Below are 111,594 nucleotides of genomic sequence, written 5' to 3' on the forward strand. Positions count from 1 at the left end.
TCCACCTCGCGGGTGTAGGTGGCGATCCCGCAGGCGGCATGGCAGATCTCCGCAGGCAATCGGTGGTCGGCCAGATGGTCGCACAGCAGTTCGCTGGCGTTGATCGCCATCGGACTGTCCAGATAGATGGGCACCGAACCCAGGCGTCCGGCCTGGCGCAGCTTCCACAGGTAGTAGAGCAGGAGTTGCGCGCGGCCCACCGCGAAGGCGGGAATGACCACCGTGCCGCCGCGGCCGACCGTCTTTTCGATGACGGCCCCGAGGGCTTCGGCCGCGTCGCTCGGCGCATGGGTCCGGTTGCCGTAGGTGGACTCGATCACCACGTAGTCGGCTTCGGCCACGGGCTGCGGATCGAACAGCATCGGGTCGTCGTAGCGACCCAAGTCGCCGGAGAACACGATGCGCTTGCCACCCCAGTCGATCTCCGCCGTGGCGGCGCCCAGGATATGTCCGGCATAGCGGAAAGTCAGTGTCGCGCCGTCGGCAAGCGAGACCGGCTTGCCGAACGGTACGTTGGAGAACTGCTTGAGCGCGCGCTCGGCATCCTGCACTGTATACAGCGGCAGCGCGGGCTTGTGCTTGCTGAAACCCTTTCGATTGGCGTACTCGGCATCCTTTTCCTGCAGGTGGCCGCTGTCCTTGAGGATCAGTTCGGCCACGTCGCGAGTTGCGGCGGTGGCGTAGATGCGTCCGCGAAAGCCATCACGCACGAGCTTGGGCAGGTAGCCGGAGTGGTCCAGGTGCGCGTGCGTCAATACCACCGCGTCGAGTGCCTTCGGCGCGACCGGCAATGGCTCCCAGTTCAGCTCGCGCAGGTTCTTCAGGCCCTGGAACAGGCCGCAGTCGACCAGGATGTGCTTTCCATTGTGGCTCAGCAGATGCTTGGAGCCGGTGACGGTGCCGGCACCGCCGAATGAGGTGAGCTTCAAGATCGGAATCCTCAGGGTGTGAATGCAGCGATGTCGGCCGGGGGGCCATCGAAGCGACGCATCAAGTGTGGCCGCTCGTCCAGGCGGGAGGATCGCTGGCCGGGAAAGAATCGATACTCGCCCGGTCCACCTCGTCGAGCGGCTCGGGCGAGCGACGATGACGCACCAGGTTCGTCGCGCCCTCCTTGTCCGCGGCCAGCGCAAGCGCGATCAGTGGCGCCAGCGCGATCGCATTGCTCTCATGCCGCACGGCATCGGTGGAGACGATACGGCTGCACAGCGGCGTGAGCTGCTGGTAGGCGTCTTCGGCGAAGATGGCATGCACCACGGCAACGATGGGCTTCACAAAGCCCTGCTGAGGCAACTGCCGGGCGGCTTCGACCAGCGTGCGGCCGGAGGAGGCAATGTCATCGACCAGCACCGGTTGACGACCATGCCAGGCGGACAGGTCGGACACCGCGACCTCGACGTTGCGATCGCCGTGGCGGATCTTGCGCAGGACCGCGTGGGGGGCGCCGATGCGCTGGGCAATGGCGGCCACCCATTGCTCGCTTTCTTCGTCCGGACCGATCACCAAAGGGCTCTCCACCTCGGCGGCGATCCAGTCGGCCAGTAGCGGCGCGGCGTGCAGTGTGTCGGCTGGCACGGTGTAGAGTGCCGACAGCGCCGGGTAGCGATGTAGATGGGGATCGACCGTGACCAGGCGGTCGAAGCTCGACGACACGAGACGGGCGAAGCTGCGGGACGTAATCGCTTCTCCCGGGTGGAACCGGCGATCTTGCCGCATGTAGGCCAGGTAAGGCGCCACCAGGGTCACCTCGCGGGCACCCAGGTCACGGGCGGCATCGGCCGCAAACACCAGCGACAGGAAGCCGGGATCCGGCTGCGCCAGTGTCTGCACGAGAACCACGGACTTGTCCGCCACGTCGGCGGCGATGCGCACGTAGCTTTCGCCGTCGGGAAACCGGCGGGTTTCCAGCGTCCCCTGTTCCCACTTTCCGGCGGCGGCCAGTTGACGGGCGAATGCGTCGTTGCCCGGAAGCGGCAAGATCAGTCGATCGGAGGACGCCATCGCGGTCATGCGTGCCGCCTGTAGAAACGAAGGAGTTGGGCATTGATGGCGACGATCACCGTGCTGGCCGACATGAAGACGGCAGCGATGGCGGGCGTCATCAGGAAGCCCGTCCCGAAGGTGATGCCCGCGGCCATCGGCACCGCGACGGTGTTGTAGCCGGTCGCCCAGATCAGGTTCTGGACCATCTTGCGATAGGTCGCGCGCGACAGGCCCAGGATCGCTCCCACGTCGCGCGGATCGCTGCGGACGAGTACGACGTCGGCGGACTCCACGGCCACGTCCGTGCCTGCGCCGATGGCCACGCCCAGGTCGGCCTGCACCAGCGCCGGGGCGTCGTTCACGCCGTCGCCCACCATGGCCACCGACAGGCCGCGTGCCTGCAGCTCCCGGATCTTCTCGGATTTCTGGTCGGGCAGCACCTCGGCGAAGTACTCGGAGATCCCGAGTTCCTTGGACACCGATTCGGCCACGCCCCGTGCATCGCCCGTCAGCATCACCGAGCGAATCCCCAACCGGGTCAATTCCGCGATGGCCTCCTTGGACTCCGGCCGTACGATATCGGCGAGCGCGAAGAGCGCGCGCGCCTGGCCGTCGCGTTCGAGCACGACGACGGTCTTTCCCGCGGATTCGAGCTGTCCAAGCCGCTCGTGGGTGATGGCGTTGCCCTGGCGGGCCAGGTGGCCCGGGCTGACGATGCGCACGCGCACATCGCCGACGACGGCGACGATGCCTTCGCCGGTGATGTTGCTCACTTCACTCGCCTTGGGGAGGGCGATGCCGCGGCGCTTGGCCTCGGCCACGATGCCATGGGCGATCGGGTGTTCCGACTGGCTTTCCGCCGCCGCGGCGAAGGCCAGCTCCTGGCTCTCGTCACCCTCCTGCAGCAACACGATGTCGCTGACCCCGAAGCGCCCCTCGGTCAGGGTGCCCGTCTTGTCGAACACGACCGCATCCAGCCGGCGCGCGCGCTCGAACGCGGCCCGGTCACGGATCAGCAAGCCATTGCTTGCGCTCAGCGACGTGCTGACCGCGACCACCAACGGCACCGCCAGCCCCAGCGCGTGCGGGCAGGCGACGACCATGACGGTGACCATGCGCTCGATGGCGAAATTGAGCGGCGCGTCGAGCATCAGCCACCAGACCAGCAGCGTACCGACGCCCACAGCCAAGGCGATGTAGGTCAGCCAGGCCGCGGCGCGGTTGGCGATGTCCTGCGTACGCGAACGGGTCTGCTGCGCCTTCTTGACCAGCTCGATCACCTGCGACAGATACGTGGCATCGCCCGTGGCCGTGACGCGGATGGTGACGGCGTTCGCCCCGTTGATGGCGCCGCCGATCGCGGTGGCGCCGACTCCCTTGGTGACCGGCCGGGATTCGCCGGTGAGCATGGCTTCATTGAAGCCCGAGGAACCCTCGGTTATCTCGCCGTCCACCGGTACCTTGGCGCCCGGGCGGACTATCACGCGGTCGCCCGGCTGCAACGCACTGATCGGCACGTCATGCAGGCTGCCATCGCCGTCGATGCGGGTGGCGCTGTCGGGCAGCAGCTTGACCAGTTCCTCCAGGGCGCGCGAGGCGCCCATGACCGAGCGCATTTCGACCCAGTGCCCCAGCAGCATGATCGCGATCAGCGTCACCAGCTCCCAGTAGAACTCCTGGCCCGGAAAGCCGAAGGTCACGGCCACCGAGAAGACGTAGGCCGCCGAGATGGCCAACGCGATCAGCGTCATCATGCCGGGCTGGCGCTTGCGCAGTTCGGAGACGACGCCGACCAGGAACGGCCAGCCGCCATAGAGATAGGCCACGGTCGACAAGGCGAACAGGACGTAACGATCGCCGCGGAAGGCCAGCACCTCGCCCAGGCCCAGGGCGTGCTGGATCATGGGCGACAGCGCGAGGACGAACGGAGTCAGCAGCAGCGTGACCCAGAAGCGCCTGCGGAAGTCGGCGACCATGGCACCGTGGTCGTGGCCGGCATGCCCGGAATGTCCGGCGTGAGTGGAGCCCGCAGCGCTCACCACGGCTTTGGCCGGCGGCGACGGAGAATGGGCGTGATTGCCGTGATCGTGATGATGCTGCGCGTGCGGATCATGGGGATTCATTCGATCTGGCCTTCTTTGGTTTTGAACAGGCGACCGAGCCGCGGCAGGAAGGCCGGCACATCGCTCGCGTAGCGTCGATACTGATCCCCGAACGCCGTCTCGATCTCGCGTTCCTCCTGCTTGGCGAGCCGCCAGTACATGACGAGCAGGATCGGCAGCATCACGCCCGTCACCAGGGTGGGCCACTGCAGGAAAAATCCGATCAGCACAAGGACGAAGCCCACGTACTGCGGATGTCGCACGTGGGCGTAGGGCCCGGTCGTGGCAAGGGCGCCGGCGCGCTGAGCCTCGTGCAGCACTCGCCAGCCGGAGGCGATCAGCCAGAATCCGGCACCGATCAGGACATAGCTCAACAGGTGGAATGGATTGCGGTGGGGATCTCCGGACCAGCCGAAAAGTGCGGGCCAGATATGGCCCGCGTCGTGGGACAGGGGGTCCAGCCCGGGAAAGCGATTGCCCAGCCAGCCCGCCAGCAGGTAGAGCGTCAGCGGGAAACCGTACATCTCCACGAACAGCGCGACGATGAAGGCCGAGAAGGCACCAAGCGAGCGCCAGTCGCGGGCCGTCGCCGGCTTGAAGAAGCTCAGGGCAAACAGGATGAAGATGCCGGCGTTCACCAGGGCCAGGAACCAGAGCCCATAGGCAGGCGGGTCACCGACCATCGCGATCGCCCTCCTTGCGATGGTCATCGTGCGCGCCATGACCGCTATGACCGCCATGACCGCGGTGCATGAAGAAATGCATGCCGACGCAGATCAGCAGAGGCAGCAAAAGGGGGAGCGCCCCGAGCAGGTGCGCCCGATGCTCCAGCCACAGGAAGAGCCCCGCAATGAAGAGAAAGACGCACAGGGTGAGGACAGCCGGGCTGCGCCACGCTCCTCGCTTCCGACCAGGGATTCCGCTCATCTCGACGCTCCAGAGGGTGTGTTTGACGGTCGATGGGACGGCCATGACGACATGCCGATCGTAGGAATGGCGCGCTGTCGGGCCAGTTACGCGTCGATTACAATCATGTAATGTTTCAGTCACCTTCGTGGCAGCTTTGCCTCGCTACAGTGAAGGGCAATCTCAGGAACCGCGTCCTGACGGGCCAGAGGCGCCGAACCGGCGCATGCGTGGACTTACGATGAAACTTCTGGTTGTCGAAGACGAGCACAAGACTGCGGACTACGTACGCCAAGGGCTTACCGAGGCCGGGTTCGTTGTCGACTTGGCGCGCGATGGGCCCGATGGCCTGCACTTGGCCACGACCGAGCACTACGACCTGATCGTGCTCGACGTCATGCTCCCGGGCATTGATGGGCGGAAGGTCCTGCAGTCCATTCGCGCCACCGGCAACCAGGTTCCGGTGCTTTTCCTGACCGCCCGCAGCAGTGTCGACGATCGCGTCCAAGGGCTGGAACTGGGGGCCGATGACTACCTGATCAAACCATTCGCGTTCTCGGAGCTGCTTGCACGCGTGCGGACCCTGTTGCGCAGGGGAGGCTCGCCCGCGCCTCACGACCGCATTCAGATCGCCGATCTGGAGCTGGACCTTGCGCGCCGGCGCGCCATCCGGGCCGGGCACCGTATCACCCTGACCAGCAAGGAATTCGCCTTGCTCGAACTACTGGCACGACGCCAAGGTGAAGTGCTGCCGCGTTCGCTGATCGCCTCGCAAGTCTGGGACATGAATTTCGACAGCGACACCAATGTCATCGACGTCGCAATCCGGCGGTTGCGCGCCAAGATAGACGACAGCTACGAGCCCAAGCTCATCCAGACCGTGCGCGGCATGGGGTACACGCTGGACATCCCGGATGCCTGACAGGCTCGCATTTCTTCGCCGCCCGGCGTCGCTCTCGTCGCGGGTGACCGGGCTGGTCGGCATCGCGATGATGGTGGTGTTCCTGATCTTCAACTGGATCAGCGTGCGATCGCTGGAGCGGCATTTCGCCGAGATGGACGAGGAGGAACTGGGCGTGATCTCCAGTTCGGTCATCCGGGCATTGGGAGAGGTGCGCGACGGAAGCGATGAACAGGCCCTGCGCCGTGCCGTTCGAGGGCATCACGGCGTTTACTACTTTGTCGCCGACGCCGCCGGAAAGACGCTCTATGCCCCGAAGGATGGCCCGGACATGGCGAGCTTCGCCCAGCGCGTGCCTCCCGTCCCTCTCAGGGGAAAGCACAGCATGACGATCTGGGAGGAGGACGGCAAATCCTATCGTGGTGGCGTTGTTGTTGCTGGCGGCGACGCCGACCTGGGCGAGGTCTACACGATTGCGGTGGCCATGGATATCGGCGGCCATCTCGACTTCATCAAGAGCTTCCAGCGCATCCAATGGTGGACCATTTGCGTGGTCATGTGCATCGCGATCCTGGTGGCCTGGTTCGCTGTCCGATGGGGGCACATTCCGATCCGCAGGGCCAATGAAAAGATTCGCGCCATCACCTCCTCGAAACTGTATCTGCGGTTGGATCCCAAGTCCGTCCCGATCGAGCTGGAGGAAACCATCGCCTCGTTCAACGACATGTTGGGGCGCATCGAAGACGGTTTCGAACAGTTGGCGAATTTCTCCGCCGACATCGCCCACGAGTTGCGCACGCCCGTCACCAACTTGATGACGCAAACGGAGGTGGTGCTCGGCCAGGCCCGATCGGCCGATGAGTATCGGGAGATTCTCTACTCCAACCTGGAAGAGTTCGGGCGGCTGAACCGCACGATCAACGACATGCTCTTCCTTGCGCAGACCGAGAACGATCCGGGAAACCTGAATCTGGAGAGCGTGAACTTGAAGGACGCCATCCAGGGGTTGTTCGAGTACTTCGAGGCCCTGGTCGAGGAACGGGGCGTGAAACTCGAGGTTCGCGGTCAGAGCGTTCCGGTTCGTGGCGACCGGGAGATGCTGCGTCGGGCCCTCAGCAACCTGATCTCCAATGCGATCCGATATACACCCAACGGCCGAACGATCACGGTGAGATTCATGCAGAACGATCGGGACGTCGTGATCAGCGTGGAGAACCCCGGTGAGAAGATCCCGACCGAGGAGCTCTCGCGAATATTCAATCGCTTCTATCGGGTGGATCATGCCGCGCACAGGAAGGGTGAAGGCGCCGGCCTGGGGTTGGCCATCGTCAAGTCCATCGTCGAGGCGCATGGCGGGTCGGTCAGCGTATTGTCCGACGAGAGGATGACCAAGTTCATCATCCTTTTGCCGCTGGCCGATGGTTGAGACGCACGCCCTTCATCGGCACGTATAAGCGGCCTGCTTGATTATTGGGAAGGCTTGATGCCGCATCGCCTCCTTCAGACTTCGCCATATCGAGGGCTGCCGCTGCGCCCTGCCGAAGCCAATCCATGCCGCGCGTTCCCAACTGACTCGCCAAGGATCAATGGCGAGGACAACTGCAGAATCGGGCACCTCGTTCTGGCCAGAGTCGTGAAAGGCCGAGTGTCATCATGAGCGAAGACAGGGCCAGTGCCCAGACGATGACAAACTGCCTGTCCGCGCTGATGACGGCGACGGCGAGCGGTGCCAGTGCCGGTCCCAGGCTGGTAGCCGATTGCTGCAGACCGAGCCTCGCTCCGGAAGGTGTTCCTTCGCCACCGATCCAGAGGCTGGTTAACAGCCGCAGGCTGGCGCCGGCCCAGCCGGCCATTGCAACAAGAACCGCAATTGCGACCGGGCTCCTTGCCATCGGAAACAAGAGCAGGGAGGTGCTGAGCAGCGTCAGCATCAGGAAGGCCAGCGCTCTAGGGCTCGCAATCAACCAGGGAAAGTAGACGTGGAAGAGTTGGGCGGCGAGCATCGCAAAACCACAAAGAGCAAGCATCCCTGCCACGTGCTCTCGCGAGAGAATGAGTTGACTGCCAGGCACGAGCAATACCATATGAAGAACGGCGAGGCCGCTCGTGCCCAGCAGCGTGAGGGTTAGCAGTCCAAGCGCTCCGGCCGGTGTCGGCCGGTTCCCGCAGGCCTCGGCGCGATAGCCCGTCGAGCGTGGTGGCAGGCAAGCAAAAAGCATTAACCCTGCGGTGAGTCCGATGATCAAAGCGACCATCGCCAGAGGCAGGGTTGGCAGGAAGCGCGTCGAAAGCTCACCGAACAGTGGACCCAACATGTCGCCTAGAAAGACGAAGGCTGTCAGCCAGGTGAATCTTCTCGCTTGAGTGCCCCTATCGCCGGCACCGAGACTGGCTGCAAGTAGCGCCAAAGGGATGATGGCAGCGGAGCAGGCGCCAGCCAGCGCGCGCAGCACATACAACCATGCCAGTGGTGTTGCTCCGGTCGCGGTTGTCGCCAGCGCGAGGATGACGAGCGTGGTGCGCAGCAGGATGCGATAGTCGTAGCGGTCAGCAAGCCAGCCCCACAATGGCGCCAGCAGCAAGGCACCCACGGGATGAGCGGCTGCCAGTCCGGCAGTGTGGAAGCCTTGTGAATCGACAGTTGATTCACCGAGGCCCTCCCGGACGAGATCAGGAAGAAAGGCAAGGACGCCCGTCTGACTGGCCCCGGCGGCGGCCACGGCGATGAGGAGTAGCGCGAAATCGCTTGGTCCCGATTCCCCTTGGCGCGAACGGGTCAGCGACTTGCCTGAGCGCTCTCCTTGTCGTGCGTAGGCGTATCGATGACTCGTGTCCATGCATAAACGATGCTTGATGATCGAGAAGGGTTCGAGGCGTCCAACGTCGCCGCACCCTCGCCGACGACGACCTGAGAGGCGCCGAGGCGACTGAAAATGGTTCGGGACGGCCGCCCGCTCCCCGGTTATCAGCCGAGATCGAGCACGATCCTTCCTTCGATATCGCCCTCGTGCATGCGTGCGAAATGTCGTTGATCTTCTCAAGCTTCTCTGTATGCACGGTGGCATGAACCTTCCCTTCCCCAGCGAAGGCGAGAGCCTCTTGGAGATCGAGACGGGTTCCAACGATTGATCCCCGGATGGTGATCCCGTTGAGTACGGTATCGAAGATCGATATCGGGAAATCTCCAGGGGGGAGTCCGTTGAGCGTCACCACGCCTCCACGACGGACCATGCCCAGGGCCTGTTGGAATGCCTTGGTCGAGACCGCCGTGACGAGAACTCCTTGGGCGCCGCCGATCTCCTTGCGGATGCGAGCGCCGGGATCTTCGTTGCGAGCATTGACCGTGAACGTCGCACCCAGTCTTGAGGCCAGCGCAAGCTTGCGGTCGTCGATATCGACCGCGACGACATTCAGCCCCATCGCCTTAGCGAACTGCACCGCCATGTGGCCCAAGCCACCGATGCCGGAGATGGCGACCCAGTCGCCTGGCTTGGTCTTGGTCACCTTGAGGGCCTTGTACACCGTCACTCCGGCGCATAGCACGGGGGCGATCTCGACGAAGCCGACGTTCGCCGGCAAGAGGCCCACATAGTTGGCGTCCGCAAGGACATACTCTGCGAAGCTGCCGTTGATGGAATAGCCGGTATTGAGGGTCGGCAGGGAATCGTTACGTACTGGGCCAAAAGCCACCTAAACGATTGAAGCGCAATGATAATTGCCTTATTCCGATAGCGGATCTCCCCGTCTATGGGGCCTGTTCAAGGACTTTGGCGGCATAGCTCAGCGGCGCCACTTCCCTTTCAAGATCCAAGTGGTAATCGCCGAAGCGATTGATGTGGCTGGTTCGGTAAGGCGACAGGCCGGCCAGAATCTCGGGCGTCAGTTCAATCCCCTCCTTCTGCATTTCGGCCAAGGTCCGGCTCATGCCTTCCACGTTGTGGAGGATGATCATGTTGGCCACCAGCTGACTGTACTTGATGATCTTGCGCTGCTCGTGTTGGACGTTCTCGGCAATGATCCCTTGGCTGCCAAAGAACACCCACTTCACGAAACCGTTGTATTCCTCGCTCTTGTTGGTCGCGGCATTGATCGTTTTGCGGATCTCGTGGTCATCAATGTAGCGCAGCAAGAACAGCGTTCTGACGGCCTTGCCCAGCTCCCGGAAGGCAAAGTACAGTTTGTTCTTTCGGCTGTAGGTGCCCAATCGGCGCAGGATCGAGGACGCGGTGATCTTGCCCAATCGGATGGAGATCACCACCCGCAGCATGTCGTGGAGATGGGTGGCGATCAGTTGCCAGTCGATGCTGTCCCCAAACAGGGCCTGGATGTTCTTGTAGGCCCTTCCCGGTTCAGGCCGGAAGAACGTCAGATCTTTGATGTTTCGGATCCTGGGCATCAGCTGGATGCCCAGCATGTGGGCCAGGCCGAAGACCGGATAGCTTTGCGCCTGCGTGTCACCATGGACGATCTCAGGCTGGATGTCGGAAGTGTTGGCCAACAGGCCGTCCAAGATGTAGATGCCCTCGTGCACGCCACAGGGAATGAAGTGGCTGAACAGAGCCACGTATTTGTCGGACACGTGGTAGTAGCCGATGCCGCCATAGCCGCCGTAGCGGATGTGGTACTCCGACAGCAGGTTGTCTTCGTAGACGCTCCACTTGGTGCCATCTGCTGACGCGCTCTTGCCGCTGCCCCAATAGCCCGGCAGGTCAAATTTGTTGTAGGTATTAACGACCTCCACGATGGCCTTCTCAAGGACATCCTCGGTCACGTATTTGAGGTTGAGCCAAGCGACCTGGCGACGGCTGAAGCCCTTGATCGACCGCGCCGTCTGCGTCGGACCCAAGTTGCAGTCATAGCAAAACAGCGTGGTGATCACCCGCCGGGGCAGATCTTCAACCTGGCTCTCGGTGCCGGCGATCGGACGGAAGAAGCGGTGCAGATCCAGCCATTGGCTGGCGTCGATCAGCACATCGACGATGCTGGACTCTGGGAGCCGTTCGGCGATGAGGCGATCCACCGTGGTAATCGCGCTGGAGACTTCGGCGCGTTGCCCCTTCCGCAGCACCAGGCGCCCCTCCAGGATGTCCGCATGCACGTTCTCCGGGAAACGCGCGTCGACCTCGTCGGCCAGGGAGGTCAATTGTGCGCGCAACCCTGCCACGAACGACTCGGCGTCGGTGGGCAGGCCTGACACCTGGCCATAGGCTTCCAGCTCTTGGGCCAAGGTGGCTTCATCGACCAGCTGCTCGCGGTAGTCATCAAACCGTTCGCTGCTGGGAATGAAGAGATCGCCGGACTTCAGTTCGTCCTTGACCTGCACCAGTACCGCCTGCTCGAAGTACTTGCGGTGCATCCAGCCGGCGCCTGCCGCGCTGGCCCGTTTGCCAAACACGTGCTGACGCCAGAGCTTGGACATCCAATCGAAGTCCTTTTCCGGATCCAGGCCGAGGGATGCGACTTCGATCAGCTCACGGCGTTGGTTGCGCAGCGACAGCACCGCTGCGATCAATGGCTCCATGCCGGCATCGTGGCTGGTTGCCCGCAAATTCATCAGCTCCAGCCCGTTGAACAGCAGTGGCCTGACCGCGCCATAGGGCTGCAACATGAAAGGCAGGTAGTTCTTCCCCGCGTAGGCCATATGTTCTTCGCATTCGGCCAGCAGGGTCGACACTTCCGCTTCCAGGCTGTTGTCGATGGCATCCACGCGCTGACTATCGCTGCCGTCGAGCTGATAGGCCTGCAGGATTTCCTTGAGCTGGCCGATGAGGAAGTCGGCCCGCTTGGCATGTTCGAGCTGGTAGGCCAGCAGCTTCTGCTGGGCCGTGTTCTCCAGCCCGCGCACCTGTTTAATGAACAACTCGGCTGCATCATCCAGCGTTTTGGCATGCTGGGCGCGAATGAAGATGGTGGCCAGCGCATAGCGCTTGTCCGGAGCCAATTCGGCCAGCTCGCTGGCGTCATAGGCCCGGGCCATTGCACGGAATTGCTTAAGCTTAGGGACCGGCACATCGATCGGAGGCAGCTGCTCAGCCAACTGCTGCAGCATGCGGATGTGCTGCAGATAGAACCGGACTTCCTTGTTGGTGGGCCGACCAGGCTCGCGCTTGAGCGATTGCCAGCCGGTGAACCTGGAGTTTTCCGGTGCGCGCAGCAAGTCGTCAATGAGCGTGCGAGTGGTAGGCGTCAGCGCGTGGCTGATGCTGCGGTAGTAGCCCAGATTGACCCGCTCACGCGCGCCGATGGCGGCCAGTTCCAGGGTGCGGAAACCGGGCAGTTCGTAGCGATGGTGCACCAGCTCTTCGAGCAGGACGTTCACGATGTCCGGGATGGTGTGCTTGGTCTGGGCTGCTCCGGTGGCCACCGTGTCCAGCCAGGCCAAGCCTGATTTATCCAGGGGACGTACACCGATGAACTGCCGAAGCTGCGGCATGTGCCGGCGCTTGCTGCCGGAGGCGTCGTAGCGTTCGAGCTGGTCGGTATCCAATACGCGCCCGAGTCGGGCGGCCTTGGCGATGTGCTGCCGGATCCGCTCGGGTACGTCGGCCAACAGTGTGAAGTAGCCCAAACGCTGGAAGAGCTTGAGATGAATCAGTACCGCCAATTGCGGACCCGGCTGGGTGGTCAGCTGTTTTGCAAATGCAATCTCAGCGGCGGTCGGGGTATAGATCTCCTCCAGTTCCTTGGCGGTGGGATCAGGCTTCAGTCGCGGGTAGGCGGTCTCGTGAAGGGTAGCCATTGGATCCGGAGGTTATGAGGGGGGTCAATCCCAGTGGCGGCCGTCGTCTGTACTGAGAGACGCTTCCAGGAAACACTGGTGCGTATCGGCCATGCGGTGCATGTCATCGAGCAACGTAGCCAAAATTTCATCCAGATCCCGGTCGGGATCGGTGGGAGCAGTCAACCGGTACTCGCTGCTGGCGGTGTTCAGCCGCACAGCTTGGAACGGAGCCAAGCAGATCTCTTCGATTCGCCCCCGGGCCTTGGCCGCGCCACGGCCGGCGCGGGCAAACGGGGTCAGCATCATGCGTAGGCGCAGCTGCAGGGCAGATTTGCCCTCGGGCGCCGGCAGCGCCATCGTCGGAGCTGGCGCGGCTGGGCTGGGCAGGCTCGCTTCAATGCGATCCCGGGCGAACGGGTCACGCCCGTCCAGGTAACGCATGGCCGACTGCACATCGCGCCAGCCCACGTACTCCATCAGCGCCTTCATATCCCAGCCTTGGTCGTTGGCCCAGCTGGCAAACCCGCGGCGCAGCGAGTGGCTGCTGTGGAGCCCAGCATCGGCAAACCCGGCACTGGCCAGCAACTCGCGCAGCAAGCGCACCAAACTGTTGGGATGGAGGCCTTCGGCGCTTATCTGGCCCCACTGGTTGACCGCTCGAAACACCGGCCCTTCTTGCACGCCAGCCGCCTGCAGCCACGTCTGGGTCGCCTCCACCGGACACAGCCGCGACAACGCTGGCACTTTGTAGGTGACGCCGGCGGCCTGCCTATCGCCCTTGCTGCGCGGCAGGAAGCAGGTCATCCCCTGTCCCGGCACCAGCGTGAGATGGGCCACTTCCAGCCGCAGCAGTTCATCGCCGCGAAAGCCACGCCAGAATCCGAGCAGCACCAGCGCTCGGTCCCGTTGGTGGCGAAGCGCTGCCGCTCCGTCGCCCCGGGCATGCGCCGCCGCGATCGCGGCAGCCAACCAGTCATCGAGCTCGACCAGCCGCCGAATCTGCAGCGGCGCGGCTTGCTTGACCTGGCCCGGGTGCAGGGTCTGGATGCCTTTGAGCACCTTGCGCACCAGCGGCGACCGGGTCGGGTCGACAAAGCCGTGGTCGCGGTGCCAAGAGGCAATGGCGGCCAGCCGGTGGCGAAGCGTGCTGGCGGCTAGGGTCTGCGCATACGCGGCCAGGTACCGCGCCACGCTGTCCGGTGTCGCTGGGAGGTGGCCTTGCCATTCAACCTCGAAGTGCCGCAGCGCCGACGCATAGCTGCGCACCGTGTTCTGGCGCGTGGCTGCATCGAGGTAGCGGTCCAGTTCGGTCACTGGCGCGTGGCCTCCACAGCGACCGGCTGCCGCAGGGTCGACAGGATGGTGCATTCAGCCCGCTGCCCACCGTGGCAACTGGCAATCACCCGTTCCAACTCGGTGGCCATGCGCTCCAGGTCGGCCATGCGCGCCCGCACGTCGGTCAGATGGCTGCGTGCCAGCCGGTCCACGTCCCCGCACGAAAGCTCCTCATCGCCGGCCAGCTGCAGCAGGCTGCGGACCTCCTCCAGGCTGAAGCCTAGGTCCCGGCCGCGCGCAATGAAGCGCAGCCGCTCGATGTCGGCCGGGCCATAGACCCGGTAGCCATTGCCCGAGCGCCCCGGGCGCGGCAACAGGCCGATCCGCTCGTAATAGCGGATCGTCTCCAGGTGGCATCCACTGGCGTCGGCAGCCTCACTGATTTTCATTCGTAGTACGCTTGACTCCGTAGTAGCTACGGACTTTACACTCACCTGCTGTGTCATGCCAGCGACCCGCCCGGGCCCGGCTTCCCTGCGACTGGAGATGTTCCGATGAGTGATTGCGGCTGCCACCACGAGGCCAAGAATGCGCAGGAGCGGCGCGTCCTCTGGATCGCCCTAGCGTTGAACGCGGCGATGGCCGTGATCGGCGGCATCGCCGGCTGGATTGCCCATTCCACTGGCCTGCTGGCCGACGCTCTGGACATGCTGTCCGATGCCACCGCCTATGCCATTGGCCTGGTCGCTATCGGGCGCACGGCGCGCTTCAAGGCCAATGCCGCTTGGGTCAGCGGCAGCGTGCTGCTTGTGCTGGGTGTGGGCGTGTTGGTTGAGGTGGGCCGCCGGGTGATGTACGGCGCCGAGCCGGTCAGCGGCTGGATGATTGGCACCGCCCTGCTGTCGCTGGCGGTCAATATGGCGGTGCTGCGCATGCTGGCACCGCTAAAGTCCGGCGAAGTGCATCTGCGAGCGACGTGGCTGTTCACGCGGGCCGATGTGGTCGCCAATGTTGGGGTGATCCTGGCCGGTCTGTTGGTGTGGTGGCTGGCCAGCCCGTACCCGGATTTCGTGATCGGCGCCCTGATCGGCCTGTATGTGATCAAGGAAGCCTTCGAGATTTTAGGTGATGCCCGCCGGGCAGGTGCCGACGCGCGCAAGACGGCTGCATGACCAGGCTTGGCCGACTGAGCTCGGACTCTGGCGGCTGCGCTTGAACCCGGCACTGTCACGTGGCGCAGCTGGCCCCCGACCTAATCCGTCGCAGCTCAATCTGCGTGACCGTGCGGAAGCTCAGGCAAAACGTTAACTTTCTGTTCTTCGGATGCCGGATTCCGTCAATTTCCCGCGCCAGCTTTTGCCTGGCCACCTGACTCGCAGAGGCCACTCGAGCCCGCGAGATTGATGAATAAGCGTCAGCTTGCTGATGAGCGGGACCCAAGGTATCTTTCCGGCCTCAAATGTATCAGTCCTAGCCACACGTGCCTTCCATTGTCATCCATGCCAAGCGCTACGCTCTGGCACTGCTGCTCGCAGTGATGATCATCGTGCCTGTCGTTGATGCTTCGGTCTGCTTCTCTGAGGAGCAGTCACACCAGGAAGTGGCAGGGCCAGGCGATGGCCACCCCGATAAGGCGCATGCCGCTTGTGGTCACGGTCACTGCCACCACAGCAGCACTTTTGTGGCGTCCAACGGTTTCACCAGTGCCGAAGCCGCAAGAAATGAAGGCGGGCACACGTTCTACGAACAGCCCATGACGTCCCACATCCCGGACACGCTGATTAGACCTCCCAGGCTTTGATCGCATAACAGGCGCAACGCGCCTGTCAGTCCTTCTGCGATCACCTTTGTGTAGGTCTTTCCATGAACACATCTTGTTGCTGGGCGCTCCGTGCGCTCGGCCGACGCGTGGCTGCACGTGCAGTCGCCGGCCAGTACTGCGCCGCCTTGAAGAAGGCGACCTGAATGCCCTTCTCAACATCTACCAATCTCCGAACTGCACGCGATCGAGCGGCACTACTGATGGCAACCTCCGTGCTTGCCATCGGCGCATCTCTTGGTGTGCGCGATTTTGGGCCTGTCGACGAACCGAGATTTGCCTTGGTTGCCACCCAAATGGTGGCAACCGGAAGCTCGCTGTTCCCGCGTCGGGGAGCGGAGCTGCACCCAGACAAGCGTCTCTTCATGTGGATCTCGGCTGCACTGCTGTCACTGACCCAAAACCTGCGGACCGCGGTCCTGGCCCCTTCGCTGGTGTCAGGCGTTGCATATGTGTGGATGGCTTTCCATCTAGGAACGCGCAATGGCGGCCGTGTGCGCTAGGGGCGCGCGCGGTGGTCAATAAAAAGGAATCACCAATGCATTACGTGAAAACAGAATTCAACCGAGGCAGTTCGCGCGGGGGCCTAGGCTCAGATCCACTGGGCCGTCTTGGCAAGCCCATCTGCGGCCCGCAGCTGGGCGTCAACACGTTGATTATCATCGTGGCGATGTACTTCACGTTCTTTCTCAACAGCGCGTTCTTCGCAGAAGTAATTGCGAAGAGTGGTGCGGACGGAGCAGCTCGTGCGCTACTTGTTATCTCTACGGGAGCGATCCTCACTGCCTTGAATGTGCTCATTCTCGGATTGCTATGCGTTCGATGGACGGTGAAGCCGGTTCTTGCATTGCTTCTCGTCGTGTCCGCTACTGCTGCCTACTATTCAGACAATTACAGCGTCTACTTCGACGCCAGCATGGTACGAAATGTGCTGAAGACCGACGGCGCTGAAGCCGGAGAGTTGCTGACCTGGGGCTTCTTTCTTGCGGTACTAATTAAAGGCGTCGTGCCAGCTATCGCGGTATGCATGGTAAGGCTCCAACGTTCTTCCAATGTGACGCGGGCGATACTTGCAAGAGTGCTTCTACTTGGCATGGCGGTTGTTGTAATCGTTGGCGCGGCAATTGCGTCATTCGACGACCTCTCATCACTCATACGCAATCACAAGCAAGTCAGATACCTTGCAAACCCTGGAAACTACATCGCTTCCATTGCGAAGGTTGTGCGAGAAGACACCCGTGCGGAGCGCGGTCCGATCCAAGTGGTTGGCCCCGATGCCATGATGACGCCTCATCCGCCAGGCGCGAAGCCCCACTTCTTGGTCATCGTTGTAGGTGAGACGGTTCGTGCGCAGAACTGGGGTTTGAATGGATACGGCAGACAGACAACGCCACAGTTGGCAGCGTTGGACGTCGTCAATTTCTCAGGCGTGACCGCCTGCGGGTCAAACACCGAAGTGTCGGTGCCCTGTATGTTCTCTGCGTACGGGAGGCGAGACTACGATCGAGACAAGATCAAAGGTTCGGAGTCGCTTCTGCATGTTTTGGAGCGTGCCGGGGTCAGGACCCTATGGCGTGACAACCAGACTGGATGCAAGGGCGTCTGCTCTGATCTGGCATTTGAATCCTATCGCGTGCCGGTCAAGGATGTTCTGTGCGACGACCAAGCATGCCGTGACGAGATTATGCTGCAAGGTCTGCATGACTCGATCGAGGACAACCCTGGTGATGTCGTTGTCGTTCTACATCAGCTGGGGAACCACGGACCCAGCTACTTCAAGCGATACCCGGAAGATCTGACGAAATTTACTCCCGACTGCCGAAACGCAGACTTGGGCAAGTGCACACGCGGTGAAATCGTCAATGCGTATGACAACGCGGTCCTTGCGACAGATGACTTCCTTGCAAAGACAATTCGCATGCTTGAACAGGACAAGAGTCACGATACCGGGCTGATCTATGTCTCCGACCACGGCGAGTCATTAGGGGAGGCGAACGTCTATCTTCACGGGCTCCCCTACGCTATCGCCCCTGATACTCAGATCAAGGTGCCGATGGTGATGTGGATGTCTGATGGTATGAAGAGCAGCAACAACCTGGACCTTCAATGTGTCCGGGACCGATCAAAGCAGCCGTCCAGCCACGACAACCTCTTCCATTCTGTGCTTGGCCTGATGCAGGTTAGGACGACGGTGCTAGACGAGAGCCTAAATCTGTTCTCAGGCTGTACCAGCAACGCCGGTCACAGCCTATAGCCGACCACGGCGAGTATCGCTGTTGGAAGACCCGTGAGCGTCTCTTGGGCCCAAAAGAAGGAAACATCGAAGTGGCAGATATGTACGGTCATCGTCCGCGGAGCATTGCGCGCGTCTTTGAGGCGCTTCGCTGGTCTCTCCAGGGGCTGAGATCAGCTTGGCTGCATGAATCGTCGTTTCGGTTGGAAGTTGTTATGGCCGCGGTGGCATTACCTACAGCTATCTTTTTCGGCAACTCAGGGGTAGAGCGAGTGCTTCTCATGGGGAGCGTACTGTTCGTTTTGGCATTCGAGCTGCTGAACTCCGCTATCGAGGCAGTGATCGAACGGTATGGCCCAGAAATCCATGAGCTGGCTGGTCGTGCGAAGGACATGGGGTCGGCTGCGGTGTTCGTGGCTCTTTGCAATGTCGCCCTCACATGGGCCGTTATCCTTGTGGGTTGATTCCCTGGGTCCCGACCTGAACGGGGCTAGGGTGCGTTCAAGCACAGCCACCGTAGTGTTTTTATGTAATTGTATCCGTCCAAAAGAGGTTGCTAACCTTTCCCAATGCGTCGCTCTCTGCCTGCTATTCGTATATACCTGATGCTGCTGCTTTTGGCGGCGTTCGTGGTCGTGCCTGTGGCCGAGGCATTGGCGTGCGCGCAAGAAGCGACGGTCAGCGTGGGCGATGTGCACGCCTTGCAAAGTGATTCAGACTCCGAGTCGAGCAAGAGCAAGGATTCGTCCAGTGCCGATGCCTGTGGCCATGGGCATTGCCACCATTCAACGGCAAGCCTCCCAGCTGCCGGTCACGACGATCTGTTCGCCGATGGCCGGATTTCGCTGCACAGTACCGAGCACGGGGACGTCTACGCCCTCCGACTCGACGGACCCATGCGCCCCCCCCGTATCTGATCTGGCTCTGCCCCGCATTTGCGGGTAGTTCGCTCAGATAATTTACGGGAGTTTTTATGTCGATTTTGACGGGTCGGTCGCTTTCAGCGACCGGGTTGGCTGTCGCTGTTCTGCTGGCGTTGGTGCCAACCGGGCATGTAGCTGCTCAAACTGCACCATCTTACGAATCGTTGCTTTCTCGCTTGAACCAGATGCCTGCGACGGTCCAAGGCGTCGCGCTGGCTGAGGCAGCCGAGGCGCGGGTACAACAGGCTCGGGCACTGCCCAATCCGACGGTCTCCATCGAAGCGGAGAACGCCTACGGCACTGGTCCCTACAAAGGTTTCTCAAACGCTGACAGCATTGTCACCCTCTCCCAGCCGCTGGAGATTTGGGGTCAACGAGGGGCCCGAGTGCGCGCCGCGCGTGCGGAGGCTGGGGCTGCAGGCTTGCGGGGTGATCTGATGCGCAGTGACGCAGCGGGTCGCCTGGCTGCGACATACGCCGAAGCAGAGGCTGCGCTGCGCCGATATGAGTTGGCCAGCGAGGCATTGGCCTTGATTGAACAGGACGCCAAGGCGGTAGCTGCGATGGTCAGCGAGGGACGTGAGCCCAACCTGCGCGGTGTGCAGGCACGGAGCGAGGTCGCCAATGCAAAGGCCAGCCTAGATGAGGCCGAGGCCTACCGGGATGCGGCGCTTGCTCGCCTAGCCGCGGTGTCCTTAGTGGACAGCCCGCTGACCGACATCGGCGAAAGCCTGCTTGACCGAGTGCCCTCTCACCCAATTGACAATGAGGCCGCCCCGCTTGCCGTTCGTATCGCCCAAGCCGAAGCGGACGCCTCCGGCCGCCTTATCGATGTTGAGCGCAAGCGTGCGTTGCCACAACTGAGTGCATCCGTGGCTCAGACGCGCTTCCGCCAAGCGGGCGACCAAGCTTACAACGTGGGCATCAGCCTTTCGATCCCCCTATTCGATCGTAACCGCGGTGCGATCCAGGCGGCCTATGCGGAACAACGTGCTGCCGAAGCGGTTCTGGAGGCTCAGAGGCGTGACAGTGAGGCGGCCCGTTTGGGAGCGGTAGCGAGTCTCAAGGCATCCAACAGCCGCGCACGAGCAGCGGATGAAAGCGTACAGGCCGCAGATGAAGCCTATCGGCTGGCCCGCATCGGATTTGAGGCAGGTCGTATATCGCAATTGGAGCTGCGCAGCACGCGATCAACCCTGATCGCTGCGCGTGGCAGTGCTGTGGATGCCCGTCTTAGCCGGGTGGCAGCAGAAATCGACCTCGCCCGCCTTGAAGGGCGCGCACCGTTTGTGGAGGCAAAATGAACAAGTACGGAAACAAGACGCTCATCGGAGCGACGCTGCTGGCTACCTTGATGATGACCGGCGCGCTGACCTCATGCAGTGGCGGGGCGCAGGAGGATGCCAAATCCACCGGTACGGAGGCAGAAAAGCCGGCTGGAAAGGATGATGGTCACGACGATCACGCAGCTGACGCAAAGCCGGGCTCCGCCGAGGCGCACAGTGAAGGTGATGGTGATGGCGAACATGGCGAAGAGGAGTCCGAGGAAGGTGTAGTCAAGCTGACGCCTGACCAGATCAAGGCATCTGGCATCGGCGTGGTGGCTGTCGGCCGCGGCGGTGGCGCATCGACCCGCCTTGCAGGTCGCGTCGAGCCGGCCATCGGGGGGCGTGCTGCCATCGCCTCAACGGTCACCGGCCGCGTTGAGCGCGTGCTTGTTGCGCCGGGTACAGCCGTCAAGAGCAACCAGCCCCTGGTGATCATTGTCAGTGGAGAAGCTGCGACCTTCAAAGCCGCCGCCACTGCCGCTGCGGCGGAGGCCGAAGCCATTCGCCTGGCCTACGGCCGCGACAAGTCTCTTGTCGAGCAGGGCGTAGTGGCTCGCCAGGAGCTGGAGGCCTCGCGCGCGCGCTCTTTGGCCGCTGATGCCGCCGCTAGTGCTGCACGTGCACAGGTAGCGGCCAGTGGATCTCCGGACAGTTCCGGCCGGGTGACAATCTCCAGTCCTGTCGCTGGCGTGGTTGGCAACGTCCAAGTGACGCCCGGTGGTGTCGTCTCAGCTGGAACGCTTGTTGCGGAGGTTTCCAATCCGGACATGAATGAACTCGTATTCACTGCACCGCCAGCACTGGCCACTCTCGCGGTGCCCGGAATGAAGCTGGAAGTGACTGGCCCGGGCGGAAGCTTCGAAGCTGAGGTGATTGCCGCCGCTGCGAATGTGATGCAGCAGGGAGGCACCGCGACCATTCGCGCCAAACCAATTTCGGAGAAGTTGCCACCGGCCGGCTCCCCCGTTTCGGCCGTCATCATCGCCGATGGCGCAGCTGAAGGCATGAGCGTCCCGGCGGATGCGGTCCAAAGCGTTGATGGCAGAAGTGTTGTGTTCGTTGCTGTCGAGGGAGGCTTTAAGGCAACGCCGGTACTCGCTGGCCGTCGTGCAGGTAATCGAATCGAAATCCTTAACGGCCTGACAGGTAGTGAGCGCCTCGTAGGCGCCAATGCCTTCCTGCTCAAGGCCGAACTGGCCAAGGGCGAAGCCGAGCACGGCCACTAAGGGAACTCATACACCATGTTCAAGTTCATCATTGAAGCAGCGGTCAAGTTCCGCTGGCTCGTGGTGTTTCTGGCTGCATTGATCGCCTGCTTTGGCTTGTTCCAACTGAGCAAGCTGCCAGTCGATGCTGTACCAGATATCACCAACCGCCAGGTTCAGATCAATACAATTGCACCTGCCCTCACACCGGAGCAGATTGAACGCCAGGTTACCTATCCTCTGGAGACGGCCTTGGCCGGCATCCCGGGTCTGAACACCACTCGCTCCCTATCACGCAATGGCTTCTCTCAGGTCACCGCGATCTTCACTGATCAGACCGACATCTATTTCGCCCGCCAGCAGGTGGCAGAGCGGATGCGGGAGGCTGCCGGAGATCTGCCCGAGGGCGTGTCCCCCATGCTCTCCCCGGTTACAACCGGGCTGGGCGAGGTTCTCATGTGGACGGTGGACTTCAAGCCATTCGACCCCAAGAAGCTGGCCAAGCCCGGCCAGGCTGGCTGGCAAGAGGGTGAGGTCTACCTGACACCAGAGGGCGATCGTCTTGGAACCGCCCAGGAGCGCGCAACGTACCTGCGTACTGTCCAGGACTGGATCATCGCACCACAGATGCGCTCCAGCCCCGGCCTGGCCGGTGTTGATACGGTGGGTGGGTACGTCAAGGAATACGGCATCTACCCCGACAGCGCTCGACTGGCGGCATACAACTTGGGTCTGGCCGATCTGGTCCAAGCACTGGAACGCTCCAACGTCCAGGCTGGCGCCGGATTCGTCCAGCGTGCGGGCGAAGGCCTGGTCGTTCGGGCCGACGGCCTTGCCCTTACGACCGACGACTTGGCTCAGTCGCCCGTTGCCACCAAGGACGGCGTGGTCATCCGGGTGGCCGATGTTGCCGAGGTCGGGATGGGGCGCGCCCCAAGGCTTGGTGCAGCAAGCCGAAATGGTCATGAGGCAGTACTGGGCACGGCGCTGATGATCGCCGGCGGCAACAGCCGCACCGTCGCTCAAGCTGCTGCTGAGCGTCTGGCACAGGTCAATGAATCTCTGCCCGCCGATATCTTCGCAGAGCCAGTGCTGGACCGTAGTGTGCTGGTTAACTCCACCGTCAAGACTGTCGCCAAGAACTTGACCGAAGGCGCCCTGCTGGTCGTAGTTGTGCTGTTCCTGCTGCTGGGCAACCTGCGGGCGGCAGCCATCACCGCATTGGTCATTCCGCTGTCGTTCCTCTTCGCTGTTATCGGCATGAACAAGTTCGGCATCAGCGGCAACCTCATGAGTTTGGGTGCGCTGGACTTCGGCATCCTTGTGGATGGCGCGGTAATTGTGATCGAGTCCACCCTGCTGATGCTTGGCAAGCGGCGTGCGGAACTCGGCCGACCCCTCAATGCCATGGAGCGACTGCGTGTGGCCGCCGACTCGGCGAGGAAAATGGCGCGCCCTGCAGCCTTCGGCCAGGTGATCATCCTGTTGGTGTTCGCACCGATCCTTACGCTGGAAGGTGTGGAGGGCAAGACGTTCCAACCGATGGCCGCCACCTTCATGCTCGCCCTCGTTGGCGCGTTTATCTTCTCGTTCACCTTTGTACCGGCGATGGCTGCCCTGTTGGTCAGGGAGCCCAAGCTCCACGCGAACAAGGAGGGGCACGAGAGCGACCAAGACGAAGAACATGAGACTGCCATCATCCGCGTCCTGCGCGGCCGTATTAAACCGGCGATCCAAGCGGCGATTCGTAGGCCCAAGGCAGTGTTCGCTGGCGCCCTCGTGATGCTCGCAATGGGCGTGGTCGGCTTTACGATGCTGGGTCGAGAGTTCATGCCAACGCTTGATGAGGGAAACCTCGCTATGCAGGCGTTGCGTGTGCCATCTACGTCGCTTGAGCAATCGTTGGCTATGCAGTTGGCGCTGGAGAAGGCCATTGCTGCTGAACCAGAGGTTGTGACGGTCTTCTCGAGGACCGGTACTGCCGAAGCAGCTATCGACCCCATGCCGACCAACATCTCCGACAGTGTGATCGTACTTAAGCCGAGAAAGGAGTGGCCAGACTCTTCCCTGAGCAAGGAGGATCTGATTGCAAGGTTTGAGAAGATCGCCGCCTCGCAGATAGGCAACAGCTTTGAATTCAGCCAGCCCATCGAGCTGCGCTTCAATGAGCTGATCTCAGGTGTACGTACGGACCTAGCCGTCATGATTTACGGCGATAACTTCGAGCAACTGCAAGCTGTTGCTGACCAGGTCGCGCTGAAGCTGAGAAATACTCAGGGCGCAGCGGATGTCCGTGTTGAACAGATTTCCGGCCTGCCCACGCTCAATGTGGCAATCGATCATCTTGCAGCTGCGCAGTATGGCCTCACGGCGGCGGACGTGAGCGACGCACTTTCAACCGGTATTGGCGGCGCTGCGGCAGGCAAGATCTTCGAGGGCGACCGCCGGTTCGATGTTGTGGTGCGCCTCGGCGACGATGCACGCAATGACCCCGATCAGCTCGCATCGCTGCCGATTGCAACCCCAACTGGGGGCATCGTGCCGCTCTCCTCTGTCGCACGCATTGAGATCAGCGAGGGGCCGAACCAGATCAGTCGAAACAACGGGAGCCGTCGTGTCGTGGTGCAGGCTAATGTTCGCGGTCGTGACTTGGGCGGGTTTGTCGGAGAGGCCCAAGCTGCGGTGAAGGACGTGAAGCTTCCACCAGGCGCCCACATGACGTGGGGCGGTCAGTTCGAGAACTTGCAGCGGGCGGAAAGGCGACTCATGACAGTTGTGCCGATTGTCTTCCTGCTGATCGGAAGTCTTCTGTTCATGGCATTGGGCAGTGCGAAGGAGGCGGGTCTGGTGTTCACCTGCGTCCCGCTTGCCCTGGTTGGCGGAATTCTCGCATTGCTGGTGCGTGGTATGCCGTTCTCGGTATCTGCCGCTGTCGGATTCATCGCGGTATCGGGTGTTGCGACGCTGAACGGATTGGTGCTCATGCAAGCCATCAGAGAGAGGCTTGATGCTGGTGACAGTCCATTGATCGCTGCAATGAACGGTGCCGGCAGCCGAATTCGAGCTGTGGTGACCACCGCGCTGGTGGCGATCGTCGGCTTCATTCCGATGGCTATTGCGAGTGGATCTGGTGCTGAGGTGCAGAAGCCTCTCGCCACGGTGGTCATTGGCGGCCTGTTGACCGCAACAGTACTGACACTTCTTGTGCTGCCGACATTTGCGGGGCGCCTGGCCAAGCCAGATCCCAAAGGGCAACCGGGAAATGTTCCCTGATTGATGGAGTGTTTGTGTCCGGCAGCGTATCTGCCTGCCGGACTTCCCGATCCATTCTTATGACGTTGGAGGGAACACATGAACCTGACCACAGAAGTCGAATTGCCGGTCGTACTCCCAGGCGTTTCTCGCGACGATAACTGCGTCCAAAGGCTGGTGGACGGGCTTCAGGAAATGGACGGAATATCACGCGTGCACGTGCGCGGTGGTAGCGATGGGGCTTGCGGAACACTTTGCATTCATTACGCGCCCGAGCTCATCTCGCTTCAACGAGTGCGAGAGGTGGCGTCGTCCATGGGTGTCAAGCTGGGTGAGCGGTATGGTCACCTCTCCTTGGAACTGGGTTCAGCAGTTCACGCCCGGAAAGCACGAACAATTGCAGGCCAACTACAGGCTTTGCCGGGGGTCATTGAAGCCACCACCAGCCCGACTGGCGGCGTGAGCCTCGAATACGATCAAACCAAGACAAGCGAGACGGAGCTGAGAGCAGAGCTCCACGCGCTGGGTGTAGGGCAAGGCGCATCCGGTCCGAAGGAAGACTTGAAAGATCAGCACGAAGGTCACGAACACAAGGACGGACAAGACCATGGTCATTCCCACGGAGGCGTATTGGGTGGCAATAGCGAGCTGATCTTCTCACTTGCCTGTGGCCTGCTCCTGATCTTGGGATTTGCGATTGAAAAGCTCGGCTTGCTCCAAACGCCATGGATTCCTACCGCATTTTACGTAGCTGCCTACCTCTTTGGCGGCTGGTTCACGCTTGGCGAAGCGATTGAGAACGTCAAGCTGAAGCGTTTTGAAATCGATACTCTGATGCTGGTTGCAGCGGTAGGTGCGGCAGCGCTGGGCGCATGGGCCGAAGGCGCCTTGCTTCTGTTCCTCTTCAGTCTAGGTCATGCCCTTGAACACTACGCGATGGGCCGGGCTAAGCGCGCGATTGAAGCTCTTGCAAAGCTTGCCCCAGAAACCGCCAGGGTGCTGAGGGATGGGCAGGTCGTGGAAGTCAAGGTTGAATCGTTGATACCTGGAGATGTGGTGGTTGTTCGTCCCAATGATCGGATGCCGGCAGACGGATTCGTCGTCAAAGGCACTAGCAGCGTTGACCAAGCCCCTGTCACCGGGGAAAGCATTCCGGTAGATAAGTTGCAAGTCACTGACCCTGCTCAGGCACGGGGTCGGCCTGATTCGGTGGGAATGGAGTCCCGCGTCTTCGCCGGCACTATCAATGGCTCCGGCGTCCTAGAGGTCGAAGTCACGCGTCGATCAGGCGAATCGGCACTGGCCCGCGTAGTCAAGATGGTGAGCGAAGCCGAAACCAGGAAATCGCCAACGCAGCGCTTCACAGACAAGTTTGAGAGGGTATTCGTTCCCGCTGTTCTGATCTTGGCCGTGCTGTTACTTTTCTCATGGATCGTGATCGATGAGCCATTCCGCGACAGCTTCTATCGAGCGATGGCGGTACTTGTAGCGGCAAGCCCTTGCGCACTGGCAATCGCGACTCCAAGCGCGGTTCTAGCGGGAATTGCGCGAGCTGCGCGAGGTGGCGTACTCATCAAGGGTGGCGCACCACTGGAGGAGCTGGGCATGGTCCGCGCCATCGCGTTCGACAAGACTGGAACGCTCACTGAAGGCAAGCCGCGAATTACCGACATCAAAGTGATGCAGGGAACGACAGAGCAGGAACTGCTTCACGTTGCCGTCGCCGTCGAGGCTTTAAGTGACCACCCTTTGGCCGCAGCTATCGTTCGAGATGGTAATACTCGCCTGGGCGATGGACCGGTCATGGTAGCGACAGACCTCGCTAACTTCGCTGGAAGAGGCGTTCAGGCGAAGGTGAACGGCATTGACGTGTGGATAGGAAAGGCAGAAATGTTCGGTAACGACGGCATTGGCGCTCTATCCGCGGGTGCGGAGTCTGCCATTGAGGAGCTCCGTAACGCCGGCAGAACCACGATGGCCGTTCGCCTAGGTGATCGCGACCTAGGTGTCATCGGCCTTATGGATACGCCCCGGCCAGAGGCGCGTGAAGCCCTGGACAAGCTAAGGCGCTTGGGCATCCAACGAATGATCATGATCTCTGGCGACCACCAGACTGTAGCTCAAGCCGTGGCAACGGACGTGGGTCTAAACGAGGCATGGGGAAATCTCATGCCTGACGACAAGGTGAAGGCAATACGTCAGTTGAAGGAGACGGAGCGAGTGGCAATGGTCGGCGACGGTGTGAATGACGCACCCGCAATGGCTAGTGCCAGCGTCGGAATTGCAATGGGTGCCGCCTCTTCGGACGTAGCGCTGGAGACTGCCGACGTCGCGCTTATGTCTGAGGATTTGAGACAGGTTGCATTCTCTGTAGCGCTTAGTCGACGCACGAAACGGGTGATCCGTCAGAACGTGTATGTGAGCCTGGGCGTCGTAGCGTTGTTGGTTCCTGCGACCATTCTAGGTCTTGGCATTGGACCGGCTGTGGCAGTGCATGAAGGTTCAACCTTGTTGGTTGTATTCAATGCGCTGAGGCTCCTTGGCTACCGTCAGTCGTGACATGCGAATTCTAGTGATTGAGCGCGATCGAGAAGTCGCTTTGAAGATTCTGGCCTACTTCGAGGCCCGAGGGCATCAGCTTGATACCATCGGGGACGGCATCGCCGGCCTTCACTTTGCGGCGTCCAATGGTTACGACGCAGTCGTTCTTGATTGGATGCTTCCTCGCATGGAAGGCCCGGAGGTTCTGAGAAGGCTGCGGTTGAATCACGGTGTTTCAGTTCCCGTTGTGATGTTGGCTGCAAAGGCGGCTGCTGATCGGAGAGCTCACGTTGGACCTGAGTACGTTGGAGGCCACACGGGCTGGAAAACGACTGCATCTGTCCCCAGCTTGCAGGAAGCTCCTTGAAGCGCTGATGCGGGCAAGTCCTGCCGCTGTGACCAGGCGGCAGCTTGAGCACACTCTCTGGGGTGACGACCTGCCCGACGGGGATCTTCTGCGATCACAGATGTCCAGCCTGCGGCGAAGCATTGGGTTCTACCCCGACCTCCTCCAGTTCCTTGGCGGTGGGATCAGGCTTCAGTCGCGGGTAAGCGGTCTCGTGAAGGGTAGCCATTGGATCCGGAGGTTGTGAGGGGAATCAGTCCCAGTGCCGGCCGTCGTCTGTACTGAGAGACGCTTCCAGGAAACACTGGTGCGTATCGGCCATGCGGTGCATGTCATCGAGCAACGTGGCCAGGATTTCATCCAGATCCCGGTCGGGATCGGTGGGAACAGTCAACCGGTACTCGCTGCTGGCGGTGTTCAGGCGCATAGCCTTGAACGGGGCCAAGCAGATCTCTTCGATCCGACCCCGGGCTCTGGCCGCGCCGCGGCCGGCGCGGGCAAACGGGGTCAGCACCAGGCGTAGGCGCAGCTGCAGGGCAGATTTGCCCTCGGGCGCCGGCAGCACCATCGTCGGAGCTGGCGCGGCTGGGCTGGGCAGGCTCGCTTCAATGCGATCCCGGGCGAACGGGTCACGCCCGTCCAGGTAACGCATGGCCGAGTGCACATCGCGCCAGCCCACGTACTCCATCAGCGCCTTCATATCCCAGCCTTGGTCGTTGGCCCAGCTGGCAAACCCGCGGCGCAGCGAGTGGCTGCTGTGGAGCCCAGCATCGGCAAACCCGGCACTGGCCAGCAACTCGCGCAGCAAGAGCACCAAACTGTTGGGATGGAGGCCTTCGGCGCTTATCTGGCCCCACTGGTTGACCGCTCGAAACACCGGCCCTTCTTGCACGCCAGCCGCCTGCAGCCACGTCTGGGTCGCCTCCACCGGACACAGCCGCGACAACGCTGGCACTTTGTAGGTGACGCCGGCGGCCTGCCGATCACCCTTGCTGCGCGGCAGGAAGCAGGTCATCCCCTGTCCCGGCACCAGCGTGAGATGGGCCACTTCCAGCCGCAGCAGTTCATCGCCGCGAAAGCCACGCCAGAATCCGAGCAGCACCAGCGCTCGGTCCCGTTGGTGGCGAAGCGCTGCCGCTCCATCGCCCCGGGCATGCGCCGCAGCGATCGCTGCAGCCAACCAGTCATCGAGCTCGACCAGCCGCCGAATCTGGAGCGGCGCGGCTTGCTTGACCTGGCCCGGGTGCAGGGTCTGGATGCCTTTGAGCACCTTGCGCACCAGCGGCGACCGGGTCGGGTCGACAAAGCCGTGGTCGCGGTGCCAAGAGGCAATGGCGGCCAGCCGGTGGCGAAGGGTGCTGGTGGCCAGGGTCTGCGCATACGCGGCCAGGTAGCGGGCCACGCTGTCCGGTGTCGCTGGGAGGTGTCCTTGCCACTCGACTTCAAAGTGCCGCAGCGCCGACGCATAGCTGCGCACCGTGTTCTGGCGCGTGGCCGCATCGAGGTGGCGGTCCAGTTCGGTCACTGGCGCGTGGCCTCCACCGAGGCCGGCTGCCGCAGCGTTGACAGGATGGTGCATTCAGCCCGCTGCCCGCCGTGGCAACTGGCAATCACCCGTTCCAGCTCGCTTGCCATGCGCTGCAGGTCGGCCATGCGCGCCCGCACGTCGGTCAGATGGCTGCGGGCCAGCCGATCCACGTCCCCGCATGAAAGCTCTTCATCGCCCGCCAACTGCAGCAGGCTGCGGACCTCCTCCAGGCTGAAGCCCAGGTCCCGGCCGCGCGCAATGAAGCGCAGTCGCTCGATGTCGGCCGGGCCATAGACCCGGTAGCCATTGCCCGAGCGCCCCGGGCGCGGCAGCAGGCCGATCCGCTCGTAATAGCGGATGGTCTCCAGATGGCACCCACTGGCGTCGGCAGCCTCACTGATTTTCATTCGTAGTACGCTTGACTCCGTAGTAGCTACGGACTTTACCCTCACCAGCTGTGCCATGCCAGCGGTCCGCCTGGGCCTGGCTTCCCTGCGACTGGAGATGTTCCGATGAGTGATTGCGGCTGCCACCACGAGGCCAAGAACGCGCAGGAGCGGCGCGTGCTCTGGATCGCCCTTGCCCTGAATGCGGCGATGGCCGTGATCGGCGGCATCGCCGGCTGGGTCGCCCATTCCACAGGCCTATTGGCCGACGCGCTGGACATGCTGTCTGACGCCACCGCCTACGCCATTGGCCTGGTCGCCATCGGGCGCACGGCCCGCTTCAAGGCGAACGCAGCCTGGGTCAGCGGCAGTGTATTGCTGGTGCTGGGCGTGGGTGTGCTGGTGGAGGTCGGCCGTCGCGTGATGTACGGCGCCGAGCCGGTCAGTGGCTGGATGATCGGCACGGCGCTGCTGTCGCTGGTGGTCAATATGACCGTGCTGCGCATGCTGGCGCCGCTGAAGTCCGGCGAGGTGCACCTGCGGGCGACCTGGTTGTTCACCCGCGCCGATGTGGTGGCCAACGTCGGGGTGATCCTGGCCGGCCTGTTGGTGTGGTGGCTGGCCAGCCCGTACCCGGATTTCGTGATCGGCGCCCTGATCGGCCTGTATGTGATCAAGGAGGCCTTCGAGATTCTTGGTGATGCTCGCCGGGCACGTGCCGACGCGCGCAAGACCCCTGCATGACCGCCCGTGGCCGGCTGCGGACGGGCCTACGCTGGCTGCTGCTGGCGCAGCTGGCGGTGGGTTTGCTGGTCCAGCCGGTCTTGGGTCTGGCGAGCGAACTGCACGTTCACATCCATCCGACCATTGCCGCCCATGCGCCGGCAGTGGCCGCACCGGCACCTGAGGGTGGCATCGGCGCCGCCTTGCACCGCCTTCAGCAGCTGGCGCTGTGCTGCAGCCAGGCCGCACAGCCCCCTGAGATCCTGCTGACCGTTGCGGACATCGGCCGGCATTTGCCGGTGATGCAAGTCAACACGCGCCCGTATCCGCACGAGCAGCCGGTCGCGCCGTTCCGGCCTCCGATCGCAGGGTGATCTCCGCCGGCAGCGCCGGCCTAGCGACCTGCTGCTGTGCGCGGTGGTGATCGTTTGTTGATGTCGAAACCCTTCGGAGTACTTCCATGCATGTGCGATTGGCGGCCTTGGCCGCATGGCTGCTGCTGACTGCGGCGACAACGCCGGCGGCAGCGGCCGAACTGATGACCTTGGACGACGCGTTCGCGCGCGTGGCCCAAACCCACCCCGAGCTGCGCTTGGTCGATGCGCGGGCCACCGTGCTCGCTGCCGAGCGCGACCAGGCGGTGCAGCGCCCACCGTGGACGCTCGGTGCCGAGGTCGAAAATGCGTTGGGCACTGGCGCGGCCCGCGGTCTGGACAGCGCCGAGTTGACCTTGAGCCTGAGCTCGGTGCTGGAGCGCGGCGGCAAGCTCGACGCCCGGCGCACCTTGGCCCAAAGCCGGATTGATGCACTGGCCGTGCAGCGCGAGACCGGGCGGCTGGACTTGCTCGCCGAGACGGCGCAGCGCTATCTGGCCGTTGTCGGTGCCGACCGGCAACACAGCCTGGCGGACATGGATGTTGGCCAGCGCCAGCGAACCGTGGCCGCTGCCCGGCAACGCCTGCAGGCCGGCGCTTCACCCGAATCGGTGCTGCTCACCGCGCAGGCAGCGCTGGCGCGGGCCGAGCTGACGCGTGATCGGGCCGAGCAACAGCGATTGGCCGCCCGTCAGCATCTGGCCGCGCTGTGGGGCGAACGTACTCCCACCTTCGAGGTGGCTCCGGCCGATCCGATGGCCCTGCCGGCGATCGCCTCCATGCAGACGCTGGCCGATGAGCTGGAGCGGACTCCGGAACTGGCGCAGTTTGCCGACGCCCGACGGATCGCGCAGGCACGACTGCAGCTGGCACGTTCAGCGGCCTCACCGGACCTGTCCTGGCAGCTCGGCGTGCGCCGCCTGCAGGAGACCGACGACACTGCACTGGTCGCTAGCATGTCCATACCGCTGGGCAGCCGCAGCCGCGCACAGCCAGAGATCCGCGCCGGCGAAGCCGAACTGGAGGTCCTGACGATCGAGCGCGAGGCCAAGGGCTTGTCGCTGTATTCCACGCTGGTCGAGGCCCATGGCCGCTACACCGTCGCACAAGCCGAGGTGGCGCGCCTGCACAGCGACGTGTTGCCGAAGCTGGCCCGAGCCGAGCGGGCCGCTGAGCGTGCCTATCGCGCCGGAGCGATCAGTTACCTGGAATGGGCCCAGTTGCAGTCCGAACGCACGGCCATGGCCCAGCAGCAGCTGGACGTGGCCTTGGATGCGCAACGCGCCCTGATCGAAATTCAACGACTGACCGGCCAGGCGCTTGTAACGCCGCCGGCGGCCGCTTCCATTGGAGAAACCCCATGAATCGCTTTTCCTGGACCGCACTGGGCATGGCTCTGTTGCTGACGGCCTGCAATGCTTCCGCTCCCAACGAAGCCTCTGAGGGCGCCGCCGCCGCTGAGGGCGAAGAGCACGGCGAGCACGAGGAAGCGCCGCTGGAAACCAAGATTGCCGCCAAGGCTGCGCAGGCGGCGGGTATCCAGGTCGCGCCGGCAGGGCCCGGTGAGATTGCTGACGAGCATGAGGTGCAAGGGCTGCTCACCCCCATCGATGGGCGCATCGCGCAGGTCACTGCACGCTTCCCCGGACCGGTCCGCTCCGTGCGAGCGGGCGTGGGCGATCAGGTACGGGCCGGCCAGGCACTGGCCACAGTAGAGAGCAATCTGAGCCTGACCACCTATACCGTCACCGCGCCGATCAGTGGCGTGGTCATGGCGCGTACGGCCGCTGTGGGCATGGCGGCTGCTGAGGGCGCGCCACTGTTCGAGGTCGCCGACCTGTCCACCCTGTGGGTGGACCTGCACATCTTTGGGGCCGACGTCCAGCACATCGGTGCCGGCGTGCCGGTGACGGTCACCCGCTTGAGCGATGGCGTCACCGCGCAGACCACCTTGGAGCGCGTCCTGCCCGGCACCGCCACGGCCAGCCAAAGCACCATTGCGCGCGCCACCGTGGCCAACACCGATGGCCTGTGGCGGCCGGGTTCGGCGGTCAAGGCGCGGGTCACCGTGGATCGCCAGTCGGCGGCACTGGTGGTGCCAATCACCGCGCTGCAGACCGCAGAAGACCAGGACGTGGTCTACGTGCAGCAGGGAGAGACCTACCACACCCGGCCGGTCAAGCTGGGGCGCCGCGACGCTGAGCGCGCCGAAGTGCTGGAAGGGCTCAAGGCCGGTGAACAGGTGGTGGTGGCTCAGAGCTTCCTGATCAAGGCCGACATCGAAAAGTCCACCGTGGAAGAGGAATGAGGCCCGCCATGCTCGAACGCCTCATTGGGCTGTCCATCCGCCACCGCTGGCTGACGCTGGTACTCACCGCTGCGCTGGTTGCGCTGGGCGTGTGGAGCTACCGTCACCTCTCCATCGACGCCACACCGGACATCACCAACGTCCAGGTCCAGATCAACACCCAGGCCCCGGGCTACTCGCCGCTGGAGGCCGAGCAACGGGTCACCTTTGCTATCGAAACGGCCATGGCCGGCCTGCCCAAGCTGGACTACAGCCGCTCGCTGTCGCGTTATGGGCTTTCGCAGGTCACCGTCGCCTTCAAGGACGGCACCGACCTGTACTTTGCCCGCCAGCAGGTCGCCGAACGGCTGCAGCAGATCGCCTCCCAGCTGCCCGAAGGATTGGATCCGGAGATGGGCCCCATCTCCACCGGGCTGGGCGAGATCTTCATGTACACCGTGGAGGCCGAGCCCGACGCTCGCAAGCCCGACGGCACACCCTACACGGCCACGGACCTGCGCACCCTGCAGGACTGGGTGATCCGCCCGCAGCTGCGCACCACGCCCGGCGTCACCGAGGTCAACACCATCGGCGGCTTCGAGCGGCAGATCCACATCACTCCAGATCCGGCCCAGCTGGTGGCGCTGGGCTTCACGTTGAACGACGTGGTCGCGGCGGTCATGCGCAACAACCAGAACATTGGCGCCGGCTACATCGAGCGCAATGGGCAGCAATTCCTGGTGCGCGTGCCCGGCCAGCTGGCCAATCTGGAGGCGATCGGCAACATCGTGCTGGACCGGCGCGATGGCGTGCCCATTCGGGTGCGCGATGTCGCCAGCGTCGGCGAAGGCAAGGAGCTGCGCACGGGCGCGGCCACCCAGAACGGCCATGAGGTCGTGGTCGGTACCGCTTTCATGCTGTTCGGCGCCAACAGCCGGGAGGTCTCCCAAGCGGCTGCGGCCAAGCTGGACGCCGCCAACGCCAGCTTGCCCCCGGGCGTGCATGCCAAGGCCGTGTATGACCGCACCGCGCTGGTGGACCGCACCATCAATACCGTGTCCAAGAACCTGATCGAGGGCGCGCTGCTGGTCGTGGTGGTACTTTTCCTGCTGCTGGGCAATGTGCGCGCTTCGCTGATCACCGCCGCAGTGATTCCGCTGGCGATGCTGTTCACCATCATCGGCATGGTCCGTGGCGGCGTGTCGGGCAACCTGATGAGTCTGGGCGCGCTGGACTTCGGCCTGATCGTGGACGGGGCGGTGATCATCATCGAGAACTGTCTGCGCCGCTTCGGAGAGGCGCAGCACGCGTTGGGCCGCCAGCTCAACGATGAAGAGCGCTATGACCTGACTGCCTCGGCCACCGCTGAGGTGATCCGTCCCAGCCTGTTCGGTCTGGGCATCATCGCGGCGGTCTACCTGCCGATCTTTGCGCTGTCGGGCGTGGAAGGGAAAATGTTCCACCCGATGGCCATCACCGTGGTGCTGGCCCTGACCGGTGCCATGGTGCTGTCGCTGACCTTCGTGCCGGCGGCGATCGCTGCCTTCCTGCGCGGCCGCGTGGCCGAGCACGACAACCGCCTGATGCGCTGGTCACGCGCTCGCTACACGCCGCTGCTGGATTGGGCGCTGCGCCGGCGGGTCGTGGTGCTGACAGGCGCGGCCGTGCTGGTGGTGGGGTGTGGCGTGCTGGCTACCCGCCTGGGCTCGGAGTTCGTACCGAGCCTGGATGAAGGCGACATCACTTTGCAGCCCATGCGTATCCCCGGCACCAGCCTGGAGCAGTCGGTGGCCATGCAGGAAACGCTGGAGAAGCGCCTGGCCCAGTTCCCGGAGGTGGCCAACATCTTCTCCAAGATCGGCACCGCCGAGGTGGCCACCGACCCGATGCCGCCGTCGATGGCCGACACCTTCCTGATGCTCAAGCCCCGCGACCAGTGGCCCGACCCGCGCAAGCCCAAGGCCGAGCTGGTGGAAGAGCTGGAGGCGGCAGCCAAGGAAATCCCCGGCAGCAACTACGAGTTCACCCAGCCCATCCAGATGCGCACCAACGAGTTGATCTCCGGCGTCCGTTCGGACGTGGCAGTCAAGGTCTACGGCGACAACCTGGACCAACTGACGCGCCTGGCCAGCCGGGTCGAGCGGGTCATGCGCAGCGTCCCCGGCGCCGAGGATGTCAAGGCCGAGCAGGTCACCGGCCTGCCGCTGCTGACCATCACGCCAGATCCGGCGGCATTGGCACGGTATGGCCTGAACCCGGGCGACGTGCAAGAAACGGTGGCCACCGCCATTGGGGGCAGTGTCGCCGGCCAGTTGATCGAGGGCGACCGCCGCTTCGACCTGGTCGTGCGCCTGCCCGAATCGCAGCGCCAAGACCCGGCTGTGCTGGCAGATCTGCCCATTCCACTGCCGGAAAGCGCCAGCGTGGACGAGTCCAGCCGCCTGGCCACCGGCGCCAATGGTGGGCCTCGCACGGTGCCGCTGCGGGAAGTGGCGAAGATCCAGGTGGAGCGCGGGCCCAATCAGATCAATCGCGAGAACGGCAAGCGACGCGTGGTGATCACCGCCAACGTGCGCGAGCGCGATCTGGGCGGGTTCGTCGGCGAGTTGCGCACGCGCATCGGCCAAGATGTCACGCTTCCAGAGGGCTACTGGATCGATTACGGCGGCACCTTCGAGCAGCTGATCTCGGCCACCCAACGCCTGGGGGTGGTGGTTCCGGTGACACTGGCGTTGATCTTCGCCCTGCTGTTCATGGCCTTCGGCTCGGCCAAGGATGCGGCCATCGTGTTCAGTGGCGTACCACTGGCGCTGACCGGCGGTGTGCTGGCGCTGGCCCTACGCGGGATTCCGCTGTCGATCTCCGCCGGCGTGGGCTTCATCGCGCTGTCGGGCGTGGCTGTGCTCAACGGGCTGGTCATGATCGCCTTCATCCGCCGCCTGCGCGAACAGGGCGATCCGCTGGACGACGCTGTCCGTGACGGCGCCCTTGGCCGCCTGCGCCCGGTGTTGATGACCGCCCTGGTGGCCTCGCTGGGCTTCCTGCCCATGGCCTTGAATGTCGGCGCCGGCTCGGAGGTGCAGCGCCCGCTGGCCACTGTCGTCATCGGGGGGATTGTGTCATCCACCGCATTGACCTTGTTGGTGCTGCCGGTGCTCTATCGTTGGCTGCATCGCGACCGAGCTCCCCGCGCCGGTGGCAGTGCCTTGGAGTCTTCGACACCATGAACGAGATCAACTTGGAACAGGTGCGTGCGGCGATGTTTACCGACCCCGGCGTGAAAGCGGTGGATGACCTGCGCCTGGTCCCCACCAAAGAGCGCGGTCGTGCGATCGCGGCCACCATCACCGTGGCTGCGCCGTCGGTCGACCTGGACTTGGTGCACGCGGTGACCGCCCGCGTGCTCGCCGACCAATTCGGCATCGATCAGGTCATGCTGTGCTTCAACGACCCGGGACCGGTGCCGCCGCCCCCCACCGCGGCACCCTTGAAGAAGATGTGATCGCCTGCGGCCCTGTGCGCCGACAGGGTCATTGAGCGAGCGGCAGCCAAATCCAGAGGGCGACGAGCGTGGCCAACAGGACCGGGGGCGTGAGGATTAGCCCTACCTTCATGTACTGTCCCCACGTGATCCGTTGGCCCTTGCCGGCGAGGACGTGCAGCCACAGCAGGGTCGCGAGCGACCCAATCGGAGTGAGCTTGGGGCCAAGGTCGTTGCCCACGACGTTGGCATAGATCATCAATTCGCGGGTGGCGGCCGGAAGATTGGCCCCGTCGATGGCCAGTGCGCCCACCAGCGTCGCCGGCATGTTGTTCATGATCGAAGCGAGGCCCGCCACTGCGAAGCCGGTGCCGATCGTGGCCACAAAGGTTCCCTGCGCCGCCAGCCACTCAAGCACCGCACTTGCAGCCTTTGTCAGCCAGGCGTTGCCAAGCCCATAAACCACCAGATACATGCCAACCGAGAACAGCACGATCTGCCAGGGCGCGCCACGCAGAATCTTGGTCACGGCCATGGTGGCGCCTCGGCCGCCTGTCGCCCAGCGACCTGCAATTGCCATCAGCACCAGCGCAGCCACACCCGTCACCAAGGCGATCGGGACGCCCAGCGGCCCGGTCACGAAGTAGGCAAGGAGCAGTGATGCGAGCAGGGGCAAGGCGGCGCGGAAGACCGCCTTGTCGCGGATCGCCTCATGCGGCGCTTCAAGATCGTGGACCGGGTAGGTGCGGGGAATGTCGCGGCGGAACCAGAGCCACAGGACGATCAGCGTGGCGCCGACCGACACCAGATTCACCGGCACCATGACCGCTGCGTAGCGCCCGAACGAGACGTCAAAAAAGTTCGCGGTGACGATGTTGACCAAGTTCGAGACAACCAGCGGCAGGCTGGCCGTATCAGCGATGAAACCGCAGGCCACAGTAAACGCGAGCGCACTCGCGGGTGGAAAGTTCAAGCGCAACAGAATGGCAAGAACAATCGGCGTCAACAGGAGAGCCGCGCCATCGTTGGCGAACACTGCCGCGATCGCAGCGCCAAGCAAGACGATCAGCGGAAAGAGTTTCCGACCACTGCCGCCGCCCCAGCGCGCCACGTGCAGCGCCGCCCATGCGAAGAAGCCGGCCGCGTCTAGGATGAGCGAGATGATGATGAGTGCGACGAAAGTAAACGTCGCATCCCAGACAATCCCCCACACCGTGGCGACGTCACCCCACCCGACGACGCCGGTGGCCAACGCTACTGCGGCGCCGGCCAGTGCCGACCAACCGATACCGAACCCTCGCGGCTGCCAAATGACGAATACAAGAGTGACGATGAAAATCGCAAGGGCAAGCATGCACCGCTCCGACAAGGATTAGATGGAGCGCTGATTCACGCGCTTGGACAGTTCTTCGGCGCTCTCAACACGTTCGGAATAGCGATCGGTCAGGTACGCTGAGCGACCACGCACCAGCCAGGTGAACTTCACCAACTCCTCGCATACGTCAGCAACGCGCTGATAGTACGCAGACGGCTTCATGCGCCCAGCCTCATCAAATTCCTGGAAGGCCTTGGCCACCGAGGACTGGTTCGGGATGGTGACCATGCGCATCCAACGGCCGAGTACGCGCAGCTGGTTTACTGCGTTGAAGCTCTGCGAGCCGCCAGACACCTGCATCACCGCCAAGGTTTTGCCTTGTGTCGGGCGCTTGGCCCCGTCGGCCAGCGGAATCCAGTCGATCTGCGCCTTCATGATTCCGGTCATGGCGCCGTGGCGTTCCGGGCTGACCCAAACCATGCCTTCGGACCAGTACGCGAGCTCGCGCAGCTCACCCACCTTCGGATGATCCGGGGTGGCTCCGTCAGGCAGTGGCAAGTCATGCGGATCGAAGATTCGCACGTCGCAGCCGTACCAGCGCAAGAGTCGGCCGGCTTCCTCTGCCAGCAGCCGGGAATAAGAGCGTTCCCGCAGCGAGCCATAGAGGATGAGGATCCGGGGCGGGTGCCTGGGGTCGCCGGGCCCAGCTAGTGCATCAACGTCGATCGGTGCAAGTTGCGTTGCGTCGATGCTCGGCAGATCTGCGGCAATGCGATCGATCACGTAGACGCTCCGGCAACCGTCACGGTTTCGCCGTCTTCCTTGGTGAAGGAGGACACCGGCTTGTCCAGCAGCGCGAGCACCTTTTCGGACGGTCGGCACAGGGCCGCGCCCCGGCCGGAAACGACGATGGGACGGTTGATCAGGATCGGATGCGCCATCATCGCGTCCACCAGTTGCTCGTTGGTGAGCGCGGGATTGTCCAAGCCCAGCTCCGCGTAAGGTGTTCCCTTCTGGCGCAGGAGCTCACGAGGGGACATGCCCATCGCGGCGAGCAGCTCGACCAGCTTCTCGCGCGTGGGCGGCGCCTGCAGGTACTCGATGACCACCGGGTCTTCACCTGACTGGCGCATCATTTCCAGGGTATTCCGAGACGTGCCGCAGGCAGGGTTATGGTAGATCGTCAGCGTCATGATGATCCCTCAAGCCACGTCGGGTCGGGGCGACGTGGTGCCCTCGAACTTCCCGATTTCGCCCACCTGCGCGGCCAAGCTCGTCCGGGTTAGCGTGTGGATCGGAAGTGCGACGAACGCCTTGATGCGGTTCTCCATGTACACCAGCGCCTGCCGAAAGGCGGCGCGCTGCCACATGTCCCCGCGCGCTTCTCGGCTCGGGTCTTCGATGCCCCAATGCGCAGTGATCGGTTGTCCTGGCCACAGTGGGCAGGCCTCGCCGGCTGCCTGGTCACAGACGGTAAAAACGAAATCCATGGCCGGGGCGTCTGGCACGGCGAACTCGTCCCACGCCTTGGAGCGCAGCCCCTCGACTGGGTAGTCGGCCTGACGCAGCGTCTCGATTGCCAGCGGGTGGACCTCACCCTTGGGGTGGCTGCCGGCGGAGAACGCATTGAAACGGCCATCGCCGATCTTGCGAAGGACGCTCTCGGCCAGGATCGAGCGGGCTGAATTGCCGGTGCATAGGAACAGGACGTTAAACGGCTGAGGGAAGCTCATGCGCAGGTCTCCGCGGGACAAGGAGTGGCGAGGTTATTGAGGGCGCCGCAGATGTCCGGATTCCCGGAGCAGCAGTCCTCGGTGAGGAATTCAAGAAGCTGGCGCATGTCCTCGTAGCTGGCGGCGTACAGGACACGCCGCCCGTCGCGCCAAGAGCGCAGTAGGCTCGCCCGCTCCAAGGTCGCAAGGTGGAAGCTCATGCGCGGTGGCGGAATCGCGAGCGCTTCGGCAATTTCACCTGAGGGCATGCCATTGGGACCAGCGCGCACCAGCATCCTGAATGCGGCCAGGCGGTCGGAGTGCGCAAGAGCAGAGAGCGCTGAGACGGCAGAGTCATCGTTCATTCGTCAATTCTACAACGATCCTTGTAGGATGCAATCATTGCGGTGCCGGCACCTTTCAAGCCACGTATTGCTTAGGCTCCGGGAACCGCGAATGCCACAAGATCCAACGCTTCTCTATGTGCTTGCGCTGGCAGGGATGTAGAGCTGATGACCCGGCAAGGCGCACGCGCCGGCATACACAAAGGCCACGCTTTGCCGTGCCCGGGTGAAGGCCACGTAGTACTTCGGTGGCGCGGTGATGCGCGCCGCATCGGCCGTGCGCAGGTACTGCGTCAACGGCCCGTTCGGAAAGATAAGGACCCGACTGTAGGTGCGGCCCTTGCACTGCCCAAAGTTCACCGCTGGTAGTCCGTCGCAGGCTTGCCGCCGATCATGCCGAAGCACGGTGGGGGCAAACTCCTGCACGTACGCCGCAACATCCCCTGGAGCGACGAGGTAGATGCCATCGTGCCCGGTGACCTCGCCATTGCCTGATTGGGTCGGCGGCATCTGCGGATAGAGCGTGTCAGCCATATCGCACAGGGCCTGAACGCAGCGCAGACTGATGAGGCGGTGATCCAGCTGGCATAAGCCGTCCGACTCCCAGATCTGAAACAGCGCTGCCAGATTGGGCCCACGATACTGGCTGTGCCTTTGCGCATAGTTGGTGGCATACGTCGCCTGGCGCGTATCACCCACCAACGTGATGGCGATATCGCTCTTCAACAGCCGCTCGACCAGATCCAGATCAAAGCCGGCCAGGTCCTGAACTTCGTCGATGTAGAGCTCGTCGTACATGGCCGCCAGGCGCGCCATGACCTGACCTTGGGTCAGCTCATCGCAGCGCACAGCAAAGTCGGCCGCCCGGTCCGAATACATCCGGTTGCCTGCCAGGTAGTGGCGCGCTACCTGTGTGCGTGGGGCCCGGTTGTTGGTGACGCCTTCTACGAACAGGATGGTCTCGATGCGAGGCTCAGGGCACAGTGCCGCCTGGTACGGGCGGATGCACTGGCGCAGCAGGAAGCCATACCAGCTGTGCAAGGTGACATGCGCGGGGACCGCGCCGGCGTGGACCTCAAACGAGCGCCGGATCTCTTCAAGGTTTTCCAGCGTGTAGGTGACAATGGCGATGCGGCGCCCAGGTCGCTCCAAGGCCTGCCGGACCAGCAGCGTGGTCTTGCCAGAGCCGGCCGCTGAGAGCAGTACCCGGTTAGGCGATGGCACGCTGGACATAGTCCGGGAACCTGATCGAGTGCGGGCTGTTGAAGATCGCCAGGGCCGTATCGGTCTTATGGCCCTTCATGTACTTGAGCAGCGCCACCTCATCGGCAAACGTCTTGCCCAGCACGATATTGAGTTCGGCCAGCGAGTTGGCTTTGATCAGCTGCTCTTCCAGCGATGGGGCGCTTTCGTCGGAATCGTAGTAAATCGCGGTGAGGTGCTCGGCATAGCGTTCCTGCACAACCGCGATGTCACCATCGTTGTCGGTGATCACCTTGGCCTGAATTTTCAGCCGCTCTGCAATCTGCAAGAAGCGCTTGAATGCCAGCGACTTGACCGAAATGATGTCTACGCCGCGAGCCATCGGCGTCACGCCGTGGTGGTCGCTGTAGGCGCGCTGCACAATGAGCTCGTCGGAAGGGCCTTCCACCAGGATCGCCTGCTTGGCCAGGATCAACCGCAGCGTGTCGTGGCCCGGCAGCTTCATGAAATAGTCGTGCGTATCGCTCGGCAGCTGGTCCAGCTTCATCTGGCCCTGCGCGCTGAACAGGATCACGTTGTCCACGCCCAGTTTGTTCAACACGAAGCTGCTGTGGGTGGCGATAATCACCTGCTGGGCGGTGGAGAGGGCCGCAATCTTGTCGATCAGCTGGGTCATGCTGGAATAGGACAGATGGTTCTCCGGCTCCTCGATCAGAAGCACGTGGGCCGCGCCGGCCGCGTGCATCGCCAGCTTCATCTTTACCGCGCTTTGCTCGCCCTTGCCGGCCTGGGTGAACGGGAGCTCATCCAGGTAAGGTGACAAACTGGTTTCCCACGTTGAGCGCGGCGATGTGTCCACACCCACCGTCAGCGCCCGGTGGCTAATGTCCCCGGTGTGCTCGGTGAGATACGTATTGATTGCCGCCACGTCCGCTTCTTCAGAAAAACTCTGCCGCATGCGGCGGAAGCTCAGCGACAGCGAGACACGTTGCGAAGGCGTCAATGCCTGCTCGATGATGCCGGCGATATAGCGATCAGCACCGGACAAGGTCTTGATGCCGTGCGTGTCGATGATGGTCGAGTCGAACGGAATGCTGCGAGCGGTGACGCCATTGTTGGCGAAGGAATACCAGCGCACCGTGTAGTACTCCACCGGCAGGCTGACCGCGCCCTGGTGCTGCTGCAGGTAGGCGTTGAACTCCTCGCGGTAGTCGTCGTTGAGCTCGACCAGCAGGCGGATGCCGGCGGTATCCAGGCGCAGGGAGTTGTTGGTGCCACGCAACGACGCCAGCGCGGCGTCTGCGCCCAAGTAGGCTTCGATGGAGATCCGTGGCGGCGAGGCCGGCGTGCCCGCAGCAAGGGTCGCCAAATATTCCTGCACCGTGGGCTGGTGAAACAGGTAGGGCGTGAGCTCGTAGGCGAGACTGCGCCCATGCAGTTGCCCGGTGACCACCGCGTGGATGGCCTCCAGCAGGGTGGACTTACCGACCTCGTTGTCGCCCACCACCAGGTTCATGTGGGCGTTGAGGGGCAGGTCCAGATGGCGAAACGACTTGAAGTTGTCGATGACGATACGTTCGATCGGCATGCACAGTCCTTTGATGGCCAAAGAGTTCGGTGGCGGCGCCTGCTTGCACCCCGGCTGGCCTCCTTTTCGCTCTGGGCCATACTACCCAGCGATCGCCAGTCCTGGGCGGTTTCGTACTGTTTTGACGGCTGGAAATGGCCAAGGCGCTTGTCACGCGGGATAATTCAATATTATCCCGCTTGATGTTTAGGCCGTAGTCTCGGCCATCCTCGACGTTGAATAGTACGTAATTACATGGTATGTAATACATTACGCAATAACCGGAGAGGACGCATGGCTCGGTCTGGCTTGTACAAAAGCGATGTGCAGCGTGCCCGGGACAGCCTCCGGGCCGAAGGCAAGAACCCCTCGGTAGACGCCGTCCGCGTGGCGCTGGGCAACACCGGGTCCAAAACCACCATCCACCGCCACCTGAAGGAGCTGGAAGAGGAGGAAGGGCAAGGCCCAGGCGCCAAAATCGCGATCAGCGACGCCCTGCAGGACTTGGTCGGTCGTCTGGCCGAACGGCTGCATGTCGAGGCCGAAACGATGGTCGCGCAGGCACAGGAACGGTTCCAAGCCGAGTTGCACGAGCGCACCCAAGCCTTGGAACAGGCCCGGCAAGAGGCCGGGAACCTCAGTGTGCAGCTTCAGCGCACCGAGACAGCTCTGCAGACAGAACGCGAGGCGAGCGAAGCCGCCAAGGGCGAGGTGGCCAGCCGCACCACCGAACTGGCCCAACTGGAGGAGCGCATTGCCGGCCTCACGGCGCGGCTGGCAGAGCACGAAAGCCACGCGCGCTCCCTGGAGCAGAAGCACGAGCATGCCAGGGAAGCCCTTGAGCACTACCGCACCTCGGTCAAAGACCAGCGCGAGCAGGAGCAACGCCGGCACGAGCACCAGGTGCAGGAACTGCAGGTCACCCTGCGCCAGGCCAACGAGGCGTTGACCGCCAAGAACCACGATCTGGTGCAGCTCAACCGGGAAAACGGCCAGTGGCTGGAGCGTCACACTCGACTGGAAAAGGAGGTGGCGCAGCTGCGCCAGACCATCCAGACGCAACAGGGCGAGCTCGATACGCTGCGCCTGACGGCGGCCGAACACCAGGCGCTGCAGGTGCGCTGGGGCCAAGACGCTCAGAGTTTGGACGCCGCTCGGCAAGACCTCGCACAGGCCCGGACCGAGCTGGCCCAGGAGCGGGAACGACGCGAGCAGGCCGAAGCGGAAACCCTGCGCGCCACAGTGCGCCTGAGCACCTTGGAGCCGCTGTTGGCCCAGCTGCAGCCGGCCAGTGCCGGCGGCAAAGGCGCCAAGCGGATCTCATCGGAAGAGACGCCGGCGCCATAGCCTGCGTAGAGAAAACCCGGCGCAACGATCGCAAGGAGCAGTGCCATGAGCGTAGTCACCACCACACCCCCGGAAATCACCCGTGCGGTGCGGCGCCTAGCCGATTCGGTCGTGCGCGGCGCAGAACCGGTCTATCTCGATGTACAGCCGGAAGCCGACGCGATCGTGCACGAGTGCTTTCCCAACGTGCAGGCCAAGGTCGCGCAGGATGGCGGCCAGATGCTGTGCGGTTGGCAGCTGTGGGAATGGCCCCACGTGCTGGTGGAAGCAGAGTTCCATGCCGTGTGGATCAGCCCCGTAGGGGAACTGGTCGACATCACGCCAAAGCCCGAAGGTGAGACACGTATTCTTTTCGTACCGGATCCGCGCAGACGCTACGAGGGCTTGGCCATCGACAATGTCCGCATGCCGCTACGTGATGACCTACTAATCAAGCACTTCATCCAGATGTCCGAAGCGATTGTCCAGGTGATGAACCGCGGCGAGCGATCATCCCAGTATGGCGAAGTCAGTGTGCCCGCCAATGAAATCCAGCCCCTGCTGCAGGCGAGGGATTTCCTGGGCCAGTCACTCGGTGCGGGATTGCGCGAGCATGCACCGTGCCTGTGCGGCAGCGGCAGCAAGTACAAGCGCTGTCATGGCGCGCAAGTGGAGCGTTTCTTCCGTCGCTGACGGTGGTGCCCCTGGTCGGAATCGAACCGACGTGTACGCGCTTATCTGGCGCGTGCTCTCACCGGGGTATAAGGCCGGCGCTCTGACCAACATGAGCAACAGGGGCGTGATCGATCGATGCGATCACGCCGGTATTCGAGGGTCGAGCTGGCTCAGGCGGTTCATGGGGCAAGCATACCGGGGATAGACGCCATGCCGCTATCCCCGGGCGCGGCGGTAGGAGTGGGCCCACGCCGGAGCAAGGATGCGGTCGGTCGCCACCAGCCACGCCATCCGCAAGGCCCGCGCATCTACCAAGGCATGGTGGCGTCTGGCCCTATGTTCTAGATGGGCCGCGAACCAATCTTCCACCAGCAATCCCGGAAGGCCTTCCTTGGACATACGCGTCATGACCGGGGCCGGCCGGGGGCCGCACGCAGCCACCTGGTCATCAGGGAGCTCAAATCCATCCAAGGCATACCGCAGCAGCTGAAGGTCGTTCGGGAAATCCGCCAACACCGCCGGCGCGTCGGCCTCGCTGAGGAAGGCGCGCAGCTCGGTCGTCAGGGCGGCATCCGGCAGGGCCGCGCCGCCGCGGTCGAGTAGCGGGTAGACGCTTTGACGAACGAAATCGGTAGGGCTCTCGGGCAGATCGGCTCGCTCGGCGTAAAAGTGGCGATCACCGTCCTCGTTCACCAACGCCAGGCTCACCAGCTCGCTGCCGGTTACATCGGCCCACTCGGTGTCTAAGAAATAGTAGGTGGTGGCCATGGTTGAATGGTGCCACAGCTTCCTGGGGAGGGCCGGGCCTGGGAGTGCGGCCGAGGGTGGAATTTCACCGATCCATCAACCGGTTAGCGAAGATCTGGCCGTGTTCGTAACGATTCCCTGCCGACCCTCGTATTGATCTGTTGTTCGCAGAGCGTTTCCCAGCCTCCGAGGCAGTGCACGCAGTGTCCACAGGCACTGTAGAGCCAGGGCACTCCCACTCGATCGCCTTCCCGAAGGTGGCCGACTCCGGGGCCGACCGCCACCACGTCCCCCACGCCCTCATGTCCCGGAATGAACGGCGGTGTCGGCTTGATGGGCCAGTCACCCTCGGCGGCATGGAGATCGGTATGGCATACACCAGACGCCGCGATCTTCACGAGAATCTGTCCGCGGCCGACGGATGGCACTGGGGTTTCCTCGATGACGAGGGGCTCCCCAAATGCGCGGACCACTGCAGCTTTCATGGTTTTTTGCATGACGTCCTCGACTAAGTTGTTGGATTCATGGCTAGAGAATGGCGATCAAGCGATTCTCAATCGCCGGGTGCTCAAGCTTCGTTCGATATGGATGGCGGTTCGTGAGGTCCAAGCCGCATTCGCACACGAGCGCCCCTCAGCAATCTCCGCGCAAAGCGGGCGAAGTCTGAGTGATTCATCGGTCTTGGGCAGTGCGTGAAGGCCGCGCGGGGTAGCGGTTTCACGTTAAGAGGGCAAATCTGTCGGAGACATGACCCGAGTATTACGGTATGGAAATCACCAAGTCATGTAGGCAGCGTTGATATCGAATGTGCCGTGAAGCGAAAGAGCGAGTTCTTCCTGTGGCAGACATCCGTTAGCTCTTAAGGAGTGAGAGATAGGGATTGTTCGGGGGAAGCTGCTCGAAAAATCCATGTGGATTGTCGAGCAGGTAGCCATGCAGTCGCCGCGACTTGCGTTGGCCCGTGACCTCGCATGTCCAGATGTTCAGGCCACTGTCCTGCTTGCGATGGAGTTGCAGCTTCTCGAACCGCTTCTGCAGCCACCGCCAATCAGCCATGCCCTCCTGCTTGGCGAGAAGGGCCGTCTGCGGATGCTCCTGCGCGTAGCGCTGGAATACCCCGGGGCTGACCAGGTATGCGGTGTCCGCAACGGTATGTACCAGCGCCTTCGCGTCATTGATGATGAGCTTGCGCGATCGGATGGCCCGGATGAGCCATTCGATGAAGTGCTCGCCCGAGGGTTCTTGCGCGTGACCGCTCGCCTCGGGGGCGGCGTGCGTCGGAGTCAGCGTCTTGGCGGCGGTCTGGCCGGCTGGCTTCGCGAAGGCCGACGCCATGGCATCGGTGGCGGTAGGCTCAGAAGCGGCGAACAGTTCGAGTAGCGCATCCACTCCGTCCGCGGCGGTCGGCTCGGCAGGCGGATCCCTTGCCGTTGACCCACTGGTGGCAGGCGGCGACAAATGCACGGGGGTCTCAATACGCATGCCTGCCACGCCCGGCGCGTCGGCCGTGGCGCTGGCCGGTTCCGGTGCGGTGTCCTGCTCCACTTGGACCGTACCGTCGTAGGGTGCGGGCCGTTCGGCCGATTCCCAGATCAGAGCGGGCGACAGCTTGAGGAAGGTGAAGCTGTGCGACCAGCCTGTGTCGCTGGTGACGGTCGCCTTCCAGATGGCCTTGCCATCGGCCGTCGCTTGCGCGATCCCGTGATCCTGCAGCACATTGAACACCGACGTGTTGTTGGCCGGGATGCCGTCCACGCCTTGTGCCAGCAGATGGGCGCGCAGCTTGTCGCTGACCGTCTTGCTGACCAACCACAAAGCATCCTGCGTCAACCACCCGTCCGAGGCCTGGGGCTGGTTGAGCTTGAACTCCTCCTTGAGCAGGTAGCGCAGGCCATCCAATAGTTTGCGCTGGAGCGCGTGGCGCGGCGCGGCCAGCGCCTTGCTGGGATCGCCGCCCAGCTCTTGCGCCACCGAGGCCTGGTCGGCCAGCCGCACCAGCTCGCCCAGCGTGCCGGCGTGCTCGTACTGGCCGGCCAGCACGTACAGCAGCGCGGCCCACAGGTCCGGATACCCGCTGAGCCAGTCGAGGATGTCCCGGTCGAGCAGCTGGGTGTAGAGCAGCCCGGTGGCGGCGCTGTGCAGCCGGTACTCGCGCTCCTTGCGATACCGGAAGCGATATGGGCGTTTCAGCGGCCCGTGCCACGGATGCCAGGCGGTTCCGTCTGCGTACTCGACGTACAGGTCGACTGCCACCTTGCCGATGTCGTGCAGCAAGGCGGCGTAGGCGGCTCCGGCGGTCCACGCCTCGGCCTGCGCGGCCTGGATCTCGGGCGGTGCGCCCGCGGGCAGCAGATGGGACTGCCGCAGCTTCAAGGCATAGGCCACGATTTCCAGCCCGTGGTCGAGCATGCCACCCGGGTAGGCGTGGTGATGGCTTTCGGAGGCGGGAAAGGCTTGCACCAGCTCGGCGTATCGTTCCAGTGGCGCCAGATACAGCGACGCGAACTGCTTGCGCGAGAGCGAGGTTCGCTGCCAGATGTGTTCCAGCAGTCGCTGCCGGCGCGAGGTCGCCAGCAGCGACGCGGCCGACGCCGGCCGCGTTAGCCCTTTGGGAGGCTCGCTGACGGGCGTAGGCGACGGGCCGGTGGTCGGGTGAGTCCGTTTGCGCTGGAACAAGGAGAGCATGCTGAAACCCGAGTGATGGGCCGACAGGGAGAACCTTTTCGCCTTTTTGGGTAGGGCCTTTCCCCTTGACCCCGTTCCCTTCGCCCCTTGCCGGCCCTTTGGCCTTGACCCTTTGCGTATAGGGCAGCGACGGTTCGGATGCCTGGATCAAAGCGATACCCGGCAGCCCGGCATCTTGGGCGGTCACGCCGAGGGTCGATTGACGTGGTAAGGAAATTTCCTTACCATGCAACCGTTGAAACAGGAACCCGACCATGCCGACCGTCCGCGAGCAGGCCACCATCACCTCCAAGGGGCAGATCACCCTCCCCAAGCCGATCCGGCAGGCGCTGGGTGTCGACGCTGGCGGCAAGGTGGACTTCGAGCTGCGCGAGGACGGCCAGGTCGTGGTCAGCCGCGCCGAGGCGGAGCACGAGGATCCGGCCATTGGGGCCTTCCTGGGCCTGCTGGCCGAGGACATCCAGGCCGGGCGACACATCCGCGGCCTGCCCGACGAACTGGCGCGGGCCATGCTGGCGCAAGTCGGTCGCGACGACGGCCTGGGTGAGGAGATCGAAGGCGAAGTGGCGCTCTGATGCAGCGGCACGGCTGGACGCTGCTGTTCCACGCGTGCGTGGTCGAGCAGTTGCAGAAGCTCCACGCCGCAGCGCAGCGCGCCGAGCAGAACGAACCGGAGGGGTTCGAGTCGAACGCCAACGTCAAGCTGTTCCGGGGGTTGAGCCAGTTGATGCTGGAGACCGTGCCGACTGATCCGGCTCGGGACGAGTATCGCCAGGGCAACACCCTGGGACCAGCCCACCGCCACTGGCGGCGGGCCAAGATCGGAAGACGGTTCCGGCTGTTCTTCCGGTACGACTCCAAGGCGAAGGTGATCGTCTACGCCTGGGTCAACGACGAAACGACGCTGCGGTCGTCGGGCAGCAAGTCCGATCCGTATGCGGTCTTCGAAAAGATGCTGGGCCGCGGAAATCCGCCCGACGACTGGAACGCATTGGTGGCCGTAGCCCGACAGGATTGGAGCAAACTGGAGTAGCCATCCCACGCATGTAGCAGGTGACGACGATGGGCACGAAAACCCGCATCAGCAACGCAGAGCGCTTCGGCCGCTGGGCCGGCGGGATGTGGCGTGGCGGCGTCCGTCGCGAGCGCCGGCTCGCCGGCCGGTTGGTAGCGCGCGGTCTGCCCCCAGGCGCGGCGACGGCGCTGCTGTGGCTCGTGAAGCTGGCCGTGCTGGGAGTACTGCTGTACGCCGCGTTCTGGCTGGCGCTCCTGCTGGTATTCGCGGTCGCCGCCGCCTGGGCCATGCAGCACGGCACCGCGGACCAGGAAGAACCCGACCTGCTGAATCGCCAGGCCGAGGAACGCGATCACCGCGAAGGCCTCTTCTACCACCCCGCATCCTACAACGACGATCCCGATCCTCGATTCGAGGACGACTGATCCCGGTCGCGCTACTTCTTGCCGGGACTCGCCGCACTGATCAGGATGCCTGAGCCCCTGCCTCCCGCCTGCGCCGCATCCCTGGTGCCCGCGGCCAGTCCCTGCAAGAAGTTGCCGGCCCGGATGCCCGTCCAGGCCAGTGCCGTCACCCAGAACGCGGGGAGCACCAGGAACATCGTTGCGAGCACGTAGTTGAGCAACATGTCGCCGAATGCGTTGTTCAGCCCGATCAATGGATCGAAATTGCTGTGCGGCCGATTCCAGCCGAATCCCCAGCCATAGAGCGCATCCAAAATGGTCGAGTCGATCCACCTGGCCAACTGGAACCAGAAGTCCACGAAGAAGAGCGCGAACTGCACCACGCTGACGGTCACCAAGGTCTTGAGGTCATAGGTGCCAACCAGGAGCGCGAGCGGAATGCAGATCACCAACGCCATCTTCAGCAGCGCCAGCACCATCGGCAGTGCTTGCCGCATCACGTCCATCGCAGGAAAGAAGCCCAGCGCACCGACCGTCATGCCGACGTCGCTCGCAGCGCGCGTGACGATGTTCGGCAACGTCATCTCGATCTGCCCGCCGTAGTCGGAATAGACCGCACCCTGGTTCAACTTCTGCTGCCGCGGCGACGCGATCGCGCGGATCACAGAGTCATCCACCTGATCCCGACTCAGGAAGCCGGCCCACCCCGCAACACGCGTCAGCAAGCTGGGGTCCACCTGTTGCAGTAGCCGCGAGCGCAGCCCATTGCCGTCCGACCACCACTGCCGGCAGGTTGGATAGCCGGCGCCGCTGGGCACCTCGGCCAGGCCGGCATCGCGATTGCTGTCGTAGGGCCAACCCTCGCGGGGGGACCTGGAGCGATAGGTGTCGTAGAAGCCCGGCGTGTCCACGAAGAAGCGCGAGCCGATCCAGGTGACGTCGTGCATCTGCTCCTCGGTGAGATCGGGACGGTCCATGAACAGCCGCGCACGCGCAGGCCCGTAGCAGTTGTGGGTGAAGTCGGCCACCTCCTGGGCCAGCACCGGGTCGGCGATGCGCGTGTTGTCGATGTCCATGCGGATCTGTCGCAGGTCCGTCCCACACGGAATGGCCGCGACGGATGCGCCCGTCACCGCGCGCGAGATCGCGTGCATGAAGAACCACCACACCGGCACCCGCGCCGACTGATTGTTGAGCGTGCTGAACGACTGCGACCAGCCCGTCTCCGAAGGCTCCGGCACGTTGACCTGGCATTGCGCCGAGCGTGAGCGATCGAACTGCAGCGTGGTGAAATCGACGTCGATGAACGGGATGCCCGCGAACATGATGACGACGATCGCGACGAAGACGCGGTTCTCGATACGGGCCGAACTCAGCACGCCCTTGTTACCTTCGTCCGCGCCTTCGGCTCGTGCCTTGAGCCATTCCTGGATCACGATCGCCAGGAAGGGAATCGCGAACACGCCGCTGGCGACCAGCACGTTCCAGACGCCGTTGTGGACAATCCACGAAACCAGCGTCAGGTAGTACTCCAGGTAGTCGGTCGTGTAGAGGGTCATGGGGGACTCCGGCTCATCCGGCCTGCATGAATTGGCTGACTTCCAGCGCGACGACCGCGAGCACCGCGGCCACCTCCACGCGCAGCAGGCGCTGGCGCGCGCCGCCTTCCGGCTCCCGTGCGTGCAGGCGCCGGCGCATCCACAGCCAGCCGTAGACCGTGACGGCATAGAGCAGCAACCGCCAGACCAGGAACCAGCCCGCGTGCGCATCCATCCACTGTCGCCAGCCGTCGATGCCGCCGGCCATGCGGATGCCGACCAGGTTGACCACGGCGGCGGCGATCAGCACCAGGACCAGTACCAGCAACGCCAGCAGCGCGCGGGCACTGTAGCGGCGGACGGCGACCCAGCTCACGGGTTGTTCCCGCTCGGTGGTCGTTGCAACTCGTCGATCCGGTTGCGGGTCGGATCGCCCTCGTAGATGCCGCGCGAGCCGGTCGAGCGCGTGCTGTGCCGCTGGATGATGGCGGTCGGCGAGTTGCTCGCCAGTTCGCGGCGCAGTTCGAGCTCCGTCTTCAGGTTGAGGATCTCGCGGTCAAGGATGTCGCTCTCGTGGGAGACGGCCTTCTGCGCCAGTTCGTTGGCAGAGACGTTGGGCTCCTTGCGCCCGGTCAACAGCGTGCGCTGCAGTAGCAGTGCCTTCTCCAGCACGCTCGCCAGCGCCACCTCCGACGCGAGGCGCCTGGCCAGGATGTCTTGGTCGGGCTCGTCGCGCAGCGCTTCGATCACGCCGCGCGTGATCGGCAGGGACGCGGCGCTGGCGTCCTGCAGATTGGCGAAGCTGGTCGGCCGGCTGCCGGCCACCAGTTCCTGTAGCGCTTGCAGCTTGGCTTCGTACTCCTCCTGGATCAGCGGCGTCAGGCCGACGCCCGGCGTGGTCGTCGTCTTGGTGCAGGACTCGCAGGTGCGCTGCTCCTGCTCGCCCAGCACGCGCACGGCCCAGGCGGCCGCGTCGTCGGGCGAGCGCCAGGTCTCGCAGGCCAGGTTACCGTTGCAACTGCCGGGGTCGATGCTGCCGGTGGCGGCGACGTCGCGGCCGTTGAGCAGGTTGTAGCCGGCGCGGGTCACGTCGCCGACCACGCGCACCGGGCGCTGGCCCTGGCCGCCGGCGTTGCTGCCGCCCACCCAGGGCACGCCGTTGTTGCCGCGGTTGGCTTCGGCCTCGTCGATGGCGGACACCGCATCGGTGCTGGCGACGGCCTGCGTGAGCGCCATGCCCTCGGCGATCTGGTCCCAGCCGAGTTGGCCGCCGGCCGCGTCCGCCATGCGGTTGGCGATGGCGCGGCAGGTCATCTTGCTGCGGTCGAAATCCAACCGCGCCTGCAGCACGCCGTTGGTGAGCAGGTTGTAGAGGCCGGGGTCGGCGCGCTGGATGATCAGCGCCGGCAGCGAGGCGACCGCGGCGGTGGCGTTCTGGATCACCGACGACATGATGGTCTGGAAGCCGTTGGTGAGCCCGTTGAGCTGGTTCTGGATCGTGGTCGAGAGCGACATGTCCCCGCAGATCAGGTTGCTGTTCCAGCCGATGCCGACGCCGATCGAACGCATGTTGGCCGCGCCGCTCATCGAGACGGCGCGGCCGCCGCCGATGCTGTAGAGCACGTCGTCGCCGATCACGCTGCCCTGGTGCTGCACGCCGTATTCGTTGACGCTGGTCTGCGCGCGCACGTCGAGGCCGGTCAGCAGCAGCGCGACGACGAGCGCGGCCATCTGCAGGCGATGGGAGGGACGGGAGGGAATGTGGGCGGTCATGGCGTGCCTCAGTCGAAGTCGGTGCTGCCCAGGAAGACCTGGCCGCGCCGCTCGCAGCAGCTGTACGGCCGCCAGAGCGCCCAGGCGTAGTCGCCCTGCTGGGCCTGCACGCGGGTGTTGGTGTGGGGGAAGACGGCGCAGCTGTTGGAGAGCGTGGGCGTCAGCTCCTGCCACTTGCCGGTGCTGGCGTCGCTTTCCATCAGCTCGCCGGCCGGCCAGTAGCCGTCGCGCGCCTCGGCCAGCAGCGACTGGTAGACGTGGATCTGCCCGCGGCGGGTCACGATGTCGCCGGCGCGCTGGGCGACGACGGCGCTGGACTTGTAGTCGTCGGTCTGGTGCAGGAAGCCGCCGCGCGGGTAGACGTTGCCCCACAGGTTCAGGCCGGTCCGAGTGCCGACCTCGCGCCGGCCCGGGATCAGCGATTCGGGGTACACCATCTCGGGCACGTTGTAGCGCCAGGCGAGCGTGTCGAGCGTGCTCAGCAGGTACGGCATGAAGGCCGTGCCCGCGCCCTCGCAGGCGTAGCCGGAGGCGCTGGCGAACTGGCTGAATACCTGGCCCCCAGGGTGGCCGATCACGTCGGCGTTTTTGAACTTGGCGAGGTTGTTCTCGTTGTCGTGGTTGGTGGTGCCGTCGCCGCCGTCCTCGGCCGTCGGATTGGGCGGGCTCATGAACCGCACTTCGGTCCACGGGTTCTCGCCGGTGTTGCTGTAGCTCGACACCACGGCGTCGGGAACGTAGTGGCGCACCTTCACCGAGGTGCGCACGGTGCAGCCGGTCCAGGTGCAGTAGAGCCAGTAGCAGATGCCGACGACGCGGTATTCGAGGCAGTCCGGCGAGAGCGTCGAGGCGACGATCGTGCCGGTGTTGATGGCGTAGGACGAGCCGGCGGCCGCGAGCATGACGGCGGCCGCGCCGTTGCGCATGCGGCGCGAGAGCTTCATGGCCGGCTCCTGCGGTGGGCGTCGATGCGGGCGACGGCCTTGGCCACGTCGGGTTCGCCGTAGACCACGTAGCGCTGGTCCACGACCACGGCGGGGATGGTGGTGACGCCGAGGCTCCAGGCGTCGACCACACCCTGATAGGCGGTGGCGAGGCGCGTCTGCAGCGGGGCGCCGCCGTCCTTGAGGCGCTGCCGGACGAGCGCGGCGCCGCGGGCGGGATCGCTCGGCAGGTCGGCGGCCAACTCGGCCTCGATGCGCGCGGCTTGGTCCAGCAGGATAACGCGCGCGCCGGCCGGCGCCTGGACGGGATGGCGGCTGTCGGTCACGACGATCAGATCGTCGTTCGCGTGGGCCGCTGCGCCGGCCAGCGCGGCGAGCAGCGCGACGGCCATCAGGCCGCGCCGCCACGCCGGCGAATGAAGGGACGAAGTGGGCATGTTGGAACCGCCGTGGATGGGTGATGGCGATAGTCCACTCCAGCCGGCGGGCGGGCACGACAAACAAACTGGCAGCGCCGTGTCCCGATTTACCGGGCAGGCCGGCGCGCGGCAACGCGGCGCCGTAGCCTCGAAGACCTCGGCTACCTGGGCATGTCGCCATCGGGGATGGTGGACAGTTCGGGCGTCCCGGCCGGGGAGGCCGGCGATTCGTTGGACGTGAGCAGGTCCAGCGCGGACAGCAGCGCGTCGGCTTCGACCGGGCCGGGCAGCAGCAGGGACTGGCCGGTGGTCTCGTCGCGCATGCGCACGGTCGGCGTGGCGACGATGCCGTCGCGGCTGCTTTCGCGCGCCTGGACCTGGACGCGCGCCAGCGCGCGCTCGCTGTCCACGCAGCGTTGCAGCGCGGCGGACTGGCCAGGAAAGCGGGCCTGCTCGGGCAGGCCCTGGCCGTCGCCGCGGGTGTGCTGGTAGATCCAGGTCACGGCCTGCCAGAAGGCGGCCGGGCCGCCGGTCTCGCCGGCGCACTCGGCCAGGCTGGCGAGCCGGGAGGCCGCTGGTTCATGCGCCGGTAGCGGCAGGTGGTGCCATTGCAGGCGGGTGTCCGGGTGCTGCTCGATCCAGGCCAGCACCTCGGGGAAGTAGGTCTTGCAGTGCGGGCACTCCAGGTCGGCGTACAGGACCAGCGTGAAGCGGGCGTTGGCGGCGCCGTGGTGCCAGGGCGGCCCGGCCGGCCGGGCCGGTGCCGGCGCCTGGTCGCCATCCGACAGGATGGGCGCTGGCGTCGGGGCGTCGGGCGCCGATGGCCCCGACAGGCGCCAGGCCAGCAGCAACAGGAGCACCAGCGCCCCGGCGGCGGCGAGCCAGACAAGGCGGCGCCGGGCGCCGCGGGAGGAAGGAACGGTCGGTCGCATCGCTGTCGCTGTGGTCGGGTCCGGGGCGGGTTGCCGTGGTCCGAGTCGAGCACGAGGGCGTTCGCGCATGGTTCAACAATCCGGCATGGCCGGCGTCCCGTTGTCGGGAAGCCTGTGACGAAACCTCGGCGGTAATAGGCGCTTGGCCGAGGAAACGTCACATCGGCGATTGCCGGATGGTTGTAGCGATTCCTAGTCAGTTATTGACAAATGCCTAGTAATCGCTACATTACCCCGCATGCCTCAACGACCAGACATGAGCCTCGAAGATGCCGCCCTCGTGCTGGCCAGGCGCCAGCCGCTGCTGCGCGCGCGCGATCTGACCCAGCGCGGCCTGTCGACGGTGATCCTTGGCCGGCTGGTGGCGGCCGGCAAGCTGGAACGGGTCGCACGCGGCGTCTACAGCCTGCCGGGACGTGGCCTCAGCGAGCACCGCTCACTGGCCGAGGCGGCGCTGCGCGTGCCCAAGGGCGTGGTCTGCCTGCTGTCGGCGCTGCGCGTGCATGGCATCGGCACGCAGGCGCCGCACGAGGTCTGGATGGCGATCCCGCACAACTCGCCATCGCCGAGCCTGGACCAGCCGGCGCTGCGCGTGGTGCGCATGTCGGGCGCGGCGCTGACCGAAGGCATCGCGCCGGTGGCGATCGATGGCGTATCGGTGCCCGTGTTCGATCCGAACAAGACCGTGGCCGACTGCTTCAAATACCGCAACAAGATCGGGCTGGACGTGGCCCTGGAGGCGCTGCACGACGGGTGGTCGCAGGGCAAGCTGTCGATGGATGCACTCTGGCGCTACGCGACGGTGGATCGCGTGGCCACGGTGATGCGCCCCTATCTGGAAAGCGTGACCGCGTGAGCCGAACCAATCTACCCGCTTCGATCCGTGCCCGCCTGAAACAGCGCGCGGACGCGACGCGCCAGGACTTCAACCTGACGCTGACCCATTACGGCCTGGAACGGCTGCTGTACCGGCTGTCGATCTCCCAATATGCCGATCGCTACCTGCTCAAGGGCGCGCTGCTGTTTTCGCTGTGGTACGACCAGCCGCATCGGCCGACGCGCGATGTGGACCTGCTCGGCTATGGGCCGGACGACGTGGAGACGGCCGTGGCCACGTTCCGCGAGATCAGCCAGATCGCGGTGGACGACGGCATCGTGTTCGACCCCGCTTCGGTCGCGGGGTCGGTGATTCGCAAGGAAGCCGGCTACGGAGGCGTGCGGGTCGATCTGCGGGCGACACTGGACGGTGCGCGCATCGCCTTGCAGGTGGACATCGGTTTCGGCGATGTGGTGACGCCGGCGCCGGAGCCGATCCACTATCCGGTGCTGCTCGACGATCTGCCCGCACCACGACTGCGCGCCTATCCCAAGTACACGGTGGTTGCGGAGAAGCTCCATGCCATCTGCCTGCTGGGCATGACGAACAGCCGCATGAAGGACTACTTCGACCTGTGGGTGCTGCTGACCGAGGAGGACCTGGCGCCGGACGAACTGCGTCGAGCGGTCGAGGCGACCTTCGCGCGGCGGCGGCTGGCGATGCCGGCCGACCTTCCCATTGGCCTGAGCGACGCTTTCGCGCAGGATCCGATCAAGCAGCGACAGTGGGCGGCGTTCTTCAAGAAGAACGGACTGGCGCCGCGGGAACTGGCCGAGGTCGTCGCACGGCTGCGCGATGTCTTCCTGGCGCTGCAGTCGGCGTGACGCGAGTGGTTCCGGCGGAACCTCAACCCGACACGGTGAGCAGGTCGCCGTTGGCGTTCATCGCCAGCGGTTCGATGCCGCGTGCGCGGTCGATCATCTCGGCGACCTTGAATGCCGCGTCCAGCTCGCCGATGCCGAATTCCTGCATCAGCCGGTAGCGTTCGGCCTTCTCCTCGGGCTCGGTCTGCGCGAGCGCCAGATAAAGACTCGGCGGCACTGCGCGGAACAGCAGTTCCATGCTCCTGGAGAGGATGACACCCTCGGTGTACTTGCCCGCTTCCTTGCGCGCCGAGAGCATCAGCGCCTTCTGCGCCGGCGTGAGTTCGCGGAAGCGGGCGATCTTCTCGACTTCATCGGGCGGCATGCTGAGGCAAATCCACCATTCGATCATGTTCAGCATCGGCTCGGCCGCCTTCGGCAGGTCGTCGAGGTTCTGCGTGGCGAGCCAGAACCAGGCGCCGAGCTTGCGCCACATCTTCGTGATCTTGACCACGTAGGGCGCCAGCAGCGGGTTCTTGGTAATGATATGGCCCTCGTCCGTGACGTTGATGATCGGCCGGCCCAGGAACTGGTCGCGTTCGGCGATGTTGTTGACCGTGTTGATCAGCGACGTGTAGGCGATCGAGAGCTGCGCGTTGTAGCCCTCCCTCGCGTAGGTCGCGAGGTCGACGATGGTGATGTCCGCTTCGGGCCATGGCGTACCCGGCCGGTCGAACATTTCGCCGTCCGCGCCCTGGCAGAACATGTCCATGGCGTCGGCCATTTCCAGCAGCCGCGTACGCCGGGTTTCCGGGAGCGTGGCATCGCGGCCGCGCTCGCGCAGCGCGTCGCGCACATCGCGCGTGAGTACGGTGCGCTGCTCGGCAACGCAGCGCTGGGCAGCGACGAGGATGCACTGGCGGATCAGGCTGCGGTCGGCGCGCGTCATGCGCGCTTCTTCCTTGTCCTCGCCGCCGGTGATCATCAGCCGGGCGGTGATCTCCAGTTCGCCCAGCACGTCACGCTGCTCGTCGCCGACGTCCTCCTCGCCCCCCTCCTCGTCGAGCGCATCGGCATCGAGCGTCTGCACCTGGCTGGGGGTCTCGACCAGGCGATGCGCGTCGGCGAACGGGGCCAGGCTCACGCCGGAGCCGGGCGCGAGCTTGACGCGGTGGACGCTGAGCCCGAGCCGTGCGGCGAACTCTCCGAACAATCCGAAGCTGTTGCCGGCTTCGACGATGAACAGCCGCGGCCGGTAGATCGCGGTGACCTGGTTGAGGATGTTGTTGAGGGTGGCCGACTTGCCCGAGCCGGTGGGACCGAACAGGAACAGGTGGGCGTTCATCTGCCGGTCGAGCCGGTTCAGCGGGTCGAACGTAATCGTGCCGCCGCCGCGGTTGAACAGCGTGATGCCGGGATGTCCGGTGCCCTGGCTGCGCCCCCACAGCGGCGCCACGTTGACGCCGTGCTGCACGAACATCAGCTGCGTGTACCACTGGCGCTTGTCCTTGTCCGGGTCGTAGACGCAGGGCAGCCAGCGCAGGTAGGTGTTGAGCGGGGCCACCTCGTCGTCTTCGCGCACGGGCTGCATGCCGGCGTTGAGCAGGACGTTGCCCAACTGCAGGCCGCGCGCGTCGAGTTCGGCCTGGTCGCGTCCGCGCAGGTAGAACGTCAGCGCGCCGCGGTACAGCTTGTGCGCGCTGCCGATCAGCCCGCGCGCCTGCTGCACGTCGTGGCGGGCCTGTTCGGACGCCAGGGTCTCGCCGACGGCTTTGCGCGCCAGGTGGTTCAGGTGCGCTTCGAGCACGTCCTGCGGCGTCGCCACGAGCGTCAGGCACAGGGTCGTGTCTTCCGGCATCTGGTCGAACAGCGCGTTGATCGCGTCGCCGCCCTTGCGGGTTTCGCCGGTGATGTGGCCGGTGGCCGGCGGCATCCGCAGGCGGTCGACGCTGATCGCACGGTGCGGCAGGCCGTCGAAGTACCACAGGCCTTCGGCCACGTCGGAGCGCGGCTGGCCGAAGAACAGCCGCTGCGCGAAGTCCGTGCCGCTGGCCAGCTCGATCTCGCCGGGCTCGGCTTCATCGGGATAGCGCGCCAGCGCGTAGAACCGCTCGCGGTCGGCTTCGCTCGGGCCGAGCAGCGTTGGGTTCGGGTTGAACCAGCGCAGTAGCCAGGCATGGATGTCGGTCGCGCCGAGGCGGCGGGCGCGCACGCCGGCGTTGGCCAGCCCGCCGACCAGGCGGTCGCAGACGATGTGCAGCGCCTGCTCGGGCGATTGGCCGCGGCGGGCCGGCGCCTGGCCGACGCGGCGATACACCACCATGCGCGTGCGGCGCGACTGGCCGCGCCAGGGCAAGCGCGTGACGGTGCTGTCCTCGAACAGCCCGCCGGTCTTGACGATCGCGTGCAGGTGGTGGCCGAAGAAGCGCAGGTAGAAGTCGCTAAAGGCGCTGCCGCGTGCGCGCGGCTGCAGGTAGGCGCGCAGGTCCTCCAGATAGCGGTCCCAACTGGTCTCGTCCTGGGCGTAGAGCTGGACGACCCAGGGGTTCTCGTCCAGTTCGTCGAACGAGTCCTGCAGCGCGTTCTCGAGAGTGTCGCGGACCTGGCCCAGCCAGCCCGGCTCGCGGCCTTCGGTGCCGACCGGCTGCAGCTCGAAGAACGCGGCGACCGAGGCGCCGTCCTCCAGCAGCATGCACTGCGACTCGGAAAGGTACTCGGCCCACGGCAGCATGTCCGCGAACGACGGGGCGATGTCGTACAGAGCCTGCTCGTCGGCGACGGTGGCGGGACGGCGCGAGCGCCGGCCGGGGCGACCGGGTTCGGGCAGGCCATGCGTGCGCAGCTCGGCGACGTGGCGCTCCCAGGCATCGGCCGGTGCCGGCGACGCCGCAGCCGGCGCCGGGCGCGGCCGGCGCTTGAGCGAGGGCCACGCCATCGTCAGTAGTCCTCGGTCCGTTCGCCCGGCAGCGCGTACTGGACGCGCTGGTAGAGCGGGAACACCGTCGTGTAGCCGGGCACCGGCACCGGGTCCGAACCGGCCAAGTGCGGGAACACATACATGAGCAGGTCCGGGTTGGGCAGGCGGTGGAACTGGCGGTGGATCTCGTTCTGCGCGGTGCGCGTGTAGCGCGCCTGCTCGGCGGGCGCGGCCTGCACGTCGGCCGGCGTGAGCGGACGGCGCAGCGACTGCCGGGCATCGAGCAGGCCGCGCTCGCTCGGGCCGGCCGCGCCGCCGCCGGTCTCGACGTTCCAGATGTCGAGCATGGTCCGGTCGGAGCGCGGCAGCAGCTCCTCCTTGGTGGTTGCACAACTGGCCAGCGCGAGTGCAACGCCCAGCGCCGCCAGGGCGTCAGTCCAGTTCCTGCGCATGGGTCGAGTCTCCGAGGCGGTGGTCGACGCGGCGGCCGGCCGGGTCGTAGTCGATGGTCAGGGGTTCTTCGAGATGCACGGCGACCTTGGCGCCGGGCTGCACGTACACCGCGGCGAAGGCCTGGCCGTAGAGCTTGTTCACCCAGTCGGCCATGTCGCGGACGCCACCGGCGAGGATCTGGCCCATCGCTTCGTTGCCGGTGATGCCGACGGTGCCGATGGCGCCGTCGGGGCCGACGTAGGACAGGCGGCCGGTGTCCGAGTCGATCAGCGAGGCGACGCCGGCGCCGGCGGCGGTGATCAGCGCCCTGCTGCCGAGGTACTGCTGCGCGTTGGAACGGCGGTCGCCGGTGACGCAGGGAATGCCGTGCGGGTCGCTGATCCAGCCGAGGCCGTCCTGGGTGGTGTTGCCCTGGGCGTTGTCTTGGCGGTTGCCGCCACGCTCGCGATCCTCGGGGATGGTGCGGATGGTCCCGTCGTTGAACACGAAGGTCACGGAGCGAACCTGGCCGCGCACGCACGAGAGCGTCCAGTCGCCCGACGCGGTGCCACTGACGACCGCACCGGCGACGTCGGGGATGTCGATGCCGTTCGCGGTCAGGTTGTCGGGTCCGATCAGGACCTTGAACGGATACGGATCGTTGACCGTCCCGTCGATCGGCACGCGGCCGATCAGCGCCGTCATCGCGACCGATCCCATCAAGGTGGAGTTCGTCGGCACGGTGTAGACGGCCTTCGCAGCCGGCGCACCGGCTGCGCGGCGACCGGCGTCCACCGCCGCACCGGTGGCGTCGCCGATGCTTTCACCGGCTTCCCCGAAGCTCGTGGGGAAGCTGAAGCCGCTTGCGTTGTTGGCGGGCGAACGTCCGCGGCCCTCCTGGCGGGCATCATCCGGCTCGACCCAGCGCATGGTCTCGCCGCTGCCGCCGGTGCTGGCGTTGTCGCCCGGCTCCAGCCCCAGGCCCACCGGCAGGTCGGCGTGGCCGTCGCGGCGGCCGCTCACGCCTTCAAGGCGTTGCTGCAGTTCCTGCAACAGGCCCTGGGTCTGCTGGCGCTCGGCGGCGGCCTGCTCACGATCTTGCCGCAGCTGGTTGCGCTCTCCCTCGATCGCGCTCTGGATGCGCCGGTCGACCGCGCCCTCGCGCTGCCGCAGCCGTTCGTTCTCCTGGCGCTGGGTCCTGTTGTCCGTCAACGCCGTCTGCAACTCGGTGCGCAGTTGCCGGACCTGCGCGACCAGCGTGGCGACGGTATCGCGCGGCGTGTCGCCTTCGATGCCCAGGGCCTTGGCTTCGTCCGCGGTGAGCTGACCGGCCCCCTGCTGCGCGGGTGCGCGGTCGCCGCCGGACAACAGCTTGAAGCCGACGAACACCAGCAGCAGCACCATCGGGATCATCAGCCACTTGAGCAGGCCGTTACTCTTCATCGCGGCCTCCGTCGCGGTCGCTCGGCGCGGCGGGCGCCGGCAGGTTGAGGGAGGCGTCGACGGGTGCGATCGCGGGCAGCAGCGACTGCGGCAAGCCGCGGCCGCGGGTGACGAGGTAGACGACGGTTGTGTCTTCCGGCGTGCCGGCCGGCCCGAGGTCGGGGTGCTGGAACGTCGCGGTCAGGAAGTCGCCTTGCAGCGCGCGCGGATCCAGATCGAACCCGCGCGGCGCGGTGTTGCGCAGGCGCACGGCGCTGACCCACAGGTCGCCCAGGCGCCAGGCAGCCAGTGCCTGCGCCTGGATGGGCAGCGTCGGCAGCAGCGAGTGCAGCGGCAGGTCCCGGCGCACGTTGGCGCGGGTAATGCCCGGCACCGGCTCGACCGTGCGCAGCGGCGCGTAGAGGCTTTGCGCGGCGTAGCGCGTCAGCACCACCGGCACGGGCGTCGGCGGTGCCGGACGGTCGGTGCGCGCGGCGCGTGCCTGTGGATCGTCCTCGGCCGCGACGCCCTGGCCGCCGGCCGGCGCCGCGATGACGATGCGCACCGGCTCCAGCGGCGGCTGTCCTTCCTGCGGCGCTTCGGCGGCAATGTCCAGCAGGATCACCGTGCCGCTGCCGGCATCCTGGAGTTGCAGCCGCGTCGGTTCGATCGGCTCGCTGGCGCGCAGGTAAACGGCGCCGGCCGCGCTCTGCACGCGCAGTCGAGCGCCCACCGACGCGGGGACGCCGACGCGCACGTTGCGGTCGATGAAGATGACCCGCTCCTCGCCGACGACGAGCGGCAGCGCCAGGGGCAGTCGCTCCCAGCGCAGGATCTCGACGGCATGGACGGGGACGGACAGCGCCAGCAGCAACGCGGCGCCGAGCGTGGCGAGAAGACGGTTCATGGCGTGGTTTCCGCGGGAGGGGTCGGCGCGGCGCTGGGTGCCGGGTCGGCAGGCGTGGCGATCCGCTGCGGGGTGCCGTCGTAGCAGTCGATCGCTAGGCCGAAGGGGTTGCGCTGCGGATCGACATCAGCGCGCACGACCTTCAGCGGGTAGCGCACGAACGCGCGCTTGACCTGTTCGGCGCCGTAGTACTCGTCCGCGGTGACGTCGAGCGTCACGACCCAATCGTGGTCGGAGACGGTGCGAACGCGCATGGCGGGGCTGGACCCGTAACCGCGTCCCGGAATCTCGTAGATACCGCGCACGCGCTGACGCAGCTCGCCTGCGTTGCGGCGGTACTCGTAGTCCTGGCGCAGGAAGGCTTGGCAGGCCGGCGTGAAGTACGCAGACAGCGCATGCAGGTTGCGCGGGTAGTCGTCATCGCCGTTGGTCGGCCAGCGCTGCAACTGCTGCCAGACGTAGAAGGTGAAGGCGTAGACGGACTCCGGCGGCACCTCCCACCATTTCCGGGTGCTGCCCGAGCGCAGATCGGGCGGGACGTGGATCGTCAGGTCGCGCGGCGCGCTCCACCAGCCGAGCCCCATCACCAGCGCCAGCGCGACGACCACGCCGGCCCCGATGCGCAAGGTCTTGATGTGCGCCTCCAGGCGCAGGACCTCGTTCTTGAACCGGCTCATGGCGTCCGGCTCCTGCGCGTGGTCCAGTAGCCCGAACGGGTCACCAACTGCCGGCCGCCGACGAAGCGGCCCAGCAGCGGCTGGCGCGAGGTCAGCCGCCATTGCAGCTGGCGGTACAACCAGGTGTCCGGGCGTCCGCGCTTGAGGCGACGCAGCGCGCTGCCGCCGCCGAACACGCCGATGGCGATCGCGACCACGATGGCGGTGGGCAGCAGCGCGATCTTGGAGAACGCCAGCGCCAGCGGCACGCCGGCGCCGAATCCCATTGCCGCCGACAAGCCCGCGCACACCCACAGTTCGTCCGCGGTCAAACCGCGTACCACGACCGGATGACGGTTCAGCCGATGGGGCAGGAACGCAACCGTGCCGTCCGGCCGGATGTCCTGGTCAGCCATGCCGACGGCCTCAGAGGATGCCGGTGGCTTCGGTCAGCAGCCAGATCCCCACGACCAGCAGGATCGCGCCGATGGCGACCGTCAGGCCGAATTGGCCCCACGTGGCGCGACCGTTGTGGATCTCGGCGTAGCGCGAGTAGGCGTGGTAGCACACGCCCACGAACATCGCCGCGACGACCAGCAAGGCCACCAACAGCACAATGTCGTAGCCGTAGTTGCGCAGCGTTTCCATGATGCCGCTGCCCCGGCCGCGCGAGGGGTCTTCGATCGTCGGCAGGCCCTGGGCCTGAACGAGCGGCGCGAGCAGGAAGGCGGCCGGCAATGCGGCCAGTTGCGAGAGGCGCGGAAAGCGAAAGCGACGTGAGAGCGGATTCATGTTGGGTGACCTTTAGGAGAGCAGGAAGAAGGTCAGCACCAGGTACAGCGCGACGAAGCGCACCACGACACCAAGGAACTGACGCTGGGATATCCGCTGCTCGGCCCATCCGACATAGGCGGTCCGCATCGCCCACACGCCCCACACGAGGAGTACGGCGAAGACGGCGCCGATGACGACGACCGAGACGGCGGAAGGGGGAAAGCCACCGTTGGCCTGAAAGGCGGCGGTCTGGGCGGCATTCATGGGGTGGCCTCCGGTTCACAGGAGGCGGCAGCGGTGGACTGGCGGTAGTCACCGAGCAGCACGGCCGGATCGCGCGGCTGCGCGCGCGATGGGGTCAGGTAGTCGCGGATGCCGGCGCGGACGCGCTCAAGGTCGGCGCTCAGGCGGCCATAGTCGAAGTGGTAGCGGGCGCGCTCATCGCGCGGGCGCGTGGCTTCCTGCGCGATCAGCCGGTCGATGGCGTCGAGCTGGCGCAGCGCAGCGGCCAGGCGCGCGTGCTCGGGGCTTGCGTCGTCGGCCTGGGCACGTACCGGGAAACCCAGCACGATGCACAGCGCCAGCAACAGGCCCAGCACGCAGCGCCAGTCGGCGATAGGAGGAACGGTCATCCGCATTTGCCAGCCCGCGAATCACGAGGAATGGCGAAATGCTCTCGACGCAGGCCGATGCGCGCCGCAAACAATCCGGACCTGCGCAGGCCCCGATTGATGGACGGAAATGCGTGGCGGCTAGAGGTACTTCTTGAAGGTGCTCGCGGTGATGCACACGGCGACACCCAGGAGGATCGCGCTGGGCAGCAGGATCAGCAGCGGATGCACGCTGATCGGCAACGCCAGGTAGACGACCCACGGCAACACGATCAGCGGCATCACCGAGGCTTTCGCGCGGTGGTAGACGAAGCCGGACTCGCGGCCGGCACCGAACTTGCGCACGTCGCGCCGCGCCAATCCATCGACGAAGCCGACGAACGCCGCCATCAGGAACAGCGGCAACGTCAGCACCAGCACCAGCAGCCGGACGATGAAGGTAAGCGTGGTGTATGCCGCGGCGATCAGGTAGCTCTCGCTCCAGACGTAGACCTGGCTCACGTAGTAGCGGAAGTCCTTCGTGCCGCCGTGGCTGGGCGCGCGCGCCTGCGCGGCGGCGTTGCTCATCCAGTCGAGCAGGCCGCTCTTGACGAAGATCCATTCGTACGAGCGCTCGACCAGCCAGTGCGCCGTGCGGCCCGGCTCCTGCACGACGGCGCTGCGGGTGAAGTGCGTCGAGAGTTGGTTCAGCTCGAAGTCGAGCATGCCCTGGGCGTGGCGCCAGCCCTGCTCGGGCCAGAAGAAGTGCATGCCGATGCACTCGACCAGGATGCAGAGCAGCAGCGATCCGATCAGCACGCCGAAGAACCGCAGGGGCATCGTCACGATGCTGGCCAGCAGTCCCTGCTGCCGGACCTGCTGGCGCTGGGCGGTGGCGGCCGGGTCCTTCACGGCCGCGCCTCCTCCGCCGCGCCTTCGGTGCCGGCGATGTGGCGGAAGCCTTCGAGCAGGTCGTCCGGCAAAGGCGTGTCCTGCAGGCCCGGCGTGGCGCGGCCCTCCCACCAGTCGCCGGCCTCAGCGTAGTGCTGCCGCATGTAGCCGGCGAGCTGTTGCAGATCCTGCGGCATCACTTCGTCGGGGTCGGGCGCCGGCAGCGGCATGCGCACTTTCCAGAGGTTGCCGCCCTGCATCAGCGCGAAGGCTTGGCCCTTGGGAAGCCCGACGACGTGCGCCGGTTCGATCATCGGGACGCTCGTGCTGGAGATGCGGTCGTGGGTATTGGAGGTGAAGTCGGTCGGGCCGTGGATGTCGGAGCTGTCGGTGGCGCCGCTCATCAAGGTCGTGGCGTAGACCTCGACCTTGGGCAGTTGTCGGGTCAGCAGCTCCGCGGTCGCCGACTCGCGCACGCGCAACATGATCAGGTTGTTGAAATTACCAATCACCTGACCGGCCTTCGCCTTGCTGCCGATTCGTGCCTCGATGTCGCTGAGGGTCTGCGTGTAGGCAGTCATTTGCAGATCCGCGCCGCCGCCCTTGTTGACGAGCGGGATGAATTCGTCGCCCATCAGTTCGTTGAATTCATCCGCGTGAACGTTGATGGGCACCCTCATGCCCGCTGCCGCGCCCGGCAGGCCGTCGTCGATGCCGAACTTGTAGATGTGCCCGGCGACCGACACGAGATCGCTGAACATGCTGTTGCCGACCGCTGCGGCGACTTCGGCATCCGATAGCGCGTCCAGGCCGATGTAGACGACGGCGCGCTTGCGCACGATCTGCATCCAGTCGAAGATCGGACGCGGGTCGTTGAGGTCCGAATAGTCGGGCGCCAGCAGCTGCGCGATCTTGCCGGTGGTCAGCTTCTCCAGCAGCGGCAACAGGCTGGCGACGATCTTGTCGAAGTAGGTACGGTCGTAGCGCACGGCGCTGCGCAGGCCGTCCAGCACCGGGTCGTACACGCGCACCTGCGAGAGGTACTGTTCGAGCGCGACCACGCGCTTCTCGCGGCCGATCATGTTGCGCGGGATGTTCTTATCGTTGAGCCGCGCTTCGAGTTGGACGATCACCTCCCAGGCCTTCGGCTCCGTGCGCGCGAAGAAATGGCTGGCGTACTCGATGAACAGCGCGTCGATGTTGACGACGTGTCGCTGGATCAGCATGTAGTCCGGGCGCTGCCCCAGTTCCACGAGCGCGCGCGCGATGATGTTGACGAACCTCCACGCGAACTCCCGGAAAGCCGCCGAATTGCCTTCGCCAGAAAGCTGACCTGCAATGCGTGTGGCGACTTCGCTGATGCGGCTGAAGCGTCCCACGGCGTTGTAGCGCGCGCTGATTTCAGGCCAGCCCAAATGGAGGATGTAGAACTCGCGTTCGCGGCCGGCGCGCTTGGCCTCGACGTACATGCGCTTGAGCAGGTCCGCGTCGCCCTTGGGATCGAAGACGATGACCACTTCGTGCTCGCCCGCAGCGTTGCGCCGGCGGATGTCCTGCGTGATGAACAGCTCGGCCAGCCGCGTCTTCCCAACGCGCGTGGTGCCCAGGACCAGGGTGTGGCCTACGCGCTCGGGCAGCGGCAGGGACACGTCGACTTCGTTCGGTTCGATGCCGTGCAGCCGCGGCATGCCGCCGACCGGCGGCAGCGGCCGCGCGGGATTGAGCGGGCTGTCCCAGGCCAGTACCTTGGCGAGCCTGGAAACCGGGTAAGGCGCAAACTCCAGTCGCTCCTCGAGCTGGCGCGCGATGCGATAGGTCGCCGTCGGCTCGACGTAGCGCCGGAACTCTGGCCGGTAGGTCTGCATCAGCCGGTGCGTGTGCTGCTGTTCCCAGCGGAAGCCCTTGCCGATGAACAGCCGCTGCTGGCTGACCGGGACGTCGCGGCTGGTCATCACGTAGCGCGGCAGCCGGCGGATGTTGCGCCGGTAGCGCAGGATCACGAGCGCGTCGCGCAGGCGGATGGCGCCGTAGCCGAGGAAGGCCAAGGCGCTGCCCAGGCCCAGCAGCGGACTCAGCGCGAGCGACCACGGTGCCGCCAGGCACACCAGCGCGGCGCCCGCACACACCGCGACGGTGTAAAGCTCCACCGCTGGCCGCAGCAATACCTCGATCGAGTAGCGCTGGGCCATGGCGGGCGCTTCACTGCTCGATGCCCGTGGCCGTCACCAGCACCGGGTAGTGGCGCAGCCCCAGGCGCGCGGCCAGGTCATCGCCTGCCGCGGGCGCGATCGGCACGCCCGGCACCAGCTGGCGCAGCGTGCGGAGGCCCTCGACCGTCTCGACGTTGACGACCAGGCCCATCGCGCCGAGCGCACGCAAGGCGTCGGCACGCTTGCTCAGCCAGGCGCGCGAACGGTCGTCATCGCCGACCAAGAAAATCGGCTTCAGGCCCGGTGCCTGGATCACCCTGCGGCTCACATCGCCGGGTGACAGCCGTGCGGAGCGCACGGGCAGCATGTCGGCCTCGCTGAAGCGCGTCGCCGGCGGCCGCGGAACGTCGATGCGCGGCGTCGGCCGGTCGGTGCGCGGCTGGAGGTTCAGCGCTTCGTAGTACGGCAGCGCCGAGGTGCTACCCCGGTCCTCGACGACGACCAGCGGAGGCGACTGCCCGAACGCGGCCGGCATCGCCAGGGCCGATACCAGGCCATACAGCCAGAAACAGGAGCGAACGTGGCGAAGCGTCATGGCGGCGTGTCCTCAAAGTTGGGGGAAGTGCCTGCCGCCAGCGCGGAGGTGCGTGCAGCAGTGGCTTTGGTGCGGCGCGGTGGCGCCTCGCAGAGGCCGAGGTCGGAGGTGCATCCGCTGCCGGGCTGTTCGTCGAAGAACAGGGCGAACTGCCTGCCGCCGCGCGTCGTGCGGCTCCATGCCACCAGCGCGTCGATGCGGGAATAGGTGCCGGGACGATCAGCGTCGGTCGGATCGGTGACGGCGGGAAAGAAGGTGGCCGAGCGGCGCTTGTTGGCGGCCGATACCACGTCCTCCCATCGCCGGATGCGGTCGATGTGCGCGGAGAAGCGGTCGGCGATGCGGCGGAGCTCGTCCTTCCTGCAGTTGATGCAGGGCATGCAGCCGACGCGCCCCATGCCGAGGGCATACAGCGGGTTCGGGCGCATGCCGTGGCGCCGGTGTTGCGCCCAGACGTCCTCGATGCTCCAGCGGAAGATCGGCCGCCAGAGCATCGAGCCGGACTCGTGGCGGTTGAACCGCGGCTGTCGCGCGCGATGTGCGCTCTCGGCCGCGCGCACGCCCAGCCATTGCAGCACCGGGCCTTGCTTCAGCATCGGCCCGACGATCTGCGTCGTGATCGGGATTTCCTTGAGTTCGCCGGTGCAGAACTGCGCCATCCGCGACGGGAACCGGCCTTTGCTGATGCACAGGTCAAGGAAGGGATTCCCGGTCGGCTCGTGGAGTCGCGCGGCTTCCTGCACGATCTCGTCCGCGATGCCCTGTTTCGGCCATTCGCGCAGCACGTAGTCGCGGTGGACGGCGAGCTGTCGGGAGAAGTCGGCCCTGACGGTCTCGACCCTCGGCCCGCCGGTGCGTTCGTGCAGGCGGGCAAGGTACTCGTGCGTCAGTTCGTGCTCGTTGCCGGTGTCGGCGAAGATGGCGCGGAACGAGCGGCCGGATTCAAGCGCCAGCAGGTAGACGGCGGTCGAGTCCTTGCCGCCGCTGACGTTGACTAGGTGCTGGATCTCGATGCCCGTCGCTGCCGGCTGGGCGCGCAGGGCGACCGTCACGGCAGCACCCTCCGTGTGTCGGCGTCCAGCCGGTGGCGGCCGAGCACGCGCGCGAGGTGTTGGTCGACGCTGCGGCGGTAGCGCGCGGCGGGCGCGCCGCCGGCGGGACGGTGGTAGCGGCCGATCGCGACGAGCCAGTCCTCGCCGGGCGTGTGCTGCTCGCGCAGGATCTCGGCCGCGATGGCGAGGTTGACGTAGGGGTCGAGCAGGTCGCAGGGCTGCCGGTAGCGATGCCGCTGGTAGCCGAGGTTGATCTGTCCGAGGCCGGCGTCGATGCGGGTCGCGGGCACCTGCCGCAGCGCCTGGTGCAGGCCGGTGCAGGCTTCGGCACGGGTGCTGTAGCGCTTCGAGACGCCTGCGACGTTCAGGCTCCACGGCCAGGGGATCAGTCGGCCGTTGAGGCGGGCGCCGCTTTCTTGCAGCGCCACCGCGTAGAGCACGGTGGACGGCACGCCGGCGCGCTGCGCGGCGAGCTGGTAGGCCGGCGGCGGAACCTCCTGCGCTGCGGCGGCGAGCGTTGCCAACCCACACAGCAGGCCCAGTGCGAAGCGGGTTACCGCTGACGCTGCCATTGGCCGCCGACCTGCCGCACGACGGCGGGCAAGTCGCCCTGTACGCCCAGGGAGAGCCACCGGCCGGCATCGTGGTTGAGGGTGATGTGGCCGTTGCGCACCTTCGCCGGGTCGATGCGGGTGCGGCGCGCCCATTCGCGGATGCGCGCGTCGTCGCCGCGGCTGCCGACCACGTAAATGTCGAAGTTCGCGCCTTCGGCCTGCAGGCGCTGGACCGTCTCGTCGCAGCTGGTGCAGGCGTCCTTGACGAACACTGCCGTGCGCGCGCCGGCCTGCGCCATGCCGGGCGCTGCCGCGCCTGCGCCGGGCAGGTTGACCCGCTGCATGCCCGGAGCGAGTCGCTGCCAGGCCGCGTCGTAGGCGCGCTGGTAGGCCAGCAGCTTCTCCACGCGGCGGGCCTCGATCTGCACTTGCAGCTCGGCGAACCTGCGCCGCTCCTCGTCGCTGCGGGCTTCGATGCCCAGTGCGGTCAGCGGGTCGAGGTTGGGCGACGACAGGCCCAGCGGTCCCTGCATCAATTCGCGGTAGCGGGTCCACTCCTCCGGTCGTAGCCCCCAGTCGCGCGCCACGTCCTCATCGCTGCGTGCGATGGGGGCGGGTCGTTCACGGCTGGGAGCCACGTTCGTTGCAGCAGCCTGCGACTGCTGCGCTATGGCGGTCTGCGGCGCGGTGGACAGGAGCGCGGCCAGCAGGCCCAAGGCGGTCGCGGTGTGCCTCATTACCGGCTCCTATCGCGCCGGCACAGGCAGGCGCCGGGTCTCGGTGCCGTGCCGTAACACCGCGACGTCGCCCTCGATGGCGGTCAGGCGCCAGCCGTCCGCCTCCTCGCCCGGCCGCAGCAGACGGACCTGGGCCAAACCACCGCCTTCGGCCGAGAGAATCGACAGGAAGCGCTCGCCGGCGCGTAGTTCGGCGCCGGTGATGCGGAACGCGGGCTCGACCGGCTTCGGCGGGGCGTCGGGCGCGGTGCTGCGAGGCGCTGCGGCGCGCGGTGCCGCCCGCGTGGTCAGCCGCGCCTCCAACTGTTCGATGCGCGTTTGCAGTGGTTGCAGCGCGTCGGCCGCCATGCGCTCTCCCAAAGACTGTTCGAGCGCCGCCAGCCTGCGGTCGAATGCCTGGCGATCGGTGTCGTAGCGCGCCTGCGGCACGGCGGCCGGCTGTTTGCGCGCCTGTTCCGAGTCCTGCGCAAGCTCGGCCAGGTGCTGTTCCAGCGCCGCGACCTGCGTTCTCACGGTGGTGGTCTCGGCCTGATCGGCGAGCTTGGTCAGGGCGACGTGGTTGACCACCACCCCCATGCTGATCAGCAGCACCCAGGTGATGGCGGCGACACGCAGCATCGCCGCCCGCTGCGGTTGCGCGGAGCCCGGCATCGTCATGGCTGGACCTCCGTCGCGAGCGGGAAGGTCTGAACGTCGGCGTCCGGGTCGATCGGCGGCAGGGGTCGGGCTGGTGCCGCGGTGACGTGGCTGAAGCACACCAGTCGCGTGCCGTCGTCCACGTGCAGATCCCAGGCGGGACCGGTCAGGGTCAGCAGGGCATCGCGCAGCAACAGCGGTCCGAGCTGGTAGTGGGCGGCTGGCAGCGGGAGCCGGTCCAGGGAGTCGGTGTCCTGGCCGGTGCAGAGCTGATAGCCCGAGCGCCGCAAGACATGGCGCAGGGCGTCGGCGACAGTGGCATGCAGCGTGTCGGGGGCAGACACCTCCACGACCTGCAGCATCAGATCCTGCTGCGCGGCACTCGGCGCCAACTCGATCAGGGTGTAGCGGCCGTAGCGGACCACCGGGACGAACTCAGGCGGCGGCTCCGGCGAGGCTGAAATCGGCGCGTCGGGTGGCGCCGAGGGCGTGGGAGTCGTCGCGCATCCACCGATCAACGCGGTCCAGAGCAGCGCGAGCACGCCGGGCAGCAGGCGGTGTTCGGGATGGTGAAACCAGGGATGGGATGGGCACATGGCATGGCGTCCTGAAGCGTCGAGCCATCACCATCGCCGCGGCAGCATCTTCCGACAGCAAACAAAGCGAATCCTTTGGCGTCCGATTTGCCGGCGTGGTGGTGTGAAAAAAAGACGGCCCCGAAGGGCCGTCGTGATGCTGGAAATGCGAGGATCAGCCGCGGGCTTTAATCAAGCCCGGATCGGCATCCGCGATCTGGACGTGTGCCCAACAGCGGACCAGCTGACCGTTCTCGCCGACAGGGTGTTCGGCGATGGCTTCGCAGTCCTCGTCGGTATTGCTCTCGTCGTAGCAGATCACCTTGATGCTGCCGGTGTCGCAACACACCGAACGGACGAAACCGTCGGTCATGTCTATCACGACGATCTGGGGAACCAGGTCCAGCGTGTGGGCCGCCGACAGGATGGCGCCCTGTTCGGTGGCATCGAAGCAGACGAAGGGCCGTTTATAACCGGCTTCTGCAGCCAGCACCTCGGCCTTGTCGTAGTGGGCGCCGAGGCGGTACTCGGCCTGCGTCACGCTAACGGTAAAGATGGGCATGTCAGCCATGCCCGAAGCGCTGCGGGACGCGACCGCAATGTGCAGGGGTTTCATGGGATGCTCCTTACCTCGTTGTCGAGGCTATTGAAGGAAGAAAAGAGGTCAGCGGCTCGCATGGGCCATAGGCCAGGCTGGCCTTGGTCAATCACCGTGGCGGGGCGAAGACGTGGCATCCAGGCCCGGGTTCTCAGCGCCTGGCACCAGGTTGAAGTGAGAGACCAGATCGCCTATCGGCAACTGCTCGCTACTGATCTCGATGTCGGTGTGCTTGAGATACGCTGCAAACCAGAAATGGGTATCGGAGACGTTGAGCGTATCTGCTTCCGTGCGAACGAACCGGTCGTCTTCGACCGAGTCGGTCCGATCCAAGGCCTCCTCGTCGCTACACGACAAGTATTGGGCGCGGTAGTCGAACTTCTCGACTTTGTAGAGACCATGTGTCTTCACGACCGCTGAGAGAAGAAGAATCTCGCGCGCGGTAGAGAGGTCGATCGAGAATTCGACGGCGGCCGGCAGATCGGCATACTCGTCGGTGGAGGACACTTCTGTACGAAACAGCTTGTCGTCTTGCAATGATGATTCTCCTTGGCAGGATGAGTGATGAGATAGGGATGCGTCAGAAAGAAGGCGGCCCCCTGAAGGGGCCGCCGGCATGGAGGAGCTAGGCGGCGACCAGTTGCCTGGCCAGCGCCACTTCGACGGAATCCCCGTCTTGGTTCAGGACATCGAGTCCCGACTCGGGCACGTCTCCCGACGTGCTCTGCGACACCATGATCTTGCGGGCCATCAATCCCAGGCAGGTCATCTGCGAGGAATTGGCGTAGCCGAGATAGATCACGCGCACGGGCTGCTTCTGCCCGATGCGCCACGAGCGCCGTGCCGCCTGCTGCAACGAGTAGACGTTGTAGCCGCTCTGCATGAACACGATCGTCGGGAACTCCAACAGATCGAGGCCCGTCTTGACCAGCTCCGGGTTCGTGATCAGGACATCGATCCCGCGATCCAACTGCTCGGCGATCCAGTCTTCCCGGCGGGACGCATCTACGCTCGCGCGCAGCACGGCCACCTTGAAACCTTCTTGCTCCAGCAGCACCTTCAGGCGCGAGGTCGTATCGCGCGTGCCGGTGTAGACCGAGTAGACCAGGGTCTTGCGACCTTCCGCCTTCTCCTGCTTGCAGACGTCGATCAGCTCGCGCTCTTTCGGCGTGATCTCGAACTCGTTGAACTGAGCCGGGACGAACGCCAAGGTGTTGCGCGTGCGCGGATGCACCACCGTTTCCGATCGGAAGCAGCAGTCCGGCCACGCCAGCAGGACATTGAGGACCACACCCAGCAAGGTGGTGTCCCTCCTCGCCAGGGCCTGCTTCAGCTCCTGGGTCAGACGGCTGGACAGACCACGGTAGGCGGTGGCTTGATCCGCCTCCATTGCGACTTCGCGGAACTCCTCGTCGTAGGGTGGCAGCACGTTGCCGCCGATGTCCTTCAACTTGAGGAAGACCGTGAACGGCAGGATGCAACGCAGGACGCCCTTGGGGCCGAAGCCCGGCGCCTTGACGGTGCGCACCGACACCTTCGAGCCCTTGGCCGTCTTGTGTGCGGTGCTCTTGCTCTCGGAGTAGATGTCCTTCAGGACCCCGTGGTCCCTCATGAACGCCATCGCGGCCGACGTCATGCTTCCGCTCTTGGTCGGCCGGTAGCCATCTTCGATCATGCGTCCGGGCAGCGCCCGGAACAGCAGGTGGAACAGGTCGTCGCCGTAGCCGCCCATGAGCGTGCCGGTCAGCAGCACGCATTTGCGCGCCTTCGCTGCGAGCACGCCCATCGCCTGGCCCTGGGCGCTTCCGCCGTTCTTGTACTCGTGCGCCTCGTCGGCGATCAGAAGATCGAACGTACCCTGCGGCAGGTATCGCTTGATGTACTCGCTGGGCTGATAGCCGCCCTCGCCGAAGCCGAACTCCATGTTCGCCATCGCGCGTTCCATCCGGTGCGCCTGGCGGTCCGAGAAGACCAGCTCGCCGTTGCCATCCATGAGGTTGATGAACTCGTGGATGTTGTCGCCGAGCATCGAGGCCAGGAAGCCGTCGCCGAAGCGCTTCATCAGCTTCTGTGCGGTGACTTGCCCGATCGTCGGAATGCGCGTCAGCGCCTTTTGAACCGCGGAGGACTGGTCGCTGGCGGATAGGCCCTTGGGACGGATCAGGCTCCACAGCGCGGAGCCGCACTGACCGCACTTGCGGCGCTGCTCCTCGGCTTCGAGGTCGAGTGGGTTGATCGGCTCGCCGTCGAGGTCGGTGATGACCTGGCCGCAGTCGGGGCACGCGCCCACGTCGCCGTGGGGCGTCCGATGCCGGGTGAAGGCGGGCTTCCAGTGGAATCCCATCCGCATCCGGACGCGGCCGAGAACGAAGAACTCCGGGCCCTGCGTCGGCACATTCAGCTGCTCGCGCAGCTTCATGAGTTTGACGAGCGTATCCGGGCCATTGAGCACCCAGACGCGCGCACCGGCGACGGTCTCCTGAATTTCCCGCCGCCACTTGTAGACCAGGTGGGGAGGACTCAGGACCAGCGTGCGCCGATAGCCTTCGGCGTTGAGCACCGCCGCCGTGGCGATGCCCACCGTCGTCTTGCCGCAGCCCATTTCGCCATTGACGATCGCGGCACGCTCGCCGCGAGCGATCAACAGCTCGCTGACGGCATGCACGACATCGGCCTGGGCCGGGAACAACTGGCGCTTCAGACTTGCCAGGATCAACTGGCGGTGCGCCTGGGGCCGCCCGGTGTAGACGGGCGGATTGGCGCGATTGAGGGAATCCAGCAGGTCGTCGCCGCATTCGGCGACGAAATCCTGCAAGCTCATCGTGAGCGGGGACGATTCCGCGTCGAGCAGCTCGCCCTGCAAGGACGTGCCTTCCGCGGAGGACGGAACGGTGTCGAGATCGAGAGACATGGTGGTGCTCCAAGTGAATGGGGCACGCACCTCCCCCGCGGGGCGATGACATGCCCCTGGGTGGGATGAATGGCGACGGCTTGCGCCGTCAGGTTTCGATGAAGGCGGCGTTGCGCCGCCCGAGATCAGCGGATCGTCAGAACCTCGCCCCGCGTGGGCGAGTCAGGTGTCATGTCCCAGGCACGAATGACCGGGACGAACTTGTCGGTCAGGATGCGTGTTTCGGCGACGGAGCCGTCGTCACGCTCGGTGTACTCGGTCTGGAGCGTCTTCTCTTTGTGCGTATCGCCCTTGACTGCGAGCACGCGCCCGGTCTTGGACTTCACCACGCCGGAGATCGCGCCCGCGGCCAGCGCCAGGGCGAGATGCCACTGAGACAAGGCCCTGGCCGGCGGTCGCAGCGACTGCTGCGCCGGCCCGAGATGGACATCCAGCGAAGGCCAGAGTCCTTGCAGCCGGCCAACTTCGTCGGCGAACTGCTCGGGCTCCATGGTCACGCGATAGAAGTGCTCCGGCTCGGCGTGGATGCCGGGAACGACATACGGCAGGAACGGCCATTCGGCCGGCAGTTCCTCGGCCTCGGCATCGCCTTGCCCGATCTGCAGGAGCAGACCACGCGTGGCTTTGACCGAATCCGTTGCCTGGTCGCGCTGACGCGCGCGCCGACCGAAGATCACCACCTGCTTGAACTGCGTCTCCACCGCACGGTAGATGCGCAGGCCGGCGAAGTGGCGCGTCAGCCACCCGACCAGCTCGGCGTCGAGGACGTAGCTCGGCACGATGAACACCAGCACGCCGCCGTATTGCAGCAGCGGCAGCGAGCGCTGGTAGAACAGCTTCTCCAGTCGTGCACGGCCTTGGCCCTGGTAGCCGATGTTGCCGTTCGCGTCGTTGGACAGGTCACCGTAAGGCGGGTTAAGCCAGAGCAGGCCGAACGACTGCCTGGAGATCAGCGTGTCCATGAGATCACCATGGATGCAGTGATCGACCATCGTGCGTGCGTGGCGGGCACGCTCGGCGTCGTACTCGACGGCGAACGCGCTGACCTGCTCGCGCCCGAGGGCATGAGCGGCTTCGGCGATGGCCACGCCTTCGCCGGCGCACGGATCGAGAATGCACATCGGCCCGTCGGTGGGCGCCAGTGCGGCGAGTGCTCTTTCGAGCGTGGGTTCGTCGGTAGGGAAGTACCCGTTCTTTGCGAAATTGCGGGCGAGCCGCGGGAACATAAGTGCCATCGGATTCTCCTGGGTAGCGAAGATGAAGGTGAGCGGACGTGCTGGCGCACGTCCGTTCGTGAAGTCCTCACGCTGCTGTTGCGAGCAGTCGTTCGGATGCAGTGCGGGACACGGATGCGTCCGGACCGAGCACGCCGTTGCGGATCAGCGTCCCCAGCGCCTTGGTCAGCGCGGGCACGTCGATGGCGAGTCGATGACCTTCCAGCGGCCCGAGGGCAGCGGGAAGACGGCTCAGCATCGATTGCGTCTGCAACAGCTCCAGCACGGTGTCGCGCCAGTGATCAAGCAAGGGCAGCGGGCAGGTGTCTCGCACCAGCGCCCACAGCCGGTCGACCCGGTGATCCGAGCCTCGTGGCAGCAGCGCCAGCGCGCTGGCGTTGGCCTTATCGGGCTTCACGCAGCGGCGGTCGAACAGCCACAGGTGGACGAGAGAGCCGAACAGCGTGCGGCGGTATGCACGATTGCTGCACTTGTCCAGCTGCTCGACGTTGCCGACGAAGACCGGGATCGAGCCGCCTTGCTCGGTGAGGATGTGGAACTGGTCCAGTCCTTGCTCGTCGCGCCCGAGGGTCAGGCGAGCAATGAACTCCTGGGTGGCGGTATCGCGTCCCCAGACGGACAGGAAGATCAGGTTGCCTTGCTCGTCGCCGACGAAGCCGTCGGTCATGAGGTCCGGGCATTCGTCGATGCGGTACAGCGTATTGAAGTTGGGCATGGTGATGTCCTCGAAGAAGATGGAGGACAGCACCCGCCCGAGGGCGGATGCCGCCCCTTGGGGTGGAAGGAAGATGCTCAGTCCGGCTCGAACTGCCGGGTGTGCGGGTTGAAATGAAGCGACTCGTCTACCGCGGTGATCGGCGTGAAGCCGGTCAGGTAGATGTTGTTGAGGTACTGGTCGCGGTAGGTCAGTGCTTGCCGCGCCTGTTCCTCGGTGAGGCCGTTGCTGATGAAGTGCTCCAGCATTTCCTCGTCGGATGACACTTCATCGTTGGACAACTGCCCTTCGACAAACGCCAACAACGCGGACGGCAGCGCTGCCAGGATCGGGTCCATGTTGGTTCCTCCTGGCTCAGTACGAACCGCAACCGGCCGGGCAGCAGCCCAGTGTGATGCCGTGCGTGCAGCAGCCGTCTTCAGCGAGCCAGTCCTGGGTTTCCTGCCTTTCGGCAGGTGTTGCGTAGTCCCATTCCTGTGCAATCTGCAGAGCCTGTGCACGCTGGTCTTCGGGCAATCGACCGACTTGCGCGTCGATCTCGGAACTGAAAAGCGTCACGTAGTGCTCGTAAGAAAGGCCGCAACCGCGCTGCGCATGTTCGGCAGCCGTCTTGCAGAGAGCCCGCCACGCGGGTTCATCCAACGCGGAACGGGGGGTATCGAAAGCGACGGTGGACATGATGAAGACCTCCAGAAAGAAAGAATCCGGAGTCCTCCCCCGCGTGGGGAAGGAACCCCGGCGGGTGGTAGGTAAGAAGCCGCGGCTGCGTCTGGCGATCAGGCCGCCTCCAGCACCGGCGTGCGTTGCCACTGCTGAGACGTGGCATCGAAGCTGTAGCCGAGCTTGTTGAGGCGGGCACACTGCAGGCGCAACGTGCGGCGATCGATGGTCGAGTCCAGCTTGAAGGTCTCGGCCAGCGGCCACAGCAGGCCGAACAGCGCAGCATCCTCGGCATCAGGTCCGTCCGCCGCCGTGACGGTGGCGGGCGCGTCCATACCGAAGGGCCGCGTGTCGATCAGAGGATCGTTCGAGCTTAGCGCCGACGCGGCCGTGGGTGTTGCCACCGCGGTCGCCGGCTGGTCCTCGTCGATCGGATCGACTTCCTGGACGTTGAAGTTGCGAGCTTCCTCCCTGCCCAGCTTGTCGATGCCGGAGAGGGTCATGCCGTTGAGGCTGGCGCGGATCTCGACCCTGACGCCGCCCAGGGACACGAAGGACTTGGCGAAGATGCGTCCGATGGCGAACTCGCCGTCGTACTTGCCTTCCTTGTACTGCTCGAACTCCGGGTCTTTGACGACGAACTCGCCCAGGGGGCAAGCGAGCAGTCCGACGTTGAATGGCCCATGACGGCCACGGATGGTGCGCAGCTTGAGTTGGCCGGGGACGATGATGGATTCCAGATGAGCTTGGTTTGCAGCGGTCATGTGACGACTCCTTTGATGGCAGAAAGCAAGGGACCCGACCGGCCGGATGGACGGGGGCGACCTCGTGGGGAAACGGAAACGTGGTGCCGGCCCGCGAGGGACGCAGGACGGTTAGCGAGAGGGACTAGACGGACGCGAAACGCGCTCGGAAAGATCGAGACCAGTGCGGTTAGATGCACCGCAGCCTTGAAGGTCGAGGCTGCCTGGGCATGTTGCCGGCGAGGCCGGCGGACATGGGGGGTAGGTTGCGACCTGTTCTGGCACCAGGGGGAGCAGCAATGCGATTCCGGCCGACCCCCTGTTTTCCGGCACAGCGGCCCGTCTTGCAGGCCCGGCGATGCGTCGCGCAAGAAAAAGCGGACCAAGCCCGCGAGGGTCTGGTCCGCTGGACGCTTACGCTTTCAGTTTCTGCATGCCTTCGGCCAGCAGCCAAAGGGCGCGGTTCAGGCGCACGTTCTGGTCGATGCCTTGCACCGGCCGTGTGTGTTGCCGGCGCCCGTTGGCAGTGCGACCGTCCAGGCCCCCCTTGACCAGGTTCTCCTGCACGCGGTTGAACGTGGACCACAGGTCGGAACCACGGTCTTCGTACCGCCGTGGACGCAGCAGCTGGCTCTCCGTGATCGGCGCCGGCTTGGAACCGTCGTACTTCAGTTCCAGCGCCGAGCGCGCGAACACTTCCGCCTCGCCGCTGTCCAGCGAGATGGCGCGCATCGCCTCGCGGGACTGATCGACGCGCTCGAAGCCGCTTAGGACTTCGTAGGCGCCTTCGATGACGTGGGACGCGACGTCTCCCTTGTGGGGGACGCGCACGTCGGCAGTCATGTCGCCGAACACCAGACCGTTGTGGCAGGCAAAGACGAGGACGCCGGCCAGCATCTGGTAGCTGCTGGTGCCATCGTGCGAGTTGAGCAAGATGATTTCGTTGGCCTCGCTGCCGTTGATCTGACTGGCGTGCCGCAGCCGCAGCATGTGCTTGGTGTAGTCGCGGCGATCCTCCTGCCGCACGCGGGTCTGGCACACGAAGAACGGCTCGAAGCCTTCGTCGCGCAGCTTCGTCAGCACGGTGGCCGTGGGGATGTAGCTATAGCGCTCCGACCGGCTCTCGTGCGCGGCCTCGGCGAAGATGGACGGGGCGACGGTGCGGATCTGATCGTCCGACAGCGGGCGATCCGAACGCAGCACGGGAGATCCCGATCCGAAGCGAGATGCGAGTTGCATAGAAGTCTCCTTGAGAAAAAGCGCAAGCCGCCGCGCAGGCCCGAGGCCGGCGAGGATGGTTTGCAGGGATGAAGAACAGCCCGGACGGGCTGCGGGATGAGGGATGAACCGAGGCAACCGCATGCCGCCGACACCGAAGTGCCGGCGGCATGGATGCTTGGAGGAACGAACAGAGCCCGGATGGGCCTTGCGGATCAGAACGACGCCGCGAGGGCGGGCTCCTCCTCGGGCACTTCGACTTCCGCTTCCCGCGGGGCGGGCTGTGCGGACACCTCGGTGCCTTCTACGTCCTCGGCCTGGCCGCTTGCTTCGGGCGCGGGAGCGTCCTGGGTCGCGTCAGTCTCGGACCGCGGTGGATACATCTGTTGGCCATCGATCTTGATCAGGCCGATGTGGACCAGCTTCGATTCCAGGCTGGCCGCGGCTTCGCCGGCCTGCTCGCCCTTGGTGCGGATGTACGGATCGGCCTTCATGTCGTTGAGACGAAAAGCGATCAGTACCTTCTTCTCCGCCTCGACGGCCGACATGCAGCGCCGCACGAGATGCTGGGCATCGCGGTTGGCGACTATGGTGTCGATGTACCGGTAGTCCGGGTCATCGACGAGGCCAGCCAGCGCCGCGACAGTGCACGCCAGGAACGGATCGTTGTCCGCCGGCTTCACCATCTTGGGACGGTTGAGATAACCGATGCCGCGGGTGATCAGCTCGTGCTGTTCGATCGTCGCCAGTTCGGCACGATCCAGCAGCTCGGCCTTGAGCAGCCGCGCCTTGAGGCTGGCCGCCGGGTCGCCCTTGCGATCGCCCTTGGGACGGATGAACGGATCGACCCAGAGGTCGCCGAGACGGAAGCGCACGAGCGGACGACGCTTGGGATCGTCGATGCCGATGTAGCGCTGGACCAGCTTCTTGGCCTCTGCGCCGGACACCTTCACATCGAAGTAGCGGAAGGCTGGGTCCTTGGCGGAACCCACGAACGCGGCGATGGTGCAGGCCAGGAACGGCTGCGCCTTGCGGCCGCCGGTGGTCTTCACTTCGCGGGCGCGCTGGATGTAGCCGATGCCCGAGGTGTGAAGGTCGAAGTAGGACTTTGCGTTGGATGCTGTGGTCATGGTGAATCTCCAGACTTGGGATCAAGAATGCGGAGACACACCTGTCCCACGGCGGGGAGGTGCGTAACCCCGCGGTGGGTTGAGGAACATCGAGTGCATCACCACCAGCAGGCCGGTGGTCGTTCGCGCGAGGATGCGATGCGAACTGGTTCGGTCACACGGGCAAGCCGTGCGCAACCTGGAAGACCGAAAGTTGCTGGTTGACGCTGACAACATCAGCGGAACGTATCTGGCAGCGTACGCGCGGGGGCTGCCGATACGAGCAGGAATCGGCACCGGCTGGCGACCGCATTCGGCAGCGGGAAGCGAGCCGCCAAGTCTGCGCAAAGAAAAGCCCCCGGTGACGGGGGCTAGTGGGACGGGCGCTCAGTGATTGGCGGGTGCGGGGTCCACGGTCTGTAGTGACAGGTGCGTTTGGGTCGCCGAGAGTTCGAGGTCGTCCTCGCTGCTCTGGATCCGAGCGAACAGGCGATCCTGCGGATCGAAGTACTCGGCGAAGTCATCTCCGCCCAACTCGACGCGTGCCTGCTCCCACCAGGCGTTGAAGGGATCGACGTCTGGATTGCAGCCGACAGCGTAAGCGACCAGCTTCTGCCGCCCGTCGGGACGCCGCTCTCCGCGCTCGGCTAGGAAGTAGACGCCCTGATCCTTCACCAGGACAACGTGGCACCGGTTGGCCGCGGCTTCAGCGAGCACGGGCCGCAGATTCGCGTTCTTGAATCGAAGAGACATGGTGATCTCCTGAAGATGGGAAAAGAGGGAGGCTTCCCGCCGTGGGGCGGGAAGCGAGGCTGTGATCAGTGCCGGACGGCTTTGCGTCCTGACACGCATTGCACGCGGATGAACCGCCAGGAGCCGTCGTCGATCAGCCGCTCCAGTGTTTCGCCAAGATCGTCGAAGTACACCTCGTCGATCCGATCCACGAGCTCGTCGCCGCGGTGAAGCTCCATCACGTAGACGTCGGCGCCGCGGTCGTACAGCACGGTGACCTGTCCCGCGAACTTTCCAGTAGCGACGGTGAAGCCGATCGCCGGGGGCGTCTCGATGATCTTGTCCGGCGTCGGATCGACCCAGGTGAAGTCCTTCGCACCCGCATCGACCAGCATGTGAGTGATACGCCGAAAGCCGTCGGGAGCCGGCAACCTCTCCAACTGCTCGATCAGGTCACGCAGTTCGGGGCAGTTCGGCTCCGGGATCGGCAGCTTGGCCGGCGCGCTGCCCAGGATGTAGGTCTGCACCGTGTAAGGCACGCCTTCGGCCGTTCGTTCGGTCCGCTCTTCGGGCGTGTCCGCCCGCAGACCGTCGAAGCGACGCCTGGCATACGGTTCGACATGCACCTTGGCTCCCTCGTCGGGGTCGTCGGTCACGAGCGTCCGGTCGAGCACCGCGAACTCGGCGCGTCCGGTCTTGACGACGACGGCCTCGGCGGTCTTGGCGATGACCTTGCCGTCGAATGGCTTGGGATCGAAAGGGAACCCCAGGGCCGAAACCTTGGGCTGGCCATCGAAGATGTTGAACTTGAAGCTGCGGACGTTGGATGGCACGTGGCCCTGAACCAGCGTCGGCATCTGAGCACGAATGGCTTGGGTATCCATGGGAGACTCCTTGTGGAAAGCCAAGGGACTCCCGCCCGCAAGGGAGGAAAGTCCCTTGTGGGTGATGGACGCGACATGCGCCCGGGGATGAGGAACGACCGACGCGGCGAACCGCGTTGCAGTCTTGAAGGTCTCGACTGCCTGGGATGCTGCCGGCAGCGCCAGCAAACATGCAGGGAGCCTGACGGAATGCGTGGTCGGGATCGGCGGGAAATCGGAACTCCGCCGGCACCGGGTTCTGGAAAAGAAAGAGCCCCCGCGTGGGGGGCTCAGGGGTCTACTCTTCTTCGTACAGCTTCAGGCCTTCCAGTATCGGGGCATCGGCGTCGAACACCAGCACGCGAACGTCTGCCAATGCGGCAAGATGAAGCACCTCGACGAGACATTCCGGCATGCCTTTCTTCCGATGTTCCTGGCGCAGTCGTTCGGCGGAAATGCCTTCGACGTGCTGCAGGTTCTCGTCCGACCAAGGTGTGGCAATCAGCTTTACGCCGATCGCCGGGCTGTACGGAATGCGGAAGGCGACGAACAGGAAGCGGCTCGGCGTCGCGAGATCGGCCAGCTCGGCAAGATAGCGACCCGCCTCCTCGGTGATGTGCGCCGAACTGATTTCCCAGCACCGGCTGTAGAAGCCGGTCTCGAACTTCAGGCGTCGCACCACCTCGCGGGCGGTTGCCTCTGAGTAGGTATCGCCTATGTGCACGGGCTGACCGTCGAAGTCGTCCGCCCCGATGGCATAGGCGACGGTGCGTACGATGCCTTCAGTCTGGCACTGGTTCTCCAGCTCTTCGGGCACCTCCTGCCCTTCGGTGATCAGCGCGAAGTCCTTGCCGATGAGGCAAGGAAACAACGCGACTTGGCCGTCGGGAAGATGCGCCTGGCTGGCGTGTAGCGGCCGCCAAACCGGCGGGCAGTCGTCCTCATACGTGATGAGGAGCGTTCGGACAACGCGCGGGTTCTGATAACCGCGGGAAAATGGGTTGTCGATTTTGGACATGGGATTTGCTCCAGCAAAAGTATGGCTGGGTCAATCCCCTGCTGGGGACTGAATCCCCAGCGGGTGAATGAAGTCGCGGCCGATCAGACGGGCGCGGGTGATGACGCGGTGCCGAGCAGTTGCTCGATGACACGCCTACGCAGGCGATCGCGAATCGATTCCTCGCTGACGCCCGCAAGTAGCGACAGCGTTTCCTTGGCGATCCTGGCGGCGGCCTGGTCGAGGTCGTCGGCGAGAATCGCCTGGCGCAGGTCCAGTCCCAGGTCCAGGGCTTGTCTGGATCCGCTGAATACGCTCAGCTCCCGGCTCAGGAAACAGCCCTCGCCGCCGAACTCGAATAGCCGAGGCTTGCTGCAGTGCCAGCAGCCCTCGAACTGGATGGCGGCCAGGTTGTAGCCGTCGTTGAAGCACGAAGCGATCAGCATCAGCGCTTCCAGGTCCGCCGAATCCTCGAACTGATGGTGTTCCACCAGGTTCTGCAGCTCCGGGTTCTGGTCTGTGCCGAAGTGCTTGGCCAGCACTTCGATGATCGTTCCCATCGGATCATTTTCCGAGTCGTCGTCGTCCGGTACAGGCAGGTCGAGCTGGCTGGCCAGATCGGTCAGGGCCTCCAGCACATCGCTCCACTGCGGGTCGCTGGATTCGGAGAGACGAGCGATGTAAGCCTGCCCGTCGCCGGGGTAGGACTCGTCCAGATCGAAACCGCCGAACAGCGCGGTGATGACGGGTGTGACGCGTTCAAGCATCAGGACGCCGGTGGCGTCGTAGTAGTCGTTGGCCATGGTGGCTCCTTTGGGATGAAAGCGCGGAGCCACGCCCCTGCGGACGATGGCATCCGCAGGGAAAAGCCCGAGGCCGCAAGGCTCCGGGCGGTGAAAGGCCAGCGAGGATCAGTCGCCGAAGTCCGTGGGATCGCCCAGGGTCTTCAACAGGTCGATCAAGCCGCCGTTGGCAAGCTGGTACAGCGCGTTGTAGTCGTCGCCGGTCGGCGCCTGTTCCAGGCGGTCGAGCCGGCCGTCCAGGTCGAGGATGCTCTGGCGTACTTCTCGGGCGAGCACCAGCGCCGATGAGGGTTTCTCGTCATCGTCGGTCTCGCCCAACGCCGCAAGCAAGGCTCTGGGTGACAGCGCATCCCGGAGGGATTCGTACACGCCTGGTGTCTCGATGCGGCAGACCGCTTCGGCCGGGTCGTCGCCAATGGAGAAGCGGGTGATCTCGTCGTCGTCGGCACCTTCGGTGTCGTAGTCGACGATCGCGATCCGCGGAAGCGGGATCGCACCGGACCAATCCTGGACGATGATGGCTTGGACGAGGCCGCCTTCAAGGACGACGGCGATAGAGGGAATTCGGGACATGATCGCTCCTGGGAAAAGAAGGAGGGACATGGCCCCGAACGGGGACGCATGTCCCTCGTGGGGTTGGAAAAGGAAAGGTGCTGGATTGCCGGAGGCGGCTCACCAGCCGGTGTAGTGCAGCGTCAGGTCCGCGATGACCTTGCGCCGCTCCAGATCGAGGCCGCCGAGATCGGACAGACCCTCGAAGCCGCAGCGCTTGAGCATCGCACCGCCTTCGCGGGAGTTGTAGAAGCTCACCATGGCGGAGAGGAACATCCGCTGGCCGCTGCTGAGGACGCCCAGGGCGTCATTGAGCATCAGCATGTTGGGACGCAGATCCCACTTGCTGTTGGCCCGCTGCAGGCCTTCGCGCGTGCCATCGCCGAACCATTCGGCACCGGCGATTTCCGCGCCGCGCTTCCAGGCCTCGAAGAAGGCCTTTGGCGCCTCGGCGAAGTGCCGTTCCTCCAGCGCGATCTGATCAAGTACTTCGATGGGAAGAGACAGGTTCATGAGAGTGCTCCGGGGTGGTTGGATTTCAGGGTTCGAGACGCTGTTGCCATCGCCCGGTCGTCAGGGCGTGGTTGGCCGCTTGATGGGAACGGAAGTACTCGACGGACTCTCGGGAAACGGGGCCGTCGTCGTCGGCGGTGCCGATGTAGTGGCCTGTGGCGCTGTGACGTATCTGCAGCAGCAGGCGCTTGCCCGTGTAGGCCAAGGCGAGATAGCCGATGGATTCGGCACGGGCTTGTGCAGCGCTCAATGACGCTGGTGTGGAGGCAAGGGGCATGGCTTCTCCTGGCTGAGGGAGCGGGAGGCCATGTCCTGACGGGCATGGAACTTCCGTGGAGGTGGACAAGAAGGCATCGGCGTCGGGATGGACGCTCGTCCGCAATACGATGCGGAGCGGACTGGTTCGGTCATGCGGGGGAACCGCATCGCAGCCTGGAAGACCGAGGCTGCTGGCATGGTGCTGACAGGAGTCAGCGACGCATGGGCACAGGATTGGGCGTGCGCGCGTGCGCGTCATTCAGCAATCGGGACTGGCTGCCTCCCGATTGCCGGTTCGCAAGAATTCGGTTCGCGCGCCCGCCAGTGGTCGGTCGGGATGGGGTGCACTCGGTGTCGGCCGCTCGACGACAGGGGGTGTGCCAGGTTCGTCGGTCCCGCGTTTCTGGAAGGCAGGAGAAAGGCGCCGAAGGCTTGCGCCTTCGGCGACGGAGGAAGAAACCACCCGTGGGCTGTCGCAGGGACTTGGCCGTCGGTGGAGCCTGTCGCTGCATCAGCAGTCGCACCCGACCCATGTCGTGGCTGGGGTCGAAATTCTTCGGCACACATCCGTGCACAAAGGGAGCCCGTTGTTTCACCGGCGGGCACCGGCACTGATTACCGTCGACCCGAGGGGTCTCCCGACGACTCGCATCACGCTGGAAGCGGCAAGCCTTCGGGGGACCCCTCGCGGTGGACGCAACGACGCCGATCATGGGAACCGCGCAGATGCGATTCGAGGAGCAAGGGCCTTCTCGTCCCGCGGGCCGTGGGGCATGGCGGGACGCGCACACCGTTGCAGAAGGTGACGCGCGCTGGGGAGTCCCGCGGGGTGCGCGGGCGTTGGGCCATGCCGCCGGTGGAACGGCTGGCGCGGCGCGGGGTTCGTGGAGCGTCAGGACGCCTTGGGTGCGGTGCGCCGCTTGCGCGGCGCGCTGCGCTTGCCGCCGGTCGCGGATTCGATGGCCATCGTGCCCTTGCAGTCCGGATAGCGGCTACAGGACCAGAAGGCACCGCTCTTGCCCGTGCGCTGGCGCATCGGCGAGCCGCATTGCGGACAGGCTGGCGCGGGTGGCAGTTGGATGGAGAGCGTTGCGGTGCGGTATTGCTGCACGAGCTGGGCGACCCAGGCGGATTGCTTGGCGATGAAGGCGTCCAGCGTCATCTGCCGCGCTTCGATCATGTCCAGCGCCTGTTCCCACACGGCGGTCGTGCCCGGATCTGCGATCGCTGGCGGCACCGCGTCGATCAGGGTGAAGGCCGCATCGGAAGCCCGGATCGCGCGGCCCTTCTTCAGCAGATAGCCGCGGCCCAGCAGTCCGTTGATGATGTTGGCGCGCGTGGCCTCGGTGCCGATGCCGGTGGTGTCCTTGAGCTTCTGCTTGAGCCGCGGGTCGGTGACCAGCCTGGCGACGCCCTTCATGGCCTTGACCAGCTCGCCCTGCGTGTACGGCTTGGGCGGCAGGGTCTTCAATGCCTTCAGATCGACGGCGCCGATGGGGCATGACAAGCCGGCGTGCAGCGCGGGCAGCACCTGGCTGCGCTGTGCGTCCTCGTCCGGTTCGTCCGGTGCCGGCGCCGCCAGCACCTGGCGCCAGCCGGTCACGACAATCTGCTTGCCGACCACGGTGAGCGACTGGCCGGCGCACGCGAACTGCGCCACGGTGCGGTCGAACTCGTGATGCGGCAGGAACTGTGCGAGGTAGTGGGCGCGGATCAGTCGGTAGACGGCCAGCTCCTTGTCGTTCAGGGCCGATAGGTTCGCCGGTTCGAGCGTTGGAATGATGCCGTGGTGCGCCGTGACCTTGGCGTCGTTCCATGCGCGCGAGCGCTGATGGGGATCGAGCTTGGCGACCAGCGGGCGAAGGCTTGGATCGGTCTTGACCAGGCTGTCGAGTACGGTCGGCACTTCGGCCAGCATGTTCTCGGGCAGATAGCCCGAATCCGAGCGAGGATAGGTCGTGGCCTTGTGCGTCTCGTAGAGGGACTGCGCGATGTCCAGCGTCTCCTGCACGTCCAGCCCAAGCTGCTTGGAACACACTTCCTGAAGCGTTCCCAGGTCGAACGGCAGCGGCGGTCCCTCGCGCATGCGCTCGGTCTCGACGGACACCACTTGCGCGCTGACGGCCGCGCGCATGCGTTCGTCCGCCTGCTGCGCGACGGGCTGCTGCAGGCAGCGCCCGGCGTCGTCGGTGCAACCCGCCGGAGGCGTCCAGTTGGCCACGAAGGACTGGCCGGCATGAGCCAGCAACACCTCGATCGTCCAGAACGGCACGGAGACGAAGCGCGCGATCTCGCGGTCGCGGTCCACGACGAGCTTCAGCGTCGGCGTCTGCACGCGACCGACCGACAGCACGCCGGAATAGCCGGCCTGGCGCCCGAGCACAGTGAATAGCCGGCTCAGGTTCATGCCGATCAGCCAGTCGGCGCGCGAGCGCGCCAGGGCCGAGTAGTACAGCGGCAACGTCTCGCCGGACGGCTTGAGCGCGCCGAGTGCCTTGCGGATCGACGCATCGTTGAGCGCGGACAACCACAGCCGTTGGATCGGGCCGCGGTAGCCGCAGTAGTCGATCAGCTCGCGGGCGATCATCTCGCCCTCGCGATCGGCGTCGGTCGCGATCACCAGATCGGTGGCCTGTGCCAGCAGCTGCTTGACGACCTTGAACTGCGTGGCGGTCTTGGCCTTGACCACGACCTGCCAGTGCTGGGGAATGATGGGCAGCGGTTCCAGCGCCCATCGCTTGTACTGCTCACCGTAGGCTTCCGGGGGAGCGGTCTCGATCAGATGGCCGATGCCCCAGGTCACGCCGAGGCCAGAGCCGGTGTAGCAGCCGTTGCCTCGCTGCGTGGCGCCCAGGACGCGGGCGATGTCCTTGCCCTGGGAAGGCTTCTCGCACAGAACCACGCGCATGAAGCCTCCTGATGTGCGTGAGGGTCATTGAATGACCGTCAGCATTCCCCGGCAGCCGCGAATGTGGCAGCAAACAACACGGCAGCGGGGGATCCCAGGTTCTGCTGGCGCAAGCGCGCCGTCATCCAGGCTGCGGCCGCAGTGCACGGGCCTGCACGGTCCGGAAGCGTCTGCTTCGGCGCTGGCGCAGCGCTCCATGGACGCCAGTGGAACTATCCCCTGGGGATAGGGCGCGTCCGGGCGCTGCGAGGAAGTGGAGCAGCTCTCCGCGAGCGCGGCGCTGCTCCACCGGGTTTCACGTGGCGTCCGGGTCCGGATCGGTGCTGGCCGGCTTGGCGCTGAGCTTCACGGACTCCACGCGGAACGGCAGGATGCCGACGCGGCGCGCTTCGATCTTGAACGTGGTGCGCTCGTTCTCCTCGGCATCTTCCCACTCGTCCTTGACCGTGCGGCCCTCGACCAGCACCCGCATCCCCTTCTGATACAGGGTCTGCCAATGCTCGGCATCGCGATGCCACAGTTCGACCGGCGCCCAATAGCCGCCGCGGTCCTCGTAGCCGTCCTTGGTCGGGACGGGGTTGTCGAAGTAGACGTTCAGGCGCAGCAGCCTGCGCGGCTCCTCGTTGCCGTGGGGGAACTCCCGGAAATCCGGCGCAGAACCGATGTTGCCTTCGCCGACGAAATGCGTGCTCATGTGTGGACTCCTGTGGTGGTGGGAATGACCTGCGCTACCGTGGTTGGCGCAGTGGCTGGGGGTCGAAGTCGGTCAGGTGTGCGCTGCGCCGTTCGACCCGGGCTGGGATGCAGCGGTCCCGCTGCGGCGCTGGTAGACCGCATGCGCCTGGTCGAGCTTGCTGGCGCAGTCGACGGCTTGCCGGCCCAGGGTATGCAGCAGGCTGATCTGCATGTTCAGCACGACGCGCTGGACCTCCATCGCGAACAGGTCGTCGATCAGGGTGTCCGGCGTGGCGGGGCTCTCCATCAGCTCCTGCCACAGGGCCACGCCCATCGCGGAGCGGTCCTGCCTGCGCCAGCGCAGGAAGACGGTGCCTGCGCCAGTGGTTTGCTGGGCCAGTTGAATGGGCAGCAGGCGGAAGGGATAGGTGCCGGCCTGCGCCAGCACGCGCCGCTGCGCCAGTTCGATCAGCCCGTCCCGCAGCGCGTGGCACTGGCCGGCCCAGTCCTGAAGGGTCCTCTTACCCTTAAAGGGTCTTAAAAGGCCTTTTAGAGAGGCTGCGTGTTCCAGTTGCTGGAAGTCCGCCTGTTCCAGATTGAAGAAGCGCCGGGGAGCGCTCGCGTCGAGGGAGGGCTTCATGCTGGCTCACCCCCATCGGCTTCTGACGGCGTTGCCCCCGGTTCGGCGCGGTCATCCTCGTTCGATTCGTGCTCGTCCACCGCCGCCGAGCGGCGCGATGGCGACGACGACAGTGGGGAGCGACGCGCGATGGGAGGGGCGTAGCGCGAACGGCGCGTGCCTTCGAGAACGTCCTGTGGCAGCTCTCCATACTTCTCGACTGCGGCACGCGCGGCGGCGTTCTTGGCGGCGAAGTCATCGCGCGTGCAGCCGGAATAGCGGTACTGCTGCGCCAGCGAGAACAGGCTGCGCAGCGCATGGGCGCCCTCATTGAGCCAGCGCTCCAGCGTCGAGCGATCGATCAGCGCGGTGTGATGGGCCAGGATCAGCTTCCGCGCCAGGTCGTCGTAGTCCGCCAGCAGGTAGACGGCCATGAAGCCGAGCTGGGCGTTGACGAACAAGGGCAGCTTGACCGGCTGTACGTTGAGGTTCTCACCCAGCGACAGAGCTGGCGGCACGTTCGAGAGCGCTTGGTCGACCTGCTCGCGCAGCGTCTGCAAGCTGGCTTTGGTTTGCGCGAGCTTGTCTTCGATCCGAAGCATCCACCAGTCGCTATACGGATCGTCCTGCTCGGCGCCGCGCTTCATTTTGTTCATGACGGCGATGTAGCCGTTGAGGCCGACGATGCCGGGCCGGCCTTCTGCAGCAGCGCGGCCGTGCCAGATGCGCGAGGCATGATGGGTGTGCAGCGTCAGTGACATCGCACTGCGCAGCGACCCGAGATTGAGTTGCAAGGGTTCGTTGGCCATGGAGACGACTCACAGTTGGTGAACGAGTTGCGAGCATCCCGGCGAGCAGGAAGGCCGTCAGTCAACAAAGCGCACTAGCGCCCCGCCAGTTTCCGGTCGCGGAAGGCAAGCTGTTCCAACTATCCCCAGGGGATAGCTCCAGGGAGAGCCAAGGCGGTCTGATCACGCGGACGAAACGCCGTCACGACTTGCTCAACAACGATCGCAGCTCCGACAGGCGGGCCTGGACGACTTCGGGACTCGCCGGTTTGGCGGCGGGTGCGGGATTGCCGGCGTGCTTGGCGGCGCCGGATTCGGCGTCTGATTGGCCTGCCCACGCCTTGAACTCCCCGCGGATCGCCTTCTGGATGATGCCGAACAGGTAGCCCGCAGGATTGCGCACCGTGCTGCCCCGGCAGCGCGCATTCCATTCGTCGAGCACGGACTGGCGCAGGTCGGCGTCGACCTGCTGCAGGGCCACCAGCGCGCCGGCCTGCTGCTCGTGTTTCAGGTGCCCGAAGCGTTCGGGCAGGCGGAGGTTCTGCAACGCGCGCGGTACTGTACGTACTTCATTTATACGACTACTCAGTACTTCAGTACGGTCCTGCTTCGGATTCCGAAGAGAGGCGGATTCGCCGGGTTTCCCGCCTGCTTCGGAATCGGAAGACGGCTGCGATCGGTTCCGAAGAGGGGGTGCGGCGCCTTCTTCGGATTCCTGGTCCGCTTGATCCTGTGGATAAGTCTCTTGCTCGTCGGCGGGCTGTCGGGCCATGCGCTGTGCCAGCACTTGGAGACGTGTTGGCAGCACGCGGCCGTTGAGCAAGGGATCATCGGTCAGTTCGCGCAGCGCCTGCTGTCCTACGCGCTGAACGGCCTTGCTCGCATGGGTCAGGGCCTGGCTGATCAGCTCCAGGTAGCCCGAGTCGAGCTGCATGGCCTCGAACGGACTCAACGGTTCGTCGTGCAGCACGTACAGGTTGCCGAGGATGCGACCGCTTCTGGCGTCGCGCCGCCGGCGCACCAGGCTGAACCAGCGCGTGAGCCGCAACACCGTCAAGGCGCGTGCGACGGTTTCGTGGGACGCTTTCGGCACGCAGGGCATCGAGGTCAGCCATGGGCGCAGTTGCTCGTAGGTCGGCCACGCAGTCAGGCCGTCGTCGTTGAGCATCAAGCGACACACCTGCCAGGCGTTGCGCTCCAATGGCGTGAGCCGTCGATCGAAGAACAAGGCTCGCGGCACCGCCTCGTGGCGATTGCCACTGAACAGAAAGCCGTCTTGGGGGCCGCTGTCGCGGGTGCGCGCAGCTTCCAGGCGCTGCAAGGCGCCGTCGAGGATGGTCGATAGCGAAACGGGGCCAGTCGCGTCAGAGCGTGGCGTCGTCATGGGCCTACACCAGCCCTTGATCGATCCAGCTCCGTATCGCGGCCCAGAGCACCGACATGGGCAAGGACAGCGACTCGGCCAGGTCCATCGTCAACGTCAGCATCGCGCTTTCGTCATCCAGTGCGATGCCGCGCTCCGCGATGGCGGGCTTCCAGCGATGCCACAGGGCAGTCTCCTGCTCCTCGTTCAGCACCGGGTGCCGACCCTTGCGCTTCGGTAGCCCCAGGATCTCGCGCCGCAAGGCGACTTCCTGGTGGGTGAGTCCATAGAACTTGCTGACCATCTCGGTACTGGCACCGAGTCTGAGCATGCGATCGACCGTGCTGATCTCGTGCTCAATGTCGTGCATCTGGCTGACCAGCCGCCACAGCATGTCTTGGTTCACCTTGACCGTGCACCAGGGCACGCGCGCGTTGGCCAACAGCGCGACCAACGCCGGCTGCTTGAGCACGTCCAGCTCGCGCTCTCCGAACCCCATCGCCAGGCAGCGGCGCAGTTGGCCGTTGCGCAGGTCGTGCAGGGCCTGGGCGACAACAGCTTGGTTCAAGGGATGGGGTGCCGTCATGATCGCCTCCGATCCGATCAGCCCGAGGATGCGTCGCTGGCGTCTGCTTCCAGGTCCAACAGGCGACGCGCCAGCCGCAACAGGCGAAAGAGCTTGACCAGCCCGGTATCGCTGAGGCGAGGCATGGTGGCGGGCGCGCTTCCCAGCAGCAGCGTGCCGAGCGCCGTTTCCAGGGGGAACGGGTCGCGCCGCGCGCCGGCAGGTGGTTCAGCGCCATGGCCCATGGCCTGCAGCAGGGCCAGCACCGCCCGGCCGAACGGCGGCAGCGCGGCCGTGCGGGGAGCGAGGCATACGAAACCGAGACCGGCGTCCGACGCGCCGATGCAGTCGGCCAGCTGCGCCTCCTCGGCGATCTCGCGGGCAAACTGCGCGATGTGCGTGCGCAATCCTTCGGGCGTGTCCAGTCCCGGCTCGATGTACCAAACGTCGGTGATGGGAAAGAGACCGCCGGCCTGGACTGGAATGGCGCGCAGCACGTTATCGCGGAAGTCCGGCCGGTCTTCGCCGGTGTGCTCGGCGACCAGCTGTTGAATCGCCTGCAGCCGTTCGGTGCTGGTCGCCGGCGAGACGATGTGGTCTTGCAGCCGCTGGTTCTCTTCGTCCTCGGGTGCTGCCTGTGCCGGAGGAAGCATCGGCGGCGCTTCGGGTGGCGGCGCCTGCTTGGCTGCTGGCCTCGGCTGGCTCTCCTTCGAGGCTTCGCCTGTCTGCCGGCTTGGCGGCGCTGCCGCTGTCCCGGGTGGTGGTGCCGACGCGGGTAGTTGAGACGCAGATGCAGGATTCGATGACGACGGTGGCGCCGGTGTTTCCGCCGGCAACGTCGGCGGGCTGTTCACCGCGCGCTGTCGGCCTTCGACGTTGACGATATCCAGTTCCAGCGCGTTGTAATCGATGCCGAGCAGGTCCGACATCTGGCCGATCAATTCGTCCTGAACGCGCTGTGCGGTGAAATCGTCGGGCTGTGCGTCGAACTGCGCCAGGACCTCGTGGAACAGCGTGTCGAAGTCGGTCGGCTGCACCTTGCCGTGTACGCGCGTCTCCCAGGCCCACTCGGCGGCCTTGCGCAGGACCGCCAGCCGCTCGACCTGATGCCGGCCAAGTCCGCCGTAGAGCACATTGGGGATCGCGGGCAGCAGGTAGCGCACAGTGTCCTGCATCCGGCTGATGTGCGACTGCTGGATCGGATAGCCGTCTGCGGCAAGACGGCGGGCGAGTTCGGACTGCGACAGCGGCTTGCCGACCTCCTGTTCGTACAGCTCGCGCGCCTTCTCGATGCCAAGGGCACGTTCGATGAACGTGAGGCCGCCATGCAGTTCGTTCTCGGCCAGGTGGCCGGTCAGCGCGATGATCTCGCCGCGTTCAGGCCAGGGCCTGAACAGGCACGAGATGCGGAAGAAGCGCTCGTCCTTCGTCTCCGACCACAGCTCGCGCAGGATCGCCAGCCGCGTGTTGCCGCCATTGCGGATGATGTAGTGGTCGGCGTCGGGCCGCCGGGTGATCGGTGGCGGCGCGTCCAGGCCGCGCTCACGGATCGACGCCTTGATTTCGTCGTAAAGCGGATTGCGGGTGATGCGTGGATCCAGCTCGTAGGAGCGCAGTTCGTCGAGCGTCACGACCATCGGCGTGTCCGCGATGGGATCGCTCAATGCCCGCGCGACGGGGCTTTGTCGTTGGAAGCCCTCGGCCAGGAGCTTCGAGGCCATGTCGGCTGGCGTCAGGTCAGCCATGGCCGTCTCCTGGCGCGCTTGCCTGCCGATCGGCACGTCGGAGCTGGGTGCGCGCGTTGCGCGCGGCGCGGTGGTCGCTTGCGGTGGAGCCGGTATAGATCGGCGGCAGGCCCGGCTTCGTGAATTTCAGATGGCCGCCGGGCGTCCGCACGACGTCCCAGCCCTCGCGCAGCGCGAAGTCGATCAGGCCGCGAAGCTGCTTGTGCCCACGCGTCAGGTCATGGGCGCTGGACACGGCCTGTCTCCTTCGGCGTTTTCCCGTCGACCTGGCTGAAAGCCTCCCGCCATTGGGGGAGCAGCTCGCAGGCAACCGCCCGGATCGTCTCCAGCGCGGAAGGCGCGCTGCGTCCGGTGGGGCGCCGGTTCTCTACGCGATGGACGGGCAAGCCCTGCGTCGCCGCGCGCGGATAGGCTTCGATCGCCGGAATGGCCGTGTCCAGCACGCGCACGTCGCTGCGTCCCTCGAATATCTGGCGCAATGCCTGCTGGATCACGCGGGCGTTGGCCGATACCGGATGCACGCGGTTGATCAGCAGGTTCAGCGGGGGCGGCTTGATGCCCAGGTGCCGGTAGGGGGCGATGTCCTCGATCAGTTGCAATGTCCCCCGGCGCAGCTCGCGCGCCGCGAGAATCTCGGGTGTCACTGGCGACAGCGCCACGTCCGAGGCCAGCACGGCCATCTCCAGCAGCGCACTGCGCGCGCCCTGCGTGTCGAGCAGCACCAGGTCGTAGCTCGCCTGGAATGCGGGCAGCAGATGCCGCAGGCGCAGGCGCCCATCGGGCGCGTGCAGCAGCAGCGTGTTCAACTGCCCCCTGTCGTCGTTGGAGAGCACCAAGCTGAGGCCGTCGATGCAGGTATGGGAGACGAGCCGCTCCAGGTTCTGTTCGTTGAACGCGAGCAGTTCGTAGATCCCACAGGGCGCCCGATGCATAAGCGGGTAGTAGCTCGATAGCGTGGGTTGCACGTCAAGGTCGAGCAACAGGACGCGCAGGCCAGCGTCCGCGGCGAAACCGCCCAGATTCGCGGTCGTCGTGGTCTTGCCAACGCCGCCCTTGGTGGAAATGATGGAGATGACTAACATCGTCTCGCTCCTCGTCGTATGGGTGAAGGGCGAGTTCAGACGCGCTGTTTTCGGCGCTCGGCGATCCACTGCTCTACTTCGAGTGAATCCCAACCGACGGCACGAATCCCGAGGCGAATGGCTTTCGGGAACTTGCCGGCTCTCATCAGGTTGTAGAGGTGCGCGCGCTTGAATCCAGTCTTGGCTTCAACTTCGTCGCGACGCAGGATGCGATGCTCGACCGCGGGGAGCGGGAGGGGTGTTTCCTCCGACATGGAGTCACTCCTTAGCGCTCAGGTGCGCTTGTTAGGGTGACTCGTAATTGAATAGACCAAGACGAGGATAACCACCGCAAATGCGGTTTCCGCGACCGCAGATACGGGCTTGCATTGCTGTCAGTTGGCCGATCGCAGCTTCCGGCGTGCCTGAGCAAACTTGGCTTGCAGCGTCCGCTCGGCGATGCCCATGAGATTCCCGTGGTGCGCGATCAGGGCGCTGATCACCGCTTCCTGGCTGGTGAAGCGGGAGTAAGGAGTTCCAGACGGCGTGTGCCCGAGCATCACTTCCAGCAATGCGCCGACGATGTTCAAATAGGTCGCCTCGGCTCGATCGCTGAGCGGACAAAGCGCGCAGGAGGCAGTAGGCGCGTCCTGCTTCTTCAGTTGGTCTTGCAGCGCCTGCACTTGGTGCCGGCACAGATCCAGTTGAGACTTCAGAGCCTCGCGCTCCACCAGGAGGGCCTGGCCGGCCTCGACCGTGATGACCGGATGGACAACTCGCTCGGCACGGGAGAAGAGAAATGCTGGTCGTTGGCCCGGATAGGTGTGAGCCATCCAGCGCTTGAGGTCGACATGGCGAATGGTGAGGTCGGGCGAATCCCATAAGGACTCGTCGTGCATCGTGATGCCGTTTTGCCCGTAGGGCAATTCGCCATGAATGATCGCATCGTAGATGCGATCGGTGCACAGGCGTAGCTCGTTGCAACGAGGGCAATCCAGAGTCGCTGGCAACCTCCGTGATCGTACGGTTGCCAGGATCTCGTCCCTAAACCGGAACAGCCCGGCCCATCGGATAGCAGCGTCGATGGGCCGGTAGTACACGGCCGACAATGAAGTCCTTTGCATGTCGCTGTCTCCCAGCCGCCGCTACCTCATCGAAGACTCCTCAGTGCCCAGCCATCGGGCGGTGCGTAGAAGATCGCAACTCGACGTGGTTCGATGTCGAGCCACGCTGCCGGACGGATCGCGATCAACCGCGCCGAAGGGGTTGCACTCAACCCCGCTGGCAGTAGGATGTGAATTGCCTACGACCGAGCCATTGCCAGGGCTGGCGGGGGCTGGCCGCTATGGTGGATGCTGGCGCTGAGCCCCAGGAGCGACAGGCGGCCAGTCACACCACTGTCATGTACGCGAGGGTCATGTAGGCGGCGAGCCGTGACAAGACCCGTTACGCATGCGTTGTTCTCTTGCCGGTCTATCAGGTCAGTTACACAGTCCCGTTCGTCTTGAGCGGAGGCTCGGAACTGGGCCAAATTCGGATGAGCAGACTTGCCCAGTCTGCTGATAGACCAAATGGGAATTGTGTTGAGGGCAGACGTGGAACAAGTAACGCTTTACTCTGCAGCCAGTAGCAGAGCTTCTAAGAGGGGCTTCGGCATGAAGCCAGCGACGCTCGGCAGGTGTCGTCGAGCCTGTGTCGAACATAGCTGTCTGTAGCCGTGGCTAGTTCTCGCCGGACGAGTGCGTTGCCCGGTTTTTGGCAGGTGGTTTAAACTAGTCCAGTCGATAGTCCATATCGAGCGCGGGTACTCAAGAGAATCGTTTTAACTCAACCACTTAGGGGTCAAATTCGATTCCCTTCACCCGCTCCACTGCATCATTCTGCGGACTTGTGCAGAAGTCCAAGAGAGTCTGCAAGTCATTGCCACACAAGGACTTTTCCTCTCCTGGACGTTCTGCCGTGGTCCACTGCGATCCGCCTACGGCCGGGACTTCTAAGTCCATAAACAAGTCCATTTTTGCGGGCGCGGCTGATTTACGGATTGTGGATGGAGGGGCGAGGTCGACGTGACCAGCATCTGGTTCCTGACTCATGCTCAGGAGCAAGAGCATGGCACTGTCAGACCTGGCCGTTCGGCAGGCCAAGGCAACTGGCAAGGCATACACCGTCACCGACCTGGATGGTCTCTCCCTGGCCGTCACGGCTGCAGGGGCAGGACTTGGCACTTCCGCTACTACTGGGCGGGCAAGCAGAAGCGGATATCGCTCGGCACCTACCCGGAGGTGACGCTTCGCGAGGCCCGCCGCCTGCGCGACGAAGCGCGCGCCCTGCTGGCCAGAGGCATCAATCCTCGCGTTCACCGCAAGCACAAGCGCGCCGCTGTCCAGCTCGCCCACGAGAACACCTTCGATGCGGTGTATCGCAGTTGGCTCGCGCATTGCGGGCTCAGCCTCAAGGAAGGCCGGCAGACGACCCTCTCAATACTTCCGCGCATCTTCGACAGGGATGTGCTGCCCACCTTGGGCAAGCGCTCGATCCATGAGATCAAGCGTCCCGACCTCTTGGAGGTGATCGCCAGGATCGAAAAGCGCAGGGCGCTATCGGTCGCCGGGAAGGTCAGGAGGTGGTTCAACCAACTGTTCCGCTACGCGCTGGTGGTCGTGCCAGGCCTGGAGCAGAACCCTGCATCCGATTTCGATGTGGTGGCGCTGCCGCTGCCGCCCGTCAACCACAACCCGTTCCTGCGCATGGCCGAGCTGCCAAAGCTGTTGCAGCGGCTGCGCAGCTATCGCGGCAGGCGGCAGGCGCAGCTCGGGCCACCACCCGGTTGCCGCGGCTGACGAACAGATACCGGTGTGCGGCATCCACGGACAGCTAGTCCCAGCCGCCGGGGCCGCCCTGCGGCAGGCGTGCCAGCACACGCATGTCGGCGGCGGGTGCGGCGGCGCGGGCCATCGGGGCGAATGATGTCAGGTTGAGCAGGGAAATCGTCAGCAGGTAACGCGGGGATGGCTTCATGGGCAAGCGCCTTCGGTGGACCCCGTGGGGCCGGATGAAACACGCCGCCGTGGCTGGGCCACGGCGGCGGGCTGGTCGGCCCGCGCCGGTTCAGTCCTTGCCGTCGTCGATCGCGTTCTCCAGCACCTTGCCGTCCTTGGCATCCACGCCGATCTCGTGCACCACGCCGCCGGCGCTGATGTCGAACGAATAGCGCAGGCCGCTGCCACCGGGCTCCTTCTCCAGCTCTTCCTTGACGATCTTGCCGGGCGAGGTCTCGAGGGCGATGGCGCGCGCCTGGGCCATGCTGACGTGGGCCTGTGCGGCAAGCTTTTCGGTGTTGCCGGCCATGGCCGAAAACGCGGCGACGGACAGGGCAAGCGACGAGGCGACCAACAACAATTTACGCATGAGTGTCTCCAGACATTTGATGACGGTAGGCCGGGCGCCGTTCGGCGTTCGGCAACGTCAGCATGTGCGCAGGCGCTTAGTTGGCCCTTATGCCCGTACGCGATGCGGCGGCCTGCTGGGGGACCGTTCATGCTTGCGCCACCTTGTCCTGCTCGCGCCGGCGCAGGCGCGCGTAGAGCACCGGCATCACCAGCAGCACCAGTGGCACCTGCACCAGCAGGCCGGCGATGATCGCCACCGCCAGCGGCTGCTGCATCTGCGAGCCCTGGCCGATCGCCAGCGCCAGCGGCAGCAGGGTGAGCATGGCGGCGATGGTGGACATCAGGATCGGCCGCGTGCGGTGCCGGCCGGCGCGTTGCAGCGCATCGTGCAGCGGCAGATCGCGCTGCGCATCGTCGCCGGCGCCCTGTTGCAGTTCGGAGAAGTAGAACACCGCCACTTCGGTGACGATGCCCACGATCATCGTCATGCCCATCATCGCGGAGATGTTGAGCTCGATGCCGGTGAGCCACAGCCCGATGAACACCGCCGGCAACGCCAGCAGCGGCATCGCCATGATCGCCAGCGCCACGCGGAAGCTTTCGTACAGGAACAGCAGCAGGGTGAATACCAGCGCGATCGCCGCCAGCATCACCATGGTTAGGTCGCGGAACGCCTGCTGCTGCTGCTTGTACACGCCGCCAAGCTCGTAATACATGCCCTTGGGCAGCAGGCCCTTGCGGGACATCACCTTTTTCACGTCGGCAATCGCCGAGCCCAGGCTGCGCCCGCTGAGGCGCGCGGTCACCGCGACCATGCGCTTGAGATTTTCGCGGTTGATCTCGGGCTGGCCCTGCACCTGCTTGAGCGTGGCCACCTGCGACAGCGGCAGCAGGTGGCCATCGGCCGCGCGGATCGGCAGTGCCGCGACCTGCTCCAACTGCTGATGCGAGCCTTCCGGCAGACGCACGCGCACGCCCACCACCTTGCTGCCCTCGGGCAGGCGTGCCGCCACGGTGCCGTCGATGGCGGCCGCCACCTGGTCGGTCACGCTGACCGGATCGAGCCCCTGCAGCGCCGCCTTGGCCGAATCCACCTGCACGGTCAGTGCGTCGCCGGCCGGGTTGATGCCGTTGCGCACCCCGACCACCCCGTTGATCTTGCCGACCGCGCTGGCCACCTTGGCCGCGGTGGCATCGAGTTGCGTGGCGTTGTCGCTGAACAGCTTCACCTCGATCGGCTGCGGCACGGCCACCAGATCGCCGATCAGATCCTCCATCAACTGCGACAGTTCGATATCCAGCCCCGGCACCCTCTGTTCGACCTGGGTGCGAATCTGCTCCATGACCTGTTCGGTGGACGGCCGCGAGCCGCTCTTCAGGCGCACGAAGAAGTCGCCCTGGTTGGCCTCGGTGAGGCCGCCGCCCAGCTGCAGGCCGGTGCGGCGGGAATAGGTGTCCACGTAGGGATTGGCGCGGATGATCACTTCCGCCTGGCGCAGCAGGCGGTCGGTCTCTTCCAGCGAGGTGCCGGGACGGGACAGGTAATCGAGGATGAAGCCGCCCTCGTCCATCTTCGGCATGAAGCCGGTGCCCACCCGGGTATAGGCAAAACCACCCAGCGCCAGCAGCGGCAGCACCAGCAGCAGCACCAGCAGCGGGCGCTTCAGCCAGGTCTGCAGGGTGCGCTCGTAGCCGGCCATCATGTGCTGGGTGAAGCGGCCGGGCGGATGCTCGGAGCGGTGGCGCTTGTCGAGGAAGCGTTCGGCCAGCAGCGGCACCGCGATCCAGGTCAGCAGGTAGGAAATGATCAGCGCGCTGGCCATGGTCAGCGACAGCGCCTTGAAGAACGCGCCGGTGACCCCGGAAAGGAATGCCAGCGGCAGGAAGATGATCACCGTGGCTGCGCTGGAGCCGGTCAACGGGCGGGTGAATTCCCACGCGGCGCCGGCGATGCGCTCGTGGATGCGGCTCCCGTCGTCGCCGCCAAGCCGGCGCATGATGTACTCCAGCATGACGATGACGTCGTCGATGATCAGTCCCACCGCCGCGGCCATGCCGCCCAGCGTCATCATGTTGAAGCTCATCCCGAGCACGTACAGCAGCAGCACGGTGATCGCCAGCACTGCCGGCACCACGATCATCGCGATCAGGATCACCCGCGTGTTGCGCAGGAACACGAACAGCACCAGCCCTGCCAGCACGATGCCGATCAGGATTGCGTCGCGCACGCTTGCCGCCGCGCCGGTGACCAGCTGGGTCTGGTCGTACCAGCTGGCGATCCGCACGCCGTCGGGCATCTGCGGGGCGAAGTCGGCCAGCCGCTTGCGCACATCCTTGGCGATCTGCACGCTGTTGCCGTTGGGTTGTTGGTATACCTGCAGCAGCACCGCGTTCTGGCCATCGGCGTTGACCCGGATCCACTGTGGCACGTGGTCCAGGCTCACCCGTGCCACGTCGCCCAGGCGCACGACGCCCCGGGAGTCGGCACGCAGCACGATGTCGCGCAGCGCGGCCAGCGTGGTGGGCTGGTTGTCGGCCAGCAGCAGGTACAGCTTGTAGTGGTCGGACAGCCGTCCCATCGCCTGGATGGTCGCCGCGCGGGTTACCGCGGCCGTCACCTCGGCCAGGCTGAGGTTGAGTGCGCGCAGCTTGTCCGGATCGACGTCGGCGTGGAACTCGGCCACCTCGCCGCCCTGCACCTTGACCTGGCCGACCCCGTTGATGCCGCTGAGCAGCGGACGCAACTGGTATTCGGCCAGCTCATGCAGTGCACTGGGCGAGACGGTGTGCGAGCGCAGGCTGTAGGCCAGCATCGGAAACGTGGTCGGATCCATCCGCCGCGTGCTCAACCGGGTACCCCTGGGCAACTGCGGCAGCACCTGGCCGGCCGCTGCGTTGACCTGCTGCAACGCGGCGGCCATGTCCGCACCCCAGTCGAAGGTGACCGCGATGTCGGCGCTGCCGCGACTGGTGGTGGAACGCACGCTGCGCACGCCACGCACGCGGCGCACCGCCTCTTCCACCGGCGTGGTCACCTCGATCGCCATCTGGTCGGCCGGGCGGTCGCCCGCATCCAGGGTCACCTGCACCCGCGGAAACGCCACGTTGGGGAACAGTGCCACCGGCATCAGGAGCGCACTGGCGCTGCCGCCGAGTGCCAGCATCAGGGCGAGAAACAGCAGCGAGCGCCGGTGCCGCTGCATCCAGAGCGAGAGATTCACCGCGCCGACTCCTGCACGGCGTCGCCGTCGTGGAGTTCGTACACGCCCTGCACGATCACCGGGGTCTTCGCGTCGAGCGGCCCGAGCACGCCCACCGGATCGCCGTCGGGGCTGCGCAGGGTCACATCCACGCGCCGGGCCTTGCCGTGGTCGAGCTGGAACAGGTAGTCGCCGCGCGCGTCATGCAGCACGGCGTCGCGCGGCACCGCCCAGGCGGTGACGTCGCGGGTCTCGATGGTGGCCTGCAGGGGCGCGCCGGCCATCAGCGTGGCGCTGGCCGGCGCCGGCAGGCTGACCCGCGCCGGCAGCAGGTGGCTGTGCGGATCGACCGCGGCGCCGATCACTGCCAGCGTGCCGTCGAGCGCGGGCGCATTGCCGTAGACGCCGTGCAGGCGTACCGCCATGCCGGGACGCAGCTTGCTGCCGTCGGGCGGCTGCACGCCCAGTTCGGCGACCAGCGCCTGATCCGGGGTGAAGGTGAGCAGCGGTGCGTTGGCGGCGAAGCGCTCGCCCTGGCCGATGCTGATGGCGGTGACCACGCCGTCGGCGGGTGCCACGACGGTTTCCTCGGCGCTGCCACCGCCGAGTGCGCGCTGCGCGGCCAGCGCGGCCTCGGCATCGGCCAGTGCCTTGCGCGCGGCGGCCAGCTGCGATTGCGTGGCCAGCCGCTGGCCGGCCATCTGCGCGGTGCGTGCCAGTTCGCTGCGCGCCAGCTGTGCCGCGCTTTGCGCCTGCTGGTAGGTGCTGCGCGCGGCCGGGTCGGGCGCGATCACCAGCAGCGGTTCGCCGCGGTGCACGCGCTGGCCGGTGCTCACCTTCAGCGCCTGCAGCTGGCCGCCGTGGCCGAGGCTGATCACGCGGGCGCGTTGCGGATCGCCGATCGCGCTGCCCCAGGCCTCCACCGTGTCATGGAAGACCTGCTGCCTGGGCGCCATGGTGGTGACCGCGACCACGCCGCGGGCGGGCGGTGCGGCATCGTCATCGGCACTGCCGCCGCCGCATCCGGCGAGCAGGGCGGCTAGCAGCAGCGGCGGCAGCAGGCGGAAAGTCGGCGCGGCGCGGGTGGGCATCATGGCGTGTCGGCTCGTGCGGAAGCGGGGGTGAGGTCGGTGCTGCCGAGCAGGGCGCCCAGCGCGATGGACGCGGTGGCCCGCCGCTGGCGCAGGTCGAGTCGGTCGAGGTCGGCGCCGAGCGCGTTGGCGCGGATCGTCAGGTAGGTGGGCCAGTCCAGCTCGCCGAGTCGCCAGCCGGCCTCGGCGGCGCGGCGCGCCTGCGCCAGCGCGCGGGCGTGGCGGTCCTGCGCGGCGGCGGCGCGGGTCAGCGTGGCGAGGTCGTCGGTGAGGCGGCGGATGTCGGTGCGCGTGGCGAGCACGCGCGCGGCGTAGTCGTCGCGCAGCTGCTGGCGGGTCGCCGTGGCGATCGCGATGTTGCCGCGGTTGCGGTCGAACAGCGGCAACGTGATGCCCAGGGTGACGCCGTGGGTGTAGACCGCGCTGGTGTCGCGCGCGGTGTTGAAGCCCAGGCTGATCGCCGGGAACTGCGCGCGGATGGCACCGCGCAGGCTCGCCTCCTGCGAGGCGTAGCCCGCCTGCAGGGCGAGCAGGTCGGGCCGGCGCTGCGGCAGCGCGTCCAGCGCGCGTTGCACGGACGCCGGCGACGGATCGGCCTGCCACGGCGGGCCGACCAGATCGATCGGCGCAGCCGGCGCCAGCCCCAGCAGGCCGTGCAGATCGGCCACGGCCTGATGCAGCGCCACGGTGGTGTCGTCGAGGCGGTGGCGCACGTCGGCGAGGGCGTTGAGCCCGGCGCTGGCGGCATCGTGGGTCAGATTGCCGGCGCGCAGCGCGGTCTGCACCTGCGCGGCGAGTGGCGCCAGCGCGTCGCGCTCGTGCTGCAGCCGAAGCTGCCGCGCCTGCAGTGTGGTCACCTGGTCGAACAGCAATCGCGCCTGCGCCACGGTCTGCCATTCGGCCCACAGCAGTTCGAGGTTCACCTGCTGCGCCTGGCTGCGCGCGGCGGCGACGCGGGTGGAGCGGGTAAGCAGGGCGCCGAGATCGGCACTGATGCCCGCGCTGTACGCGGTGGTGAGGTCGGCCGCGTTGCTGCGGGGAAAGTCCGCGGCCAGCCCGAGCTGCGGGTCCGGAAGCAGGCCGGCGGCGAACGCCTGCGCGCGCGCCACGCCCAGTGCATCGCGGCGGCTGCGCAGGTCCGGGTTGTTGGCCACGGCCAAGATGGCCAGCTCGGTCACGTCCAGCCCGTCGGCGGGATCGAAGCGATGCGCCGGCAGCCACGCCCGCGCCGACAGCGGCGCGCTGAGCTGGCCGACGCTGCGGGCACCGTCTCCGGATGGCAGCGGCAACGGGCGATACGTGGCGCAACCGGCCAGCAGGGCGAGCGCCAGCGCGGACACGCCGCGGACGAGGCGGGCGGCAGGGGCCAGGCGGCGACCGGATCGCGCGATGCGGCATCGATGCATGAAGCTCTCTCAAGCGGACGGCTCGACGGGCGCGGTACAGCCTGCACCACGCCGCGGCAAACCGCGATGATGGCAGCGGCGCCTTTGCCCCAGCTTAGGTGCGGCGTCGGCCATCGCAGGCGGGCGCGACGTAAGGTTGCGCCAAGCCGACGCGGTCATCATGGGGAAGCGGCAAGCGAAGGAGCCAACGGCGTGCACATCATCCTGGTTGAAGACGACGCCCAGCTCGGCGCAGCGATCCAGCGTGCGCTGGAGCGCCTGAGCTACACCGTCACCTGGCTGCGCGACGGCCGCAGCGCCAGCGCGGCGCTGGCCGATCGCAGCGCCGACCTGGTGCTGCTGGACCTGGGCCTGCCCGGTCGCGACGGGTTGGAGGTGCTCACCACCGCGCGGCGCGACCACGTCGACACCCCGGTGATCGTGATGACCGCCCGCGACGGGCTCGAATCACGCGTGAAGGGGCTTGATGCCGGCGCCGACGATTACCTGGTCAAGCCGTTCCACCTGGACGAGCTGGCCGCGCGCATCCGCTCGCTGATGCGCCGCCAGCACGGCCGCGCGGTCAACCGCATCGAGGCCGGCGCGCTCACGCTGGACCTGGCCAGCGCCGAGGTGCGCTTTCGCGACGAGCCCATCGAGCTGACCCGCCGCGAGTTCGCCCTGCTGCAGCAGCTGATGGAGCGTGCCGGACAGATCGTGCGCCGCGAACACCTGGAGAACTCCATCTACGGGCTGGACAACGTGGTCGGTCGCGGTGCGCTGGAGGTGCTGGTCCATTCGTTGCGGCGCAAGCTGGGCGCCGACACCGTGCGCACCGTGCGCGGCTTCGGCTACATGCTGCCGCGGGAGCCGCAGTGAGCGCGGCGAGCCTGCGCTGGCGGCTGGGCTGGCTGGTCATCGCGACGCTGGCGGTGGTGCTGGTACCGCTGGGCATCATCAGCTTCCGCGCCACGGTGGTGGAGGTGAACGAGCTGTCGGACGGCCGCCTGGCGCAGTCGGCGCGCACGGTCGACCTGCTGGTGCGCGAGGCGGGCATCGATGCGCTGCGTGAGCGCGCGGACCGCGCGGCATTCGCGCCGCCGCGGCTGACCATCCCGGCGGCCGGCCACGAGGTGGAGACCGAGGTCGGCTTCCGCGTCACCGATGCCTCGGGCGCGGTGCGCCTGGAGTCGGCCAACTTCGCCGATGTGCCGCGCGTGGCCGTGCCATCGGAAGGTTTCGGCGAGCTGGTGCTCGATGCGATGCACTGGCGCACCTACACCCTGCGCGATCCGGCGCTGGGCATCACCATCCTCGCCGGCGAGCGCTACGACAGCCGCAACGACATCACCCGCGCGCTGTGGCTGGATCACGCGCTGCCGCTGCTGCTGGGCATGCCGCTGGTGGCGATGCTGGTGGGCTGGGCGGTGCGCCGCGGCCTGCGTCCGCTCGACCGCCTCGCCGATACGCTGCGCCGCCGCGCGCCGGGCAGCCGCGAGCCGGTCGACCTGGCGCAGCTGCCACCCGAACTGCAGCCGATGATCGCCGCGCTCAACGACCAGCTGGCCCGGCTGGAGGACGCGCTGGAGCGTGAGCGCCGCTTCAGTGCCGACGTGGCGCACGAGCTGCGCACGCCGATCACCACCAGCCTGATCAACGTGGAAACGGCGATCGGCAGCCACGATCGCGCCGACACCGAGCTGGCGTTGTCGCAGACCCAGCAGGCGCTCACCATGCTGGCGCGGCGGGTGGAGCAGTTGCTGGCGCTGGCCCGCATCGAGGCCGGCGCCGCGGCGGCGCACGCCCGGGTGGATCTGCGCGAGATCGCGATGGAGGTGATCGACGAGCTCGCGCAGCCGATCGCCGACTGGAACGTGGAACTGTCGCTGTCGCTGCCGCCGCAGCCGCTGGTGGTCGAGGGCTTCGCCGCCGGTCTCGCCGCACTGCTGCGCAACCTGGTGGAGAACGCGCTGCGCCACGTGCCGCGAGGTGGCGCCGTGGAGTTGCGGCTGGAACGGCAGGCCGACACGGCGGTGATCGAGGTGATCGACAACGGCCCCGGCATCGCGCCCGAGCGTCGCGACGAGGTGTTCGCCCGCTTTCATCGCGAGCCGGGCGGGCGCGGCGACGGCTACGGGCTGGGGCTGTCGATCGTGCAGCGGGTGGCGCAGATGCACCGTGCGCGCATCGAGCTGGACGATGCCCCCGGCGGACGCGGGTTGTGCATGCGCGTGCGCATTCCGCTCGCGAGGATGAATCGCGACGCAACGCAGTCGTCGGCGTAATAGCGCGCTATTGCATGACACCTTCAAATTGCCAAGGATGCTCAGCGCTACCTCGCCGAGGCCATGTGGAGGTTCAGCCGCAGATTCGATCTGGAAGCACTGGTGCCGCGGCTGCTGTTCGCAGCCGCCAGAACCCGGCCATGGTCAGAATCTGCCCTGCGCGAGGTGCCGGCCCCTGCCACCCCGGCCGCTGCTTGGGCAGCACATCGAGCCGGTAGGGAACTTGCCGCGACGCGCTTACCTTCGGCTGATCAATCAGTGCGCTTTTTTGGCCTGCGCGAGGTCATCGAGGATCGGGCAGCCGGGCCGGTCATCGCCTTGGCACTTGTGCACCAGCGTCTCGAGCGCGCGCTGCATGGCCTGCATCTCCTTGACCCTTTGCGCAAGTTCGGCTGCGTGGGCCTTGGCGAGGCGCTTGACGTCCGCGCTCGCCCGGCCGCGGTCGTCCCATAGGCTCAGCAGTTCCTTGATCTGCTTGGTCGAGAAGCCCAGCGTGCGCGCGCGCTTGATGAACTGCAGGCGCTGCACGTCAGAGTCGCTGTAGAGGCGGTAGCCGGCGAACGTGCGGGGCGGTTCCGGGATCAGCCCGATCGACTCGTAGTGGCGGATCATCTTGGCGCTCACCGCTGCAAGCGCCGACGCCTCGCCGATGTTGTGCAGCCCCTGCTCACGGGATTGGCCGAGCTCAGGCTTGGGCGGTCTGCGGGTCATGGGCAGTCTCCGATTCGACCTGCGTGGCGGGAGCCCAGCGACGCAGCAGCAGGGTATTGGCCAGCACGCTGACCGAGGAGAAGGCCATGGCAGCGCCAGCGATGACGGGGTCGAGCAGACCGAAGGCAGCGAGCGGGATGCCGATCACGTTGTAGCCGAAGGCCCAAAACAGGTTCTGGTGGATCTTGCGGGTCGTGCGGCGCGAGATGTCGATCGCATCGGCCACCAGCGTGAGCTGCGGCCGCAGCAGGGTCACGGCGGCGGCGTGCATCGCGACGTCCGTGCCAGTCCCCATCGCGATGCCGACATCCGCCGCAGCGAGCGCTGGCGCGTCGTTGATGCCATCGCCGACCATCGCCACCGTCGCCCCCCCGCGCAGCGCCATCACCGCTTCGGCCTTCTGCGCAGGCAGGACGTTTGCGCGCACCTCATCGATGCCGATCAGGCGTGCGACCGAGCGCGCTGCGCCCTCGTTGTCGCCGGAGATCATCACCGTGCGCACGCCAAGGGCATGCAGGCGAGCCACCGCCGATCGCGCCTCGGGCCGGGGTTCGTCGCGAAACGCCAGCAATCCCGCCAGCGTTTTTTCAGTGCCGGTGCCACGCGCGAGCCACGAGATCGTGTGCCCCTGGTTGCGCATGGCGTCGGCCCGGTCCGCGAGCGGCGCGAGGTCGATGCCGGCCTCGCGCATCATCGCCTCCGAGCCCAGCAGCACCCGCTGACCGCCGAGCTCGGCTTCCATTCCGCGTCCGGCGACCGCGCGTGCCGACCTCATCTCCACCCGCGGCAGGCCGGCGGCAGCCTCGAGCACCGCATGGGCGAGGGGATGTTCGCTGCCGGCCTGCAGGCTCGCCGCCAGACTCAGCAGCTGCGATGCATTGCCATTGGCGGGGACGGCCTCCACCAGCACCGGCGTGCCGCGGGTCAGGGTGCCGGTCTTGTCGAAGGCGACCACGCCGATCTCGTGTGCCCTCTCCAACGCCTCGGCGTCCTTGATCAGGATGCCCGCGCGGGCGGCGACCCCGGTGCCGGCCATGATCGCGGTGGGAGTGGCCAGCCCCAGTGCACACGGACAGGCGATGACGAGCACCGCGACGGCATTGAGGATGGCTTGCGTCCAGTCGCCGCCCATCAGGCCCCACGCGAGCAACGTCACCAGCGCGATCGCAATCACTACCGGCACGAAGACCGCGCTGACCCGGTCGACCACACGCTGGATCGGGGCCTTCCTGGCCTGGGCGTCCTCGACCAGACGGATGATACGGGCGAGGGCGGACTCGGCCCCTACGGCGAGCGTCTCGACCAGCACCGGGCCTTCGCCATTGACTGCGCCGCCGGTGACCCGGTCGCCCTCGACCTTGGCCACGGGGAGCGATTCCCCGGTAATGAGCGATTCGTCGGCGTGGGTCCGGCCTTGGACGATGCGCCCGTCGACGGGGAAGCACTCGCCCGGGCGCACGACGACCGTCTCGCCCACGCGCACTTCGGCCAGTGGGACGTCCACGTCCTGATCGCCGCGACGCACGCGGGCGGTACTCGGGCGCAGCGCCTGCAGCGCGCGGATCGCCTCGGTCGTCTGCCGCTTGGCGCGCGCCTCCAGGAACTTGCCGAGCAGGATCAGCGTGATGATCACCGCCGACGCTTCGAAATAGAGCGGCCGGATGCCGTGGTCGAGCGCCGGCTGCAGCAGGTGGTAGACGCTCAGGTCATAGCCGGCGCTGGTGCCCAGTGCGACCAGCAGATCCATGTTGCCGGTGCCCGCGCGCACGGACTTCCACGCCGCGCGGTAGAACCGCGCGCCCAGCCAGAACTGCACCGGCGTCGCCAGGGCCCACTGGATCCACCCCGGGAGCATCCAGTGCTCGCCCCAGAGCAGCGCGGCCATCGGCGCGGCCAATGGCAGCGAGAGCAGGGCGGCGATCAGCAGGTGGCGTGCTTCGCGGCTCATGCCGAACGACCCGGCCGCGGCCTCCGGCGGCTGCCCTTCGGTGTCACTCGCCGCCGGACGCTTGGCCGAATAGCCGGCATCGGTGATCGCCCGGATGAGCGCCGCATCCTCCACGCTTGCGGCTGCGGTCACTGCAGCGCGCTCGGTGGCCAGGTTGACGGTGGCGTCGAACACGCCCGGCACCCGCTTGAGCGCCCGTTCCACCCGTCCCACGCACGAAGCGCACGTCATGCCATCGACCGCCAGGTCGACCGTGCGGGTCCCGATGCGGTAGCCGGCGTCTTCGACGGCTCGGCTGATGGTGGCCAGGTCGAGTGGTGCGGCGCCCTGTATTTCGGCCACCTCGGTGGCGAGGTTCACCTGCGCGGTCGCGACGCCGGGAAGGCGGGAAAGCGCGCGTTCCACGCGCCCCACGCATGAGGCGCAGGTCATGCCTTCGATCGGGACACGCAGGCTCGAGCCCGGGGCGGGCGGGGAGGTCATGGCGTTCATCGTGCACCTTTGGCAGTTCGGACAGGTGCAGCGTCGAGCTTGCCATCATGGGAAGGTCAACAGGGTGTCCCAGCTGAACGTTTCCATACGCGCTGCGGCGACGGGTTTGACCTTCCCATTGGGGCAAGCCGGATGCTCTGTCTCGACCGGCATCGGGCCGGGGAGGAGAACGCCTCATGAAATTCAATGTCGAAGGCATGACCTGCAGCCACTGCGAGCGCGCGATCACCCGCGCCGTCGCCGCGCTCGGCGGCACCGCCCGTGTAGACATCGCGGCCGGCACCGTCGAGGTCGATGGCGTCGCGGACGAGACGCGCGTTCGCACAGCGATCGAGGACGAGGGCTACCGGGTCCTCGGCAATGATGGGGCGACGGAGAAGGACAGCGGCTGCTGCGGGAGCTGCCACACTTGATCCACCGCCACCCGTTGGCGGGACACCTTAGCCCGACGTCCAACGTTCACCATTGCTGAACACGGGCTGCTCAACTTCGCGATGGAGTAGGAGTGTGAGCTTTTTCGCTGCCGCTGCGTGTGCTGCTGCGTGCGAGCCTGATCGCCAATGGCGTCGGGTTCGTGCAGCGTCCACGCGCACGCAGCTGGCACGTGGCAGGCACGGCGCGCATGAGGTCGCCGGGGCAGGCTCTGCCGCGTCGCCCCTGCAGCGATCCGGACACGACGATGCCCTCCATGCCGGCGAGTCGATGCCGGCGATGGGACCTGCCGCGATGGGCCATGGCGGTACCGGCGCTGACCTTGCGGATCCCGGCGCGGATGATGCATCGACAGAGGGCGCCGCGCTTCATCTTGTTGTTCATCGCGCTGATGAAGCCGTTGAGGCCAATGATGCCGGCGCGTCCTTCGGTCGGCGCCCGGCCGTGCCAGATGCGCGAAGCGTGATGCGTGTGCAGCGTCAGCGACATCGCGCTGCGCAGCGATCCGAGATTCAGTTGCAGGGGTTCATTGGCCATGGGTGACGACTCGCGGTAAGGGAGCGAGGCGCCAGCATCGGCATCGGCCGGAAGGCCGTCAGTCAACAAACCGCAGCCCATATGTGCCCGGTTTGTTCGCTGCCGGAAGGCTGGCTGTACCGGCTATCCCCTGGGGATAGCTCGGCGGCGGGCCGAAGGGTGGAGCACGAGTCTGCGCGGTGGGGTCAGCGCGTCCAACTGGATTGGTCGCGGGGCAGTCGCCCGTCGGGATCATTGACCTCGACCGAATTGCCATCTCTGAGCCTATCCACGAACACCATGACATTGGTGCCGCCATCGTTCGCCTGGCTGGGGAACAGGATGCCTGTGTGGCCCTGGGCCAGCACCATGTCGCCCAGCACCCAGGTGGGCGGCTCGATGTGAAGGTCGAATTTCAGGTGGCGCCAGTCCTCGCGCCAGTCGTGCCACAGCTCGTCCCAGGGCTCGCCGTGGTGGAGCTGCCGCAGATCGACCAGTCCGCGCAAGTTCGCGGTATACGAGCACATCGTGCAGGGCGGCAGGAAGGGCGAGGTCTGCTGGTACTCGCGTAACGCGGTCACTTCCTCCAGTGATAGATACAGCGCCTCGACGCCTTCTCGATTGAAGCGACCGCCCTTGGCCGCTGCACCGGCACCACTGGTGGGCCGGCTGGCCCACTGTGGAGTGTGCGCACGAAACAGCGTGGCGCCGGGCGGCAGGTCGAGGAGGATCACCCGGTGAACCCTGCACTGATCGACTCCAGGTAGTCGATCGCATCGTCGGTGCGTCCTTCCTGCACCAACTGCAGCAGGGTCTTGTGGTGGAACGCCGGAATGGGTTCGTTCTTGACCATGAAGAACGCACGCGCGGTATCCGGCTGCACCACCGTGGCGGCCGACAGCACGCGCATCAGCTCACGCAGCGCGGCCTGCAGTCGCGGGGATTCGGGATGGGTGCGCAGGGTGTTGCGGTGCACCCCGGCCAGGGTGGCCAGATCCTGGTACTGCAGGCCCAGGGCATCGGCGACGTTCGT

The 111,594-nt window shown here is 65.6% G+C and carries 107 protein-coding genes, 1 tRNA gene and 7 pseudogenes (2 of these 115 running past the window's edge); 31 read left to right on the top strand and 84 right to left on the bottom strand.

The features are described 5' to 3' along the window. The 5 genes from DSC_RS02740 to DSC_RS17345 form a co-directional block, all read right to left on the bottom strand. Positions 1-929: the 5' portion of an MBL fold metallo-hydrolase RNA specificity domain-containing protein gene (locus DSC_RS02740; protein ID WP_014159593.1), read on the bottom strand. The gene continues 427 nt to the left of window position 1, outside the view; 929 of the gene's 1,356 nt are visible here — the first part of the coding sequence; it begins with the start codon at positions 927-929; its stop codon lies beyond the left edge, outside the window. A 61-nt stretch (positions 930-990) separates the two neighbouring features. Then, positions 991-2,010, bottom strand: coding sequence for a ribose-phosphate pyrophosphokinase (locus DSC_RS02745; protein WP_014159594.1), 1,020 nt, complete (start codon positions 2,008-2,010; stop codon positions 991-993). Then, positions 2,007-4,106, bottom strand: coding sequence for a heavy metal translocating P-type ATPase (locus DSC_RS02750; protein WP_014159595.1), 2,100 nt, complete (start codon positions 4,104-4,106; stop codon positions 2,007-2,009). Before DSC_RS02750 ends, DSC_RS02745 begins: the two co-directional genes overlap by 4 nt. After that, a complete protein-coding gene (locus DSC_RS02755; protein WP_238527664.1) occupies positions 4,103-4,807 on the bottom strand; it encodes a methyltransferase family protein in 705 nt (234 codons plus the stop codon). Before DSC_RS02755 ends, DSC_RS02750 begins: the two co-directional genes overlap by 4 nt. After that, positions 4,758-5,057, bottom strand: a complete 300-nt coding sequence (locus DSC_RS17345) for a DUF2933 domain-containing protein (protein WP_202944903.1) — start codon at positions 5,055-5,057, stop codon at positions 4,758-4,760. Before DSC_RS17345 ends, DSC_RS02755 begins: the two co-directional genes overlap by 50 nt. Positions 5,058-5,232: 175 nt before the next feature. Between DSC_RS17345 and DSC_RS02765 the strand changes: the two genes are divergently transcribed. Both DSC_RS02765 and DSC_RS02770 read left to right on the top strand, forming a co-directional pair. After that, complete coding sequence (locus DSC_RS02765; RefSeq protein ID WP_014159598.1) at positions 5,233-5,913, top strand: heavy metal response regulator transcription factor; 681 nt, start codon at positions 5,233-5,235, stop codon at positions 5,911-5,913. Further along, positions 5,906-7,318 (top strand): Cu(+)/Ag(+) sensor histidine kinase, encoded by a 1,413-nt coding sequence (locus tag DSC_RS02770; RefSeq protein ID WP_014159599.1) that lies wholly within the window; start codon positions 5,906-5,908, stop codon positions 7,316-7,318. The genes DSC_RS02765 and DSC_RS02770 overlap by 8 nt, the downstream gene beginning before the upstream one ends. Positions 7,319-7,475: 157 nt before the next feature. On the opposite strand, the gene DSC_RS02775 is transcribed toward DSC_RS02770, so the two are convergent. The 5 genes and pseudogenes from DSC_RS02775 to DSC_RS02795 all read right to left on the bottom strand — a co-directional run bounded on the left by DSC_RS02775 (position 7,476) and on the right by DSC_RS02795 (position 14,337). Further along, positions 7,476-8,729, bottom strand: a complete 1,254-nt coding sequence (locus DSC_RS02775; protein ID WP_083833441.1) for an MFS transporter — start codon at positions 8,727-8,729, stop codon at positions 7,476-7,478. A 128-nt stretch (positions 8,730-8,857) separates the two neighbouring features. Continuing rightward, positions 8,858-9,540 (bottom strand): annotated as a pseudogene (locus tag DSC_RS15935) (zinc-dependent alcohol dehydrogenase); the annotation flags it as partial. A 97-nt stretch (positions 9,541-9,637) separates the two neighbouring features. Further along, entirely contained in the window at positions 9,638-12,631 is a 2,994-nt protein-coding gene (locus tag DSC_RS02785) for a Tn3 family transposase (RefSeq protein ID WP_014159602.1), read from the bottom strand. Positions 12,632-12,655: 24 nt separating this feature from the next. Beyond that, complete coding sequence (locus tag DSC_RS02790; RefSeq protein WP_014159603.1) at positions 12,656-13,927, bottom strand: site-specific integrase; 1,272 nt, start codon at positions 13,925-13,927, stop codon at positions 12,656-12,658. Then, complete coding sequence (locus DSC_RS02795) at positions 13,924-14,337, bottom strand: MerR family transcriptional regulator (RefSeq protein ID WP_014159604.1); 414 nt, start codon at positions 14,335-14,337, stop codon at positions 13,924-13,926. The genes DSC_RS02790 and DSC_RS02795 overlap by 4 nt, the downstream gene beginning before the upstream one ends. 105 nt (positions 14,338-14,442) lie before the next feature. Here DSC_RS02795 and DSC_RS02800 point away from each other — a divergent pair, with 105 nt between their 5' ends. The 11 genes and pseudogenes from DSC_RS02800 to DSC_RS15940 all read left to right on the top strand — a co-directional run. Then, positions 14,443-15,060 carry a cation efflux transmembrane domain-containing protein gene (locus tag DSC_RS02800; RefSeq protein ID WP_014159605.1) on the top strand — a complete coding sequence of 206 codons (618 nt, stop codon included), beginning with the start codon at positions 14,443-14,445 and terminating at the stop codon, positions 15,058-15,060. A gap of 308 nt (positions 15,061-15,368) precedes the next feature. Then, entirely contained in the window at positions 15,369-15,689 is a 321-nt protein-coding gene (locus DSC_RS16485) for a hypothetical protein (RefSeq protein WP_062167471.1), read from the top strand. 164 nt (positions 15,690-15,853) lie between these two features. Then, a pseudogene (locus tag DSC_RS17480) lies at positions 15,854-16,087 on the top strand (dolichyl-phosphate-mannose--protein mannosyltransferase); the annotation flags it as partial. Positions 16,088-16,245: 158 nt separating this feature from the next. After that, positions 16,246-17,961, top strand: a complete 1,716-nt coding sequence (locus DSC_RS02805; RefSeq protein ID WP_014159606.1) for a phosphoethanolamine transferase — start codon at positions 16,246-16,248, stop codon at positions 17,959-17,961. 71 nt (positions 17,962-18,032) lie between these two features. Then, complete coding sequence (locus tag DSC_RS02810) at positions 18,033-18,404, top strand: diacylglycerol kinase (RefSeq protein WP_027080084.1); 372 nt, start codon at positions 18,033-18,035, stop codon at positions 18,402-18,404. A 141-nt stretch (positions 18,405-18,545) separates the two neighbouring features. Next, positions 18,546-18,857 carry a hypothetical protein gene (locus DSC_RS02815; RefSeq protein ID WP_126941536.1) on the top strand — a complete coding sequence of 104 codons (312 nt, stop codon included), beginning with the start codon at positions 18,546-18,548 and terminating at the stop codon, positions 18,855-18,857. A gap of 56 nt (positions 18,858-18,913) precedes the next feature. Next, a complete protein-coding gene (locus tag DSC_RS02820) occupies positions 18,914-20,167 on the top strand; it encodes a TolC family protein (RefSeq protein ID WP_043290357.1) in 1,254 nt (417 codons plus the stop codon). Then, positions 20,164-21,417, top strand: a complete 1,254-nt coding sequence (locus DSC_RS02825) for an efflux RND transporter periplasmic adaptor subunit (protein WP_014159610.1) — start codon at positions 20,164-20,166, stop codon at positions 21,415-21,417. Before DSC_RS02820 ends, DSC_RS02825 begins: the two co-directional genes overlap by 4 nt. Before the next feature lie 15 nt (positions 21,418-21,432). Further along, complete coding sequence (locus DSC_RS02830) at positions 21,433-24,669, top strand: efflux RND transporter permease subunit (RefSeq protein WP_014159611.1); 3,237 nt, start codon at positions 21,433-21,435, stop codon at positions 24,667-24,669. A 78-nt stretch (positions 24,670-24,747) separates the two neighbouring features. Next, positions 24,748-27,207, top strand: coding sequence for a heavy metal translocating P-type ATPase (locus DSC_RS02835; protein ID WP_043290358.1), 2,460 nt, complete (start codon positions 24,748-24,750; stop codon positions 27,205-27,207). A gap of 1 nt (position 27,208) precedes the next feature. Beyond that, positions 27,209-27,680 (top strand): annotated as a pseudogene (locus tag DSC_RS15940) (response regulator transcription factor); the annotation flags it as partial. A 108-nt stretch (positions 27,681-27,788) separates the two neighbouring features. Here the strand turns inward: DSC_RS15940 and DSC_RS02845 are convergent. Then, entirely contained in the window at positions 27,789-29,060 is a 1,272-nt protein-coding gene (locus DSC_RS02845; protein WP_014159615.1) for a site-specific integrase, read from the bottom strand. Next, complete coding sequence (locus DSC_RS02850) at positions 29,057-29,470, bottom strand: MerR family transcriptional regulator (protein WP_014159616.1); 414 nt, start codon at positions 29,468-29,470, stop codon at positions 29,057-29,059. Before DSC_RS02850 ends, DSC_RS02845 begins: the two co-directional genes overlap by 4 nt. 105 nt (positions 29,471-29,575) lie before the next feature. Between DSC_RS02850 and DSC_RS02855 the strand changes: the two genes are divergently transcribed. The 6 genes from DSC_RS02855 (at position 29,576) to DSC_RS02880 (ending at position 36,335) form a co-directional block, all read left to right on the top strand. Then, positions 29,576-30,193, top strand: coding sequence for a cation efflux transmembrane domain-containing protein (locus DSC_RS02855; RefSeq protein ID WP_014159617.1), 618 nt, complete (start codon positions 29,576-29,578; stop codon positions 30,191-30,193). After that, on the top strand, positions 30,190-30,546 hold the full coding sequence (locus DSC_RS02860; protein WP_014159618.1) for a hypothetical protein: 357 nt from the start codon (positions 30,190-30,192) through the stop codon (positions 30,544-30,546). Before DSC_RS02855 ends, DSC_RS02860 begins: the two co-directional genes overlap by 4 nt. Positions 30,547-30,632: 86 nt before the next feature. Beyond that, positions 30,633-31,910 carry a TolC family protein gene (locus tag DSC_RS02865; protein ID WP_043290359.1) on the top strand — a complete coding sequence of 426 codons (1,278 nt, stop codon included), beginning with the start codon at positions 30,633-30,635 and terminating at the stop codon, positions 31,908-31,910. Next, positions 31,907-32,854 (top strand): efflux RND transporter periplasmic adaptor subunit, encoded by a 948-nt coding sequence (locus tag DSC_RS02870; protein ID WP_014159620.1) that lies wholly within the window; start codon positions 31,907-31,909, stop codon positions 32,852-32,854. Before DSC_RS02865 ends, DSC_RS02870 begins: the two co-directional genes overlap by 4 nt. An 8-nt stretch (positions 32,855-32,862) precedes the next feature. Next, positions 32,863-36,060 carry an efflux RND transporter permease subunit gene (locus DSC_RS02875; protein WP_014159621.1) on the top strand — a complete coding sequence of 1,066 codons (3,198 nt, stop codon included), beginning with the start codon at positions 32,863-32,865 and terminating at the stop codon, positions 36,058-36,060. Next, positions 36,057-36,335: a hypothetical protein gene (locus DSC_RS02880; protein WP_014159622.1), complete on the top strand. Its 279-nt coding sequence runs from the start codon at positions 36,057-36,059 to the stop codon at positions 36,333-36,335. Before DSC_RS02875 ends, DSC_RS02880 begins: the two co-directional genes overlap by 4 nt. A 28-nt stretch (positions 36,336-36,363) precedes the next feature. Here DSC_RS02880 and DSC_RS02885 read toward each other — a convergent pair whose 3' ends face one another. The 7 genes from DSC_RS02885 to DSC_RS02915 all read right to left on the bottom strand — a co-directional run bounded on the left by DSC_RS02885 (position 36,364) and on the right by DSC_RS02915 (position 42,476). Next, positions 36,364-37,668 carry an arsenic transporter gene (locus DSC_RS02885; protein ID WP_014159623.1) on the bottom strand — a complete coding sequence of 435 codons (1,305 nt, stop codon included), beginning with the start codon at positions 37,666-37,668 and terminating at the stop codon, positions 36,364-36,366. An 18-nt stretch (positions 37,669-37,686) separates the two neighbouring features. After that, positions 37,687-38,412, bottom strand: coding sequence for an arsenical resistance protein ArsH (arsH, locus tag DSC_RS02890; RefSeq protein WP_014159624.1), 726 nt, complete (start codon positions 38,410-38,412; stop codon positions 37,687-37,689). After that, complete coding sequence (gene arsC, locus DSC_RS02895; protein ID WP_083833443.1) at positions 38,409-38,822, bottom strand: arsenate reductase (glutaredoxin); 414 nt, start codon at positions 38,820-38,822, stop codon at positions 38,409-38,411. The genes arsH and arsC overlap by 4 nt, the downstream gene beginning before the upstream one ends. Before the next feature lie 9 nt (positions 38,823-38,831). After that, positions 38,832-39,362, bottom strand: a complete 531-nt coding sequence (locus DSC_RS02900) for an arsenate reductase ArsC (protein WP_014159626.1) — start codon at positions 39,360-39,362, stop codon at positions 38,832-38,834. After that, positions 39,359-39,706, bottom strand: coding sequence for an ArsR/SmtB family transcription factor (locus DSC_RS02905; protein ID WP_014159627.1), 348 nt, complete (start codon positions 39,704-39,706; stop codon positions 39,359-39,361). The genes DSC_RS02900 and DSC_RS02905 overlap by 4 nt, the downstream gene beginning before the upstream one ends. A 114-nt stretch (positions 39,707-39,820) precedes the next feature. After that, positions 39,821-40,918 (bottom strand): UvrD-helicase domain-containing protein, encoded by a 1,098-nt coding sequence (locus DSC_RS02910; protein WP_014159628.1) that lies wholly within the window; start codon positions 40,916-40,918, stop codon positions 39,821-39,823. Further along, entirely contained in the window at positions 40,896-42,476 is a 1,581-nt protein-coding gene (locus tag DSC_RS02915; protein WP_014159629.1) for an ATP-dependent nuclease, read from the bottom strand. Before DSC_RS02915 ends, DSC_RS02910 begins: the two co-directional genes overlap by 23 nt. 273 nt (positions 42,477-42,749) lie before the next feature. Between DSC_RS02915 and DSC_RS02920 the strand changes: the two genes are divergently transcribed. Then, positions 42,750-43,802 (top strand): DNA-binding protein, encoded by a 1,053-nt coding sequence (locus tag DSC_RS02920; protein WP_043290360.1) that lies wholly within the window; start codon positions 42,750-42,752, stop codon positions 43,800-43,802. A gap of 45 nt (positions 43,803-43,847) precedes the next feature. After that, complete coding sequence (locus DSC_RS02925; protein ID WP_014159631.1) at positions 43,848-44,474, top strand: SEC-C domain-containing protein; 627 nt, start codon at positions 43,848-43,850, stop codon at positions 44,472-44,474. A 3-nt stretch (positions 44,475-44,477) separates the two neighbouring features. Here the strand turns inward: DSC_RS02925 and DSC_RS02930 are convergent. The 4 genes and pseudogenes from DSC_RS02930 to mobH all read right to left on the bottom strand — a co-directional run bounded on the left by DSC_RS02930 (position 44,478) and on the right by mobH (position 47,888). After that, a tRNA-Ile gene (locus tag DSC_RS02930) sits at positions 44,478-44,580 on the bottom strand. Positions 44,581-44,672: 92 nt separating this feature from the next. Further along, a complete protein-coding gene (locus DSC_RS02935; RefSeq protein WP_014159632.1) occupies positions 44,673-45,224 on the bottom strand; it encodes a 3'-5' exoribonuclease in 552 nt (183 codons plus the stop codon). 128 nt (positions 45,225-45,352) lie between these two features. Beyond that, positions 45,353-45,700 (bottom strand): annotated as a pseudogene (locus tag DSC_RS15945) (alcohol dehydrogenase catalytic domain-containing protein); the annotation flags it as partial. 355 nt (positions 45,701-46,055) lie between these two features. Further along, complete coding sequence (gene mobH, locus DSC_RS02945) at positions 46,056-47,888, bottom strand: MobH family relaxase (RefSeq protein ID WP_014159634.1); 1,833 nt, start codon at positions 47,886-47,888, stop codon at positions 46,056-46,058. 254 nt (positions 47,889-48,142) lie between these two features. Between mobH and DSC_RS02950 the strand changes: the two genes are divergently transcribed. The 3 genes from DSC_RS02950 to DSC_RS02960 are packed head-to-tail and all read left to right on the top strand — an operon-like array spanning position 48,143 to position 49,328. Beyond that, positions 48,143-48,463 (top strand): type II toxin-antitoxin system PrlF family antitoxin, encoded by a 321-nt coding sequence (locus DSC_RS02950; protein ID WP_014159635.1) that lies wholly within the window; start codon positions 48,143-48,145, stop codon positions 48,461-48,463. Beyond that, on the top strand, positions 48,463-48,921 hold the full coding sequence (locus DSC_RS02955; RefSeq protein WP_014159636.1) for a type II toxin-antitoxin system YhaV family toxin: 459 nt from the start codon (positions 48,463-48,465) through the stop codon (positions 48,919-48,921). Before DSC_RS02950 ends, DSC_RS02955 begins: the two co-directional genes overlap by 1 nt. A gap of 29 nt (positions 48,922-48,950) precedes the next feature. Next, positions 48,951-49,328, top strand: coding sequence for a DUF3742 family protein (locus DSC_RS02960; RefSeq protein ID WP_014159637.1), 378 nt, complete (start codon positions 48,951-48,953; stop codon positions 49,326-49,328). Between the two features lie 11 nt (positions 49,329-49,339). Here the strand turns inward: DSC_RS02960 and DSC_RS02965 are convergent, their stop codons facing one another. The 6 genes from DSC_RS02965 to DSC_RS02990 all read right to left on the bottom strand — a co-directional run bounded on the left by DSC_RS02965 (position 49,340) and on the right by DSC_RS02990 (position 54,913). Continuing rightward, positions 49,340-50,866, bottom strand: coding sequence for a conjugal transfer protein TraG N-terminal domain-containing protein (locus DSC_RS02965; protein WP_014159638.1), 1,527 nt, complete (start codon positions 50,864-50,866; stop codon positions 49,340-49,342). A 13-nt stretch (positions 50,867-50,879) separates the two neighbouring features. Next, positions 50,880-51,221: a hypothetical protein gene (locus DSC_RS02970; protein ID WP_014159639.1), complete on the bottom strand. Its 342-nt coding sequence runs from the start codon at positions 51,219-51,221 to the stop codon at positions 50,880-50,882. Continuing rightward, entirely contained in the window at positions 51,218-52,618 is a 1,401-nt protein-coding gene (locus DSC_RS02975) for an integrating conjugative element protein (protein ID WP_014159640.1), read from the bottom strand. The genes DSC_RS02970 and DSC_RS02975 overlap by 4 nt, the downstream gene beginning before the upstream one ends. Positions 52,619-52,626: 8 nt before the next feature. Continuing rightward, on the bottom strand, positions 52,627-53,544 hold the full coding sequence (locus DSC_RS02980; protein ID WP_425476605.1) for a TIGR03756 family integrating conjugative element protein: 918 nt from the start codon (positions 53,542-53,544) through the stop codon (positions 52,627-52,629). Between the two features lie 14 nt (positions 53,545-53,558). Beyond that, positions 53,559-53,999, bottom strand: a complete 441-nt coding sequence (locus DSC_RS02985; RefSeq protein WP_014159642.1) for a TIGR03757 family integrating conjugative element protein — start codon at positions 53,997-53,999, stop codon at positions 53,559-53,561. A 143-nt stretch (positions 54,000-54,142) separates the two neighbouring features. Next, positions 54,143-54,913 carry a DsbA family protein gene (locus DSC_RS02990; RefSeq protein WP_014159643.1) on the bottom strand — a complete coding sequence of 257 codons (771 nt, stop codon included), beginning with the start codon at positions 54,911-54,913 and terminating at the stop codon, positions 54,143-54,145. A 256-nt stretch (positions 54,914-55,169) separates the two neighbouring features. Between DSC_RS02990 and DSC_RS02995 the strand changes: the two genes are divergently transcribed. After that, the gene (locus tag DSC_RS02995) at positions 55,170-55,769 is read left to right on the top strand and encodes a type IV toxin-antitoxin system AbiEi family antitoxin domain-containing protein (protein WP_014159644.1); all 600 of its coding nucleotides are present in this window, start codon (positions 55,170-55,172) and stop codon (positions 55,767-55,769) included. Then, positions 55,766-56,614 carry a nucleotidyl transferase AbiEii/AbiGii toxin family protein gene (locus DSC_RS03000; protein WP_014159645.1) on the top strand — a complete coding sequence of 283 codons (849 nt, stop codon included), beginning with the start codon at positions 55,766-55,768 and terminating at the stop codon, positions 56,612-56,614. The genes DSC_RS02995 and DSC_RS03000 overlap by 4 nt, the downstream gene beginning before the upstream one ends. Before the next feature lie 22 nt (positions 56,615-56,636). Here DSC_RS03000 and DSC_RS03005 read toward each other — a convergent pair whose 3' ends face one another. The 45 genes from DSC_RS03005 to DSC_RS03220 all read right to left on the bottom strand — a co-directional run bounded on the left by DSC_RS03005 (position 56,637) and on the right by DSC_RS03220 (position 96,212). After that, entirely contained in the window at positions 56,637-59,528 is a 2,892-nt protein-coding gene (locus DSC_RS03005) for a conjugative transfer ATPase (protein ID WP_014159646.1), read from the bottom strand. A gap of 2 nt (positions 59,529-59,530) precedes the next feature. Then, positions 59,531-59,962 carry a TIGR03751 family conjugal transfer lipoprotein gene (locus DSC_RS03010; protein ID WP_014159647.1) on the bottom strand — a complete coding sequence of 144 codons (432 nt, stop codon included), beginning with the start codon at positions 59,960-59,962 and terminating at the stop codon, positions 59,531-59,533. After that, positions 59,943-61,385 carry a TIGR03752 family integrating conjugative element protein gene (locus DSC_RS03015; protein ID WP_014159648.1) on the bottom strand — a complete coding sequence of 481 codons (1,443 nt, stop codon included), beginning with the start codon at positions 61,383-61,385 and terminating at the stop codon, positions 59,943-59,945. The genes DSC_RS03010 and DSC_RS03015 overlap by 20 nt, the downstream gene beginning before the upstream one ends. Further along, complete coding sequence (locus tag DSC_RS03020; RefSeq protein WP_014159649.1) at positions 61,375-62,271, bottom strand: TIGR03749 family integrating conjugative element protein; 897 nt, start codon at positions 62,269-62,271, stop codon at positions 61,375-61,377. The genes DSC_RS03015 and DSC_RS03020 overlap by 11 nt, the downstream gene beginning before the upstream one ends. After that, positions 62,268-62,948, bottom strand: coding sequence for a PFL_4703 family integrating conjugative element protein (locus DSC_RS03025; protein ID WP_014159650.1), 681 nt, complete (start codon positions 62,946-62,948; stop codon positions 62,268-62,270). The genes DSC_RS03020 and DSC_RS03025 overlap by 4 nt, the downstream gene beginning before the upstream one ends. Next, positions 62,945-63,343 carry a TIGR03750 family conjugal transfer protein gene (locus tag DSC_RS03030; RefSeq protein WP_014159651.1) on the bottom strand — a complete coding sequence of 133 codons (399 nt, stop codon included), beginning with the start codon at positions 63,341-63,343 and terminating at the stop codon, positions 62,945-62,947. The genes DSC_RS03025 and DSC_RS03030 overlap by 4 nt, the downstream gene beginning before the upstream one ends. Positions 63,344-63,353: 10 nt before the next feature. Beyond that, positions 63,354-63,719 carry a TIGR03745 family integrating conjugative element membrane protein gene (locus DSC_RS03035; protein WP_014159652.1) on the bottom strand — a complete coding sequence of 122 codons (366 nt, stop codon included), beginning with the start codon at positions 63,717-63,719 and terminating at the stop codon, positions 63,354-63,356. A 12-nt stretch (positions 63,720-63,731) separates the two neighbouring features. Next, positions 63,732-63,965, bottom strand: a complete 234-nt coding sequence (locus tag DSC_RS03040) for a TIGR03758 family integrating conjugative element protein (protein WP_014159653.1) — start codon at positions 63,963-63,965, stop codon at positions 63,732-63,734. Beyond that, a complete protein-coding gene (locus tag DSC_RS03045) occupies positions 63,962-64,333 on the bottom strand; it encodes an integrative conjugative element protein, RAQPRD family (protein ID WP_014159654.1) in 372 nt (123 codons plus the stop codon). Before DSC_RS03045 ends, DSC_RS03040 begins: the two co-directional genes overlap by 4 nt. Before the next feature lie 120 nt (positions 64,334-64,453). Beyond that, positions 64,454-65,203 (bottom strand): TIGR03747 family integrating conjugative element membrane protein, encoded by a 750-nt coding sequence (locus DSC_RS03050; RefSeq protein ID WP_014159655.1) that lies wholly within the window; start codon positions 65,201-65,203, stop codon positions 64,454-64,456. After that, the gene (gene traD / locus DSC_RS03055) at positions 65,200-67,371 is read right to left on the bottom strand and encodes a type IV conjugative transfer system coupling protein TraD (RefSeq protein ID WP_014159656.1); all 2,172 of its coding nucleotides are present in this window, start codon (positions 67,369-67,371) and stop codon (positions 65,200-65,202) included. Before traD ends, DSC_RS03050 begins: the two co-directional genes overlap by 4 nt. A 10-nt stretch (positions 67,372-67,381) precedes the next feature. After that, on the bottom strand, positions 67,382-67,927 hold the full coding sequence (locus DSC_RS03060; RefSeq protein WP_014159657.1) for an integrating conjugative element protein: 546 nt from the start codon (positions 67,925-67,927) through the stop codon (positions 67,382-67,384). Next, the gene (locus DSC_RS03065; RefSeq protein WP_014159658.1) at positions 67,924-68,979 is read right to left on the bottom strand and encodes a phosphoadenosine phosphosulfate reductase domain-containing protein; all 1,056 of its coding nucleotides are present in this window, start codon (positions 68,977-68,979) and stop codon (positions 67,924-67,926) included. Before DSC_RS03065 ends, DSC_RS03060 begins: the two co-directional genes overlap by 4 nt. Further along, complete coding sequence (locus tag DSC_RS03070) at positions 68,976-69,551, bottom strand: lysozyme family protein (protein WP_043290364.1); 576 nt, start codon at positions 69,549-69,551, stop codon at positions 68,976-68,978. Before DSC_RS03070 ends, DSC_RS03065 begins: the two co-directional genes overlap by 4 nt. Next, a complete protein-coding gene (locus DSC_RS03075; RefSeq protein WP_014159660.1) occupies positions 69,533-70,270 on the bottom strand; it encodes a TIGR03759 family integrating conjugative element protein in 738 nt (245 codons plus the stop codon). Before DSC_RS03075 ends, DSC_RS03070 begins: the two co-directional genes overlap by 19 nt. A gap of 9 nt (positions 70,271-70,279) precedes the next feature. Further along, positions 70,280-70,927, bottom strand: coding sequence for a hypothetical protein (locus DSC_RS03080; RefSeq protein ID WP_014159661.1), 648 nt, complete (start codon positions 70,925-70,927; stop codon positions 70,280-70,282). Then, complete coding sequence (gene pilL2, locus DSC_RS03085; RefSeq protein WP_043290365.1) at positions 70,924-71,502, bottom strand: PFGI-1 class ICE element type IV pilus protein PilL2; 579 nt, start codon at positions 71,500-71,502, stop codon at positions 70,924-70,926. The genes DSC_RS03080 and pilL2 overlap by 4 nt, the downstream gene beginning before the upstream one ends. Positions 71,503-71,656: 154 nt before the next feature. Next, entirely contained in the window at positions 71,657-72,097 is a 441-nt protein-coding gene (locus DSC_RS03090) for a hypothetical protein (RefSeq protein WP_014159663.1), read from the bottom strand. Between the two features lie 87 nt (positions 72,098-72,184). Continuing rightward, a complete protein-coding gene (locus DSC_RS03095; protein ID WP_014159664.1) occupies positions 72,185-72,616 on the bottom strand; it encodes a hypothetical protein in 432 nt (143 codons plus the stop codon). Positions 72,617-72,704: 88 nt separating this feature from the next. Next, on the bottom strand, positions 72,705-74,990 hold the full coding sequence (locus DSC_RS03100; protein ID WP_083833445.1) for a helicase-related protein: 2,286 nt from the start codon (positions 74,988-74,990) through the stop codon (positions 72,705-72,707). Between the two features lie 125 nt (positions 74,991-75,115). Beyond that, positions 75,116-76,225, bottom strand: coding sequence for a DUF6094 domain-containing protein (locus DSC_RS03105; protein ID WP_014159666.1), 1,110 nt, complete (start codon positions 76,223-76,225; stop codon positions 75,116-75,118). 67 nt (positions 76,226-76,292) lie between these two features. Then, the gene (locus DSC_RS03110) at positions 76,293-76,940 is read right to left on the bottom strand and encodes a hypothetical protein (protein WP_043290911.1); all 648 of its coding nucleotides are present in this window, start codon (positions 76,938-76,940) and stop codon (positions 76,293-76,295) included. A gap of 77 nt (positions 76,941-77,017) precedes the next feature. After that, positions 77,018-77,278 carry a hypothetical protein gene (locus DSC_RS03115; RefSeq protein ID WP_014159668.1) on the bottom strand — a complete coding sequence of 87 codons (261 nt, stop codon included), beginning with the start codon at positions 77,276-77,278 and terminating at the stop codon, positions 77,018-77,020. Between the two features lie 16 nt (positions 77,279-77,294). Further along, positions 77,295-77,618, bottom strand: coding sequence for a hypothetical protein (locus tag DSC_RS03120; protein ID WP_014159669.1), 324 nt, complete (start codon positions 77,616-77,618; stop codon positions 77,295-77,297). Positions 77,619-77,716: 98 nt separating this feature from the next. Then, the gene (locus DSC_RS03125) at positions 77,717-78,364 is read right to left on the bottom strand and encodes a DUF3275 family protein (protein ID WP_014159670.1); all 648 of its coding nucleotides are present in this window, start codon (positions 78,362-78,364) and stop codon (positions 77,717-77,719) included. A 393-nt stretch (positions 78,365-78,757) separates the two neighbouring features. After that, positions 78,758-79,582 carry a DUF932 domain-containing protein gene (locus DSC_RS03130; protein ID WP_014159671.1) on the bottom strand — a complete coding sequence of 275 codons (825 nt, stop codon included), beginning with the start codon at positions 79,580-79,582 and terminating at the stop codon, positions 78,758-78,760. A gap of 194 nt (positions 79,583-79,776) precedes the next feature. Next, the gene (locus tag DSC_RS03135) at positions 79,777-80,691 is read right to left on the bottom strand and encodes a DUF3577 domain-containing protein (protein WP_014159672.1); all 915 of its coding nucleotides are present in this window, start codon (positions 80,689-80,691) and stop codon (positions 79,777-79,779) included. Positions 80,692-81,057: 366 nt separating this feature from the next. After that, the gene (locus DSC_RS03140; protein ID WP_014159673.1) at positions 81,058-81,423 is read right to left on the bottom strand and encodes a DUF3085 domain-containing protein; all 366 of its coding nucleotides are present in this window, start codon (positions 81,421-81,423) and stop codon (positions 81,058-81,060) included. A gap of 65 nt (positions 81,424-81,488) precedes the next feature. Further along, positions 81,489-82,286 carry a hypothetical protein gene (locus tag DSC_RS03145; protein ID WP_014159674.1) on the bottom strand — a complete coding sequence of 266 codons (798 nt, stop codon included), beginning with the start codon at positions 82,284-82,286 and terminating at the stop codon, positions 81,489-81,491. A gap of 277 nt (positions 82,287-82,563) precedes the next feature. Further along, a complete protein-coding gene (locus tag DSC_RS03150) occupies positions 82,564-83,283 on the bottom strand; it encodes a DUF5983 family protein (protein WP_043290366.1) in 720 nt (239 codons plus the stop codon). An 83-nt stretch (positions 83,284-83,366) separates the two neighbouring features. Next, positions 83,367-84,065: a hypothetical protein gene (locus DSC_RS03155; protein WP_014159676.1), complete on the bottom strand. Its 699-nt coding sequence runs from the start codon at positions 84,063-84,065 to the stop codon at positions 83,367-83,369. A 108-nt stretch (positions 84,066-84,173) separates the two neighbouring features. After that, positions 84,174-84,638 carry a hypothetical protein gene (locus tag DSC_RS03160; protein ID WP_014159677.1) on the bottom strand — a complete coding sequence of 155 codons (465 nt, stop codon included), beginning with the start codon at positions 84,636-84,638 and terminating at the stop codon, positions 84,174-84,176. A gap of 99 nt (positions 84,639-84,737) precedes the next feature. Continuing rightward, a complete protein-coding gene (locus DSC_RS03165) occupies positions 84,738-85,130 on the bottom strand; it encodes a hypothetical protein (RefSeq protein ID WP_014159678.1) in 393 nt (130 codons plus the stop codon). 25 nt (positions 85,131-85,155) lie between these two features. Beyond that, complete coding sequence (locus DSC_RS03170) at positions 85,156-85,407, bottom strand: hypothetical protein (RefSeq protein WP_014159679.1); 252 nt, start codon at positions 85,405-85,407, stop codon at positions 85,156-85,158. Between the two features lie 873 nt (positions 85,408-86,280). Beyond that, on the bottom strand, positions 86,281-88,296 hold the full coding sequence (locus tag DSC_RS03175) for a DNA topoisomerase III (RefSeq protein ID WP_014159680.1): 2,016 nt from the start codon (positions 88,294-88,296) through the stop codon (positions 86,281-86,283). A gap of 295 nt (positions 88,297-88,591) precedes the next feature. Next, complete coding sequence (locus DSC_RS03180) at positions 88,592-88,990, bottom strand: single-stranded DNA-binding protein (RefSeq protein WP_014159681.1); 399 nt, start codon at positions 88,988-88,990, stop codon at positions 88,592-88,594. A gap of 72 nt (positions 88,991-89,062) precedes the next feature. Beyond that, positions 89,063-89,611 (bottom strand): DUF3158 family protein, encoded by a 549-nt coding sequence (locus DSC_RS03185; RefSeq protein WP_043290367.1) that lies wholly within the window; start codon positions 89,609-89,611, stop codon positions 89,063-89,065. Further along, the gene (locus DSC_RS03190) at positions 89,608-90,399 is read right to left on the bottom strand and encodes a PFL_4669 family integrating conjugative element protein (protein ID WP_014159683.1); all 792 of its coding nucleotides are present in this window, start codon (positions 90,397-90,399) and stop codon (positions 89,608-89,610) included. Before DSC_RS03190 ends, DSC_RS03185 begins: the two co-directional genes overlap by 4 nt. A gap of 181 nt (positions 90,400-90,580) precedes the next feature. Continuing rightward, positions 90,581-91,762, bottom strand: a complete 1,182-nt coding sequence (locus DSC_RS03195) for an STY4528 family pathogenicity island replication protein (protein WP_043290368.1) — start codon at positions 91,760-91,762, stop codon at positions 90,581-90,583. Positions 91,763-91,766: 4 nt separating this feature from the next. Further along, on the bottom strand, positions 91,767-92,327 hold the full coding sequence (locus DSC_RS03200; protein WP_014159685.1) for a DUF2857 domain-containing protein: 561 nt from the start codon (positions 92,325-92,327) through the stop codon (positions 91,767-91,769). A 17-nt stretch (positions 92,328-92,344) separates the two neighbouring features. Beyond that, the gene (locus DSC_RS03205) at positions 92,345-94,051 is read right to left on the bottom strand and encodes a ParB family protein (RefSeq protein ID WP_014159686.1); all 1,707 of its coding nucleotides are present in this window, start codon (positions 94,049-94,051) and stop codon (positions 92,345-92,347) included. Beyond that, on the bottom strand, positions 94,044-94,286 hold the full coding sequence (locus tag DSC_RS03210) for a hypothetical protein (RefSeq protein ID WP_014159687.1): 243 nt from the start codon (positions 94,284-94,286) through the stop codon (positions 94,044-94,046). Before DSC_RS03210 ends, DSC_RS03205 begins: the two co-directional genes overlap by 8 nt. After that, positions 94,270-95,133: a ParA family protein gene (locus DSC_RS03215; RefSeq protein ID WP_014159688.1), complete on the bottom strand. Its 864-nt coding sequence runs from the start codon at positions 95,131-95,133 to the stop codon at positions 94,270-94,272. Before DSC_RS03215 ends, DSC_RS03210 begins: the two co-directional genes overlap by 17 nt. Before the next feature lie 35 nt (positions 95,134-95,168). After that, entirely contained in the window at positions 95,169-95,387 is a 219-nt protein-coding gene (locus DSC_RS15950; protein ID WP_014159689.1) for an AlpA family transcriptional regulator, read from the bottom strand. 120 nt (positions 95,388-95,507) lie between these two features. Further along, positions 95,508-96,212: a hypothetical protein gene (locus DSC_RS03220; protein WP_425476606.1), complete on the bottom strand. Its 705-nt coding sequence runs from the start codon at positions 96,210-96,212 to the stop codon at positions 95,508-95,510. 1,009 nt (positions 96,213-97,221) lie between these two features. On the opposite strand from DSC_RS03220, the pseudogene DSC_RS03225 reads away from it, so the two are divergent. Next, positions 97,222-97,928 (top strand): annotated as a pseudogene (locus tag DSC_RS03225) (tyrosine-type recombinase/integrase); the annotation flags it as partial. Positions 97,929-97,986: 58 nt separating this feature from the next. Here DSC_RS03225 and DSC_RS16820 read toward each other — a convergent pair. The 5 genes from DSC_RS16820 to DSC_RS03245 all read right to left on the bottom strand — a co-directional run bounded on the left by DSC_RS16820 (position 97,987) and on the right by DSC_RS03245 (position 104,198). Beyond that, complete coding sequence (locus tag DSC_RS16820; RefSeq protein ID WP_014159692.1) at positions 97,987-98,130, bottom strand: hypothetical protein; 144 nt, start codon at positions 98,128-98,130, stop codon at positions 97,987-97,989. 90 nt (positions 98,131-98,220) lie between these two features. Continuing rightward, positions 98,221-98,520, bottom strand: a complete 300-nt coding sequence (locus tag DSC_RS03230; RefSeq protein ID WP_043290370.1) for a PepSY domain-containing protein — start codon at positions 98,518-98,520, stop codon at positions 98,221-98,223. A 127-nt stretch (positions 98,521-98,647) separates the two neighbouring features. Beyond that, the gene (locus tag DSC_RS03235; protein ID WP_425476607.1) at positions 98,648-101,704 is read right to left on the bottom strand and encodes an efflux RND transporter permease subunit; all 3,057 of its coding nucleotides are present in this window, start codon (positions 101,702-101,704) and stop codon (positions 98,648-98,650) included. Between the two features lie 14 nt (positions 101,705-101,718). Beyond that, positions 101,719-102,795, bottom strand: a complete 1,077-nt coding sequence (locus tag DSC_RS03240; RefSeq protein WP_014159695.1) for an efflux RND transporter periplasmic adaptor subunit — start codon at positions 102,793-102,795, stop codon at positions 101,719-101,721. Next, complete coding sequence (locus tag DSC_RS03245; RefSeq protein ID WP_014159696.1) at positions 102,792-104,198, bottom strand: TolC family protein; 1,407 nt, start codon at positions 104,196-104,198, stop codon at positions 102,792-102,794. Before DSC_RS03245 ends, DSC_RS03240 begins: the two co-directional genes overlap by 4 nt. 192 nt (positions 104,199-104,390) lie before the next feature. Here DSC_RS03245 and DSC_RS03250 point away from each other — a divergent pair, with 192 nt between their 5' ends. The 3 genes and pseudogenes from DSC_RS03250 to DSC_RS16985 form a co-directional block, all read left to right on the top strand. Next, on the top strand, positions 104,391-105,056 hold the full coding sequence (locus DSC_RS03250; RefSeq protein WP_014159697.1) for a response regulator: 666 nt from the start codon (positions 104,391-104,393) through the stop codon (positions 105,054-105,056). Beyond that, positions 105,053-106,462: an ATP-binding protein gene (locus DSC_RS03255; RefSeq protein ID WP_014159698.1), complete on the top strand. Its 1,410-nt coding sequence runs from the start codon at positions 105,053-105,055 to the stop codon at positions 106,460-106,462. The genes DSC_RS03250 and DSC_RS03255 overlap by 4 nt, the downstream gene beginning before the upstream one ends. A gap of 24 nt (positions 106,463-106,486) precedes the next feature. After that, a pseudogene (locus tag DSC_RS16985) lies at positions 106,487-106,630 on the top strand (IS1595 family transposase); the annotation flags it as partial. 87 nt (positions 106,631-106,717) lie between these two features. On the opposite strand, the gene cueR reads toward DSC_RS16985, so the two are convergent. After that, positions 106,718-107,173 (bottom strand): Cu(I)-responsive transcriptional regulator, encoded by a 456-nt coding sequence (cueR, locus tag DSC_RS03260; protein WP_014159699.1) that lies wholly within the window; start codon positions 107,171-107,173, stop codon positions 106,718-106,720. Continuing rightward, positions 107,148-109,613, bottom strand: coding sequence for a heavy metal translocating P-type ATPase (locus DSC_RS03265; protein WP_014159700.1), 2,466 nt, complete (start codon positions 109,611-109,613; stop codon positions 107,148-107,150). The genes cueR and DSC_RS03265 overlap by 26 nt, the downstream gene beginning before the upstream one ends. 176 nt (positions 109,614-109,789) lie before the next feature. Here DSC_RS03265 and DSC_RS03270 point away from each other — a divergent pair, with 176 nt between their 5' ends. Beyond that, the gene (locus DSC_RS03270) at positions 109,790-110,026 is read left to right on the top strand and encodes a heavy-metal-associated domain-containing protein (protein ID WP_014159701.1); all 237 of its coding nucleotides are present in this window, start codon (positions 109,790-109,792) and stop codon (positions 110,024-110,026) included. Positions 110,027-110,402: 376 nt separating this feature from the next. Here DSC_RS03270 and DSC_RS15955 read toward each other — a convergent pair. The 3 genes and pseudogenes from DSC_RS15955 to DSC_RS03280 all read right to left on the bottom strand — a co-directional run. After that, positions 110,403-110,582 (bottom strand): annotated as a pseudogene (locus tag DSC_RS15955) (AcaB family transcriptional regulator); the annotation flags it as partial. Positions 110,583-110,767: 185 nt separating this feature from the next. Continuing rightward, the gene (locus DSC_RS03275) at positions 110,768-111,295 is read right to left on the bottom strand and encodes an RES family NAD+ phosphorylase (RefSeq protein ID WP_014159703.1); all 528 of its coding nucleotides are present in this window, start codon (positions 111,293-111,295) and stop codon (positions 110,768-110,770) included. Further along, a protein-coding gene (locus tag DSC_RS03280) for an antitoxin Xre-like helix-turn-helix domain-containing protein (RefSeq protein WP_014159704.1) crosses the window boundary here: on the bottom strand, positions 111,292-111,594 show its 3' portion. Its footprint extends 69 nt past the window's final position; the window shows 303 of its 372 coding nt (coding positions 70-372); the start codon falls outside the window, past its right edge; the stop codon is at positions 111,292-111,294. Before DSC_RS03280 ends, DSC_RS03275 begins: the two co-directional genes overlap by 4 nt.

The organism is Pseudoxanthomonas spadix BD-a59, from assembly GCF_000233915.3.
Taxonomy (GTDB): domain Bacteria; phylum Pseudomonadota; class Gammaproteobacteria; order Xanthomonadales; family Xanthomonadaceae; genus Pseudoxanthomonas_A; species Pseudoxanthomonas_A spadix.

What these genes read in the sequence shown, in the direction of transcription:
- DSC_RS02750 (WP_014159595.1), bottom strand. Translation starts at nt 4,106, where the DNA reads ATGAATCCCCATGATCCGCACGCGCAGCATCATCACGATCACGGCAAT.
- DSC_RS02830 (WP_014159611.1), top strand. Translation starts at nt 21,433, where the DNA reads ATGTTCAAGTTCATCATTGAAGCAGCGGTCAAGTTCCGCTGGCTCGTG.
- DSC_RS02820 (WP_043290357.1), top strand. Translation starts at nt 18,914, where the DNA reads ATGTCGATTTTGACGGGTCGGTCGCTTTCAGCGACCGGGTTGGCTGTC.
- DSC_RS02920 (WP_043290360.1), top strand. Translation starts at nt 42,750, where the DNA reads ATGGCTCGGTCTGGCTTGTACAAAAGCGATGTGCAGCGTGCCCGGGAC.
- DSC_RS03010 (WP_014159647.1), bottom strand. Translation starts at nt 59,962, where the DNA reads ATGCGCAGGAACTGGACTGACGCCCTGGCGGCGCTGGGCGTTGCACTC.
- DSC_RS03185 (WP_043290367.1), bottom strand. Translation starts at nt 89,611, where the DNA reads ATGAAGCCCTCCCTCGACGCGAGCGCTCCCCGGCGCTTCTTCAATCTG.
- mobH (WP_014159634.1), bottom strand. Translation starts at nt 47,888, where the DNA reads ATGCTCTCCTTGTTCCAGCGCAAACGGACTCACCCGACCACCGGCCCG.
- DSC_RS03105 (WP_014159666.1), bottom strand. Translation starts at nt 76,225, where the DNA reads ATGGCACTTATGTTCCCGCGGCTCGCCCGCAATTTCGCAAAGAACGGG.
- DSC_RS02905 (WP_014159627.1), bottom strand. Translation starts at nt 39,706, where the DNA reads ATGAACGATGACTCTGCCGTCTCAGCGCTCTCTGCTCTTGCGCACTCC.
- traD (WP_014159656.1), bottom strand. Translation starts at nt 67,371, where the DNA reads ATGGCCCAGCGCTACTCGATCGAGGTATTGCTGCGGCCAGCGGTGGAG.
- DSC_RS02990 (WP_014159643.1), bottom strand. Translation starts at nt 54,913, where the DNA reads ATGCGACCGACCGTTCCTTCCTCCCGCGGCGCCCGGCGCCGCCTTGTC.
- DSC_RS03115 (WP_014159668.1), bottom strand. Translation starts at nt 77,278, where the DNA reads ATGGACCCGATCCTGGCAGCGCTGCCGTCCGCGTTGTTGGCGTTTGTC.
- DSC_RS02935 (WP_014159632.1), bottom strand. Translation starts at nt 45,224, where the DNA reads ATGGCCACCACCTACTATTTCTTAGACACCGAGTGGGCCGATGTAACC.
- DSC_RS03235 (WP_425476607.1), bottom strand. Translation starts at nt 101,704, where the DNA reads ATGCAGCGGCACCGGCGCTCGCTGCTGTTTCTCGCCCTGATGCTGGCA.
- DSC_RS03090 (WP_014159663.1), bottom strand. Translation starts at nt 72,097, where the DNA reads ATGAAACCCCTGCACATTGCGGTCGCGTCCCGCAGCGCTTCGGGCATG.
- DSC_RS03195 (WP_043290368.1), bottom strand. Translation starts at nt 91,762, where the DNA reads ATGACGACGCCACGCTCTGACGCGACTGGCCCCGTTTCGCTATCGACC.
- DSC_RS03070 (WP_043290364.1), bottom strand. Translation starts at nt 69,551, where the DNA reads ATGGCAGCGTCAGCGGTAACCCGCTTCGCACTGGGCCTGCTGTGTGGG.
- DSC_RS03190 (WP_014159683.1), bottom strand. Translation starts at nt 90,399, where the DNA reads ATGGCCAACGAACCCTTGCAACTCAATCTCGGGTCGCTGCGCAGTGCG.
- DSC_RS03200 (WP_014159685.1), bottom strand. Translation starts at nt 92,327, where the DNA reads ATGACGGCACCCCATCCCTTGAACCAAGCTGTTGTCGCCCAGGCCCTG.
- DSC_RS17345 (WP_202944903.1), bottom strand. Translation starts at nt 5,057, where the DNA reads ATGGCCGTCCCATCGACCGTCAAACACACCCTCTGGAGCGTCGAGATG.
- DSC_RS02885 (WP_014159623.1), bottom strand. Translation starts at nt 37,668, where the DNA reads ATGCTTGCCCTTGCGATTTTCATCGTCACTCTTGTATTCGTCATTTGG.
- DSC_RS03075 (WP_014159660.1), bottom strand. Translation starts at nt 70,270, where the DNA reads ATGAGGCACACCGCGACCGCCTTGGGCCTGCTGGCCGCGCTCCTGTCC.
- DSC_RS02855 (WP_014159617.1), top strand. Translation starts at nt 29,576, where the DNA reads ATGAGTGATTGCGGCTGCCACCACGAGGCCAAGAACGCGCAGGAGCGG.
- DSC_RS02815 (WP_126941536.1), top strand. Translation starts at nt 18,546, where the DNA reads ATGCTGCTGCTTTTGGCGGCGTTCGTGGTCGTGCCTGTGGCCGAGGCA.
- DSC_RS02825 (WP_014159610.1), top strand. Translation starts at nt 20,164, where the DNA reads ATGAACAAGTACGGAAACAAGACGCTCATCGGAGCGACGCTGCTGGCT.
- DSC_RS02955 (WP_014159636.1), top strand. Translation starts at nt 48,463, where the DNA reads ATGCAGCGGCACGGCTGGACGCTGCTGTTCCACGCGTGCGTGGTCGAG.
- DSC_RS03130 (WP_014159671.1), bottom strand. Translation starts at nt 79,582, where the DNA reads ATGCAACTCGCATCTCGCTTCGGATCGGGATCTCCCGTGCTGCGTTCG.
- DSC_RS03230 (WP_043290370.1), bottom strand. Translation starts at nt 98,520, where the DNA reads ATGCGTAAATTGTTGTTGGTCGCCTCGTCGCTTGCCCTGTCCGTCGCC.
- DSC_RS02915 (WP_014159629.1), bottom strand. Translation starts at nt 42,476, where the DNA reads ATGCCGATCGAACGTATCGTCATCGACAACTTCAAGTCGTTTCGCCAT.
- DSC_RS02770 (WP_014159599.1), top strand. Translation starts at nt 5,906, where the DNA reads ATGCCTGACAGGCTCGCATTTCTTCGCCGCCCGGCGTCGCTCTCGTCG.
- DSC_RS03045 (WP_014159654.1), bottom strand. Translation starts at nt 64,333, where the DNA reads ATGACCGTTCCTCCTATCGCCGACTGGCGCTGCGTGCTGGGCCTGTTG.
- DSC_RS16820 (WP_014159692.1), bottom strand. Translation starts at nt 98,130, where the DNA reads ATGAAGCCATCCCCGCGTTACCTGCTGACGATTTCCCTGCTCAACCTG.
- DSC_RS02805 (WP_014159606.1), top strand. Translation starts at nt 16,246, where the DNA reads ATGCATTACGTGAAAACAGAATTCAACCGAGGCAGTTCGCGCGGGGGC.
- DSC_RS02960 (WP_014159637.1), top strand. Translation starts at nt 48,951, where the DNA reads ATGGGCACGAAAACCCGCATCAGCAACGCAGAGCGCTTCGGCCGCTGG.
- DSC_RS03245 (WP_014159696.1), bottom strand. Translation starts at nt 104,198, where the DNA reads ATGCATCGATGCCGCATCGCGCGATCCGGTCGCCGCCTGGCCCCTGCC.
- DSC_RS02765 (WP_014159598.1), top strand. Translation starts at nt 5,233, where the DNA reads ATGAAACTTCTGGTTGTCGAAGACGAGCACAAGACTGCGGACTACGTA.
- DSC_RS15950 (WP_014159689.1), bottom strand. Translation starts at nt 95,387, where the DNA reads ATGTCGGAGGAAACACCCCTCCCGCTCCCCGCGGTCGAGCATCGCATC.
- DSC_RS02995 (WP_014159644.1), top strand. Translation starts at nt 55,170, where the DNA reads ATGAGCCTCGAAGATGCCGCCCTCGTGCTGGCCAGGCGCCAGCCGCTG.
- DSC_RS03180 (WP_014159681.1), bottom strand. Translation starts at nt 88,990, where the DNA reads ATGAGCACGCATTTCGTCGGCGAAGGCAACATCGGTTCTGCGCCGGAT.
- DSC_RS03215 (WP_014159688.1), bottom strand. Translation starts at nt 95,133, where the DNA reads ATGTTAGTCATCTCCATCATTTCCACCAAGGGCGGCGTTGGCAAGACC.
- DSC_RS03080 (WP_014159661.1), bottom strand. Translation starts at nt 70,927, where the DNA reads ATGACGATGCCGGGCTCCGCGCAACCGCAGCGGGCGGCGATGCTGCGT.
- DSC_RS03265 (WP_014159700.1), bottom strand. Translation starts at nt 109,613, where the DNA reads ATGAACGCCATGACCTCCCCGCCCGCCCCGGGCTCGAGCCTGCGTGTC.
- DSC_RS03110 (WP_043290911.1), bottom strand. Translation starts at nt 76,940, where the DNA reads ATGCCCAACTTCAATACGCTGTACCGCATCGACGAATGCCCGGACCTC.
- DSC_RS03140 (WP_014159673.1), bottom strand. Translation starts at nt 81,423, where the DNA reads ATGTCTCTTCGATTCAAGAACGCGAATCTGCGGCCCGTGCTCGCTGAA.
- DSC_RS02865 (WP_043290359.1), top strand. Translation starts at nt 30,633, where the DNA reads ATGCATGTGCGATTGGCGGCCTTGGCCGCATGGCTGCTGCTGACTGCG.
- DSC_RS03060 (WP_014159657.1), bottom strand. Translation starts at nt 67,927, where the DNA reads ATGACGCTTCGCCACGTTCGCTCCTGTTTCTGGCTGTATGGCCTGGTA.
- DSC_RS02975 (WP_014159640.1), bottom strand. Translation starts at nt 52,618, where the DNA reads ATGACCGCCCACATTCCCTCCCGTCCCTCCCATCGCCTGCAGATGGCC.
- DSC_RS02785 (WP_014159602.1), bottom strand. Translation starts at nt 12,631, where the DNA reads ATGGCTACCCTTCACGAGACCGCCTACCCGCGACTGAAGCCTGATCCC.
- DSC_RS03020 (WP_014159649.1), bottom strand. Translation starts at nt 62,271, where the DNA reads ATGAACCGTCTTCTCGCCACGCTCGGCGCCGCGTTGCTGCTGGCGCTG.
- DSC_RS02985 (WP_014159642.1), bottom strand. Translation starts at nt 53,999, where the DNA reads ATGCCCACTTCGTCCCTTCATTCGCCGGCGTGGCGGCGCGGCCTGATG.
- DSC_RS02900 (WP_014159626.1), bottom strand. Translation starts at nt 39,362, where the DNA reads ATGAGCTTCCCTCAGCCGTTTAACGTCCTGTTCCTATGCACCGGCAAT.
- DSC_RS03165 (WP_014159678.1), bottom strand. Translation starts at nt 85,130, where the DNA reads ATGAACCTGTCTCTTCCCATCGAAGTACTTGATCAGATCGCGCTGGAG.
- DSC_RS03125 (WP_014159670.1), bottom strand. Translation starts at nt 78,364, where the DNA reads ATGACCGCTGCAAACCAAGCTCATCTGGAATCCATCATCGTCCCCGGC.
- DSC_RS03135 (WP_014159672.1), bottom strand. Translation starts at nt 80,691, where the DNA reads ATGACCACAGCATCCAACGCAAAGTCCTACTTCGACCTTCACACCTCG.
- DSC_RS03030 (WP_014159651.1), bottom strand. Translation starts at nt 63,343, where the DNA reads ATGGCTGACCAGGACATCCGGCCGGACGGCACGGTTGCGTTCCTGCCC.
- DSC_RS03015 (WP_014159648.1), bottom strand. Translation starts at nt 61,385, where the DNA reads ATGAAGAGTAACGGCCTGCTCAAGTGGCTGATGATCCCGATGGTGCTG.
- DSC_RS02950 (WP_014159635.1), top strand. Translation starts at nt 48,143, where the DNA reads ATGCCGACCGTCCGCGAGCAGGCCACCATCACCTCCAAGGGGCAGATC.
- DSC_RS03155 (WP_014159676.1), bottom strand. Translation starts at nt 84,065, where the DNA reads ATGGCCAACGACTACTACGACGCCACCGGCGTCCTGATGCTTGAACGC.
- DSC_RS03160 (WP_014159677.1), bottom strand. Translation starts at nt 84,638, where the DNA reads ATGTCCCGAATTCCCTCTATCGCCGTCGTCCTTGAAGGCGGCCTCGTC.
- DSC_RS02795 (WP_014159604.1), bottom strand. Translation starts at nt 14,337, where the DNA reads ATGAAAATCAGTGAGGCTGCCGACGCCAGTGGATGCCACCTGGAGACG.
- DSC_RS03145 (WP_014159674.1), bottom strand. Translation starts at nt 82,286, where the DNA reads ATGGATACCCAAGCCATTCGTGCTCAGATGCCGACGCTGGTTCAGGGC.
- cueR (WP_014159699.1), bottom strand. Translation starts at nt 107,173, where the DNA reads ATGACCCGCAGACCGCCCAAGCCTGAGCTCGGCCAATCCCGTGAGCAG.
- DSC_RS03175 (WP_014159680.1), bottom strand. Translation starts at nt 88,296, where the DNA reads ATGCGCGTGGTTCTGTGCGAGAAGCCTTCCCAGGGCAAGGACATCGCC.
- DSC_RS02850 (WP_014159616.1), bottom strand. Translation starts at nt 29,470, where the DNA reads ATGAAAATCAGTGAGGCTGCCGACGCCAGTGGGTGCCATCTGGAGACC.
- DSC_RS03005 (WP_014159646.1), bottom strand. Translation starts at nt 59,528, where the DNA reads ATGGCGTGGCCCTCGCTCAAGCGCCGGCCGCGCCCGGCGCCGGCTGCG.
- DSC_RS02755 (WP_238527664.1), bottom strand. Translation starts at nt 4,807, where the DNA reads ATGGCGCGCACGATGACCATCGCAAGGAGGGCGATCGCGATGGTCGGT.
- DSC_RS03240 (WP_014159695.1), bottom strand. Translation starts at nt 102,795, where the DNA reads ATGATGCCCACCCGCGCCGCGCCGACTTTCCGCCTGCTGCCGCCGCTG.
- DSC_RS02910 (WP_014159628.1), bottom strand. Translation starts at nt 40,918, where the DNA reads ATGTCCAGCGTGCCATCGCCTAACCGGGTACTGCTCTCAGCGGCCGGC.
- DSC_RS03100 (WP_083833445.1), bottom strand. Translation starts at nt 74,990, where the DNA reads ATGTCTCTCGATCTCGACACCGTTCCGTCCTCCGCGGAAGGCACGTCC.
- DSC_RS02860 (WP_014159618.1), top strand. Translation starts at nt 30,190, where the DNA reads ATGACCGCCCGTGGCCGGCTGCGGACGGGCCTACGCTGGCTGCTGCTG.
- DSC_RS02800 (WP_014159605.1), top strand. Translation starts at nt 14,443, where the DNA reads ATGAGTGATTGCGGCTGCCACCACGAGGCCAAGAATGCGCAGGAGCGG.
- pilL2 (WP_043290365.1), bottom strand. Translation starts at nt 71,502, where the DNA reads ATGTGCCCATCCCATCCCTGGTTTCACCATCCCGAACACCGCCTGCTG.
- DSC_RS03025 (WP_014159650.1), bottom strand. Translation starts at nt 62,948, where the DNA reads ATGAGCCGGTTCAAGAACGAGGTCCTGCGCCTGGAGGCGCACATCAAG.
- DSC_RS02965 (WP_014159638.1), bottom strand. Translation starts at nt 50,866, where the DNA reads ATGACCCTCTACACGACCGACTACCTGGAGTACTACCTGACGCTGGTT.
- DSC_RS03035 (WP_014159652.1), bottom strand. Translation starts at nt 63,719, where the DNA reads ATGAATCCGCTCTCACGTCGCTTTCGCTTTCCGCGCCTCTCGCAACTG.
- DSC_RS02745 (WP_014159594.1), bottom strand. Translation starts at nt 2,010, where the DNA reads ATGACCGCGATGGCGTCCTCCGATCGACTGATCTTGCCGCTTCCGGGC.
- arsC (WP_083833443.1), bottom strand. Translation starts at nt 38,822, where the DNA reads ATGACGCTGACGATCTACCATAACCCTGCCTGCGGCACGTCTCGGAAT.
- DSC_RS02835 (WP_043290358.1), top strand. Translation starts at nt 24,748, where the DNA reads ATGAACCTGACCACAGAAGTCGAATTGCCGGTCGTACTCCCAGGCGTT.
- DSC_RS02880 (WP_014159622.1), top strand. Translation starts at nt 36,057, where the DNA reads ATGAACGAGATCAACTTGGAACAGGTGCGTGCGGCGATGTTTACCGAC.
- DSC_RS02775 (WP_083833441.1), bottom strand. Translation starts at nt 8,729, where the DNA reads ATGGACACGAGTCATCGATACGCCTACGCACGACAAGGAGAGCGCTCA.
- DSC_RS02870 (WP_014159620.1), top strand. Translation starts at nt 31,907, where the DNA reads ATGAATCGCTTTTCCTGGACCGCACTGGGCATGGCTCTGTTGCTGACG.
- DSC_RS03270 (WP_014159701.1), top strand. Translation starts at nt 109,790, where the DNA reads ATGAAATTCAATGTCGAAGGCATGACCTGCAGCCACTGCGAGCGCGCG.
- DSC_RS02925 (WP_014159631.1), top strand. Translation starts at nt 43,848, where the DNA reads ATGAGCGTAGTCACCACCACACCCCCGGAAATCACCCGTGCGGTGCGG.
- DSC_RS03205 (WP_014159686.1), bottom strand. Translation starts at nt 94,051, where the DNA reads ATGGCTGACCTGACGCCAGCCGACATGGCCTCGAAGCTCCTGGCCGAG.
- DSC_RS03170 (WP_014159679.1), bottom strand. Translation starts at nt 85,407, where the DNA reads ATGCCCCTTGCCTCCACACCAGCGTCATTGAGCGCTGCACAAGCCCGT.
- DSC_RS02980 (WP_425476605.1), bottom strand. Translation starts at nt 53,544, where the DNA reads ATGCGCAACGGCGCGGCCGCCGTCATGCTCGCGGCCGCCGGCTCGTCC.
- DSC_RS03150 (WP_043290366.1), bottom strand. Translation starts at nt 83,283, where the DNA reads ATGTCCAAAATCGACAACCCATTTTCCCGCGGTTATCAGAACCCGCGC.
- DSC_RS02875 (WP_014159621.1), top strand. Translation starts at nt 32,863, where the DNA reads ATGCTCGAACGCCTCATTGGGCTGTCCATCCGCCACCGCTGGCTGACG.
- DSC_RS03040 (WP_014159653.1), bottom strand. Translation starts at nt 63,965, where the DNA reads ATGAATGCCGCCCAGACCGCCGCCTTTCAGGCCAACGGTGGCTTTCCC.
- DSC_RS03120 (WP_014159669.1), bottom strand. Translation starts at nt 77,618, where the DNA reads ATGTCCACCGTCGCTTTCGATACCCCCCGTTCCGCGTTGGATGAACCC.